This is a genomic window from Pseudomonas sp. F8002 (assembly GCF_013385495.1).
GTDB lineage: Bacteria > Pseudomonadota > Gammaproteobacteria > Pseudomonadales > Pseudomonadaceae > Aquipseudomonas.
The window spans coordinates 173015-288357 of the sequence record NZ_JACAPW010000032.1 but is presented as its reverse complement, the minus strand read 5'-3'; the positions used below and the strand labels follow the sequence as shown (position 1 = coordinate 288357).

General features: G+C 61.9%; 93 protein-coding genes and 2 tRNA genes (2 of these 95 running past the window's edge). 45 read left to right on the top strand and 50 right to left on the bottom strand.

From position 1 onward, the window contains the following. The 8 genes from HX811_RS23855 to HX811_RS23820 all read left to right on the top strand — a co-directional run. Positions 1-31: the 3' portion of a copper chaperone PCu(A)C gene (locus HX811_RS23855; RefSeq protein WP_177047629.1), read on the top strand. Its footprint begins 452 nt before the window's first position; 31 of the gene's 483 nt are visible here — the last part of the coding sequence; its start codon lies off the left edge, out of view; the stop codon is at positions 29-31. 64 nt (positions 32-95) lie between these two features. Continuing rightward, a complete protein-coding gene (locus HX811_RS23850; RefSeq protein ID WP_003217356.1) occupies positions 96-467 on the top strand; it encodes a DUF2946 domain-containing protein in 372 nt (123 codons plus the stop codon). Between the two features lie 93 nt (positions 468-560). After that, positions 561-2633, top strand: a complete 2073-nt coding sequence (locus HX811_RS23845) for a TonB-dependent copper receptor (protein ID WP_177047627.1) — start codon at positions 561-563, stop codon at positions 2631-2633. A 116-nt stretch (positions 2634-2749) separates the two neighbouring features. Further along, positions 2750-4132 carry a PepSY domain-containing protein gene (locus HX811_RS23840; RefSeq protein WP_177047625.1) on the top strand — a complete coding sequence of 461 codons (1383 nt, stop codon included), beginning with the start codon at positions 2750-2752 and terminating at the stop codon, positions 4130-4132. Between the two features lie 152 nt (positions 4133-4284). Then, positions 4285-6390, top strand: a complete 2106-nt coding sequence (locus HX811_RS23835) for a TonB-dependent siderophore receptor (protein WP_177047624.1) — start codon at positions 4285-4287, stop codon at positions 6388-6390. 139 nt (positions 6391-6529) lie between these two features. Then, on the top strand, positions 6530-7318 hold the full coding sequence (locus HX811_RS23830) for an ABC transporter ATP-binding protein (protein WP_177047622.1): 789 nt from the start codon (positions 6530-6532) through the stop codon (positions 7316-7318). Continuing rightward, positions 7315-8262: an ABC transporter substrate-binding protein gene (locus HX811_RS23825; protein ID WP_008439045.1), complete on the top strand. Its 948-nt coding sequence runs from the start codon at positions 7315-7317 to the stop codon at positions 8260-8262. The genes HX811_RS23830 and HX811_RS23825 overlap by 4 nt, the downstream gene beginning before the upstream one ends. After that, complete coding sequence (locus tag HX811_RS23820) at positions 8259-9269, top strand: iron ABC transporter permease (RefSeq protein WP_177047620.1); 1011 nt, start codon at positions 8259-8261, stop codon at positions 9267-9269. Before HX811_RS23825 ends, HX811_RS23820 begins: the two co-directional genes overlap by 4 nt. Here the strand turns inward: HX811_RS23820 and HX811_RS23815 are convergent. Continuing rightward, entirely contained in the window at positions 9266-15187 is a 5922-nt protein-coding gene (locus HX811_RS23815) for a hypothetical protein (protein ID WP_177047618.1), read from the bottom strand. The two genes, HX811_RS23820 and HX811_RS23815, sit on opposite strands and share 4 nt — an antisense overlap. 297 nt (positions 15188-15484) lie before the next feature. Here HX811_RS23815 and urtA point away from each other — a divergent pair, with 297 nt between their 5' ends. The 11 genes from urtA to ureC all read left to right on the top strand — a co-directional run bounded on the left by urtA (position 15485) and on the right by ureC (position 25697). Further along, positions 15485-16750: an urea ABC transporter substrate-binding protein gene (gene urtA / locus HX811_RS23810; RefSeq protein ID WP_003217372.1), complete on the top strand. Its 1266-nt coding sequence runs from the start codon at positions 15485-15487 to the stop codon at positions 16748-16750. Between the two features lie 132 nt (positions 16751-16882). Next, a complete protein-coding gene (urtB, locus tag HX811_RS23805; protein ID WP_177047616.1) occupies positions 16883-18385 on the top strand; it encodes an urea ABC transporter permease subunit UrtB in 1503 nt (500 codons plus the stop codon). Continuing rightward, positions 18385-19464 (top strand): urea ABC transporter permease subunit UrtC, encoded by a 1080-nt coding sequence (gene urtC / locus HX811_RS23800; protein WP_177047614.1) that lies wholly within the window; start codon positions 18385-18387, stop codon positions 19462-19464. The genes urtB and urtC overlap by 1 nt, the downstream gene beginning before the upstream one ends. Then, positions 19461-20321 (top strand): urea ABC transporter ATP-binding protein UrtD, encoded by an 861-nt coding sequence (gene urtD, locus HX811_RS23795; RefSeq protein ID WP_003217378.1) that lies wholly within the window; start codon positions 19461-19463, stop codon positions 20319-20321. The genes urtC and urtD overlap by 4 nt, the downstream gene beginning before the upstream one ends. Before the next feature lie 128 nt (positions 20322-20449). Beyond that, a complete protein-coding gene (urtE, locus tag HX811_RS23790) occupies positions 20450-21148 on the top strand; it encodes an urea ABC transporter ATP-binding subunit UrtE (RefSeq protein ID WP_177047611.1) in 699 nt (232 codons plus the stop codon). Between the two features lie 30 nt (positions 21149-21178). Then, positions 21179-22018, top strand: coding sequence for an urease accessory protein UreD (locus tag HX811_RS23785; RefSeq protein WP_177047609.1), 840 nt, complete (start codon positions 21179-21181; stop codon positions 22016-22018). Positions 22019-22193: 175 nt separating this feature from the next. After that, positions 22194-22496 carry an urease subunit gamma gene (gene ureA, locus HX811_RS23780; RefSeq protein WP_003217383.1) on the top strand — a complete coding sequence of 101 codons (303 nt, stop codon included), beginning with the start codon at positions 22194-22196 and terminating at the stop codon, positions 22494-22496. A 9-nt stretch (positions 22497-22505) separates the two neighbouring features. Continuing rightward, the gene (locus HX811_RS23775) at positions 22506-23027 is read left to right on the top strand and encodes a GNAT family N-acetyltransferase (RefSeq protein WP_063033355.1); all 522 of its coding nucleotides are present in this window, start codon (positions 22506-22508) and stop codon (positions 23025-23027) included. A 5-nt stretch (positions 23028-23032) separates the two neighbouring features. Continuing rightward, the gene (locus tag HX811_RS23770) at positions 23033-23563 is read left to right on the top strand and encodes a GNAT family N-acetyltransferase (RefSeq protein ID WP_177047607.1); all 531 of its coding nucleotides are present in this window, start codon (positions 23033-23035) and stop codon (positions 23561-23563) included. Then, complete coding sequence (locus HX811_RS23765; protein WP_003217389.1) at positions 23560-23868, top strand: urease subunit beta; 309 nt, start codon at positions 23560-23562, stop codon at positions 23866-23868. Before HX811_RS23770 ends, HX811_RS23765 begins: the two co-directional genes overlap by 4 nt. A gap of 128 nt (positions 23869-23996) precedes the next feature. Beyond that, complete coding sequence (gene ureC / locus HX811_RS23760) at positions 23997-25697, top strand: urease subunit alpha (RefSeq protein WP_087693127.1); 1701 nt, start codon at positions 23997-23999, stop codon at positions 25695-25697. Here the strand turns inward: ureC and HX811_RS23755 are convergent. Then, entirely contained in the window at positions 25694-30853 is a 5160-nt protein-coding gene (locus tag HX811_RS23755) for a dermonecrotic toxin domain-containing protein (RefSeq protein WP_177047605.1), read from the bottom strand. The two genes, ureC and HX811_RS23755, sit on opposite strands and share 4 nt — an antisense overlap. 284 nt (positions 30854-31137) lie before the next feature. Between HX811_RS23755 and HX811_RS23750 the strand changes: the two genes are divergently transcribed. Further along, complete coding sequence (locus HX811_RS23750; protein WP_177047603.1) at positions 31138-37059, top strand: NEL-type E3 ubiquitin ligase domain-containing protein; 5922 nt, start codon at positions 31138-31140, stop codon at positions 37057-37059. Between the two features lie 5 nt (positions 37060-37064). On the opposite strand, the gene HX811_RS23745 is transcribed toward HX811_RS23750, so the two are convergent. Next, entirely contained in the window at positions 37065-37373 is a 309-nt protein-coding gene (locus HX811_RS23745; protein ID WP_003217397.1) for a chaperone modulator CbpM, read from the bottom strand. 2 nt (positions 37374-37375) lie between these two features. After that, a complete protein-coding gene (locus tag HX811_RS23740) occupies positions 37376-38323 on the bottom strand; it encodes a DnaJ C-terminal domain-containing protein (RefSeq protein WP_008439071.1) in 948 nt (315 codons plus the stop codon). A gap of 288 nt (positions 38324-38611) precedes the next feature. Here HX811_RS23740 and HX811_RS23735 point away from each other — a divergent pair, with 288 nt between their 5' ends. Beyond that, positions 38612-39880: an Hsp70 family protein gene (locus HX811_RS23735; protein ID WP_003217400.1), complete on the top strand. Its 1269-nt coding sequence runs from the start codon at positions 38612-38614 to the stop codon at positions 39878-39880. 134 nt (positions 39881-40014) lie between these two features. Here HX811_RS23735 and HX811_RS23730 read toward each other — a convergent pair whose 3' ends face one another. From HX811_RS23730 to HX811_RS23720, 3 genes are all read right to left on the bottom strand, one after another. Next, positions 40015-41028, bottom strand: a complete 1014-nt coding sequence (locus tag HX811_RS23730) for an AI-2E family transporter (protein WP_003217402.1) — start codon at positions 41026-41028, stop codon at positions 40015-40017. Positions 41029-41214: 186 nt separating this feature from the next. Further along, positions 41215-41529 carry a PsiF family protein gene (locus HX811_RS23725; RefSeq protein WP_003217404.1) on the bottom strand — a complete coding sequence of 105 codons (315 nt, stop codon included), beginning with the start codon at positions 41527-41529 and terminating at the stop codon, positions 41215-41217. Between the two features lie 63 nt (positions 41530-41592). Next, positions 41593-42387: a helix-turn-helix transcriptional regulator gene (locus HX811_RS23720; RefSeq protein WP_003217407.1), complete on the bottom strand. Its 795-nt coding sequence runs from the start codon at positions 42385-42387 to the stop codon at positions 41593-41595. Positions 42388-42484: 97 nt separating this feature from the next. Between HX811_RS23720 and HX811_RS23715 the strand changes: the two genes are divergently transcribed. Then, entirely contained in the window at positions 42485-43381 is an 897-nt protein-coding gene (locus HX811_RS23715) for a DMT family transporter (RefSeq protein WP_134325654.1), read from the top strand. Here HX811_RS23715 and HX811_RS23710 read toward each other — a convergent pair. Next, positions 43374-43679, bottom strand: a complete 306-nt coding sequence (locus tag HX811_RS23710; protein ID WP_177047601.1) for a multidrug efflux SMR transporter — start codon at positions 43677-43679, stop codon at positions 43374-43376. The two genes, HX811_RS23715 and HX811_RS23710, sit on opposite strands and share 8 nt — an antisense overlap. A 1-nt stretch (position 43680) precedes the next feature. Next, positions 43681-44322, bottom strand: coding sequence for an FMN-dependent NADH-azoreductase (locus HX811_RS23705; RefSeq protein ID WP_087693121.1), 642 nt, complete (start codon positions 44320-44322; stop codon positions 43681-43683). A 124-nt stretch (positions 44323-44446) separates the two neighbouring features. Between HX811_RS23705 and HX811_RS23700 the strand changes: the two genes are divergently transcribed. Further along, complete coding sequence (locus HX811_RS23700) at positions 44447-45358, top strand: LysR substrate-binding domain-containing protein (protein ID WP_177047599.1); 912 nt, start codon at positions 44447-44449, stop codon at positions 45356-45358. Between the two features lie 98 nt (positions 45359-45456). Next, the gene (locus HX811_RS23695; RefSeq protein WP_003217418.1) at positions 45457-45987 is read left to right on the top strand and encodes a bacterioferritin; all 531 of its coding nucleotides are present in this window, start codon (positions 45457-45459) and stop codon (positions 45985-45987) included. Between the two features lie 137 nt (positions 45988-46124). On the opposite strand, the gene HX811_RS23690 is transcribed toward HX811_RS23695, so the two are convergent. Beyond that, complete coding sequence (locus HX811_RS23690) at positions 46125-48194, bottom strand: AsmA family protein (RefSeq protein ID WP_177047597.1); 2070 nt, start codon at positions 48192-48194, stop codon at positions 46125-46127. Positions 48195-48562: 368 nt separating this feature from the next. Between HX811_RS23690 and HX811_RS23685 the strand changes: the two genes are divergently transcribed. Next, positions 48563-49012: a hypothetical protein gene (locus HX811_RS23685; RefSeq protein WP_003217421.1), complete on the top strand. Its 450-nt coding sequence runs from the start codon at positions 48563-48565 to the stop codon at positions 49010-49012. A 151-nt stretch (positions 49013-49163) separates the two neighbouring features. Beyond that, positions 49164-49796, top strand: a complete 633-nt coding sequence (locus tag HX811_RS23680; RefSeq protein WP_003217423.1) for a TetR family transcriptional regulator — start codon at positions 49164-49166, stop codon at positions 49794-49796. A 1-nt stretch (position 49797) separates the two neighbouring features. Here HX811_RS23680 and HX811_RS23675 read toward each other — a convergent pair whose 3' ends face one another. After that, positions 49798-50286, bottom strand: a complete 489-nt coding sequence (locus HX811_RS23675) for a C40 family peptidase (RefSeq protein WP_177047595.1) — start codon at positions 50284-50286, stop codon at positions 49798-49800. Positions 50287-50624: 338 nt separating this feature from the next. Here HX811_RS23675 and ureE point away from each other — a divergent pair, with 338 nt between their 5' ends. From ureE to HX811_RS23650, 5 genes are all read left to right on the top strand, one after another. Beyond that, complete coding sequence (gene ureE, locus HX811_RS23670) at positions 50625-51125, top strand: urease accessory protein UreE (RefSeq protein WP_008439076.1); 501 nt, start codon at positions 50625-50627, stop codon at positions 51123-51125. Beyond that, positions 51122-51796 (top strand): urease accessory protein UreF, encoded by a 675-nt coding sequence (locus HX811_RS23665; RefSeq protein ID WP_003217429.1) that lies wholly within the window; start codon positions 51122-51124, stop codon positions 51794-51796. The genes ureE and HX811_RS23665 overlap by 4 nt, the downstream gene beginning before the upstream one ends. Before the next feature lie 23 nt (positions 51797-51819). Then, on the top strand, positions 51820-52434 hold the full coding sequence (ureG, locus tag HX811_RS23660) for an urease accessory protein UreG (RefSeq protein ID WP_003217431.1): 615 nt from the start codon (positions 51820-51822) through the stop codon (positions 52432-52434). Positions 52435-52458: 24 nt separating this feature from the next. Next, complete coding sequence (locus HX811_RS23655) at positions 52459-53031, top strand: HupE/UreJ family protein (protein WP_087692463.1); 573 nt, start codon at positions 52459-52461, stop codon at positions 53029-53031. Positions 53032-53127: 96 nt separating this feature from the next. Continuing rightward, on the top strand, positions 53128-54258 hold the full coding sequence (locus HX811_RS23650) for an AGE family epimerase/isomerase (RefSeq protein WP_177047593.1): 1131 nt from the start codon (positions 53128-53130) through the stop codon (positions 54256-54258). On the opposite strand, the gene HX811_RS23645 is transcribed toward HX811_RS23650, so the two are convergent. From HX811_RS23645 to HX811_RS23605, 9 genes are all read right to left on the bottom strand, one after another. Then, positions 54230-55135: a cation diffusion facilitator family transporter gene (locus HX811_RS23645; protein ID WP_102367988.1), complete on the bottom strand. Its 906-nt coding sequence runs from the start codon at positions 55133-55135 to the stop codon at positions 54230-54232. The two genes, HX811_RS23650 and HX811_RS23645, sit on opposite strands and share 29 nt — an antisense overlap. 224 nt (positions 55136-55359) lie before the next feature. Next, positions 55360-56127, bottom strand: a complete 768-nt coding sequence (locus HX811_RS23640; protein WP_003217437.1) for an SDR family oxidoreductase — start codon at positions 56125-56127, stop codon at positions 55360-55362. 790 nt (positions 56128-56917) lie between these two features. Further along, positions 56918-57634, bottom strand: coding sequence for an ABC transporter ATP-binding protein (locus HX811_RS23635; protein WP_003217439.1), 717 nt, complete (start codon positions 57632-57634; stop codon positions 56918-56920). Beyond that, positions 57631-58506, bottom strand: a complete 876-nt coding sequence (locus HX811_RS23630) for an ABC transporter ATP-binding protein (protein WP_003217442.1) — start codon at positions 58504-58506, stop codon at positions 57631-57633. The genes HX811_RS23635 and HX811_RS23630 overlap by 4 nt, the downstream gene beginning before the upstream one ends. Further along, positions 58503-59780, bottom strand: a complete 1278-nt coding sequence (gene livM / locus HX811_RS23625; protein ID WP_003217445.1) for a high-affinity branched-chain amino acid ABC transporter permease LivM — start codon at positions 59778-59780, stop codon at positions 58503-58505. The genes HX811_RS23630 and livM overlap by 4 nt, the downstream gene beginning before the upstream one ends. Before the next feature lie 2 nt (positions 59781-59782). After that, entirely contained in the window at positions 59783-60697 is a 915-nt protein-coding gene (locus HX811_RS23620; RefSeq protein ID WP_003217447.1) for a branched-chain amino acid ABC transporter permease, read from the bottom strand. A gap of 253 nt (positions 60698-60950) precedes the next feature. Beyond that, complete coding sequence (locus HX811_RS23615; RefSeq protein ID WP_003217449.1) at positions 60951-62087, bottom strand: branched-chain amino acid ABC transporter substrate-binding protein; 1137 nt, start codon at positions 62085-62087, stop codon at positions 60951-60953. Between the two features lie 376 nt (positions 62088-62463). Then, positions 62464-63747, bottom strand: coding sequence for an FAD-binding oxidoreductase (locus HX811_RS23610; RefSeq protein ID WP_087692468.1), 1284 nt, complete (start codon positions 63745-63747; stop codon positions 62464-62466). Between the two features lie 170 nt (positions 63748-63917). Further along, positions 63918-65408, bottom strand: coding sequence for an aldehyde dehydrogenase family protein (locus HX811_RS23605; RefSeq protein WP_003217452.1), 1491 nt, complete (start codon positions 65406-65408; stop codon positions 63918-63920). Between the two features lie 154 nt (positions 65409-65562). Here HX811_RS23605 and HX811_RS23600 point away from each other — a divergent pair, with 154 nt between their 5' ends. The 3 genes from HX811_RS23600 (at position 65563) to nadE (ending at position 68730) form a co-directional block, all read left to right on the top strand. Next, positions 65563-66459 carry a LysR family transcriptional regulator gene (locus HX811_RS23600; RefSeq protein WP_003217454.1) on the top strand — a complete coding sequence of 299 codons (897 nt, stop codon included), beginning with the start codon at positions 65563-65565 and terminating at the stop codon, positions 66457-66459. A 225-nt stretch (positions 66460-66684) separates the two neighbouring features. Further along, complete coding sequence (pncB, locus tag HX811_RS23595) at positions 66685-67899, top strand: nicotinate phosphoribosyltransferase (protein ID WP_003217456.1); 1215 nt, start codon at positions 66685-66687, stop codon at positions 67897-67899. A 3-nt stretch (positions 67900-67902) separates the two neighbouring features. Further along, the gene (nadE, locus tag HX811_RS23590) at positions 67903-68730 is read left to right on the top strand and encodes an ammonia-dependent NAD(+) synthetase (RefSeq protein WP_003217462.1); all 828 of its coding nucleotides are present in this window, start codon (positions 67903-67905) and stop codon (positions 68728-68730) included. Positions 68731-68986: 256 nt separating this feature from the next. Here the strand turns inward: nadE and azu are convergent, their stop codons facing one another. Then, a complete protein-coding gene (gene azu / locus HX811_RS23585) occupies positions 68987-69433 on the bottom strand; it encodes an azurin (protein WP_008439083.1) in 447 nt (148 codons plus the stop codon). A 337-nt stretch (positions 69434-69770) separates the two neighbouring features. On the opposite strand from azu, the gene HX811_RS23580 reads away from it, so the two are divergent. Continuing rightward, positions 69771-70358 carry a TIGR00730 family Rossman fold protein gene (locus HX811_RS23580; protein WP_003217468.1) on the top strand — a complete coding sequence of 196 codons (588 nt, stop codon included), beginning with the start codon at positions 69771-69773 and terminating at the stop codon, positions 70356-70358. Between the two features lie 68 nt (positions 70359-70426). Next, positions 70427-70606 carry a hypothetical protein gene (locus HX811_RS23575; RefSeq protein WP_003217470.1) on the top strand — a complete coding sequence of 60 codons (180 nt, stop codon included), beginning with the start codon at positions 70427-70429 and terminating at the stop codon, positions 70604-70606. Between the two features lie 70 nt (positions 70607-70676). On the opposite strand, the gene HX811_RS23570 is transcribed toward HX811_RS23575, so the two are convergent. From HX811_RS23570 to rnr, 13 genes are all read right to left on the bottom strand, one after another. Further along, the gene (locus tag HX811_RS23570; RefSeq protein ID WP_177039707.1) at positions 70677-71567 is read right to left on the bottom strand and encodes a transglutaminase family protein; all 891 of its coding nucleotides are present in this window, start codon (positions 71565-71567) and stop codon (positions 70677-70679) included. Continuing rightward, positions 71567-74053, bottom strand: a complete 2487-nt coding sequence (locus HX811_RS23565; protein ID WP_008439084.1) for a circularly permuted type 2 ATP-grasp protein — start codon at positions 74051-74053, stop codon at positions 71567-71569. Before HX811_RS23565 ends, HX811_RS23570 begins: the two co-directional genes overlap by 1 nt. A gap of 190 nt (positions 74054-74243) precedes the next feature. After that, positions 74244-77534 carry a transglutaminase family protein gene (locus tag HX811_RS23560; RefSeq protein ID WP_177047591.1) on the bottom strand — a complete coding sequence of 1097 codons (3291 nt, stop codon included), beginning with the start codon at positions 77532-77534 and terminating at the stop codon, positions 74244-74246. A 187-nt stretch (positions 77535-77721) separates the two neighbouring features. Next, positions 77722-78171 (bottom strand): hypothetical protein, encoded by a 450-nt coding sequence (locus HX811_RS23555; RefSeq protein WP_177047589.1) that lies wholly within the window; start codon positions 78169-78171, stop codon positions 77722-77724. Continuing rightward, positions 78168-79088: an NAD synthetase gene (locus HX811_RS23550; protein WP_177022497.1), complete on the bottom strand. Its 921-nt coding sequence runs from the start codon at positions 79086-79088 to the stop codon at positions 78168-78170. The genes HX811_RS23555 and HX811_RS23550 overlap by 4 nt, the downstream gene beginning before the upstream one ends. Before the next feature lie 221 nt (positions 79089-79309). After that, entirely contained in the window at positions 79310-81613 is a 2304-nt protein-coding gene (locus tag HX811_RS23545) for a YgiQ family radical SAM protein (RefSeq protein ID WP_008439091.1), read from the bottom strand. A gap of 99 nt (positions 81614-81712) precedes the next feature. Next, entirely contained in the window at positions 81713-83107 is a 1395-nt protein-coding gene (gene dnaB, locus HX811_RS23540) for a replicative DNA helicase (protein ID WP_003217484.1), read from the bottom strand. 120 nt (positions 83108-83227) lie between these two features. Next, on the bottom strand, positions 83228-83674 hold the full coding sequence (gene rplI / locus HX811_RS23535) for a 50S ribosomal protein L9 (RefSeq protein ID WP_003171376.1): 447 nt from the start codon (positions 83672-83674) through the stop codon (positions 83228-83230). Between the two features lie 18 nt (positions 83675-83692). After that, positions 83693-84580: a hypothetical protein gene (locus HX811_RS23530; RefSeq protein WP_177047588.1), complete on the bottom strand. Its 888-nt coding sequence runs from the start codon at positions 84578-84580 to the stop codon at positions 83693-83695. A 36-nt stretch (positions 84581-84616) separates the two neighbouring features. Then, on the bottom strand, positions 84617-84847 hold the full coding sequence (gene rpsR, locus HX811_RS23525; RefSeq protein WP_002551829.1) for a 30S ribosomal protein S18: 231 nt from the start codon (positions 84845-84847) through the stop codon (positions 84617-84619). A 28-nt stretch (positions 84848-84875) separates the two neighbouring features. Beyond that, positions 84876-85298: a 30S ribosomal protein S6 gene (gene rpsF / locus HX811_RS23520; protein WP_003217491.1), complete on the bottom strand. Its 423-nt coding sequence runs from the start codon at positions 85296-85298 to the stop codon at positions 84876-84878. Positions 85299-85611: 313 nt separating this feature from the next. Next, a complete protein-coding gene (gene rlmB, locus HX811_RS23515; RefSeq protein WP_003217493.1) occupies positions 85612-86367 on the bottom strand; it encodes a 23S rRNA (guanosine(2251)-2'-O)-methyltransferase RlmB in 756 nt (251 codons plus the stop codon). Then, positions 86364-88997 carry a ribonuclease R gene (gene rnr / locus HX811_RS23510; protein WP_003217496.1) on the bottom strand — a complete coding sequence of 878 codons (2634 nt, stop codon included), beginning with the start codon at positions 88995-88997 and terminating at the stop codon, positions 86364-86366. Before rnr ends, rlmB begins: the two co-directional genes overlap by 4 nt. Positions 88998-89221: 224 nt before the next feature. On the opposite strand from rnr, the gene HX811_RS23505 reads away from it, so the two are divergent. From HX811_RS23505 to HX811_RS23490, 4 genes are all read left to right on the top strand, one after another. Beyond that, positions 89222-89308 (top strand) — tRNA-Leu (locus tag HX811_RS23505). A 173-nt stretch (positions 89309-89481) separates the two neighbouring features. Then, positions 89482-89568 (top strand) — tRNA-Leu (locus HX811_RS23500). 145 nt (positions 89569-89713) lie between these two features. After that, complete coding sequence (locus HX811_RS23495) at positions 89714-90739, top strand: extracellular solute-binding protein (protein WP_177047585.1); 1026 nt, start codon at positions 89714-89716, stop codon at positions 90737-90739. Continuing rightward, positions 90739-92304: an iron ABC transporter permease gene (locus tag HX811_RS23490; RefSeq protein WP_134325640.1), complete on the top strand. Its 1566-nt coding sequence runs from the start codon at positions 90739-90741 to the stop codon at positions 92302-92304. The genes HX811_RS23495 and HX811_RS23490 overlap by 1 nt, the downstream gene beginning before the upstream one ends. Before the next feature lie 108 nt (positions 92305-92412). On the opposite strand, the gene HX811_RS23485 is transcribed toward HX811_RS23490, so the two are convergent. From HX811_RS23485 to HX811_RS23430, 12 genes are all read right to left on the bottom strand, one after another. Continuing rightward, a complete protein-coding gene (locus HX811_RS23485) occupies positions 92413-94347 on the bottom strand; it encodes a methyl-accepting chemotaxis protein (RefSeq protein ID WP_008439098.1) in 1935 nt (644 codons plus the stop codon). Positions 94348-94486: 139 nt separating this feature from the next. Further along, positions 94487-95776, bottom strand: coding sequence for an adenylosuccinate synthase (locus tag HX811_RS23480; protein WP_010213605.1), 1290 nt, complete (start codon positions 95774-95776; stop codon positions 94487-94489). Between the two features lie 54 nt (positions 95777-95830). After that, positions 95831-97018 carry an ATP phosphoribosyltransferase regulatory subunit gene (locus HX811_RS23475; RefSeq protein ID WP_003217507.1) on the bottom strand — a complete coding sequence of 396 codons (1188 nt, stop codon included), beginning with the start codon at positions 97016-97018 and terminating at the stop codon, positions 95831-95833. Positions 97019-97319: 301 nt separating this feature from the next. Next, positions 97320-98186, bottom strand: a complete 867-nt coding sequence (gene hflC / locus HX811_RS23470) for a protease modulator HflC (RefSeq protein WP_017478342.1) — start codon at positions 98184-98186, stop codon at positions 97320-97322. Then, positions 98186-99361, bottom strand: coding sequence for an FtsH protease activity modulator HflK (gene hflK, locus HX811_RS23465; protein WP_177047583.1), 1176 nt, complete (start codon positions 99359-99361; stop codon positions 98186-98188). Before hflK ends, hflC begins: the two co-directional genes overlap by 1 nt. Before the next feature lie 96 nt (positions 99362-99457). Further along, positions 99458-100759, bottom strand: coding sequence for a ribosome rescue GTPase HflX (gene hflX / locus HX811_RS23460; RefSeq protein WP_177047581.1), 1302 nt, complete (start codon positions 100757-100759; stop codon positions 99458-99460). A gap of 12 nt (positions 100760-100771) precedes the next feature. Continuing rightward, entirely contained in the window at positions 100772-101035 is a 264-nt protein-coding gene (hfq, locus tag HX811_RS23455; protein ID WP_003217515.1) for an RNA chaperone Hfq, read from the bottom strand. Between the two features lie 93 nt (positions 101036-101128). Then, on the bottom strand, positions 101129-102100 hold the full coding sequence (miaA, locus tag HX811_RS23450; RefSeq protein WP_177047579.1) for a tRNA (adenosine(37)-N6)-dimethylallyltransferase MiaA: 972 nt from the start codon (positions 102098-102100) through the stop codon (positions 101129-101131). Continuing rightward, positions 102100-103998, bottom strand: coding sequence for a DNA mismatch repair endonuclease MutL (gene mutL / locus HX811_RS23445; RefSeq protein ID WP_173883027.1), 1899 nt, complete (start codon positions 103996-103998; stop codon positions 102100-102102). The genes miaA and mutL overlap by 1 nt, the downstream gene beginning before the upstream one ends. Positions 103999-104012: 14 nt before the next feature. Further along, the gene (locus HX811_RS23440) at positions 104013-105446 is read right to left on the bottom strand and encodes an N-acetylmuramoyl-L-alanine amidase (RefSeq protein ID WP_202948682.1); all 1434 of its coding nucleotides are present in this window, start codon (positions 105444-105446) and stop codon (positions 104013-104015) included. 3 nt (positions 105447-105449) lie between these two features. Further along, positions 105450-105920: a tRNA (adenosine(37)-N6)-threonylcarbamoyltransferase complex ATPase subunit type 1 TsaE gene (gene tsaE, locus HX811_RS23435; RefSeq protein WP_003217524.1), complete on the bottom strand. Its 471-nt coding sequence runs from the start codon at positions 105918-105920 to the stop codon at positions 105450-105452. Next, entirely contained in the window at positions 105908-106768 is an 861-nt protein-coding gene (locus HX811_RS23430) for an NAD(P)H-hydrate dehydratase (RefSeq protein ID WP_177047578.1), read from the bottom strand. Before HX811_RS23430 ends, tsaE begins: the two co-directional genes overlap by 13 nt. A 62-nt stretch (positions 106769-106830) precedes the next feature. On the opposite strand from HX811_RS23430, the gene queG reads away from it, so the two are divergent. Further along, entirely contained in the window at positions 106831-107913 is a 1083-nt protein-coding gene (gene queG / locus HX811_RS23425) for a tRNA epoxyqueuosine(34) reductase QueG (RefSeq protein ID WP_003217527.1), read from the top strand. Here the strand turns inward: queG and HX811_RS23420 are convergent. Both HX811_RS23420 and orn read right to left on the bottom strand, forming a co-directional pair. Continuing rightward, the gene (locus HX811_RS23420; RefSeq protein ID WP_172834585.1) at positions 107892-108509 is read right to left on the bottom strand and encodes a trimeric intracellular cation channel family protein; all 618 of its coding nucleotides are present in this window, start codon (positions 108507-108509) and stop codon (positions 107892-107894) included. The two genes, queG and HX811_RS23420, sit on opposite strands and share 22 nt — an antisense overlap. A 199-nt stretch (positions 108510-108708) precedes the next feature. Beyond that, entirely contained in the window at positions 108709-109251 is a 543-nt protein-coding gene (gene orn, locus HX811_RS23415) for an oligoribonuclease (protein WP_003217529.1), read from the bottom strand. A 106-nt stretch (positions 109252-109357) separates the two neighbouring features. Between orn and rsgA the strand changes: the two genes are divergently transcribed. Beyond that, the gene (rsgA, locus tag HX811_RS23410; protein WP_003217530.1) at positions 109358-110389 is read left to right on the top strand and encodes a small ribosomal subunit biogenesis GTPase RsgA; all 1032 of its coding nucleotides are present in this window, start codon (positions 109358-109360) and stop codon (positions 110387-110389) included. A 247-nt stretch (positions 110390-110636) separates the two neighbouring features. Further along, positions 110637-111086, top strand: a complete 450-nt coding sequence (locus tag HX811_RS23405; protein WP_371132455.1) for a type II toxin-antitoxin system PemK/MazF family toxin — start codon at positions 110637-110639, stop codon at positions 111084-111086. 75 nt (positions 111087-111161) lie between these two features. Here HX811_RS23405 and motB read toward each other — a convergent pair whose 3' ends face one another. Together motB and motA are read right to left on the bottom strand one after the other, a co-directional pair. Continuing rightward, positions 111162-112184: a flagellar motor protein MotB gene (gene motB, locus HX811_RS23400; RefSeq protein ID WP_177047577.1), complete on the bottom strand. Its 1023-nt coding sequence runs from the start codon at positions 112182-112184 to the stop codon at positions 111162-111164. Positions 112185-112187: 3 nt separating this feature from the next. Then, complete coding sequence (motA, locus tag HX811_RS23395; protein ID WP_003217532.1) at positions 112188-113039, bottom strand: flagellar motor stator protein MotA; 852 nt, start codon at positions 113037-113039, stop codon at positions 112188-112190. A 166-nt stretch (positions 113040-113205) separates the two neighbouring features. On the opposite strand from motA, the gene HX811_RS23390 reads away from it, so the two are divergent. Next, positions 113206-114741 carry an HDOD domain-containing protein gene (locus tag HX811_RS23390; protein ID WP_177028650.1) on the top strand — a complete coding sequence of 512 codons (1536 nt, stop codon included), beginning with the start codon at positions 113206-113208 and terminating at the stop codon, positions 114739-114741. A 58-nt stretch (positions 114742-114799) separates the two neighbouring features. Continuing rightward, a protein-coding gene (locus HX811_RS23385; RefSeq protein WP_102367974.1) for a rhodanese-like domain-containing protein crosses the window boundary here: on the top strand, positions 114800-115343 show its 5' portion. Its footprint extends 272 nt past the window's final position; the window shows 544 of its 816 coding nt (coding positions 1-544); it begins with the start codon at positions 114800-114802; its stop codon lies beyond the right edge, outside the window.

The window sequence follows — 115343 nt, the reverse complement described above, 5'->3', positions numbered from 1 at the left end:
GGCCGGCCACGAACACATGCACGCCCAATAGATAAACCTCGATGGGCGCCCCACGCGCCAGGTTGTCCCCGCACCGCCGTAAGCCTGTAGGCCTTATGCGCGGCAGCTGGATCAGCCTGTTCGCCATGCTGATGATCTTTATCGGTCCGCTGATTTCCCAAGCGATGCCGATGGATCATCACGCCGGCATGTCGATGGAAATGTCCATGGACGCGCCGAGCTGCCATGGCGCCGCCAAGCCTGCGACCGATCACCACAAAGCACCCGACGAACACCACGTGCTCTGGGAAAAGTGCGGCTATTGCAGCCTGCTCTTCAGTTGCCCGGCGCTGCCTGGCAGCGTGTCGTTTGTCACCCTCGGCAGCCCGCCGCCCGCCAACGCCCTGACCCCCGCCCCACGCCTGGGCCATGCCCGGCAAACCGTGTTCCCCGGCGCCCGCAGCCGCGCCCCGCCCATCATCGCGTAAGCACTTCACACCGTTACTTCACCCCGGCCGACTTTAGACAGACAGCCGCAGGCTGCTGGCCGTGTTGTTTACGAATGAATGATGGAATTTTTCATGTCCAGGTTTTCTGCTGACACCCGTTTGGGATGTACTCCCGTTTTCGCCGTTCTGTGTGGCGCGCTGCTGGTTCCTCAGGTCCACGCCGACGAGCCTGTCGACCAGAACGAACTGAGCCCGACGGTGATCACCGCCATTGCCCCCAGCTCACCACTGACCGTCGTCACCAACCCGAAAGACCCGCGCCAACCGGTGCCCGCCAGCGATGGCGGCGACTACCTCAAGACCATCCCCGGCTTCGCCCTGGTGCGCAACGGCGGCACCAACGGCGACCCGGTGCTGCGGGGCATGTTCGGCTCACGCCTGAACATCCTCACCAACGGCAGCATGATGCTCGGCGCCTGCCCCGGCCGGATGGATGCGCCCACCTCCTATATCTCACCGGAAACCTACGACAAGCTCACCGTGATCAAAGGCCCGCAAACCGTGCTCTGGGGCCCGGGCGCTTCAGCCGGCACGGTCCTGTTCGAGCGCGAGCCCGAGCAATTCGGCGAGCTGGGCACGCGGGTCAACGCCAGCATCCTGGCGGGCTCCAACGGGCGTTTCGACAAAGTCGTCGACGCAGCAGCCGGCGGGCCGCTGGGTTATGTGCGGGTGATCGGCAACCAGGCCCACGCCGATGACTACAAGGACGGCAACAACGACACCGTCGCCTCGCGCTACGACAAGTGGAACGGCGACGTGGCCGTGGGCTGGACCCCGGACGCCGACACCCTGCTGGAACTCACCGCCGGCCGTGGCGATGGCGAAGCCCGCTACGCCGGGCGTGGCATGGACGGTTCGCAGTTTTTGCGCGAGAGCCTCGGATTGCGCTTCGAGAAATCGAACATCGGCGAGGTGCTGGATAAGGTCGAAGCGCAGGTCTACTACAACTACGCCGACCACGTGATGGACAACTACACCCTGCGCGTCCCGTCGGGCACCGGGATGATGGCCGGGCCCATGGCGGCCAACGTCGACCGCCGCACCCTCGGCGCCCGTATCAAGGCCACCTGGCGCTGGGCCGATGTGCAGTTGATCAGCGGCATTGATGCACAAACCAACGAACACCGCGAACGCAGCGCCATGGGCGTCGACACCTACAAGGACCTGCCCCGCAGCAAGGACGCCAACTTCCACAACTACGGGGTGTTCGGCGAACTGACCTGGTACGCCGCCGACCGCGACCGGCTGATCACCGGCGCCCGCGTCGACCGCGCCTCGGCCAAGGATTTCCGGCAAACCATCAGCTCCGGGATGATGAGCAGCCCCAACCCCACCGCCGGTAAAACCCGCGCCGATACGCTGCCGTCGGGCTTTGTGCGCTACGAGCACGATCTGGCGGACAGCCCTGCCACCCTGTACGCAGGGCTTGGGCATTCGGAGCGTTTCCCTGATTACTGGGAGCTGTTTTCTCCCGACACCGGGTCGGTCGGTTCCGTGAATGCCTTCGACGGTGTGAAGCCTGAAAAAACCACCCAGCTGGATTTCGGCCTGCAATACAAATCCGCCGATCTCGATGCCTGGGCCTCGGGCTACGTCGGCCAGGTGCGTGATTTCATCCTGTTCGACTACCAGCCGGGAATGATGGGCACCACCTCCCAGGCGCGCAATGTGGACGCGCGAATCATGGGCGGTGAATTGGGCGCAGCCTACAAGCTGACCGCCAACTGGAAGGCCGATGCCACCTTCGCCTACGCCTGGGGCAAGAACACCAGCGACGGCAAACCGCTGCCGCAGATCCCACCGTTGGATGCGCGCTTCGGGCTCACCTACAGCCAGGACGACTGGAGCGCCGGCGCCTTGTGGCGGGTGGTCGCGGCGCAAAACCGCATCGACCAGAACAAGGGCAACGTGGTGGGCAAGGACTTCGACAAAAGCTCGGGGTTTGGCGTGTTTTCGCTGAACGCGGCGTATCGCATCAACAAGAATTTCAAGGTCAGCACCGGCGTCGACAACCTGTTCGGCAAGGCGTACGCCGAGCACCTGAACCTGGCCGGCAACGCCGGGTTCGGCTACCCGGCCAATGACCCGCAAGCCATCAAGGAACCGGGGCGCACGCTCTGGACCAAGGTGGACATGAGCTTCTAAGCGCATCGCAGGCAAGCCAGCTCCCACAGTTGCAATGCATTCCCCTGTGGGAGCGGGCTTGCCCGCGATGGCGTCCTCGATAACACAAAAAATCCAAGCCTTTGCGGAGCACCCTGATGAACCCACCGAAGATTTCCTTCTACAACCTGGCCTGGCGCTGGCATTTCTACGCCGGGCTGTTTGTCGCGCCGTTCATGGTGCTGCTGGCCCTGACCGGCATCATCTACCTGTTCAAACCCCAACTCGACCCGCTGATGTACGGCAACCTGCTGACCGTGCAAAGCGCCGAACACGCGCTGAGTGCCGACGAGCAACTGCAACGTGCCCAGGCTGCCTATCCACAAGGCAAGATCAGCAAGTACCTGCCACCTGCCGACGCCACCAGCAGCGCGCAATTCGTGATGCACAACGACGGGCGCGAAGTGACTGTATTCGTCGACCCGTATCGCGGCACCGTGCTCGGCGAACAGGACGCCAAGTACAACCTGCAAGCCATCGCCCGCGCGCTGCATGGCGAGTTGATGATCGGCACCGTCGGTGATCGCCTGGTGGAACTGGCCGCCGGCTGGGGCGTGATGCTGGTGATTTCGGGCGTGTATCTGTGGTGGCCGCGAGGCAAGTCGGCGGCGGGCATTCTGTGGCCGCGGCTGGGCAGTCGCGGTCGCTTGTTCTGGCGCGATCTGCACGCGGTCGCCGGTTTCTGGGGCGCGGCGTTCCTGCTGGTGATGCTCCTCAGCGGCATGACCTGGACCGGCTTCTGGGGCAAGCAATACGCCGAGCTGTGGAATAAATTCCCGTCGGCCATGTGGAACAACGTGCCGCAGTCCGACCAGCAGGCCCGCAGCCTCAACACCGCGAGCCAACAGACCGTGCCGTGGGCCATGGAAAACACGCCGATGCCGATGTCTGGCGAGCATGCCGAGCACATGAAGCACGCCGGCATGAGCCAGGGCCCGGCAGCCCCGAGTATCCGCCTGCAACAGGTGGTCGACCTCGCCAACTCACGCAAGGTCGAGCCCGGCTACAGCATCACCTTCCCCACCACTGCCGAAGGCGTGTTCACCCTCGCGGTGTTCGCCAACGACCCGCGCAATGACGCCACCCTGCATGTGGACCAATACACCGGCAAGGTCCTGGCCGATGTGCGCTGGGAGCACTACAACAGCGTGGCGCGGGTTACCGAATCGGGCGTGATGCTGCACGAAGGCAAGATGTTTGGCGTGGTCAATCAGATCATCGTGCTGCTGATTTGCCTGATGATCCTGCTCAGCGCCGTCAGCGGTGTGGTGATCTGGTGGAAGCGTCGGCCGCAGGGCAGCCTGGGGGTTCCACCGTTGCGCCATGACCTGCCGAAATGGAAAACCGCGATGGCGATCATGCTCGGGCTGGCGATTGTCTTTCCGCTGGTGGGCGCCTCGCTGATCGTGGTCTGGGCACTGGATCGCCTGGTGCTTTCACGGTGGTTTGGCCAACGTGAATCTGCTTCAGGTTCAGCGTGAAACAGACGAGATGCCCTACCTAGAGGCGTTATGTAGTCTTACGCGGGCTTTCGCCCACGCAGCACAAAGTGTTATGTTGTAACACTTAATGTGTTCTCCCACTCGCCGCGCCCTGCGGCGAGTACCGTCTCGAAGAAGCGATTTATCGTCCGATGAACAAGTACCTTGCGTCCGGCCTGTGCCTGCTCGCCCTGCAAAACACTGCCCAGGCCCTGACGCTTCCCGCCAGTGCCGTCTCAGCCCCCGCCGTCGACGACGAGCGCGTCGACCTGCAAACCCCGACCACCGCAGGTTCACGCCTGAACCTCACGGCCCTGCAAACCCCGGGCAGCGTTGAAAGCCAGACCGGCAAGCAGATTCGCGCCCGGGGCGATGCCACGGTGCAGGACGCGATTTCCCGGGCCACCGGCATCAGCCGCACCGGCACGCCGGGCGACGGTGGTACCTCGTTGTCGGCACGCGGGTTCACCGGCCAGAGCTCGGTGCTGCAGTTGTACGACGGCGCGCGCATGTTCGATGGCGCGGGCACTTCCACCTTCCCGGTGGACACCTGGTCCGTTGAGCGGGTGGACGTACTGCGCGGCCCGGCCTCGGTGATGTACGGCCAGGGCGCCACCGGCGCGGTGATCAACACCATCGCGAAGAAACCCTTCGAAGGCGAGATCGAAAACCATATCCGCCTGGGCTACGGCTCCTATGACCGCCAGCAGCAAGCCCTCGACAGCGGCGGCTCGCTGACCGACACCCTGAGCTACCGCCTGAACATCAACCGCCTGCGCAGCAACGGTTTCATCGACCGCGGCGAGTCCGGCAGTGACTTCGTCAGCGGCGCCCTGCGCTGGCAGGCGGCGGACAACCTGAGCTTCACCCTGGCCACCGACTACGGCGACCAGACCCCGCAAAACGACTACGGCACACCGCTGATCAACGGCCAGTTGCACAAGGGCCTGCGGGACAAGAACTACAACGTCAGCAACGATATCCAGCACTACAACGACCAGTGGACGCGCCTGACCAGCGAGTGGCAGATCAACGACAACGTCACCGCCACCAACGAACTGTCCTACCTGAAAAACCAGCGGCGCTGGCAGAACGCCGAGAGCTACAACTACGTCGACGGCGGCCTGGTGCGCCAGAGCTACCTGGGCATCAAGCACAACCAGGAACAGGTGGGCGACCGCCAGACCTTCACTTTCAAGCACACGCTGTTCGGCCTCGACAGCCAGACGGTGACGGGGGTGGAGTACAACCGCATTCGCTTTCGCCTGGCCAGCAACTCGCCGTTCGATGACCTGACGAACGCCGGCCAACCGGTGGACATCAACCACCCGGTACCGCAGCCGTTTGAAAGCGCCAGCCCCTTCGTCCCGCAGTCCGTCAGCACCACCAAACAGCTGGCCGCGTTCGCCGAAAACCGCCTGCAACTGACCGATAAACTGTCGCTGATCACCGGCGTGCGCCGCGATTACCTGCACATCGACAGTGACTCCCTGGTGGATGGCAGCGACTCCAACAAAACCTTTACCGGCAACAACTGGAAAGCCGGCCTGGTCTACGCGATCACCCCGGACACCTCGGTCTACGGCCAATACGCCACCAGCACTGACGGCGTTGGCAGCCTGATCACCCTGAGCCCGAGCCAGCAGCAGTTCGGCCTGTCCACCGCCAAGCAAACCGAGATCGGCCTCAAGCAGGCGTTCTGGGATTCCCGTGGTGAATGGACCCTGGCGGCCTACCACATCGTCAAAAAGAAACTGTTGGTGAGCGTTCCAGGCACCACCCTCAAGGAACAAGTCGGCCAGCAATCCTCCAACGGCCTGGAAGCCAGCCTCGACCTGCAACTGCCCGATGCCTGGCAACTGCAAGCCAACGCTGCGATCGTGCGGGCGCAGTACGACGACTTCTCCGAAGTGGTCAACGGCCAGTCCGTGTCCCGCGACGGTAACCGCCCCACCGACGTGCCGCGTCGCACCGCCAACCTGTGGCTGAGCAAGGCCATCACTGACGACGTGCGTGCCGGTGCGGGCGTGCGTTATGTAGACTCGCGTTTCGCCAACACCGCCAACACCAGCGAAGTGCCGAGCTACACCGTGGTCGACGCCAGCGTTTCATGGAAAGCCATGCGCAACACGACATTGGGCCTGCAATTGAATAACCTGTTCGACCGCACTTACGCCGTCAGCCAATACAACGACGGCCAGCAATGGATCCTGGGCGAGCCGCGCTCGTTCTTCGTGACGGCGGACTACACCTTCTAACTGAACGCAACACTGTCCAAATGTGGGAGCGGGCTTGCTCGCGAATGCGGTGTGTCAGGCACTGCATCTGTTACTGATCCACCGCTTTCGCGAGTAAGCCCGCTCCCACATTTGTCCTGTGTTGGACCTGAGAGTAAAGATGACCTCACTCAACCTCACCGCCCTCGCCTGGACCCCACCAGGCCACGAGCACTGTCATCACCAGTTCCAACTGCGTGACGCCAGCCTGCACGTGAGCGCCGGTGAGTTCGTCGGGCTGATCGGGCCCAACGGCAGCGGCAAGACCAGCCTGCTGCGCTGCGCCTATCGGTTCAGCAAACCGGCTGACGGTGAGGTGCTGCTGGAACACCAGAACGTCTGGAAGCAATCCTCGAAGTGGTGCGCGCAACGCATTGCCGTGGTGCTCCAGGAGTTTCCCGACGCCTTCGGCCTGCGGGTGGATGAAGTGGTCGCCATGGGCCGCACACCGCACAAGGGCCTGTTCGACAGCGATACGCTTGAAGACCAGAACCTGATCCGCCAGGCCCTCGAATCCGTCGGCCTGCTGGGCTTTGAAGACCACGCCTTCGCCACCCTCTCGGGCGGAGAAAAGCAGCGGGTGATCCTCGCCCGCGCCCTGGCCCAGCAACCGCAACTGCTGATCCTCGACGAACCGACCAACCACCTCGACCCGCGCTACCAGTTGCAATTGCTGCAACTGGTCAAGCGCCTGAACATCGGCACCCTCGCCAGCATTCACGACCTGAACCTGGCCGCTGCGTTCTGTGATCGGCTGTACGTGATCAACCACGGGCGCATCGTCGCCAGCGGCACACCTCACGAAGTGCTGACCGCCGAATTGCTGCGCGACGTGTTCGGCGTTGAAGCATTGATCGACACTCACCCCTTGTCCGGCTACCCCCGAATCACCTGGATAACCCAACCATGATCCTGCGCTCCCTGCTGTCTCTCGCGTTGCTGCTCGGCACTTCCCAAGCGTTCGCCGAAGCGACCCATTACCCGCTGAAAATCCAGAGCTGCAACCGCGAAGTGACCTTCGCCGAGGCACCGAAACACGCGGTCAGCCACGACATCAACATGACCCAGATGATGCTCGCCCTGGGCCTCAAGTCGCACATGGCCGGCTACAGCGGCGTGACCGGCTGGAAGTCGGTCACCCCGGAAATGGCGCAGATTCTCGACGGCCTGCCGGAACTGGCGAGCAAATACCCGTCGGTGGAAACCCTGCTCAACGCCAACGTCGACTTCTTCTTCGCCGGCTGGGACTACGGCATGCGCGTCGGTGGCGACCTCACCCCGCAAACCCTGCAACCGTTGGGCATCAACGTCTACGAGCTGACCGAGTCCTGCGCCTTCGTGATGAAGCGCCCGGCGGCCACCCTGGAAGACACCTATAACGACCTGCGCAACCTGGGCAAGATCTTCGATGTGCAGGACCGCGCGAATGCCTTGATCGCACAGATGCAGGCACAGGTCGCCCAAGTGCAGGAAAACCTGCCGGCCGACAAGCCCCGCGTGTTCCTCTACGACAGCGGCGAAGACCGCGCCATGACCTCCGGCCGCCTGGGCATGCCCCAGGCGCTGATCGACGCCGCCGGCGGGCGCAACATTCTCGATGACGTGGACGCCAGCTGGACCCGGGTCAACTGGGAAACCGTGGTGGAGCGCAACCCGCAGGTCATCGTGATCGTCGACTACAGCGAAATCACCGCCGAGCAAAAAGAGCAGTTCCTGCTGAACAACCCGGCGCTGCAATCGGTGGACGCGATCAAGAACCAGCGCTTTATCGTGATCCCCTACGTGCAAGCCACGCCGGGCATCGACAACGTGCTGGCGGTTGAAACCCTGGCCAAGGGGTTCCACGGCGAATGATCACCCGTCGCTATGCCCTGCTGCTGAGTGCCCTCGGCACGTTGTTGCTGATCTCGTGCGTGGTCTCGCTGGGGTTCGGCTCGGCGCGGGTACCGGTGGACGTGGTCTGGCGGATCCTGCTGCATAAAGCCTTCGGCGTTGGCGAGGTGGACTGGAGCGCGGGGCAGGAACACATCGTGTGGCTGATCCGCGTGCCGCGCATGCTGCTCGGCGCGTTGGTGGGCGCCGGGCTGGCGTTGATCGGTGCGGTGCTGCAGGCCGTCACACGCAACCCGCTGGCGGATCCGCACCTGCTGGGCGTGACCTCCGGCGCCACCCTCGGCGCAGTGATCGTGGTACTGCATGTGGGTGAAGTGATCGGCTTGCTGACCCTGCCCATCGCGGCGTTCATCGGTGCGTTGCTGAGCATGATCGTGGTGCTGGCGGTGGCCAGTCGCAACGGTCGGCTGGAGAGTGACCGCCTGCTGCTGTGCGGGGTGGCGGTGTCGTTCGTGATGATGGCGGTGGCGAATTTGCTGCTGTTCATGGGCGACCATCGCGCGGCCTCGGCGGTGATGTTCTGGATGCTCGGCGGCCTCGGGTTGGCGCGCTGGGAACTGCTGGCCATTCCCTTCGCCACCGTGTTGCTGGGGCTGGTGTTGCTGCTGGGGATGGCTCGCCCGTTGAACGCGCTGATGGCCGGCGAACAGACCGCCGTGACCCTGGGCCTGAACGCGCGCAATGTGCGGCTCAAGGTGTTTTTGATCGCCTCGCTGATGACCGGCGTGCTGGTGTCCATCAGCGGCTCCATCGGCTTTGTCGGGCTGATGGTGCCGCACATTGCCCGGCGCCTTGTAGGTGCCGAACACCGGCGTTTGCTGCCGGTGTGCGTGCTGTTGGGCAGTGTGTTCCTGGTGTGGGTGGACGTGGCGGCCCGCACAATGATTGCCCCCGAAGACCTGCCCATCGGCGTGGCCACGGCGGCCATTGGCGGGCTGTTTTTTATCGGCCTGATGCGGCGGCGTTAAACACCCTGGTCGGCCTGCTTGAATGCATGCAACAAGCGCCGCGCCACCTGGCTGCGGGGTTGCCAGAAGCGGTCGGTTTCCAGGATGGTCAGCTTGCCCGAGGTCGCCAACCGGCGGATCACCTCGCTGGGCTTGACCTTCACCACACCCGTGTCTTCGTCGATCCAGTCATCGCGCAGCAACTGGCTTTCGTCCGCGTGATAGCTGGGCTCATACACAATCAACGCGCCGTGCACCGGGGTGAAGTAGTAACGCGCCCCCGCGATCTTGTCCTGGCGCAGCATCTCGATGAACCCGCGAATTTCCTTCTGGGCAATGAAGTTGTGGGCCAGGCCTTCTTCGTAGCGATCCGCCAGGTGCTGGCGCTCGGTGTCGAGCTTGAACAACTGCTGGACCCCCATCACCTTGTAGCCCGCCGGGTAGCGGGTCGATGTGCTGGGGTAGCCGAGGTTCATGATGCCTTCGAACAATGCCTTGTAGGCCGGTGTGTCCGGCCGCAGTCCCACGGCCATCGAGGGGCCCGGGTCTGCCACCGGTTGCACGGCGATGAAGGTATCGCTGTCGCCGTTGCCCAGCACCGCTCCCAGCCGCGCCTGGTGCTCCAGCGGCACAACCTGTTGCCATACCTGGCGCGCGGCATCGTCCGGGTGGGCGCACAACGGGCCCAGGGCCATGCGGGTATCGCGCACTGCCAGTGTCGTGGCCAGGCGCTTTATCCGGGGCAACAAGGCATCCCAGAACGGGCTGCTGTCGAGTACCCGCAGCTCACCGGATTCCACCAGTTTCAACACATGGCTGTCGATGCTGCCTCGACTGTTGAGGTGTTTCAGATACGCCGCCTGCCGGCGGCTGGAATCCCAGTCCGGGTCGATCCTCACCGCCTGATACCGGAACAGTGAGCCATCGGCACACGACACATACAACGCCAGGAACCGCTCGCTCTGTGCCACCCGCAAAAAGCTCAGCGCCGCCAGCACCACGGCCGGAGCCATCAGTTGCGCGTAGTCTTCTGCCTGGGGCAATTCGGGCGCAGCGCGCTGCGGGAGCCTCAGATACAGGCCTTGCAGGCTGTACCCAATCGGCAACTGGCCGCGCAGGAACGCCCGGTCGAGGGCAAATTTCAAGTCATCGCCGTTGACCGGCGTACAGGCGACAAAATGCCCATTGTCAGACGACTTGAGCATCACGCCGAAGCTCAGGCGGGTGCGCTCCAGGGTGTAGTGGTGAGCATGACGTGCCGCGTCGTCGGCATGCTTGAACACCGGGCTCAGTTGCCGATCCGCTACGGCATGAACCGCCGCCTGTGGCGCAACGTACGCCAGGCCGGGCATCCAGCCCGGCAGCACACGCTGGGCAGTGCCCCACAACGGGCCGCCCTCCAGTACCTGCAAAGTCCCCACCCGCGCCAGCTGATTGACCAGCTCGGTGGGGCTCTTGCGGCCGCTGCGCATCTGCTGCTCGACGGCATTGCTGTAAGGGTCGTGCAACGCCAGGCTGTTGGGGGCCAGGGAGGTTTCCAGGTGGCTGAGCAACTGCGTCGCTTCGTTGCGCCGGGCCGAATCCAGCAAGCTGCGCTCGGCGTCCTGGGTACTGAAACCGATGAGTGAGCCGTCGGGCGTCAACAGGTATTCGTGGGTCCACAGGTGACCCGACTTCAGGGCGGTCTCCAGTACTTTGGTCGAAAACAGGTTTTGATACACCGCGTTTTCTTCAGAGGGTAACCAGAACCCCAGCACCCGGGCGGCACGTGACCGGTAGCGCGCGACCATTTTCCAACCAGGGGCCAGCAGCGCCTGGCTGACGTCCAGGCCCGGCAGGATGACGTTCGGGTCGAAGTCTTCACTCAACACCGGCACCGCCAGGGTCGCGACAAACTTGCCGTTGCGCTGCAACACCAGCCCGCCTTGCAGCGTGTCGCGCTGTGTGCCCAGCTGTTGGTGGGCGTAACGCACCGCATCGGCCTGGTTGCTGAACAGCGGGCTCAATGGGCGACGCATAAAGTTGGCGAAGGCGGTCCATGGGGCCTGGCTGACATCCAGTTTACCCGCCAACGCCCAGCATTCGCTCGGCACCAAAACGCTCAACCAGCTCAACTTCGCCACTTCGTTGACAAACCCGACCGCCGAGAGCTGCCCGCTGGCCATCAAGGTCTGCACGTCTTCATAGACCCCCGACAGCTGGCGGACCGGGTTGAACAGCGTCGATGCCACCGGCGTTTGTACCTGCAGCAGCGCCTGGTCCAGTGTCGAGATAAACACCGGCAAGCCCGTCAGTGCGCCTGTCTCCCGTTGGCGCTTGGCCTCGACGGTGGCACTGGCCAGATCCCCGGCCGAAATAAAATGCTGCGCCAGCCAGTGTTCGGCGGTGGTCAGCCCCTGTGGCATCCAGTTGCGCCGGTAAACCAAGGCGTGCAGTTGATAACCCGCGGGGTAAATGAACTCGCCTTCGTCATCCACGGCAAACACGGCGCTCAAGGCGAACAGCCCGGCCCTATCCCAGGCGGGTACAAGCTCGGAGCAGACAAAGGCGTCCTGATCGCGATGCTTGAGCATGAAGCCGAAACCGGTTTGCGTCGGTGCTTCATGGTCCAGGCGCGTGTGCAGCTCCCGAGCCGCATCGGCGGCACTGGCGCAAACCGGGCCATAGGCAACCTGCTCCGGGCGTTCGCGCCGGGGTATCGGCAGGCGCGGCCGCCAGTGTTCGGCGATCAGCCCCGGCGCGCCCCACAACGGGTTGGCCTGCACCACCCGCACACTGCCGGCCGCCGCCACCTGGTTGATCCACTCCAGCGCCGTCAGTGTCCCGCTGGCCAGGTTGAGGGCTGTCGGGCTGCGATGGGGCAAGGGGTCGAGCGCCTTGAACAGGCTCGCCTGGGCGGGAGAGTCGATCAGGTCATACGCCAGCAAACAATCTTCGGCGCCCGACAGGTAGGCCACGGACACCTGCTGGCGATTGCGGATCAGCGTGTGCACGTCCAGGGCGCTGAACATCTGCGCCTCCAGGCAGGCATCGTCCCGCGACCAGCCCGGGCGCCGCAGGCGCTCGGGTTCCAGCAACGAAACCCCGCGGCTGGAGCCATACACGGCCTTCAGCAGGTGACGAGGCGGGAGCAGTGAGCGGCCCTTGACGTCCTGGGGATAGACAACCCCCAGGGCAAAGCGCCCGGCATCACTGGCTGGCAATGGCTCGGTGGCCGCGTAAAGGCCGTCCGGGCGCTGCAGGATATAGCCGCAGTATTCGCCCTCACGCCAGCTGCCGATTTGCCCGTGGGCGTAGCGTGCCGCGTCTTCTACCTGGAGAAACCCGCGGCTCAGTTGCGGGCGGGGTGCCAGGGCGTAAGGTCGCCAGGTGTCGGTGACCAGCCCCGCCACATCCCACAGCGTGCCCGGCTGCAACACCGACAGCGCACCGGCGGCGGCGACCTTTTGGATCAGCTCATGGGGCGTAACGGAGGCGGCCTGCAGCTCATCTCTCAGCCCGTTGTCCGTTACACGGCCATCGGGCAGCACGTGGTAGAGCTGGCTTTCCTCGGCCGAACCGGAAGCGTCGTAGGCAAGATGAGCGCCGTCCGCCGTAGAGAGGTAAAAAGCCAGATTGCTCTCGGGGTCGATGCGTAGCGCAGCAACCCCCTGGGCAAAATCCGCAGTGTCGATGAAGGCCTCGTACAACCACGGTTCGGCGGCGATGCCGGTGGCATCCGGTTCGCTGCGGCAGTACCAGCCACGCAGGTCGAAGCCGGGCGGCAGGCGATCACTGCCCAGCACTCGAGACAAGGCAAACAGGCTATCGCCGGCAGGCACCGGGCCGGAAGGTTCACTGACCACGTACTGCGCGGCCCCCCGAGCCTTGAGGAGGCAGCCGACACGCCGGCCACCCGGCGAGGCCTGCATGCGGTCGTGGGCATAACGCCCGGCGGTGGCCAGGTCGGAAAAAACCCAGCTCAGCGGTGCATCAATGGGCGCTGTCGCGGTGAACGGTGTCTGGGGAGTCCAGTTCGGCGGGACACGCCCCTGGACGTTGTACCAGGCGTCATCCGCCAGCAGCACGGTCAGCTCACCCAGCTTGACCAGCTCCTTAACCAGCCCCTCGGGAGTTCCGTCGTAACCTTGTGGCCGGGGCACTACGACGCCAGTCGGCAGGGTTGTGTGCAGATACTCGGCAAACTCACGTTCCGCACGGGAACCGCTGATCCCATACTTGAGCAACGTGCCATTCGGCCCGCTGGTGTACAGCGTCTTGATCAGGTCAGAAAAATAAATCATCAGGAACACCGTGTGGGCGGCAGGTGTACTGATCATGAAGTCGATTTGCCGAGGGGTGCGCTCAGGAAACCGGGCACCGAGTTCGGCCACGTCGGATTGCGGACGATGGAACTGCGCCACAATGCGGTGGCCCTCAAGCTCGACACGGGTCAGGTACTCGCCGCTGGATGAGACCTTGCCCCATGCCCGTTCCGCTTCCGTGGGGCGCAGGAGCCTTGACGCAAGGTAGCGGCCATCACCGCGCTGCAGGATAAAGCTCAGGAGAAAACTGTCGCGCTGCTGACCCACCTGATAGTGCAGGTAACGCGCCGCATCGTCGGTGGTCACAAAGGCCGGGCTCAAGGACTGATGGAGGTGTTCGTGTGCGCGCCATTGCGGGCCCACCACACCGGTCTTGTCCCAGACCTGGCCAGCCTCGACCACCGTCAACGTCCCCACGGCAGCCACCTGCCGGACAAACGCCGAAGGGCTCAGGGAACCCGCCTTCAGGCGGTTGTCGATGTCCGCACCGCGATTGGCCAGCAGCCGGGATTGCGCCTCTGAACCTGTGCAGTGGTACATCAGCAGGGCACCGTCATTGGCGCGCAAGTAAAAATGCAAGCCCAGGCCATCGGTCCCTGCCATCATCACCACGGCGGCCAACGCAGAGGCCGTGAAGAAGTTTTCGGCCAACAACGACTCTTGCGCCACAACAGGTCCCGCCTGGGGCGACAGGGAACAGTAAATACCGAACGTCAAAAAGTCACTGTCCGCCTTGGGCACTTTAGGCAGTGACAACTTGCCACTGGTCAGCGCAAACACCGCCTTGAGACGGTCAGACGGAAACTCGGCCACGTACTGGTTCAATGGGTTTTTGTACAGGAAACCAAAGAGGCTCTCCTGCCTTGCGAACCCCAGCGGCGGCAAGACCGATCGCACCGCGTCCTGCCACCGGCGGCTGACTGGGCTGGCCAGGGGCGCCAGTGCCTCCTGCCCGACCTGCGACAGGGTTTGATTGAGGGTCCACGGCGGCAGCAATTGGCCAGGCTTTCCACCCAACTCGGCGTTGGCAACGATGACCCGCAGGTAACCGGCTCTGGCCGTCTCATTGATAAAAGCGATGTAATCGTCGAAATCGGCCGTCGGTTTGGCCACCATCAACTTGCTCAGGAACTTCGCCTCAGCTGCAGAACCGGTGCTTTCATACTGGATGAGCGAACCATGAAACCCGGACAGGTAGTAACGGGTACACAGCATGCGCAGTTGAATGGTGAGCCGCAGGATGTTGATGGGAAAAAAGCTGCGGTCCAGGCGCAACTGCGCATCTGTCCACTGCTGTATCTGTGTAGCGCGCCGGCTGCCATCCCCGGCGCGTGAACTGTACAGGGCGTGAACGCGGTGGCCCTGGTACGGCAGAAAGTTCTTGTCCGCATCAACCTTGAGCAGTTCGTCCTGGAAATCGAACCCGTTGGCGGTCCCGGGCACCGGTACGCTTGGCAGGTACATCCCGTCATCACGCTTGAAAACCAGCCCGCCAAATACCGTCTCGCGCCGGTTGCCGATCTGTTGATGCGCCCAATGGGCGGCATCGTGATCGGTAACGAACGCCGGCCCCAGATGGGGAACCGGCCTGCGCGTGCTCGCCGCTTGATCGTCTTGAATGTGAGTACTGTCCATGTTCATCGTCACTTGAGTGAAGTTAAGAAAACTGGCGCTGCCCCTGGGTTGCCGGGGGCACCAGGCAGGCTTCACTTTCAAGGGTTTGGCCGGACGCAGGCATTAGATAGTTAAGGCTCGGGGCGCCAGGCACCATCAGGGTGCGCCTGCACGCACAGCCTGCGTTGATTGGCGCCGCATTGGTGCATCGCCCACCCCCATAGCCCGATCACAGCTCGCGCGCACCACGCTTGCGCGCCCCGGCACAGCCTTTGCAATCACTCCCTCATCACATCATTGAGTCATGGAGATTGCACAATGAAGCGTCGCAGCTTGATCAAGGCTTTCACACTGTCGGCATCCATCGCCGCGATGGGCATGACCTGGACGGTACAGGCCGCCGAGACCATCAAGGTCGGCATCCTGCACTCGCTGTCCGGGACCATGGCGATCTCCGAGACCTCGCTCAAAGACATGGCGCTGATGACCATCGACGAGATCAACGCCAAGGGCGGCGTGAACGGCAAGATGCTCGAACCGGTAGTGGTAGACCCAGCTTCCAACTGGCCGCTGTTCGCTGAAAAGGGCCGCCAGTTGCTGACCCAGGACAAGGTCGCCGTGGTGTTCGGTTGCTGGACCTCGGTGTCGCGCAAATCGGTATTGCCGGTGTTCGAAGAACTCAACGGCCTGCTGTTCTACCCGGTGCAATACGAAGGCGAAGAGATGTCGCCGAACGTGTTCTATACCGGTGCGGCGCCGAACCAGCAGGCGATCCCGGCGGTGGAGTACCTGATGAGCGAAGAAGGCGGCGGCGCCAAGCGCTTCTTCCTGCTGGGCACCGACTACGTGTACCCGCGCACCACCAACAAGATTCTGCGTTCGTTCCTGCACTCCAAAGGCGTAGCGGATAAAGACATCGAAGAGGTCTACACCCCGTTCGGCCACAGCGATTACCAGACCATCGTGGCCAACATCAAAAAATTCTCTGCCGGTGGCAAGACCGCAGTGATCTCCACCGTGAACGGCGACTCCAACGTGCCGTTCTACAAAGAGCTGGCCAACCAGGGCCTGAAGGCTACCGACGTACCGGTCGTCGCCTTCTCCGTGGGTGAAGAAGAACTGCGCGGCATCGACACCAAGCCGCTGGTGGGCAACCTCGCCGCCTGGAACTACTTCCAGTCGGTGGAGAACCCGGTGAACAAGAAATTCGTCGCCGACTGGAAAGCCTACGCCAAGGCCCACAACCTGCCGGGCGCGGATAAAGCCGTGACCAACGACCCGATGGAAGCCACCTACGTGGGCATCCACATGTGGGCGCAGGCGGTGGAGAAAGCCAAGTCCACCGACGTCGACAAAGTGCGCGAAGCCATGGCCGGGCAGACCTTTGCCGCGCCGTCCGGCTTCACCCTGACCATGGACAAGACCAACCACCACCTGCACAAGCCGGTGATGATCGGCGAGATCCAGTCTGACGGGCAGTTCTCGGTGGTGTGGCAGACCCAGGAGCCGATTCGTGCCCAGCCGTGGAGCCCGTATATCCCTGGCAATGACAAGAAGCCGGATTACGCCGTCAAGAGCAACTAAGACCGCCGCACTGATCGTTCCCACGCTCCGCGTGGGAATGCATCCCGTGACGCTCTGCGTCACACAGCGGACGCAGAGCGTCCAAGGCGGCATTCCCACGCAGAGCGTGGGAACGATCTATAGGAAACTGCCATGCCCACTGCCCTATACCGCTTCATCCTCGCCGCCCTACTGTTGCTGCCCCTCGCCGCACACGCCAGCGACGCCGAAGACTTCATCAACGCCAACCCGATGCAACAAGCCAAGCTGCTCCAGGACTGGGCCGCCCAGCCCGACCCGGCGCGCATCGAGCTGGTGGACGCCCTGCAACAAGGCCAGATCAGCGCCAACGGCGAAACCAAGACCGTACGCCTGAACAACCGCCTGCGCGGCCTGATCGACAACGTGCAAGCCAGCCAGGAATTGCTCGCTGCCGACCCCAAGGTGCGCCTTGCCGCCGCCCAGACTCTGCAAAAAAGTGCACAACCTGCGCAGCTGAAATTCCTCGACCAGCAACTCGCCGGCGAAACCAACGACGACGTACACACAGCCCTCAGCCTCGCCCTGGCCAACCTGCAACTGGTAGACCCCGACCCGGCCGTGCGCCTGGCCGCCGTGCGCTTGCTCGGCGGCACCGGCGACCCGCTGGCCCGCACTCGCCTGGAAGCCTTGCTCGCTCCCGGCGTCGAAGCCGACGCCACGGTGCACACCGCCGCCGAGACCAGCCTGGCCCAGGTCAAACGCAAACTGATGGTGGGCGAGATTCTCGGCCAGGCCTTCAGCGGCATGTCCCTGGGCTCGATCCTGCTGCTGGCGGCGCTCGGCCTGGCGATCACCTTCGGCCTGCTCGGGGTGATCAACATGGCCCACGGCGAGATGCTGATGCTCGGCGCCTACTCCACCTATGTGGTGCAGTTGCTGATGCAGCGCTACGTGCCCCAGGCCATCGAGTTCTACCCGCTGATCGCGCTGCCGGTGGCGTTTTTTGTCACCGCCGCCATCGGCATGGCCCTGGAGCGCACGGTGATTCGTCACCTCTACGGCCGCCCGCTGGAAACCCTGCTCGCCACCTGGGGCATCAGCCTGATGCTGATCCAACTGGTGCGCCTGGTGTTCGGTGCGCAGAACGTTGAAGTGGCCAACCCCGAGTGGCTGTCCGGGGGAATCCAGGTGCTGCCCAACCTGGTGCTGCCGTACAACCGCATCGTGATCATCGCCTTCGCGCTGTTCGTGGTGGTGCTGACCTGGCTGCTGCTGAACAAGACGCGCCTGGGCCTCAACGTGCGGGCCGTGACCCAGAACCGCAACATGGCCGCCTGCTGCGGCGTGCCCACCGGGCGCGTGGACATGCTCGCCTTCGGCCTCGGCTCCGGCATAGCGGGCCTCGGTGGCGTGGCCCTGAGCCAGATCGGCAACGTCGGCCCGGACCTCGGCCAGAGCTACATCATCGACTCGTTCCTGGTGGTGGTGCTCGGCGGCGTCGGCCAGTTGGCCGGTAGCGTCATGGCCGCCTTCGGCCTGGGGATAGCCAACAAGATTCTCGAACCGCAGATCGGTGCCGTACTCGGCAAGATCCTGATCCTCGCGCTGATCATTCTGTTCATCCAGAAACGCCCGCAAGGACTCTTCGCACTGAAAGGACGGGTGATCGACTGATGAACCAGCCATTGATGCTTACGGCCGCGCAAAAGGCCGGCCCCAAGGTGACCGTCGCGGTCGGTGCAGTGGTGCTGATCCTGCTGCTGGCGCTGCCGTTGTTCTCGCTGTTGTCACCGGAAAATCCGCTGCACGTTTCCGCCTATACCCTGACGTTGGTGGGCAAGATTCTGTGCTACGCCATCGTCGCCCTGGCCCTGGACCTGGTGTGGGGTTATGCCGGGATGTTGTCCCTCGGCCACGGCCTGTTCTTTGCGCTGGGTGGCTATGCCATGGGCATGTACCTGATGCGCCAGGCGTCCGGCGATGAGCTGCCGGCGTTCATGACCTTTTTGTCGTGGACCGAGCTGCCGTGGTACTGGACCGGCACCAGCCACTTCCTCTGGGCGATGTGCCTGGTGGTGTTGGCGCCGGGATTGCTGGCGCTGGTGTTCGGGTTCTTCGCCTTCCGCTCGCGGATCAAGGGCGTGTATTTCTCGATCATGACCCAAGCCCTGACGTTCGCCGGGATGCTGTTGTTCTTCCGCAACGAGACCGGGTTCGGCGGCAATAACGGCTTTACCAATTTCCGCAGCATCCTCGGGTTTGGCATCACCGAGCCGGGCACGCGAGCGGCGCTGTTTGTGGCCACCGTGGTGTTGTTGGTGGCGAGCCTGTTCATCGGCTGGCGCCTGGCCCAGAGCAAGTTCGGCCGGGTGCTGACAGCGCTGCGGGATGCGGAAAACCGCCTGATGTTCTGCGGTTACGACCCGCGTGGATTCAAGCTGTTTGTCTGGGTGTTGAGTGCCGTGATGTGCGGCTTGGCCGGCGCGTTGTATGTGCCGCAGGTGGGCATCATCAACCCCAGCGAAATGTCGCCGACCAACTCCATCGAGGCCGCTGTGTGGGTGGCCCTCGGCGGGCGTGGAACCTTGATCGGCCCGCTGCTGGGCGCCGGTGTGGTCAACGGCATGAAGAGCTGGTTCACCGTGGCGTTTCCTGAGTATTGGCTGTTCTTCCTCGGTGCGCTGTTCATCATCGTCACCCTGTACTTGCCCAAGGGTGTGTTTGGCCTGCTGAAGAAAAGGGGCGACCAATGAGAATTACAGCGACGGCGGAATTCATGCTCGAGCCCATCCTTGAACCGAACAAAGACCAAGGCAGCGCCCGCGATGCCATCGGCCTCGGCCAGGCGGCGGGCAAAGGCCTGAACACCCGCCACGGCACGATCCTGACCCTGGAAGACATCAGCGTCAGCTTCGACGGCTTCAAGGCGTTGAACGACTTGAACCTGTACATCGGCGTCGGCGAATTGCGCTGCATCATCGGCCCCAACGGCGCGGGCAAGACCACGCTGATGGACGTGATCACCGGCAAGACCCGGCCCAGCCACGGCAAGGCCTGGTTCGGCGAAACCCTCGACCTGACGAGCATGAGCGAAGTGCAGATCGCCCAGGCCGGCATCGGTCGCAAGTTCCAGAAGCCCACGGTATTCGAAGCCCTCAGCGTGTTTGAAAACCTGGAGCTGGCGCAGAAGACCGACAAATCGGTGTGGGCCAGCCTGCGGGCGCGCTTGAGTGGTGAGCAGAAAGACCGCATCAGCGAAGTGCTCGACACCATCCGCCTCACCGCTTCAGTCAATCGCCCGGCCGGCTTGCTGTCCCACGGCCAGAAACAGTTCCTGGAAATCGGCATGTTGCTGATGCAGGACCCGCAACTGTTGCTGCTGGATGAACCGGTGGCGGGCATGACCGATGCCGAAACCGAGTTCACCGCCGAGCTGTTCAAGCGCCTGGCGGGCAAGCATTCGCTGATGGTGGTGGAACACGACATGGGCTTTGTCGGCTCGATTGCCGACCACGTGACGGTGTTGCACCAGGGCAGCGTGCTGGCCGAAGGGTCCCTGGAACAGGTGCAGGAAAATGAGCGGGTGATCGAGGTTTACCTCGGCCGCTGAACCTGATCGTTCCCACGCTCCGCGTGGGAATGCATCCGGTGACGCTCTGCGTCACACGGCGGACGCGGAGCGTCCATTGCGGCATTCCCACGCAGAGCGTGGGAACGATCATTGAGGAGATTTTGAACATGCTGCAAGTCGACAAGCTGCACCAGTACTACGGCGGTAGCCACATCCTGCGCGGGCTTTCCTTTGAGGTAAAAGTCGGCGAAGTCACCTGCCTGCTGGGCCGCAACGGCGTGGGCAAGACCACCCTGCTCAAGTGCCTGATGGGTTTGCTGCCGGCCAGGGAAGGTGCGGTGAACTGGGAAGGCCGCGCCATTACCGGCTTCAAGCCGCACCAGCGGGTGCACGCCGGTATCGCTTACGTGCCCCAGGGCCGGGAGATTTTTGGCCGCCTGACCGTGGAAGAAAACCTGCTGATGGGCCTGTCCCGTTTCCCCGGCGCCGAAGCCAAGGAAGTGCCCGCCTTCATCTACGAGCTGTTCCCGGTGCTGCTGCAAATGAAGCAACGCCGGGGTGGTGACTTGTCCGGCGGCCAGCAACAGCAGCTGGCTATCGGTCGGGCCCTGGCCAGCCGCCCGCGCCTGCTGATCCTCGATGAACCCACCGAAGGCATCCAGCCGTCGGTGATCAAGGAGATCGGCGCGGTGATCAAGAAGCTCGCGGCACGCGGCGACATGGCGATTCTGCTGGTGGAGCAGTTCTATGATTTTGCCGCGGAACTGGCCGACCAGTACCTGGTGATGTCCCGGGGTGAAATCGTCCAGCAGGGGCGTGGAGAAAATATGGAAAGCGAGGGTGTGCGCGGGCTCGTTACGATCTAATCTGTAGCGTCCTAACGATAAGCACTGACCATGACCCTACCTGCCCCCACCGCGCTGTTCACCCCCAGCTGGCACGCCGAGCTGGAACTCGGCTACGCGCGTTTCGGCGACACCACGCGCCCGGTGATGCGCCGCCACCTCGGCCCGCTGCGGGTGCAAAAGCACCTGTACGCCGAAGGCCCCGAGGTGTGCCAGCACATCATCGTGCACCCGCCGGGCGGGATTGCCGGCGGTGATCGTCTCGATATCAGCGCCCATGTCGCCGAAGGTGCGTGGGCGCAACTGACCAGCCCCGGCGCGGCCAAGTGGTACCGCGCCGGCGGGCCGGCGTATCAGAAACTGGAGCTGACGGTTGAGGCGGGCGCGACGCTGGAATGGCTGCCGCAGGAGACCATCGTGTTCAGCGCCGCCCAGGCCGAACTCACCACCCGCATCGACCTGCAAGGCGATGCCCGGCTGTTTTACTGGGACGTGGTCGCCCTCGGGCGCCCCGCCAGCGGCGAGCGTTTCGACCTCGGGCACTTCCAGTCGCACCTGGATATCCGCCGCGACGGCCAGTTGATTTGGCATGAGCGCCAGCGCATTGTGGGCGCCGACGGTTTGCTCGACTCACCCATCGGGCTGGACGGGCAACCGGTGTTTGCGACCTTGCTGGTGACCGGCGAAATCGACCCTGAACTGCTCGAACAATGCCGCTCCCTGCCCCACCCGGTACGCGGCGACCTGACCCAATTACCCGGCCTGCTGGTGGCCCGCTGCCTGGCCAGTGAAGCGCTGCTGGCGCGAGGCTGGCTGATCGCTCTGTGGCGCCTGCTGCGCCCGGCCGTGCTGGGCCGCGAGGCTGTATCACCGAGAATCTGGAGCACATGAAGATCAAAAGTCGACCCTGTTCCCTGTGGGAGCCGGGCTTGCCCGCGATGGCATCACCTCGGTACATCAGACATACCGAGTCGTCAGCATCGCAGGCAAGCCAGCTCCCACATAAAGCAGCTTTCACATCGGATCTTCAGTGTTTTTATGAATATTGTTTGAAGGACCTTGAACGATGGACCTGACCCCACGGGAAAAAGACAAACTGCTGATCTTCACCGCCGGCCTGGTAGCCGAGCGGCGGTTGGCGCGCGGTGTGAAGCTCAATTACCCGGAAACCATCGCCTACATCTCCGCCGCGTTGATGGAAGGCGCCCGCGATGGCCGCACCGTCGCCGAGCTGATGCACTTCGGTACCACCCTGCTCACCCGCGAACAGGTGATGGAAGGCATCCCGGAAATGATCCCGGACATCCAGGTGGAAGCCACCTTCCCCGACGGCACCAAGCTGGTCACCGTCCACCAACCCATCGCCTGAGGCCCGACCATGTCCTTTTTGATTCGTGATGCGGTGCACGCCGATTTGCCAGGGATTCGCGATATCTACAACGACGCGGTGCTCAACACCACGGCGATCTGGAACGAACAACCGGTAGACCTGGGCAACCGCCAGGCCTGGTTCAGCGCTCGTCAGTCACAGTTTTACCCGATCCTGGTGGCCATCGAAGACGAGCAGGTCATCGGCTACGCCTCGTTCGGCGACTGGCGACCCTTCGAAGGCTTTCGCCACACCGTCGAACACTCGGTGTACGTGCGCAACGACCAGCGCGGCAAGGGCCTCGGCCCCCAGCTGATGCAGGTGCTGATCGAGCGGGCGAAAACCTGCGACAAACACGTGATGGTCGCCGCCATCGAAAGCGGCAACCAGGCCTCGATCCGCCTGCATGAGCGCCTGGGTTTCATCACCACCGGGCAGATGCCCCAGGTCGGCACCAAGTTCGGGCGCTGGCTGGACCTGACCTTCATGCAACTGACGCTCAACCCTGGCGCTACGCCGCCCAAGGAGTGACACCGATGAACGCCCAACTGCGTCGAGTCAATGCCGAAAGTTTTGCCCATTACCGCCCGGGTTTGATTGAGCTGTTGCTGGACGCCGTGAAGCACGGCGCATCGGTGGGTTTCATGGCCGACTTCGATGAGGCCCAGGCCAACACCTATCTCAATGGCGTGCTGGCCAGCCTCACCGATGGCAGCCTGCTGCTGTGGGTGGTGGTGCGTGATGAGCACGTCGTCGCCAGCGTGCAGTTGGCGCTGTGCCTGAAAGCCAATGGCCTGAACCGCGCCGAAGTGCAGAAGCTGCTGGTGCACAGCGAGGCTCGGCGCCGTGGCCTTGGCCAGCAACTGATGAGCGCCCTGGAACTGAGCGCCCGCCAGTACAAACGCGGGCTGCTGTACCTGGACACCGAAGCCGGCTCCGGCGCCGAAGCCTTCTACCAGTCGCTGCGTTATACCAAGATCGGTGAATTGCCCAACTACTGCCAAAGCCCGGACGGGCGCTACACCCCGACCGCCATCTACTTCAAGACCCTGGGGCAACCTGCATGATTCCTGGCGAATTTCAGATCCAGCCTGGCGACATCGAACTCAACGTGGGCCGGCGCACCGCCACCCTGAGCGTAGCCAACAGCGGCGACCGGCCGATCCAGGTTGGTTCCCACTATCACTTTTTCGAGACCAACGACGCACTGACGTTCGACCGTGCTGCCAGTCGTGGCATGCGCCTGAACATCCCGGCCGGCACCGCCGTGCGCTTTGAGCCAGGGCAGAGTCGTGAAGTGGAACTGGTTGAGCTGAGTGGCAAACGCCGGGTGTTCGGGTTTGCCGGGCGCATCATGGGCGACCTGGATTAATGATCGTTCCCACGCTCTGCGTGGGCATGCATCCTGTGACGCTCCGCGTCACGACCTTCAAGAGCGGACGCAGAGCGTCCAGGGCGACATTCCCACGCAGAGCGTGGGAACGATCAGGAACTAAACACATGAAGATTTCCAGACAAGCCTACGCCGACATGTACGGCCCCACCGTTGGTGACAAGGTCCGCCTGGCCGACACCGAGCTGTTCGTCGAAGTCGAACAGGATTTCACCGTCTACGGCGAAGAAGTGAAATTCGGCGGCGGCAAGGTGATCCGTGATGGCCAGGGCCAGAGCCAACTGCTCGCCCATGAGGTGGTCGACACCCTGATCACCAACGCGCTGATCATCGACCACTGGGGCATCGTCAAGGCTGACGTCGGCCTGAAAAACGGCCGCATCGCCGCCATCGGCAAGGCCGGCAACCCGGACATCCAGCCCGGCGTGACCATCTGTGTCGGCGCCAGCACCGAAGTGATTGCCGGTGAGGGCATGATCCTCACCGCCGGCGGCATCGATACCCACATCCACTTCATTTGCCCGCAGCAAATCGAAGAAGCACTGACCAGCGGCGTCACCACCATGATCGGCGGCGGCACCGGGCCGGCCACCGGCACCAACGCCACCACCTGCACCTCCGGCCCATGGCACCTGGCGCGCATGCTCCAGGCCTCCGACTCGTTCCCGATGAACATCGGCTTCACCGGCAAGGGCAACGCCAGCCTGCCGGAGCCGTTGATCGAACAAGTGAAGGCCGGTGCCATTGGCTTGAAGCTGCACGAGGACTGGGGCACCACGCCGGCGAGCATCGACAACTGCCTGAGCGTCGCCGACGAATACGACGTACAGGTGGCGATCCACAGCGACACCCTCAACGAATCCGGCTTTGTCGAAACCACCCTCGCCGCCTTCAAGGGCCGCACCATCCACACCTACCACACCGAAGGTGCCGGTGGCGGTCACGCGCCAGACATCATCAAGGCCTGTGGCTTCCCCAACGTGCTGCCCAGCTCCACCAACCCAACCCGGCCGTTCACCCGCAACACCATCGATGAACACCTGGACATGTTGATGGTCTGCCATCACCTGGACCCGAGCATTGCCGAAGACGTGGCCTTTGCCGAAAGCCGCATCCGCCGCGAAACGATTGCCGCCGAAGACATCCTTCACGACCTCGGCGCGTTCTCGATGATCAGCTCCGACAGCCAGGCCATGGGGCGGGTTGGCGAGGTGATCACACGTACCTGGCAGACCGCCGACAAGATGAAAAAACAGCGCGGGCCATTGCCTGGCGACGGCGAAGGCAACGACAACTTCCGCGCCAAACGCTACATCGCCAAGTACACCATCAACCCGGCGATTACCCATGGCATCAGCCACGAAGTGGGCTCGATTGAAGTGGGCAAGTGGGCCGACCTGGTGCTGTGGCGCCCGGCGTTTTTCGGGATCAAGCCGACGCTGATTCTCAAGGGCGGCGCGATTGCCTCAAGCCTGATGGGCGACGCCAATGCCTCGATCCCGACGCCGCAACCGGTGCACTACCGCCCGATGTTCGCCAGCTTCGGCAGCTCGCTGCACGCCACCAGCCTGACCTTTATCAGCCAGGCGGCGTTGGCGGCAGGCTTGCCCGAGCAATTGGGCTTGAAGAAGCAGATCGCCGTGGTCAAGGGTTGCCGCGCGGTGCAGAAAACCGACTTGATCCACAACGATTACCTGCCGGATATCGAGGTTGACCCGCAGACCTACCAGGTCAAGGCCGATGGAGTGTTGCTGTGGTGTGAGCCTGCGGATGTGTTGCCGATGGCGCAGCGTTACTTCTTGTTCTAAGCCCCAAAAACGGCACTGATCGCCTGGTCGGTCAGTGTCGTGTTCAGCACCTTGAGTTCGTTGTCGATCCCGGCAAACGAGGCGTCGTACTCTGCCTGATTCATGGTGGTCCCCGGCAGACTGTTACTGCGCGGCCGACCGAGGATATCGGCAGTCCTGGCGATGGTGTCGCTCAGGCCCTGCTTGGCCTCGGCAGACAAGCCGCCATCCCTGGCCCATTGCGCTTGCGCGTCCTCGTAGTCGAGCAACGCTTCAAATTTTTTGGAAATGCTCGAGTATTCCACCTTGTGGGCCCGCTCCAAATATTCCTTCCACATCGGCTGCTCAATCAGGTTCTTGCGTAACTGTTCCCCCTGGTCCAACGCTGTCACCTGCGCGTACGCCGCCTCCACCATGGCCGGCGTCACATACTCCTCACGGTACAGCATGGTTCTGGCCTGCCACGGCAAGTCCAGGCGGGCGGAAAGCTGCGCGGTGTAGGCCAGGTAGATCTCGACCTCATCAATAGGCGGGATCTCATTACCTGCGGTGTCGTAATGAGTGACCAACATGCCCTCCTGGTCATACTCCGTATACCTGGCGCCTTGACTGATCAGTTCTGCCACGCGCGCATGGGCGATCCGCCCCAACTCATCCAGCCGCCACTTGCCCCTGGCCAGCTTGAGTACGCTGCTTCTCACCGCATTCGCGTCCTCATTGGCATAGGCCGAGCGCAACAACACTTCAACCCCCATGGCATTGAACAACTGCGCCCCCGCATCCACGCAAGCGGTGGGGAACTGTGCCATGCGGAACAGTTCCTCTCGCAACTCGGTGTCTTCGCCCATGGCCTCCAGCATGCGCCATACTTTCGCGGTCAGTTCCGGCAGGTAGCGTTGGCCTTCGACGACGGCATCCCCGGATTTGGCCAAGAAGCGAATTTCGTTGAAAAAGGCTTCAGAACCGAAGGCGTCCTCAAGCATTTCCCACAATCGTTGCTTGGATTCCCAATCCTCTTCGGTCAATCCCGTTTTCCAGCGTTTGCTATCGGCCCGGCCTTTGGGCGGAAGCTGACGATCCGGATCGTTACCGGCTGCCTCGATGTATAACCTGAACTGGCTCACGGTTTCAGTACCCAGTAGCTCACGGGAGAGCGTGGTGCGCGCAATGATCCGAGCGTTATCAGAACCCGGCGCAAATACCGGCACGCGGATAAGCGCGTTCTCGCGCAAATCCAGAATGAAACGCCGTGGGCGCGGCAGGCGAAACACACTGGCAGGCCACTCCTCCAGACCTGTTTCAGCAAGCCACAGCTGGCGCAAATGAGGCATACGGCTCACGTCCGGAGCCAGCCTCAACGGATTGCTTTCAAGCGACAACTCCTTGAGCTGTTTCAGGTTGCTCAAGACCATGACACTTTGCGAATTCAGGACAACTTCATTGCCCCCAAGGTTCAGCTCGGTCAGGTGAGGCATGCTGGCAATGGCCGGCGGTAACCGGGTCAACCGGCAGGCTTGCACGGACAAGCTGCGCAGCCCGCGAAAGTTGGACACAAACCCGTCGACGTCCTCACTGGTCAAGGCCATGCTGCGCAGGGACAGCTTGCTGACGTGATCAAAGTCGGCCGGCAACCGCGGCAGGGTGCGCAACTGCTGGCGTAATTCAACCTCCTCCCACTCGATGGCCTGGCCGAGGTATTGACCATTGCCGTCGATATCCCTCGGTCCGATTCTGCGCCAGGCTGCCTCAAGCGTCTCGACGATCCGCCCCCTGGCCCGATAGATCCGGTTTGCCCCGGGACTGCTCGTCGACGCGCCTTCGCGAGCACTGATCTGCCAGGTTCGCAACGTCTGGGTCAGGTTGCTGAATTCGCTTTCGAGCTCCCTCAACCAGTTGTCGTTGAGTGGATTGCCAAAGGGTCGCAACTGGGCAATTTCGTCGCTGGTGATGTCCGGGTATAAGTTGCGAATACGTTCCTGCAATTTACGCTCAAAAACCCACCCACCGCGCCCACTCAAAGGGTAGCCACGCCGGCCGCCCGACAACTGCGATAACGGTTTGAAAAACGGTTGAGCGGATTGCATTTTCAGCACTTTGCGCAAGGCACTGCGCGACAGTGCATGTTCCTGGATTTTGCCCCGCAACTGCGGACCCTGCCCAACGTCTGGCAAGCCTAGAGACTGGCGATGGGCATCCGTCAGGGCATGTTGCAAGGCGCCGTACAGGTTGTCGACGTCATGCAAACTTTGCCCACTGGCGTCAAACGCTTCGTAGCGTCCATCGCCCCTGTGCACCAATACCTTGCGGTGCGCGGACTCGGGTGAGCCATAACCGGCACGCAGGCTTCCGGCCAGGGAGCCTTCGCGAACCTCAATGCGCAAGCCGTTTCGCCAGCCAGGAAGGCGCTCCAGCGTGTTGAGCGCCAGCGCTTCGGTGTCGACATTGGCCAACTCGTCCAGATAAAGCCCTTCGTAGGCCCGGGCCAAGCGCAGATGTCCAAGTTGCCGGCGCGCTTGCTGCGCCAGCTCCAGGGGAATCTTGCGATTGTTGAGCAGGCTCGCCCGCTGCGAGGGGCTGGCACCTTCCAGCAGTTCCTCGACCATGATCGGGGGCAGGCTTTTGAAGTCGCGCGCGAACAGCTGCAGCTCAGCGCTGCCAGGCATAGGCCGCCCGAGGTATAGGCTGTCGAACACCCGCCGCAGGGACTGTTTTGCATAGATTCCCAGGCGAGCCTGCAACGCCTGGCTACGCAGCGCGGCCCCGTAAGGCATGTGTTGGCCGAGCAGGTTTTTAAGCTGCTCCTCGGGCAAACTCTCGACGATCAACGCCGGCAGCTTGCCGCCGAACAGGTCTATGCGGCTGATGCTGATCAGTTCCGTCCCGGGCGCATGAGGTTGGCCATACAACGCAGCTGTCCTGCTGGTGCCCTGGCCGTCAAATACTTCGATGGTCCTGCCGGGCGGCCAGCCGGTCATTTCCACCATCAACGACGCGGCGTAGCTACCCAGGTCCATCGACATCGACCCCGCAAGGATCTGCCCGCTCAAGCTTTCGGCACGCCCGTAAGCCCGCATGCGCACCGCCGTATCGAGTGTGATGGCCGGCGTGGGCTCGCTTTCCACATACAGCCGGCGCAGCACGCTTTCGTCGGTGTCACTGATCTTGCGCACCTGCTCCAACTGCGTATCGCTCAGGCCTTCCATCACATGGCTCAGTCGCCGCATCAACGGAGCACCTTGCCACGTCAGGGGCTCATCGGCCTCATGGGTCCAGGCGCCAGAACCGTTGTTGACGATCTGAGGCTCATACGCCTCGGGCCTGCTGGGGTGCTGGACCCGGTACACGCCCGGTTCGTCTTGCGCGGTCACGGCGTAGCGATTGCCGTCCACCGACACGACCTGGCGCCCATTGACGGTATGTAGTCCCGCCTGGTCGGGAACCGAGCCTGCCGGCAGTCGGATGTCCTGCGCATAGGGCGCAAGGTCCGGCTTCCACAAGCGAGCCTTGCCCGACGGCAGCCTGACGGCCTTGAGTCCTTCGATAAACGGCGACAGGCTGATATGCAACGCAGCGCCGCCCACCGCCAGTTGCGCGAGATTGTCCAGCACGTCAGCGATATGCGCCCAGCCGGCCTCGCGGTCACCCTGGCCGAGTTCAACCACGCCCTCCAGCACTTCGTACAGCAGTTGCCCGGCCGTGACCACCGCCATCAGTGCACCCAAGGGCGGAATGAACATCGACACCAGGTTCAAGGTGAACAGGCCGATGTTCATCAGATGCGCCATCCGCCGGTCGTGGCCAGCCGCGTCGGTTTGAGCGGTGGGTATCGCCATGCTCAACCCATCGTCGAGTGCGCGCTTGCGCATGTCGGCGTACAGCTCGTCCCAAGGGTCGACGTCAATCCACAGCCCCTTGATCGGGTGGGCGTTGAGGTTCAGGTTTGGCTGATCCTGCGGCGTGCGGCTGATATGTCGCGGGGACTTTATGACGGCGTTGATCGCCTGGAGTTCGGTGAGCGATTTTCTTGCGTAGTACTGTCGCCACGCTGGATCAGGACCCAGGGCCACGCGCCTTTGCGGTTCATCGACGCGTTTCTCGGTGAACCGCCCGTAGTAGTAAGCCAGGTATTTTTTCCCGATGAACCGTGAGAAAAACTGTTGGTGGGCCGTGACCTGAACCCCCCTGCTGTCCCAATAGTCCTCTGGCCTGTAAGCGGTCAGCTCACGGGTCGTTTCCTCTGCATAGTCGGCAAAGGTTTCGTAGCGCTTGACGGGGTGCTCGGGGTGGTCGGGGATGTAGACGATAAGCCAGGTGCCATAGCGGTGCTCCACGCTCGGGTCGATCATGAGGCAGCCGTGCATTTGCAGTTCCATGATACTGGGCCAGCGGTGCCAGACCTGCTTGCCGTCGTGCTTGATGCGTCGCTCGCCATTGGCGATGCGCAGCAGTAGCGCGTAGTCGTCGCTGCGAATATCACCTTTGAGCAACGCCACGTAGGCGGCGGCTCTGAAGGCGTCCTTTTGCCGGGTGATAAAGCGTTCACGCAGCAGGTTCCTGGACACGGTTTGCACGGGCAGCAGGTAGGTGGTGAGGTGTTCCTGGTACAGCCTGCCCAGGTCCAGGTCGCGGCATAACCGGGCGAAGGTCTCGATCGTCAGGGTCGTGGTATGGCGCTCGAAACGGCCATCCGCGCCGGGAGCGGTGATAAAGCCTGAAGCACTGTCGAAGAACCCGGCGCGGGTCTCGCGCGCTTCAAAATTGTTCAAGGCCGCTTGCAACAGGGACAAAGTCTTGGTCCGGTAGCCTGTCGCTAGTCCTTCGACCGGTACATAGAGGCGCAGATGCACCTGGTTGACGTCCAGCTCAAACCCGGCGGCCTTCAACGCGGCTTCAAGCAATGGCCGGGCGAAGGCGTTGACCTCTTGCACCTTGCCGGTCGCTTGCTCCAGTGCAGTGTGAGACTTGATGCTCGCCTCCAACAGGTTTTGCAGCGCAGCCTTCTGTGCCGGGGTGGTGGCCGCATACCAGCCGGGGATCTCTGGCTTGGCCTGCGTGATGGCTGCACGCAGGGCAGGAGATGCGCTGACCAGGCTTTCGGGGATGGCGGCTTTGATCTGTGCATAGTGACGCCCTTCGCCGCCCGGCAGGAGCGAGGTGGAGGCTTGAGGTGCTGGCATAAACGAGTACCGATAGGGAAATTAAGGCAATGACCTTAATCAGTCGCCCCCGGCACTCGGCGGTAGCTATTTGAACGGATTGCCCCCCATGGACGAACACTCAAAAAGCGCTGGCAGGCTTGATGCACACGGGGGGATTTCCATGGGGTAATTAAGTCGTCGATCCATAGGTAATCCGGGGCCGATGCGTTAACTATTGCGTGCTATCCAGCGGCTTTTCGACTTATTAATCCACAGCAGTTTTCAGTAGCCTTTTTCCTTTGCTTACCCAAAGGAATGCCCCCATGCAGGATGCCCCCTCCGTTACTCCCCTCTCATCTTCCGACGACAACAGTGCGTTCATTCGCCAGGCCATTCCGGACTGGCTGGTACAGGCGCCGGCCCACCGCATAGAAGCGTTGAAACAGGCCAGGCTCGAACAGGCGCAGTGGATGGACAGCTTGTCGCCGCTGCAGCGAAGAACGTTGAAGACGTTCAATGAAACCAGCTTCAAATCTCAACACGCGGTGGATCAACACCTGGCCAATGTCCAGGCGCTCAAGCCCTTCGCCATAGGCCTGCTCAACAGCGCGCTGAAAGAACAATTCAACCTCACCGTGGATGTCGAAGGTACCTGTCTTCGTTTGTATGAGCCGCTGAGGCTCGGCACCCTGGGGGTCAAGGCCGGTCAATACAAAGTACTGGAGGTCTCGCTGGTACAGGCCGCCCTGCATAACTTTGAAGCCAGTGAAGGTGAAGATGACGCATTCGATCCTGCCTCCGGGTTCACCCAATACCCGGACCGGGACGGCGCCTCTCCCAGAATCGGCCCGACGCTGACCGTACCCGCCTTTATCAGGCTGTGCCGTACGCTGGACGTGGGTGCCCGCTACCAGGCGCACCTCAAGGAAACATTACTGCCCACCGACGAGACGGCCGCCGCCCGGTTGCGCGACGCCGTGATCACCAGCCAGAAGGATGCCCTCAGGGCTGCGGCGTACCTGGCGCTGCTCAAGCAGGACATTCTCCCGGATGACTTCACCATGGTGCTCAAGGTGGTCGACGGCGAACGCAACCCGACGCTGGGCGGCAAGCCGGTGTGGTTCAGTTGCCTGAGCGTGATGGACCGCGCGCTCATGGGGAGCGTGGTGTTTACACCGGTGGAAAAATATCGCTATGCCACCGACTTCATCGTCTACCTGCCCCACGATCCGGAGCACCCGCTCAAGCGCTACAACAGCCTTGATGCGCTGAAAACCGAACTGAACCGCCAGTGGGTGGCGCGCGACAAAGCGCCAAGCGAATCCGGCAATAACAACCGCCCGACGCCCACGAGCTACCAGCATTTTTTCAGCCAGTTTCTCAATGAACACGACAAACCGGCATTCTTCAACCGGTTTACCGAACCCGCTGCGCACTCCACCGCCGCCGTCGACGCAGTGGCGCGTTCGTCGGTGACTCAAACGATGCTGCAGATAGCCTTCCCGGTATTGACGGCGGCGGTCATGCCCCAGACGCTTCCCCCCCCGAAAGCCGGCTGCAGGGTGGTGAAGACGGACGCTCCCGACCTGTACCTGATGGTTGTATCAAGAGGCGCTCTGTGGGCAGACAACGTCGACCTGTGGGCCAACCTGTTTGAGCATGGCCGCGACAAGGCCCTGGGCGATGCGCGCGAACAGGCAGTGCCCACCGCCGATGTCGACGCCCGGGTGCGCGGGCAAAAAATTGCCGGTTGGCTGGAGGCCGGCGCTACCGTGCTCGGCCTGGGGTTGGCGTTCGTCCCGGTGCTCGGCGAAATGATGCTGGCCGCCATGGCGGGCCAATTGCTCTACGAAACCTTCGAAGGCGTGATCGACTGGAGCGAAGGCGACCGGGACACGGCCAAGGCGCACTGGTTCGACGTCGCCCAAAACCTGGCCGCCATGGCACTGCTGGCCGGCGCGGGGAAAGGTCTGCAAAAGCTCGCTGCACCGCCAACACCCGCGTTGGTACAAGGGCTCAAGCCGGTTCGTTTGCCAAGTGGCGAGCAACGGCTGTGGAAGCCCGACCTGGCCCCTTATCGCAGCCCCGCCCTATTGCCCAAGGACGCCACGTTTGATGACCTGGGCTTGCACAGCCACGACCAACAGCCGCTGCTGCCCCTCGACGATCAACTGTATGCCGTCAAACCCGAGCCCGACGGCGACACCTATCGCATACAACACCCCACACGCTCCGACGCCTATGCCCCGCAGGTGACGCATAACGGCGCGGGCGCCTGGCTGCATGAAGGTGAAGAGCCCCTGACCTGGGACGGCCCGATGCTGATGCGTCGCCTGGGTTACCGCACCCGGGGCTTGAGTGACGCGCAATTGGAACAGGCACGCCTGGCCAGCGGCATTCGCGCCGATCAACTGCGCCAGTTGCATGTGGACCTGCAACCGCCGCCTGCCCTGTTGAGCGACAGCCTGGCGCGCTTTGGCATCCATCAGCGGATCGAGACGTTTATCGAGAAAATGGGCAGCGATGACCCGCTGGACTATGCGCTGGCCGACCCGGCGATCACCGAGCGCGTCGTTGCGCAACGGGGCCTGACCTATCCGGCAGTCCTCGACCCTACACCACAGGGACTGGACGAACAGACGCTGCTGTGGCGCCGGGAAGTTGCCCAGGCCGCCCGGGACAACCGGACCTTGCTGTTCGACGTGGATTACCGCGCCCATAACCTGACCCGCTCGCCCCCGGTACAGCAGCTGATGGACAGGTTTTCCGGCCTGCCGGCGGAGGTTGCCAGGCAGTTGCTGGAAACCGCCACGGACGCGGACCTGACCGCGCTGAGTGGCCATCAGCCTTTGTCACCAAGGCTCACCGCCCTGGCGCGCGAAAGCCAGCAGCAAGTGCGCATGGCACGGGCCTATGAAGGCTTGTTCCTCGACACCCTGCAGAGCCCGGACAGTCGGCGCCTGGCCCTGCATACGTTGCCCAACTTGCCGGGGTGGGACCCGAGCCTGCGGGTGGAAATCCGCCTGGGCAGCGAACTGGGCCCCCTGATCGACGCCGTCGGTCCTGAGGCCAGCGCAGCGCCGCTGGTGCTGGTGCTGGTGATGGGTGAAGACGGATCGTTCGGCGCCACCGACTTGTATGGCGCCGTTCTGGCGCGCCTCGAGCAAGGCCAGCGCCGAGCGCTGGGCGAAGCGGCATGGGACGCCGGCACCCTGAAGCAGCGAGTGCGACAAAACCCATTGGCCCGGGATGAGCTGCGCTCGGTGCTACTGGAACACCCGGTATTGCGCAAACCCTTGGCAGGAGACCTGCGCCTGCGGGGCGGCTCCCCGCTGCACAAACTCACTCAATTGCGCAGCCCCCACACGCGGGTGCGCAAGCTGTATCCGGGGTTCAGCGACGAGCAGGCCACAGCCTTCATCGAGACCCTCGGGAGCGATGCGCGCACTGAATTGACGCGCCGGGAAGACCAGTACGCCGCCCTCAAACGCGCACTCAAGGACTGGGTGAATCGCAGTGCCCGTGAAGATACGACCCGGCGTCCATTTGAGGTAAACCCGGGAGGCCGGGAGCAGCCGGTGGCCGATGCGTTGAGGGACTGTTGGCGCCGGCAGACCGTGGACCGCGCGGGGGCAAATACCGGGCGTCGACTTGAAATCAGTGCACAGGTGAACCTGCCCCAACTGAACGCCGACTTTGGCCATGTCGATGAGTTGGTTCTCAACTACGTGAATTTCACCGTGAGCCCCGGGCAGTTCCTGGGCAACTTCCCCAATCTGAAACGTTTGACCCTCAAGCACATCGGTGGCACGGAGCGCCCGACGCTGAGCGTACTGCCCGAAGCGATTACGAATATGAAGGAACTGACCCATCTGGATCTGTCCGGCAATGCCATCCGCCTGAGCGAAACCAGCGCCGGCCAACTGGCTGGCCTGAACCACCTGGAAGCACTGTGCCTGAACGATAACCCCTTGGGCACCCTGCCCGATTTCAGCCCGCTGCTCCGATTGCGCACTCTGGAGCTGCGCAACACTCGGATCAACCAATGGCCCAGGGGCCTGCTGGAACTGCCCGAACTGAGGGAGGTCGAGCTGTCCAGCAATCAGCTCAGCGCGGTGCCCGACAACCTGCTCAACCCCGCCCCCGAAAACGTGGAAGCCAGCATCCGTCTCAACCGCATGACCCGCCTGTACAACAACCCGTTCACCCCGCAAGCCAATCAGCAGATGCGTGCGTACATCACACGCCTGGCACAAACCCGCCCGGGCTGGCGCAACGGCGGCCTGCCTGGCGCATTCGAAGTGCCGTTGAGCCACACCAACGAAATGCTGCGGGCCAGAGCGCTGTTTCCCGGCTTCAGCGAGGAGGAAAACGAACAGCTCGTACTGCATGCGGGCGACAGGGCGCCGGACGAACTGACGCGCCTGGAGGGTCAATGGCAAGCCTTGAGCACCCAACTGGACGCCTGGGCCAGGCAACGGTTCCTGATCGCCGCCGACGACGCCAACCTTCGCGTCGGCGACGCCAGCCACCGCCAGCAATTCGCCCGAAGCCTCAAGGAGTGCTGGCAGCGCCTGACCTCCAAAGCCCTGGCCCGTGATGGTTCTTCCATCGGCTACACCTTCGAGGCACTCGGTTTGAGCATTGGCGACTTGCCGGCGCTGGACGCGGATTTCAGCCATGTAGGATCGATAGAGCTACGTGGTATGCGATCGCTGCACGGACTGGATGAGTTTCTCGGGCACTTCAACCACACCCGCTGGCTCAACTTGTCGAATAGCGAGCTGCGCACCATTCCGTCTTCCGTGGCCAGGATGAACCGGCTGACCCGCCTCGACCTTGGCGGCAACCGGCTGCCTCTGGGCGAGGCCGACGTGGAGCTGCTGCAGGGGCTCACCTCGCTCAAGATCATTAAATTGAACGGTAACCCCTTGGTACGCACTCCGGATTTCAGCACCCTGCCGAACCTGCGCGGGGTGTGGCTGGGACGCACCGGGATCACTGAATGGCCGCAGGGCCTGGGACCGCTCCACACCCTGGATTTCGTCGACTTGAGCAACAACCGCATCACGGAGCTGCCCGCCGCCCAGATCAACCCGGCGCCCGAGCAGGCGGCGGCGGCCATCCGCACCAACAACGTCACGTTTATCGGAGGAAACCCACTGACGGCAGAAGCCCGAGGTCAACTGGCTGAATACTGGCTCAATGTGGCCTCCCGCCACCCCGAGGCAGAGGAGGGCCGGCATCCGCGCGCGATGCGCTATCGGGCGCCACGGCCTGCGGAAGTCGAGGCAGGAGCGCCACCGGCGCAGGTCGCGGACGACACGCCGGAACTGGCCTTCCAACACTGGATGAGTGGGTTGTCACCCCGGCAGATAGATCAAAGACGCGCCCTGTGGGAGTCGATTGCCGACAAACCCGGCTCGCAAACCTTCTTCGACATCCTCAACAACCTCAAAGACTCGGCGGAGTACCGTAGCAGCTACCCCCAACTGCAAACGCGCCTGTGGGATCTGCTCGACTCGGCCCAGCACGATGGCTTGCGTGAAGAGCTGTTCAACATTGCGAGCGACCCACGCTGTGGCGATCGGGCTGCCCTGGTGTTCAGTGATATGGAAATCAAGCAGCTGACGTGGGATGCCACCTATGGGGCCAGCGACGATGAGGCGGGGCCGGCACTGCTGGACCTGGCCAAGGGGCTGTTTCGCCTGGACGAAGTGGAATTGTCAGCAAGCGGTGACATTCGGGTTCGGGAAGGCGCGATTCGCCTGTCGAGCATGACCCCACAACAAAAATTGAGCGCCCTGGAAGGCATTGAGGACGTTGAAATCCGGCTGGCCTATCGCATGGGTTTGACACAGCGCCTTAACCTGCCCGGACAACCCGGTGAAGCCCGCTACCTTGCAACCGGCCAGGTGGCCGTCTCGGACCTGAATAATACCGCCGTCAGAATCGAACGACTGGACAACTCCCCAGCGTTCGTCCAGTCATTGTTGGGCCGAGAATTCTGGCAGGCTTTCATTCGCAAGCATTATGACGAAGCGTTCAGCAACCTCAGGGAGCCCCATGATATGCGTTTGCACCGGTTGTCCGAGGCATACGATGCGGGTGCCCTGAATGATGAGGAGTACGCAACCCAGGCTGAAAATGTGCAACTGCAACTGGCTGTGGACGAGGCGCAACTGATTCGCTCGCTGACCCTGCGCGACTGGGTGCCGTGCAAGGAGCGCTGCAGCATCACCTGATGGATTCAGGGCGTTTGCACCAACCGCCCCAACCGTTGCTTGAGCATCTGGTTCTCGGCCCGCAGTTGCTGGACTTCCTCCAGCAGGTCGAGCGCCAGGGCGACGCCTTCCCATTCCAGCTCCAGGTCCTTTTGCAGCGCCGAGGCGCGCTTGGCCAGGGCCAGTTCGTAATCGGTGAAGCGCCAGGACTCGGGACTGGTCCCCACCGGTTCAACGATGCCGTGCTCGACGATTTCGATCACGTAGGCCACCGACAGGTCGGTGGCCTCACAGAATTCTGCCATGTTCACTTGAACCAAACGGGGACTGCTCATCGTTAGCTACTCCATGATTCTCTTGGATCGAAGGCGGCTTTTTGTGCCAGTTCCTGCCACAACGCCTTGACCTCGTCGTCAGTGTTTTTCGGCATCACCGCCTTGAGTTGCACAAACAGGTAACCGCGCTGCCCGGCCTTGTTCAACAAGCCATGGCCCTTGGCGCGCATGCGCTGGCCGTTCTGGCTGCCGGCCGGCACCTTGAGGTTGATCTTGCCGGTGAGGGTCGGCACCGCCACTTCCGTGCCCAACGCCAACTCCCACGGGGCCAGTGGCAGGGTGATGATCAGGTTCTCACCTTCCACATCGAATTTAGGGTGTGGCGCGAACTTGATGATCAAGTACAGATCACCATTGGCACCACCGCCAATCCCCGGCGCGCCCTGGCCCTTGAGGCGGATGCGCTCGCCGTCGGCCACACCGGCCGGGATCTTCACGTTCAGGCTCTTGGTGGTGTTGCTGACGTGCTGGCCGGCCGCGTTGTATTGCGGCACCTGGAAGTTGACCTGCTTGGACTCGTTGGACAGGGTCTCTTCGAGGAAGACCGGCAGTTCCATTTCCACATCTTGCCCTCGACGCCCGGCACTGCGGCCCTGGGCACCACCAAAACCATTGCCGCGCGAACCGAAGATCGAGCTGAAGAAGTCCGAGAAGTCGCCGGTGTCCTGGCCACCGCCGCCATAGCCACCACGGCTCTGCCAACCTGGCGGGCCCTGGAACGGCTGGCCATGCTGGCCGTATTTGCGCAGATCGTCGTATTCGGCGCGCTTGTCGGCACTTTTCAGCGCTTCATAGGCTTCGGACGCGTCCTTGAACTTGGCTTCAGCGTCCTTTTCCTTGCTCACGTCCGGGTGATATTTGCGCGCCAGCTTGCGATAGGCGGCCTTGATCGCCTTGTCGTCAGCGGTGGGTTCTACACCGAGAATCTTGTAATAGTCTTTGAAGTCCATCGGGGGCATCACCATCCATTATCGATATCGCACTGCCAGCGTCACAGCATGCGCCTGTTTGCGGCGTCTGGATTGACCGATCTCAATCTTGTGACCGAAGGGTGCGTCAGAAGTTTATCGGCGCTGCGGGCAGAATCCTGCAGCCACCAACCGTATGGGGAGGATTTGGGGGCAAAGGCCGGGCTTTCAAGGTAACAAGTGCGTTGTATTTAGCGGATAGTCGGCCTACGCATCTGCACGCGGGTGGCATACACTGCGCGGCCGTTTTTCAACCGGAACCCGATTGACATGAAAAACCCATCCCCAGCCCGTGCCTGCGGTATCGACTTCGGCACGTCCAACTCCACCGTCGGCTGGATTCGTCCCGGCATGGAAACGCTTATCGCGCTGGAGGACGACAAGATCACGCTGCCGTCGGTGGTGTTCTTCAACTTCGAAGAGCGCCGCCCGGTGTACGGTCGCCTGGCCCTGCACGAGTACCTGGAAAACTACGAAGGCCGGCTGATGCGCTCGCTCAAGAGCCTGCTGGGTTCCAAGCTGATCAAGCACGACACCAGTGTATTGGGCACGGCCATGCCGTTCACCGACCTGCTGGCGCTGTTTATCGGCCAACTCAAGAGCCGCGCCGAGACCACCGCCGGGCGTGAGTTCGACGAAGTGGTGCTGGGCCGTCCGGTATTTTTCGTCGACGACGACCCGATGGCCGACCAGGAAGCCGAGAACACCCTGGTGGACGTGGCCCGCAAGATCGGCTTCAAGGACATCTCGTTCCAGTACGAACCGATTGCCGCGGCCTTCGACTACGAGTCCACCATCGAGAAAGAAGAGCTGGTGCTGATTGTCGACATCGGCGGGGGTACCTCCGACTTCTCCCTGGTGCGCCTGTCGCCCGAGCGCCGCCAGATCGACAACCGCCACGACGACATCCTCGCCACCGGCGGTGTGCACATCGGCGGTACCGACTTCGACAAGCAGCTCTCGCTGGCCGGCATGATGCCGCTGTTCGGCTACGGCAGCCGCATGAAAAGCGGCGCCTACATGCCCACCAGCCACCACATGAACCTGGCGACCTGGCACACCATCAACTCGGTGTATTCACAGAAATCCAAGCTGGCGCTGGGCAGCATGCGCTACGACATCGAGGACACGGGTGGCATCGACCGCCTGTTCAACCTGATCGAACAGCGCGCCGGGCACTGGTTGGCGATGGAAGTGGAAGAAACCAAGATCCAGCTGACCCGGCAGGACAGCCGCCATGTGCTGCTGGACCGGGTTGAGCCAGGGCTGAGCGTGGAATTGAGCCGGGCGTTGTTCGAGTCGGCCATCGATGGCTTGCTGGAGCGGGTGCGCAATGCGGTGACGCAACTGCTCAACGACGCCTCGGTGGACGTGGCCCAGGTGGACACGGTGTTCTTTACCGGGGGTTCCAGCGGGATTCCGGCGCTGCGCCACAGCATCTCGGCGATGCTGCCGAATGCGCAGCATGTGGAAGGGAATATCTTTGGCAGTATTGGCAGTGGTCTGGCGATTGAGGCCAGCAAGCGCTACGGCTACTGAGTTTTAGCTGAAACCGTGGCGCGCCCTTCGCGAGCAAGCCCGCTCCCACATTCGGCTGCATTCCAAAGTTGGAACTCGGTCAAATGTGGGAGCGGGCTTGCTCGCGAAGGGGCCAGTCCAGGCAACATCAATGCCTAGACCATCCCCGCCAGCTTCAACTCACTCTTCAAGTACGCATAATAAATCGGCCCCGCCACCACCCCCGGCAGGCCGAACGCGGCTTCGAACACCAGCATCGCCAGCAACAATTCCCACGACTTGGCACTGATCTGCCCGCCGACGATCCGCGCGTTGAGGAAGTACTCGACCTTGTGGATCACGATCAGGTAGCCCAACGCCGCCACCGCCACCCAGATCGACAGCGACAAGGCCACGATGGTGATCAGGGTGTTGGACATCAGGTTGCCGATCACCGGCAGCAGGCCCAGCAGGAACGTCAGCACGATCAACGTCTTGGTCAGCGGCAGGTGGATCCCGCACAGCGGCAGCACCACCGCGAGGAAGATCGCGGTGAACGCGGTGTTCAGCGCGGCGATCTTGATCTGCGCGAAAACGATGTTGCGAAAGGCCTGGACCAGCAGGTGCAGGCGATCAAACAGCGCGGCCGCCAGGGGTTTGCGCTTGGTCAGGTCCGGCACCCGTTGCAGGGCGATGATCGCCCCCAGCACCATGCCGATCAGCAAGGTCACGAACATGTGCGCGGCGTCTTTGCCCACCAGTTGCAGTTCGCTCAGGTGCTTGCTCAGCCATTCGCCGATGGCCACGCGGAACTCGGCGGCGCTGGCCGGCAGGTAGGCGTCGAGGAACGGCGGCAACTGGCCGCGGGCACGGTCGACCACGCCCATGAACTTATCGAGGGAGGCCCCCGGGTTTTCCGCTTCGTGCAGCAGGAAGCTGATGGCCCCGGCAAAGATCAGGGTCAGGATGCTGACGATCAAGGTTCCCAGCAAGGCTACCGCCAACCAGCGCGCACGCCGGCCTTCGATCAACCGCTGCAACTGCGGGGTGAGCATGTTGACCAGCTCGTACACCAGCAGCCCGGCCAGCAGGCTCGGCAGCAACTTCAACGGCAAAACCAGCAGCAGCCCGCCAAAAATCAGCACGCAACTGACCAACAACAACACGTGACGCTGAGAAAACGTTGGCATACAGCCTCAAAACGAACGGCGTTAAAGGATGGGCAGTCTGCCAGCCTTGGGTGAATCAAGCGAGAAGTCTAAACACGGTCCAATGTGGGAGCTGGCTTGCCTGCGACGGCGGTGGGTCAGCCAACAAAGGCATCGACTGTCAGGTCGCAATCTCAGGCAAGCCAGCGCCCACAAAGTTCTGCATCATTATTTCTTCAGGCAGGTGCTCATAAAGGTTTTACGCGCATCGCCGGTCAGCGCCTGGGTTTTCGCGGTGGCGTTGCAATCTTTCATCTTCTGTTGCTGTGGGGTCAGGGTCTTGGCGTCGTTGGCCGCCGGGGCCGCCTTGAGGCAGTTGCTCATGAACGCCTTGCGATCATCACCGGTCTTGCCACTGGTCTTGGCTTCGGCGTTGCAGGTAGTCATTTTTTGTTGCTGAGCCGTCTGTGCGGCAGTCGCGGCAAAGCCTTGGGAACACAGCAGCAGGCCCATCATCAACAGCGGAATACGCAGCATCTTCATGGAGTTTTCTCCCTGTTACCGTGCCGAGGGGCACGGCCTCCCCAGCAGTGTAGTCAAACCCTGTTACACCTTCCTGCCGCGTATATGGGTCCGGCGATACTGCTCCGGCGTGCAGCCGGCCTGGCGCTGGAACATCGCGATAAACGCCGAGGCCGTGCTGTAGCCCAGGTCAAACGCGACTTCCTGGACGCTGCGCGCGCTGTCCAGCGCTTCGATCGACGCCAGGAACCGCAGGCGTTGGCGCCATTCGCCGAAGCTCATCCCCAGCTCACGCACAAATTGCCGCGCCAGGGTGCGCTCACTGACATGCACCTGCTGCGCCCACTGGGCCAGCGCGCGGTTATCGCCAGGGTCGGCCTGCATGCCCTCCAGCACACTGAGCAACCCGGGATGGCTGGCATACGGCAGGAAACAATCGTGCACCGGCGCCTGCCTGAGCTGGTCTACCAGCACCTGGGCCAGGCGCACGTCGGCTTCGTTCTCGGGAATGTTGACATCACGCTCGGCGAAATCACTGAGGATCGCCTTGAGGATATCGCTGATGGTCAGGGTGCACGGCTGCGCCGGCAATTGCTCGCACAAGGCGGGCGCCAGATATACCGAGCGGTAGACGATCGCCTGGGCGTTGTAGGAACTGTGCTGGGTGTTGGGTGGGATCCATACCGCATATTGCGGCGGCGACATAAAGCGACTGCCAGCCACTTCAAAGCGCATCACGCCACGGGCCGAGTAGTCCAGGGAACCCCAGGCATGCTGGTGCGCACTGGCATGGGTGTCGGCCTCGAATTCCGAATACCGGAAATACACCGGGGCCGGCAACTGGTCAAAATCGGGAAGGTTGATGTACTTCTTGAGCATGTTGTCTGGATACAAAGGTCGGATGGCTGGATCGAAGTATAGGCTTCGATCCAGACAAAGGATAATCACCGCTCATAGACGCAATTGGTTCCTTTCGATGCAATACGCTTATCCGTTACTGGCCATTTTTATCTGGGCCGGCAATACCGTGGTCAACAAACTCGCGGTGGGGACGATTTTCCCTGCCGAGATCGGTTTTTACCGCTGGCTGCTGGCCGGCCTGCTGTTTACCCCGTTCATGCTCAAACCCGTCATCGCCAACTGGCCGCTGATTCGTCCCAACCTGGGCAAGGTCTTCATCCTCGGCGTGCTGGGCATGGCGGTGTACCAGAGCCTGGCGTATTACGCCGCGAACCTGACCTCGGCCACCAACATGGGCATTATCCTCTCGCTGATGCCACTGATGGCTCTCACCGCCGCAATCATCAGCCTTGGCCAGCGCCTGACCTTCGGCGCCCTGACCGGTGCCGTGCTGTCGTTTGCCGGCGTGGTAGTGGTGGTTTCCGCCGGTAGTCTCAGCGCCCTGCTGCAACACGGGCTGAATATGGGTGACGCGATGATGCTGGTGGCCACCCTCGCCTACGCGGTCTACAGCACCCTGCTGAAAAAATGGCAGCTGCGCTTGCCGCCACTGGTGTTGCTGTACCTGCAGGTGCTGGTGGCGGTGGTGGTGTTGTTTCCGCTGTTCCTGCTCTCCGACAAGGCAGGCCTTGGCTGGTCGAATATCCCGCTGGTGCTGTACGCCTGCCTGCTGGCCTCGATGCTCGCGCCGCTGGCCTGGATGCATTCGGTGAAGACCCTCGGCCCAAGCCGCACCACGCTGTTTTTCAATCTGCTGCCGCTGATCACCGCGTTGATTGCCGCAGTGGTGTTGAAGGAGCAACTGGCGATGTATCACCTGGTGGGCGGCTTGCTGACCCTGGGCGGGGTGATTTTGTCGGAGCGCTGGACGACGCCGGTTCGCAGCAATGTCAGCGCGCAGGAAGCTACTTGAGCCCCACCACTCCGGCGACGATCAAGCCCACCGACACCAGCTTGATCAGCGTCAGACTCTCCCCCAGCAGCGCAAACCCGAGAAACACCGTGCCCAGTGAGCCAATGGCGGTCCAGATCGGGTAGGCCATGCTCACCGGCAACTCACGCATGGCCAGGGTCAGGAAGTAGATCCCGCCCACGGCCGCGACGACGGTGACCAGCGACGGCCACAGCCGGGTGAAGCCGTCGGCGTACTTCATGCCCATGGCGAAGGTCACCTCAAAGCCGGCGGCGATCAGGAGGAAAAGCCACGACACTTCAGAAGCTCCCGGCCAGGTCGCGCAGTTGCCCCTCGACTGCATCGCAGGAACGGCGGAAAACGCTCGGGTCGGACTCTTCGCCTTCTGCGGCGATCACCGTGACGTCTTCAATGCCGATGAACCCCAACGCGGTCCGCAGGTGCGGATCGGCGTGGTTCATCGCCTCGTTTTCCCCGCCCGGGCCAAAGCCGCTGCCGCCGCGACTGGTGATGATCAAAGCCTTTTTGCCCAACAATAACGGTTGGTACTGGGCGATGCCCTGGCTGTCCTGGGTGATGTCCACGGTATGGCCCATGCGCACGATCTGGTCGATCCAGGCCTTGAGGCCGCTGGGAATCCCGAAGTTGTACATCGGTACGGAAATCACCAGCAGTTCGTGCTCGACGAGCTCGGCTACCAGCTCATTGCTCAGTTGCAAATCGGCGTGCATGGACAACGGCATCGCCTGCGGCTCCGGGTGGAAGCTGGCGGCAATGAACGCTTCGCTGACGTGGGGGATAGACGCCCGGCCCACTTCGCGGCGGGTCAACTGCGCGTCGGGATTGGCGGTGTGCCAGGCGGCCAGGAACACCTCGGCAAGGCGCCGGGAGTGGGAACGTTCGCCGCGGGGGCTGGAATGGATCGCAAGCATTTTTTTCATCTGTAGGCCTTCACACGCTAGACTCAGGCAACCTGAATGGCTGCCTCTGTTGCGCATAAATCTAGAGCCGAGCGGCCACCCTCACAAATGAGCAATAGTTGTTTTGGATGAACTGAATTCATCCATGGAGTCACACATGTTTGCCTCGCTGCCCCTGACCGCCCTGCGCGCCTTTGAATCGGCCTCGCGCCTGTTGAGCTTCAAGGCCGCCGCCCAGGAGTTGTCGGTCACGCCGACGGCGGTGTCCCATCAGATTCGCTCCCTGGAAACCTGGCTCGGCGTGCCGCTGTTCGAGCGCCTGCCGCGCCAGGTGCGCCTGACGGAACGCGGCGAGCGCCTGTTCCACAGCCTGCACGGCGCCTTGCTGGACGTCGCGCAAAGCGTCGACACCCTGCGCCCGCAGCGCAGCGCCGGCAATCTCACGCTCTCCACTACGCCGGCATTTGCCGCTCTGTGGCTGGTGCCGCGACTCGGGCGCTTCTATGCCGCCCATCCGGATATCAGCCTGCGCCTGGACACAAACTGCGCCGTCGTCGATTTGCAGCAGGACGCCAGCGTCGACCTGGTGATCCGCTACAGCATCGACAACTACACGAACCTCTACGGTTTGTGCCTGTTCGACGAATGTTTCGCCGTGTATGGCTCCCCCGAACAAGTCGCCCTGGCGCCCGAGCGCACCCCGACCCTGATCAGTGTGCGCTGGCACAACTCCAGGCTGTACGCCCTGGGCTGGCAGGCCTGGTGCGAAAAGGCCGGGGAAAACTGGTTGCAATCCGCTTCGCCGCTGCGCGAATACGACGAAGAACACTACGCCCTGCAAGCGGCCATCGCCGGCCAGGGCCTGGTGCTGGCGAGCAATATCCTGGTATCGGAAAGCGTCGCCAGCGGGTTGCTGGTGCCTTACCGGCCACAGGTCCGCGTCAACGGCGCCGGCTACAGCGCCCTGTGCGTACCGGGACGGGAACGGCACCCGCCGGTCCGGGCGTTTTTTGAGTGGTTGCAGGAGGAAGCGCGGCTGTCGGGGCACGCTCTGTAAAATCCGATAAAACTTTTTGCGTTGCCTGGGACTCACAACTTGGAGCGATCACGCCGGCAGAGCGTGGCGCAAAACCGGATTAGTACCAGGAGAATGAGATGACTGACTCACATTTGTCTGACGTAGCCACTTTACGTGACCGCGCCCGCAAGAACGTCGAAAACGGTGCCGTGACCGAAGGTTATGACGCCGACCGCCAGGAAATCCTGCGTCTGCTCAACGAATCGCTGGCCACCGAGCTGGTGTGCGTGCTGCGCTACAAGCGCCACTACTTCATGGCCAATGGCGTCAAGGCGCATGTCGCCGCCGAGGAGTTCCTCGAGCACGCCACCCAGGAAGCCGAACACGCCGACAAGTTGGCCGAGCGTATCGTGCAGTTGGGTGGCGAGCCGGAGTTCAACCCCGACCTGCTGTCGAAGAATTCCCACGCGCAGTACGTGGCCGGCAATACGCTGAAGGAGATGGTCTACGAAGACCTGGTGGCCGAGCGCATCGCGGTAGACAGCTATCGCGAAATCATCCAGTACATCGGTGACAAAGACCCGACCACTCGCCGGATCTTCGAAGACATCCTGGCCCAGGAAGAAGAACACGCCGACGACATGGCGGATATTCTGAAGGACCTGTAACTAACACAGCTAACACCGCAAAACCCATGTGGGAGCGGGCTTGCTCGCGAAGGCGGTGGGTCAGTCGGAACATTCTTGACTGATCCACCGCCTTCGCGAGCAAGCCCGCTCCCACATTTGGTTCACGGTTTTGTCAGCTAGCCTTTCACCGTCTTCGGTGCCTTGCCTTCCTTCATCTGTTGCAGCAGCGGCGCACACTGGTTCGGCTCATCGCCGCTCGGTGCCACCAGCGCCAGCAAACCCGCCGCCGGCCCGGCAATCACACCCAAGGCAACCATGCCCGCACCACGCAGCATCAGCGGCACCGCCTTCACGCCAGCATTCGGTTTGATAAACGGCCCGTTGACGTACAACGGCGAGCGCAGGGAAAACAGGCGGAAGCCTTTGGACTCCGGAGTAATGGTCAGGTCAAGCTGCTCGCTGGCCATGTTCGCGGTGCCATCGATGTAGATGATCGCGTTCTCGGTATCGAACACAAACAGGCGAGTCGTCGCCAGGCCCGACTTGATGCCGAAGTCTGCGGCCGCACAGTTGATCTTCACTTCCTTGTCGCCAAACAGGCGGCCGACCACGTAGTTGCCGACGTTGAGCCCGGCGATTTCCATCAGTCCGCGGCTGATGGCGCCGTCGTTGATCAACATCTTCAGATCGCCATTCGACGTGCCAAGCAATGCCGCGACGGAGTTGCCGCGCCCGGAAATGTCCGCGTCGCCGTTGAGCTCGCCGAAGCTGGTTTTCATCGGCTCGAAGGTCGGGAACAACTGCTTGAGCTTGAAGTTGCGCGCGGTGAGTCTGGCCTGGCCTTCCATCGGCGTGGTGCGCCCGTTGAGACGAATCTGCGCGTCGAGCTTGCCGCCGGCCACGCCGAAACGCAGGGGCTCCAGGCTCAACTGCCCGTCGTTCAGCACCAGGTGAGTGTAGAGATCGGTGAACGGCAATTCGGCACTGTGGACGATGCGTTTGCCGGTGAATTCGACGTCGGCATCCATGTCGCGCCAGCGCTCGGTGCGGAACTCTTCCACTGGCAGCACCTTGGTCGCCGGCTGCTTGCTTTCGCCGCCACGGGCTTTTTGCTTGGCGTTGGAGTCGGCGCCGATCAGCGGCGCCAGGTCGGTCATCAACAGCTGGTTGGAGACCAGCGCCCCGGTGAGCTTGGGCCGCGGCTGGCTGGCGACGTAGCCGAGGTTGCCGTGGATGTCGCTGTTGCCGATCTTGCCGTTGAAGTTTTCATACTGGAACGACGCGCCACTGGCCTCATGCAACTTGGCGATCAGGTGGCCGTCGGTGGAATAGGCCGGCGAATCCGGCAGGGTCACGCCGGTCAGGGGGTACAGGTTGCCCAGGCTGCTGCCGGAGAGTTTGAGGCGCAGGTCGAGGGCGCCGAGGTTCATCGGGTCGGTCAGGGTGCCGGCCAGCGCGATGCTGGTGTCGCCGATCCTGGCCTGGGCTTGCAGCGGGAACGGCTTGGCCGCGTCCTGCAAGGCCAGCAGGCCACCGATCTTGCCGGTGCCATCGAGTTTCTGGCCGTGGTATTGGCCCTTGACCTTGAGGCCGAACGCGTAATCCTGCGGCGCCGAGCCTTTTTCCAGGGCTTTCCTGGCGTCGGCATCGCCGACGATCTCGCCGAAGGGGATCGGCTTGCCGAGCAGGTCGATCACGACGTCGAGCTGGGTCTTGAGAGTCTGGTCGTCGAGGGTCACATGGCCTTTGTCGAAGCCGATGGCGCCGATGTCCACCACCCAGTTGGACGGTTCGGCATTCGGGTCCTTGGGGTCGAACTTGAAGGTCCAGTTGGCGCGGCCATCGGCCAGGCGCTGCAACTGCGCACTCGGTTCGGTGAGGTCGATACGCGGGATCACCACGCGCTGGGCCAGCAACGCCAGGGGCGAGATGCGCAATTCCACGCGCTTGAGGGTGACCATCTGCGGGGCTTTCGACCAGTCGGGGTTGCCCAGGGTCAGGTCTTCGGCAATCACATGGGGCCACGGAACCCAGGCGCGCCAGCCGCCTTCATCGGGCTCGCGCTGCCACACCACGGCCAGGTTGCCATTGATGGCAAACGGTCGATGCAGCTCTTCGGAGACCTTGGCGTTGAGGGGCGGCTTGATCCGGTTCCAGTCAAAGAACACCAGGACCAACACCACAATGGCGATTAACAAAACGAAGCTGGCGCAGCTCCAGGCGAGAATTTTACGAGTGCGCGTCATTGCACAGGACTCCAGGTTACGACTGAGCGGGCGCTTTGCGGCGCGCGTTTTGACTACAGCTTATATGGCTACGACTGACAAACGGCGCGGGGGTTTAACCCCATTGATGAATTCCTCATAAAAACCGCCTTTCCTGACCAACCAGACAGTTTCAATCATCAACGACGCACCGTTGTTACCCACGTTCGTGTCGAAAATACCCACCTCGGTGCAAAAGCGCGGGCTTGAGACCTGCGAGATAGAGCCTTCGCAGGGAACAATCAATTCTGTTGATTATTACCATTGTGTTTATGAACTTTTATATCGACTTATCAAGAGTAGCATTAGCCCTGTACCCAATTTATCGCCCTCCCAAGGAGCAACCCATCATGAAACGCCAAATACTCGCAAGCTTTGCACTTTCCCTCCTGGCCACCAGCGCATTTGCCCTGCCAGCTGCTGAACAGGCCACCCCACAAGTGAAAGCCGACGCTTCCCACTTCAGCCAAACCCTGGCTCGCAGCGGCGCTTCGGACAAGAACAACACCGACTACAACGGCAGCATCACTGAAAACGGTTCGGAACAAGCCAACAAACGTGCTTACACCGAAGGCGTTGCTGAAGGTGGCCGTGATCGTCTGGAACAGAAAGGTCTGGTTGAAGGTGGCGCTGATCGCCTGATGGAACGCAACGCTGTTGCCGAAGGTGGCCGTGATCGCCTGGAACAGAAAGGCCTGGTTGAAGATGGTTCGAGCCGCGCCAACAAACGCGCTTATGCTGACGGCGTAGTGGAAGGCGGTGCTGACCGTCTGGCAGAACTGCATCAAGCACAGAGCTAAGCCCGTGCTGGCCCTGGAAAAAAGCCCGATCAGCCGATCGGGCTTTGACTTTGTGTGAACCGCAACGCCCTTCTCCCTTTTGAAGTTCGACGCTGGCAAAGCTGATTTGCTAGAGTGCGTCGCTGTCCTTGTCCACAAAGCCCGCCTGCCAATGCTGCCCCGCGCCGAACAGAAGCAACAGACCCGACTCGCCCTGATGGACGCAGCCCGCCATCTGATGGAGTGTGGCCGTGGGTTCGGCAGCCTCAGCCTGCGTGAAGTGGCCAAGACCGCCGGCATCGTGCCCACCGGTTTCTACCGTCACTTTGCCGATATGGATCAGTTGGGCCTGGTATTGGTCAGTGAAGTCGGCCAGACCTTTCGCGCGACGATTCGCCTGGTGCGCCACAACGAATTCGTGATGGGCGGCATCATTGATGCCTCGGTACGGATTTTCCTGGATGTGGTCGCCGCCAACCGTTCGCAATTCCTGTTCCTGGCCCGCGAGCAATACGGCGGCAGCCTCGCCGTTCGCCAAGCCATTGGTGCCCTGCGTGAAGACATCGCCAGCGACCTCGCCGCCGACCTGACCCTGATGCCCAAGCTCCAGCACCTGGATGCCGACGGCCTGCACGTGATGGCCGACCTGATCGTCAAGAGCGTGTTCGCCACCCTGCCCGACATTATCGACCCGCCCGCCGAAGCGCTGCCTGCGCACCTCACGCCGCAAGCCAAGATCACCCAGCAGCTGCGTTTCATCTTTATCGGCCTCAAGCATTGGCAAGGCCTGGGCAGCACCGAATAACTCAGCGCACAGTGTGAAAACGCTTGGCGGTGGTGTAGTTCCGGTTCCAATAGCTGTTGGCCAGTGAGTCGATGCGTACGCTTTTGCCCGTGCGCGGCGAGTGGATGAACTTGCCCTCTCCTATATAGAGACCGACGTGGCTGACCTGGCCGCGCCCATTGCCCCTGAAAAACACCGCATCACCCGGTTGCAACGCATTGCGCTTGACCGTGGCCGCGGTTGAGCGGTGCATCGCCGAGGTGGTGCGAGGCAGATGAATGTTGGCTTCGGTCTTGAACAGGTACACCAGGAAGCTGCTGCAATCGAAGCCCTGCTTCACCGAAGAGCCGCCCAATTTATAGGGCGTGCCCAACAGCTCGTGGGCGCGGTCGATCACGTTGTCGATAGTAGGTGGCGGCGCGAATGCCGGGGCACGCTGAAGATTGGCCGAAGCAGATGAAATGGCGAGCGACAAACTGACAATGAGTAAACAGAAAAATGACTTGTACATGGTGGAAACCGCTGAAGATTAAATACGGAGCGGAATCCTAATGAAACAGCGCGTAACGCAACGCACGGCAAATCCTGCAAGTGCGTAGGAAAAGTCCCAAGCAATCAAAACAAAAAAAAAGATGAAAGAAATTTCATGCAACAAGCAATGGAATTCAACGCCGAGCGCCCGGATCCGGTGCTATAAATCCAACCACGCACCAAAATGAAACATTTTGGAATAATTTCCTGCGCCATCAGGTGGCACAAGTCGCCTGCCTACAGGGAATTCCTACTCCCCGCGTGGTTGGCAAGACCCTTGCTCTAGCTTGCTTATCGCTCATAGCTGGAAGCTTTCTGATGCTGGTGATCCACCGCCGAATCGCCCCCCAACCCGTCTGGGCCGCAGAGTTGCTGCTGAATTTCGAAGCCCGCAGTAAAAGCCGCCTGCGCTGTTTCAGTGCCGACGGAGAAGACGTCGGCCTGTTTCTGGAGCGCGGCCAACCGCCGCTGCACGATGGCGAATTCCTACAGGCTGAAGACGGACGTGTCGTACGCGTGTGCGCCCGGCCTGAACAACTGCTGCACGTCACCTGCGGCAATGCCTTTGAACTGACCCGCGCCGCCTATCACCTGGGCAACCGCCACGTGGCGCTGCAAGTGGGTGACGGTTGGCTGCGTCTGCTCGATGACTACGTGCTCAAGGCCATGCTCGATCAGTTGGGCGCGACGACCGAGACCATCGAGGCCCCCTTCCAGCCGGAACACGGCGCCTATGGCGGCGGCCACCACCACTCCCGCCATGGCGACGAAGACTTCAACTACCCGCCCAAGCTGCACCAGTTCGGCGTACGCCTATGAACCCAGCCTGGGCGCTGTTGCGTCTGGCCAGTCCGCAGCTGCCGATTGGTGGCTACAGCTATTCCCAGGGCCTGGAAATGGCCGTGGAGCAAGCCCGCGTGACCGACCCGGCAAGTGCCGGGCGCTGGATCAGCGATCAACTGTTGCTCAACCTGGCGCGCTTCGAAGCGCCGCTGCTGCTCGCCCACTGCCAGGCCGCCGCCGAACAGGACTGGCCACGCCTCGCGCAGTTGTGCGAGGAACACCGCGCCAGCCGTGAAACCCGCGAGCTGTATCAGGAAAGCCGGCAGATGGGCTATTCCCTGCACCAGCTATTGAACGGTTTACCGGAGCTGGATGACGCCGCCCGAGAGTTCCTGGCACAGCGTTCCGAACCGCACCTGGCCCTGGGCTGGGCCCTGGCCGCCCGCGCCTGGCAGATCAGCCCGGATGACGCCCTGGCCGCCTGGCTGTGGAGTTGGCTGGAAAACCAATTGGCGGTGCTGATGAAGACGCTGCCTCTGGGCCAACAAGCCGCCCAGCGCCTGACCAGCGAACTGCTGCCGCTGCTGCAACAAGCCCAGCAGGACGCCAGCCAGCTTGACCCCAATCACTACGGCAGCGCCGCGTTTGGCCTGTCCCTGGCGTGCATGGCCCATGAGCGCCAGTACAGCCGCCTGTTCCGTTCCTAGGGCACTTTATCTTGGAGAATCACATGAACACCCAACCCCTGCGCGTCGGCATCGGCGGCCCGGTCGGCTCCGGCAAGACCGCCCTGACCCTGGCCCTGTGCCTGGCTCTGCGTGATCGCTACAACCTGGCGGTGGTCACCAACGATATCTACACCCGCGAAGACGCCGACTTCCTGGTGCGCAACCAGGCCCTGGCGCCCGAGCGCATCATCGGTGTGGAAACCGGCGGCTGCCCCCACACCGCGATTCGCGAAGACGCCTCCATCAACCTCGAAGCAGTAGACCAACTCAACCGTCGCTTTCCCGGCCTGGACCTGATCCTGGTGGAATCCGGCGGCGACAACCTGTCGGCCACCTTCAGCCCGGAACTGTCGGACCTGACCATCTACGTGATCGATGTGTCGGCCGGCGACAAGCTGCCGCGCAAAGGCGGGCCGGGAATCTGCAAATCCGACCTGCTGGTGATCAACAAGATCGACCTGGCGCCGCTGGTAGGCGCATCCCTGGAACTGATGAACAGCGATACCCAGCGCATGCGCGGCGGTAAACCTTTCGTCTTCAGCAATCAGAAAACCGGCGTCGGCCTGGAAGAAATCGTCGCCTTCATCGAACGCCAGGGCTTGCTGACCGCAGCCTGATCAACCCCCACAAGGAGCCTGTCCATGCGCCTCAATACACTTCTCGCTGCCGCAGCCTTGCTGCTCACTCCCGCCCTCGCCTTCGCCCACCCCGGCCATGGCGACAACGGCCTGGTGGCCGGTATCAGCCACCCGCTGGGCGGCATCGACCACTTGCTGGCAATGGTCGCCGTGGGCCTGTGGGCCGCTCAACAAAAAGGCTCGGCGCGCTGGGCGCTGCCGTGCACGTTTGTCGGCACCATGCTGATCGGCGGGATGCTGGGCTTTGAAGGGCTGGAACTGCCGGCGCTGGAAAGCGGGATTGCCGCGTCGGTGCTGGCGCTGGGCCTGGCGGTAGCGCTGGCGGTGCGGCCGCCGTTGTTCGTGGCGGTGGCGGCGACGGCGCTGTTTGCACTGTTCCATGGCGTGGCCCATGGTTTGGAGCTGCCGGACATGTCCAGCCCTTGGGCGTATGCCATAGGGTTTGTGGGTGCGACGGCGGTTTTGCATGCTGCCGGTTATGCCGTGGTGCGTTTCCTGCCGGCGGCGGCTGCGCCGTTGGTGCGGGTGGCGGGTGCGGCTTCGGCGGCGACTGGGGTTTGGTTGCTCGCTGCCTGAGATTTTCAGCGCTTGCGATGGCGGACTCACAGCCACCACTTCCCCCAAGCCTGATACCATGTCGCGCAAACACCCCTGCCGTGACGACGCCAGCCGATGCCCATCGCTCCAAGCTCCGCCCTCAAGCCTCAATTGACCGCCGTGTTGACGCACTTCCACGACCTGATCGTGCCGCTCTGGCAAGGCCCGGGCTGGAATGCCGACCTGGCGCTGCCCTATGAGGCCCTGGACGCCGATCATCGGCCTTTGCCCCCGCAACGCTATCGCGCCATGGCCTGCGCACGGCAGTTGTACCTGTTTGCCAGCCTGATCGGCGAACCCGGCGCAGCCTTTGCCGAGGAGCGCGCCGCCGCGCTGTTCCGGTCCCTGCAACGGTACTTCCACGACGCCGAGCACGGCGGCTGGTTCTACAGCATCGACGCCCACGGCAAGCCGCTGGATAAGCGCAAGGACCTCTACACCCACGCCTTCATCATCTTCGCCTGCGCCCACTATTGGGCCAAGGTACGTGAATCGCTGGTGGAATCGGTGCTCGACGCCGCCCTGGAAGTGGTCGCCGAACGCTTCGCCACCGGCGACGGCCTGTACGAAGCGGTGCTGGAACGTAACTGGTCATCCCTCAAGTCTGGCCCTCTGCAAAACCCGCTGATGCACCTTGCCGAAGGTTTCCTCGCCACGTTGGCCGTGCGGGAGGACGCCGTCACCCAAGACGCGTTGCTGGACCTGGCCAACGCCATGCAGAAGCGCTTCATCGACCGCCAACACGGCGTGATGATGGAAAAACCGCTGGGCGCTGTGGATAACTGGTTTGAACCGGGGCATCAGTTCGAATGGTTCTTCCTGCTGGAATCTTCGGATTTGCTGCGGGGCACACCGTTGCACACATCACTGAGCAAAGCGTTCACCTATGCCGAGCAAAAGGGTGTGGATAACCTGACCGGTGCGGTCAGCGGCATGCTCGCCCTGGACGGCAGCGTGCGCGACGGCACCCAGCGCATCTGGGCCCAGGCCGAATACCTGCGGGCGCTGACCTTGCGGCCCGACAGTGAAGCCGTGCTGCAACGCCAATTGCTGGCGCTGCAACAACGCTTCCTGCATGACAAAGGCTGGAATGAGTGCCTGGATGCCAAGGGGCAAGTGAGCCGGCGGGACATGCCGTCGACCACGCCTTACCACTTGGCGACGTGCTACCTGGGCCTTACGCAATCCATTTGCGGTCCCCGGTAAAACTGATCGTCAGCCAGCGGGCCGCGTCGGGCTTGCCCAACCCTGTGGATATTTCTTCGCGCAGCCCGTCCAGGGTGGCGACGTTATCCACCGGGTAATCCGCCGGCAGCACCACATGAATCTCGATAAACCGCGCCCGCCCGTGCTTCTGCACGTAGGACACGTAATCATCGAAACCATGCCTGGCCTGGGCCGCCTCCATCACTTCGCGCACTTTGCCGTCCAGTTGGTCCGGCACAATCCCCAACACGTCGCGTAGCGCCGGGCGCAGGATCTTGAAGGCCGGCGCCAGCATGCTCAACGCCAGCAGGATCAGGATCAACGGGTCGACATACACCGCCCACTGCCCATAGCCCTGGGACTTGAGCAACAGCGCCGCCAGGAAGCTCACCAGCAGCCCCACCGACAGCATCGCGTCCACCAGCCAGCTGATGTTGTCGAACTGGATCAGCGACGACTTGAGCGTGCGATTGCGGTAACGCACGTAGAAGAAATAGGCGAACTCGACGACGGTAAACACCGCCGCATAGATGATCACCAGGCCCAACTCGATATCGCGCCCGCCATTGATAATGCCGAACACGCCGTTGAGAAACGCGTAGATGGCGATCAATAGCAAAAAGCTGCCCTCGATCAGCAGCACCATGGGCTCCAGGTGCCAGTAGCCGAACTGGAAACGTTCGTTGCTTTTCTTGGCGATCAGCTTGGCCGTGATCAGCATCAGCACCTTGATGGCGGTGGCGATCAGCGAGAAAAAGCCGTCGAATAAAATCGATTGGGCGCCCGACACCACCCCTGTGACAATCCCGGCGATCGCCACGGCGAACATCAGGATGGTCGATTGTTTGAGCAGCGACTGCTCACCTCGGTTACTCACATATCCTCCTGTCAAAACCTTTGAACCGCACAGCGCGGCGGGGTTTTCAGGGGTGGAGTGTACCTTATGTCCTGTTTTGGCCGATTTGCCGCATTTTCCAGGCTGACAAAAAACCTGTGGCGAGGGAGCTTGCTCCCGCTGGGGCGCGGAGCGGCCCTGGCTTTTTTGGGGCCGCTTCGCAGCCCAGCGGGAGCAAGCTCCCTCGCCACAACAGCTCGACGAACTTAGGCCTTGGCGCCGCGCTCAATCGCAAACCCGGCCCAGGTCTGGCTCACTGGCATCAGCTCCAGGCGGTTGATGTTCACGTGTGCCGGGGTGTTAAGCACCCAGAAGATCGTATCCGCAATGTCCTGCGGCTGGATCGGCTCGGCACCGGCATAAGTCGCGTCATAACGCGCCTGGTCACCGGCAAAGCGCACCAGCGAGAACTCACTCTCACACAGGCCCGGCTCGATGTTGGTCACGCGCACGCCGGTGCCCTGCAGGTCGCAACGCAGGTTCAGCGAGAACTGTTTGACGAAGGCCTTGGTGCCGCCATACACGTGGCTGCCCGGGTACGGGTAGCTGCCGGCAATGGAACCGAGGTTGATGATGCCAGCGCCACGGCCGTGGGCGATCAGGCGCGGCAACAGCAGGCTGGTGGTGGTCAGCAGGCCCTTGATGTTGGTGTCGACCATGGTTTCCCAATCGTCGAGGCTGCACTTCGGCGCAGGGTCGGTGCCCACCGCCAGGCCGGCGTTGTTGATCAGCCCGCGCAGCGTGGCAAAGGACGGCGGCAGGTTGGCGATCGCCTCTTCCATGGCCTTGCGGTCACGCACGTCCACCACCAGGCCGAGCACTTCGGTCTGCTTGGAAAGCTCGGCGCACAGGGCGTTCAAGCGCTCTGCGCGGCGGCCGGTGAGCACCAGTTTCCAGCCGGCTTCGGCAAAACGGCGGGCACAGGCTTCGCCAAAACCGGAGGTCGCGCCAGTAATAAACAGCGTATTGGACATGGTGTTCTCCTTGCGGGGCTACGAGGTAAAAAATCAGCCAGCAGAATGCCCGGCTGCCGGGCTGGCGGCAACTGATACACGCTGTGAACACAGGTGAATGCCGCTCATGCTGTACGAAATTCAACCAATCGGCCGAAAGCCATACAGGCCGTGGCGTGCAGCCATGTGCGCGCACCTTATCCACAGCCCCGTCCACAGTCTTTGGGGGCAAGTACAAAAGCTGAAAGCCGCGCTACACAAGGCTTTCAGCGCGATTCAAAAAGTTTTTTGCTTGACCTTGCGCAGCCCGTATGTAGCCCGGTTCAAAACGGTGCATTCAGGACGATGGCTCCAGGCCAGTCATTCCGGCCTCTGCGGCACTCTTTCCAGAGTTTAGTCACAGACTTATCCACAGGCCGGAGTGACATATTCCGGTCATATACCTGTGTCTTTAAACAGGTTGACAAACCCCTCGAGTGGTCACGAAAAACTCACTGGTCAATAAACAACCACCACGCTGCAAGCCGCGAAAACAAAGGCCTCCAGCCAGCTACTCCCACGTTACCCACAGCCGGTTCCACAGTGCTTGGGGACAAGTCAAAACTGTGACAAAACAGGGATTTGCGGCGGCTATATGTCGCGCTTTGGCAGGTGCCTGGATTTGTTGTCCACAATTTCAGGAAAGCACTGTGGATGATCGTTCCCACGCTCTGCGTGGGAATGCAGGCCGGGACGCTCCGCGTCCCAAAGCGTGACGCAGAGCGTCACAAGAGGCGTTCCCACGCGGAGCGTGGGAACGATCAGAGTTACATCAGTGCCCGCCGAGGTAGGCGTTACGCACCTCCTCATTCACCAGCAGCTCCTTGCCGGTGCCGGTAAGGCGAATCTCGCCGTTGACCATCACGTACGCCCGGTCCGACAGCCGCAACGCATGGTTGGCGTTCTGCTCCACCAGGAAGATGGTCATGCCGGTAGACGCCAGCTCCCGCAGCGTGGAAAAGATCTGCTTCACCACGATCGGCGCCAGCCCCAGGCTCGGCTCGTCCAGCAGCAACAGCTTGGGCCGGCTCATCAGTGCGCGGGCGATGGCAAGCATCTGCTGTTCACCACCGGACATGGTCATCGCCCGCTGGTTGCGCCGCTCCTTGAGCCGCGGGAACAGCTCGAACATGCGCTGCATGTCTTCGGTGGCGAACTTGTCGCCAATCGGGATGGTGCCCATCAGCAGGTTTTCCTCGACGGTCATGTCGGGGAACACCCGCCGCCCTTCCGGCGACTGCGCAATGCCGTTGGAGGCGATGTAGTGGGACGACTTGTGGGTAATGTCGACGCCGCGGTAGATGATCTGCCCGGACTCGGCCCGTGGCTGGCCAAAGATCGACATCAACAGCGTGGATTTACCCGCGCCGTTGGACCCGATCAGGCTCACGGTTTCGCCTTCGTTGATGTGCAGCGAAACTTTCTTCAGGGCCTGGATCGGGCCGTAGAACACGTCCAGGTCTTTCAGTTCGAGGATTGGCTCACTCATACCAGCTCCTCTTCGTCAGCGCCCAGATAAGCCGCGATCACCTTCGGATCATTGCGGATCGCTTCCGGCCCGCCCTCGGCAATCACGTTGCCGTGGTCCAGCACCACGATGTGGTCGGAAATACTCATCACCATGCCCATGTCGTGTTCGATCAGCACCACCGTCAGGTCGTGCTCGTCCCGCAGCAGGCGAATCATCGCGCTGAGGGCTTCGGTTTCCTGGGGGTTGAGGCCGGCGGCCGGTTCGTCGAGGCAAATAATCTGCGGCCGGGTGCACATGGCACGGGCGATTTCCAGGCGGCGCTGCTGGCCGTAGGACAGCTCGCCGGCCAGGCGGTTGGCGCAGTCCACCAGGTCCACCACTTCCAGCCAGTAGAACGCATGGTCGAGGGCGTCGCTTTCAGCCTTGCGGTAGCCCTTGGTATTGAGGATGCCCGCGAGCATGTTGCGGTTAACCCACATGTGCTGGGCCACCAGCAGGTTCTCCACCACCGACATTTCCTTGAACAGGCGAATGTTCTGGAAGGTGCGCGCCAAACCCGCCCGGTTCACCAGGTGAGTGCCGCCGAACATCTTGTAGAACACCCGGCTGACGAAGCTTTTCGGCGAGACAAAGTCGGTGGCCTTGAAGCGCTCGCCCAGCAGTTGGATCACGTTGGTCTGCTTGCCGCGCACATTGAGTTCGATCTTGCCGCCGGAGGCTTTGTAGAAACCGGTCAGGCAGTTGAACACGGTGGTCTTGCCGGCACCGTTGGGACCGATCAGGGCGAAGATCGAGTTGCGCTTGACCTTGAGACTCACGTCGCTCAAGGCCTTGATGCCACCAAAGTGCATCATCAGGTGTTCCACGGAAAGAACGACTTCCTTGCTCATGGCGCCACTCCTTTACGTGGGACAACACCGGTACGGCTGATACGAATCAGGCCTCGTGGTCGCCAGATCATCATTACCACCATCAACACGCCGAAGAGCAGCACGCGGTACTCGGAGAAGCTGCGCAGCAGCTCCGGCGCCACCGTCAGCACGAACGCGGCAATCACCACGCCGACGGTCGAGCCCATGCCGCCCAATACCACGATGGCGAGGATCAGCGCCGACTCGAAGAAGGTGAACGACGACGGGTTGACGAAGCCCTGGTAGCTGGCGAAAAACACCCCGGCCAGACCGGCAGTGGACGCGCCGATGGTGAACGCCGAGAGCTTCACCAGCACGTGGTTGAGGCCCATGGAACGGCAGGCGATTTCGTCTTCGCGCAAGGCTTCCCACGCGCGGCCCACCGGCATGCGGGTCAGGCGGTGCTTGATGTACAGCACCAGCAGCACCACCAGGAACAGCACGATGTAGATGAACAGGAATTTGATGTTGGGGTTGTAGTCGATGCCGAAGAACTCGTGGAACGGCACCCCGCCATCCTTCGCCTTGCGCACGAACTCCAGGCCGAAAAACGTTGGCGACGGCACCGGCATGCCGTTCGGGCCACCGGTAAACGACAGCCAGTTATTCAGCACCAGGCGGATGATTTCACCGAAGCCCAGGGTCACGATCGCCAGGTAATCGCCGTGCATTCGCAGCACCGGAAACCCGAGTATGCACCCCGCCAGCGCCGCACAAATCGCCGCCAGCGGCAGCACCGACCAGAAGCCCAGGCCGAGGTACTGGTAACCCAGCGCCAGGCCATAGGCGCCGATGGCATAGAACGCCACGTAACCCAGGTCGAGCAGCCCGGCCAGGCCGACCACGATGTTCAGGCCAAGGCCCAGCAACACGTAGATCAACCCGAGGATCACCACGGTCAGCAGGTATTTGTTGGCAAAGAACGGGAATACGATGGCAATCACGATCAACGCCGGGATGATCCAGCGCAGGCGCGACTTGTAGTCCGGCTTGAGCACATGCACACCGGAGCCGGTGCTTTCAAACCCTTGCAGAATCCGCAGGCCCCTTGGGGTTTGCAGGAACAGGCTCATGGCGAACCGGCCGACCATCACGATGGCCACCAGGATGCCGACACGCGCCGGTTGCAGGTTGAAGCTGTAGCCGTCGAGGACCACGCCGACGATCGGACCGAACACGATCAGCGAAATCAGCCCGGCGAGTACCGCATCGACGACACTTTTCTTGATATCGATAGAGTAGGCAGCAGACATAGTTATACCTTCGCCACGAGTGGGCGACCGAGCAGGCCCTGGGGACGGAAAATCAGGATCACCACCAGCAGGGAGAAACTGAACACGTCTTTGTAGTCAGAGTTGATCAACCCCGAGAACAGCGACTCGGAAATACCCAGGATGATCCCGCCCAGCATGGCCCCAGGCAGGGAGCCGATGCCGCCGAGTACCGCTGCGGTAAATGCCTTGATGCCGATGATGAAGCCGGCATAGAAGTCGAACGTGCCGTAGTTCAGGGTGATCAGCACACCGGCCAGCGCGGCCATGGCGGCACCAATCACGAATACGTAGGAGATGACCCGGTCGGTGTTGATACCGAGGATCGACGCCATCTTGCGGTCTTGCTGGGTAGCGCGGCACATGCGGCCGAGCTTGGTGTACTTGATGATGTAGGTCAGCAGGCCCATGCCGACGAACGCGGCCACCAGGATGAACACCTTGGTGTAGGTCAATTGCACGAAGCCGGTGCCGATATCGACTCTCCAGGCGCCGGCCAGCAGCGTCGGGATGCCTTGTTGCTTGGCGCCCTGGGCGATCTGCGCGTAGTTCTGCAGGATCAGCGAAATACCGATGGCGCTGATCAGCGGTGCCAGTCGGGTGGAGTTGCGCAGCGGTTTGTAGGCGACACGCTCGATGACCCAGCCGTAGACGCCGGTGACGACGACGGTGAAGATCAGGGTGCCAAGGATGAGCAGCGGGAAGGATTCGATGCCGAAGTAAGCCAGCAGTGCCAGACTGATCGCCGCGAGGTAAGCGGAAATCATATAAACCTCGCCATGGGCGAAGTTGATCATGCCAATGATGCCATAGACCATTGTGTAGCCGATGGCGATCAAGCCATAGACCGACCCGAGGGTCAGCCCATTGACCAGTTGCTGCAGGAAAATACCATCCATAACGCAATCTCACGCAGTGAGAGCCTGCACACCTGTGGGTGTGCGGATCTTCTAGGAGGAAAAGACAGACACAAAAGGGGCTGGCAACCAAGTCCCCGTGTAGGAGCTGGCGTGTATGGGCGCCGGGCTTGCCCGCGATAGCGCCACCTCGGAATGTCAGTCAACCCGAGGTGACGCTATCGCAGGCAAGCCAGCTCCCACAAAAGCCCGGTTCCCACAGGGTCAAGTGGCGTCTAACCCATCGCGCTAACTATTACTTCTGCTTTTCCAGCTGGTGATACTTGCCGTCCTTGTCCCACTGGTAAACCACATAGTCGGAGATTTTCAGGTCGCCCTTGGCGTCCCAGTTCTTCTCGCCCATGACGGTTTTGACCGGGTGGGATTTCAGCCATTTGGCTGCGTCTTCGCCCTTGTCGGACTTGGCGCCATTGAAACCGGCGGCCAGGGCCTGGATCGAGGCGTAGGCGTACAGGGTGTAGCCTTCAGGCTCGGTGCCATTTTTGCGGAACTCTTCCACCACGGTCTTGCTGTCTGGCAGCAGGCGTGGGTCGGCGCCGAAGGTCATGTACACACCATCCACATACTGTGCACCACCGGCGGTGGCTACCAGTTCGTCGGTCACCACGCCGTCATCGGACATGAACTTGACGTCTTTCAGGCCGGCTTCACGAATCTGCCGAACCAGTGGGCCGGCTTCAGGGTGCAGGCCGCCGAAGTACACGACGTCAGCACCGGTGGAGCGGATCTTGGTGACCAGGGCGCTGAAATCTTTCTCGCCACGGGTCAGGCCTTCTTCCAGCACCGGCTTCACACCGCGCTTGGTCAACTGCGCCGCAGTGGCGTCGGCCAGGCCTTTGCCGTAGGTGTCCTTGTCGTTGATAACGGCAACTTTCTTGCCCTTGAGCACGTCGACGATGTAGTCGCCGGCCACGATGCCTTGCTGATCGTCACGACCACACATGCGGAACACGGCCGACAGGCCACGCTCGGTAACCTGCGGGTTGGTGGAGCCCGGGGTGATCATGATCACGCCCGCATCGGCATACACCTCGGAGGCTGGGATAGTGTTCGACGAGCAGAAGTGCCCGACCACGCCAATTACTTTGTCCTGGTCAACCAGGCGGTTGGCCACGGCCACAGCCTGCTTGGGTTCGCAGGCGTCATCGCCGGCCACCAGCTTGATCTGCTCGCCGTTGATGCCGCCGGCCTTGTTGATGACATCGGCTGCCGCCTGGGCACCTTTCATGTACTGCTCACCAAATGCCGCGTTGGCGCCGGTCATCGGCCCCGCTACGCCAATCTTCACATCAGCTTGAGCAAACGCAGAAACACCCAGCGCCGCAGCAACGGCGAGGGCTAGAAAACCTTTCTTGTAAAACGTCTGGGACATGAGTGGTGCTCCGAGGTTTTTGTTGAATTGGCACTGCAGCTTCACTTCAAAAACTTTCGGAGAAAGCCCAGAGCAAGCGTCGTGCCATTACGTTTTTATTATTCAAAAAGACACGGTGTCATTGTTATTGCAGGTTTTTGGGCGCCTTTTGATTGGACGTGCAACCGTCTATCTCAACCAGGTGCAACCATTGGACCTATAAAGTGCAACCCGGTCGATCAAGCGCTGCAACCCGGCCATTAAACGGCCACCCTTGAACATGTAACAGCGTGCGTAACGGAAGTGCACATTTACAGTGCGTTACTGCTACGACTCGCACCAATACAGATTAGTAGCCGGCTAAGAAAATGCAGGCTTCTGAGGGGTATTTCGTTGATCAGATCACGATCCGCAGGCATTGGCCCGCGTGATACAGCGAGAATCCCGCCTCGTACAAACAGCTGCGCAGGCCCACACCGGCCAACGGCTGCATCGGCGCAAAGGGGATCGGCAGTGCCTGTGGATCCTGGTGACACAGATAATCCGCGAAGGCTTTGCCCACGACACTGCCGGTCGTCACCCCGCGCCCGTTATAACCGGTGACCGCCACCAGCCCGGGCGCCGGCTCGAACAGGCGCATCAAGTGGTCCGGGGTGAACGCGATGCAGCCGGTCCAGGTGCACTCCCACTGCACCGGTTTGAGGTACGGGAAGTAGTGCTGTTGCACCCGATCGGCCCAGGCCTTGAGGAACCACGCGGGTTTCTGGTTGCCGTTGCCCAGGCTGCCGAGCAGCAGGCGGCCTTCGGCGTCGCGGCGGATGCTGCTGAGTACCTGGCGAGTGTCCCAGGAGCCTTGGCCGCCGGGCAGGATTTGTTGGGCGGCGTCGTCGGTCAGAGGGGCCGACGCCACCTGATAGTAATAACCGGGGAAAAAGTTGCGGCGCAGCTCGGTCCACTCGCCTTCGGTGTAGGCGTTCGAAGCGATCACCACCTGTTCGGCCTGCACCGAGCCTTGGGCAGTCTGCACAGACCAGTGCTGGCCCTGGCGTTCCAGTTGGGTGACTGGGGAGTGATCGAACAACTGTCCGCCGAGCCCGACTGCGGCATTGGCCAAACCACTGGTGTAGGCCATCGGGTTCAAGGTGCCGGCCCGCCGGTCGAGCAAGGCGGCGGCGATCTTTTTGGTACCGGTGGCTTGTTCGCATGCAGCGCCGGTCAACAGCTCCACCGGTGCGCCACGACGCTTCCATTGTTCTTCACGACTGCGCAAATCCGCCTCGCCACGGGCGTTGTGCGCCATGTGCAAGGTGCCCTCGCGACGCAGTTGGCAGTCGATGTTGTATTTGTCGATCAGGCTGAACACCAGGGACGGTGCCGCGCCGAGCATGCGGTTGAGCTGGCTGCCCACCGCGGTACCAAAACCGGCTTCGATCTCGTCCGGGGGTATCCACATCCCGGCGTTGACCAGCCCTACGTTGCGCCCCGAACCACCGTGGCCGGTGCGATGGGCCTCGAGTACGGCGACACTTTTTCCTTGTTCCAGCAAGTGAATGGCTGCCGACAAACCGGTGATGCCGGCGCCGATCACGCACACATCCACTTTTACCTCGCCCTTGAGCGCGGCACGATCCGGCCGGCCAGGAGTGAGTTGTTCCCACAAGCATGCTTCGCGTAATGCCATTGCCAGACTCCGATGAGACCTAACAAACCACTTTTCCGAATTGTAGATACGGTCAAATGTGGGAGCGGGCTTGCTCGCGAAAGCGGTGGATCAGATAAGTATTCGTTGACTGACACACCGCTTTCGCGAGCAAGCCCGCTCCCACATTGACCTCACTCCGACTTGAGGTATCAGTCGAAGGTAATGCCCTGGGCCAGCGGCAGTTCCAGCGAGTAGTTCACGGTGTTGGTCTGGCGACGCATGTACCCGCGCCATGCATCCGAGCCCGACTCACGCCCGCCACCGGTCTCTTTCTCACCGCCAAACGCGCCACCAATCTCCGCGCCACTCGGGCCGATGTTGACGTTGGCGATCCCGCAGTCACTGCCTACCGCCGACATGAACTGCTCGGCCTCGCGCACGTCAGTGGTAAAGATGCACGAAGACAGGCCTTGTGGCACCGCATTGTTCAGGCGCAGCGCTTCAGCGAAATCGGTATAGCCGACCACATACAGAATCGGCGCGAACGTCTCGGTGCACACCACATCACTCTGCTCCGGCATTTCCACGATGGCCGGCGACACGTAGTAAGCGTTGGGGAACGTGTCTTCCAACTGGCGCTTGCCGCCAAACACCCGGCCGCCTTCGCTCAGGGCCTGCTCCAGGGCGTCCTGCATGTTTTCGAAGCTGTGCTTGTCGATCAGCGGGCCGATCAGGTTGCCTTCCAGCGGATGGCCGATGCGCACTTTGGAATACGCAGCCTTGAGGCGGGTGACGATTTCCTCCTTCACCGACTCATGGGCGATCAAGCGGCGCAGGCTGGTGCAACGCTGCCCGGCAGTACCGACGGCGCTGAACAGAATCGCGCGCACGGCCATGTCCAGGTCGGCGCTTGGGCCGAGGATCATCGCGTTGTTGCCGCCCAGTTCGAGAATGCTGCGGGCAAAACGTGCAGCGACTTTCGGCGCTACTTCGCGGCCCATGCGGGTGCTGCCGGTGGCGCTGATCAGTGCAACACGCGGGTCATCCACCAGTGCGGCGCCGGCATCGCGGCCACCGATGATCACCTGGCTGAGGTACGGCGGCGCATCGCTGAAGTTCTTCAGTACGCGCTCGAACAGTGCCTGGCAGGCCAGGGCGGTAAGCGGGGTTTTTTCCGACGGTTTCCAGATCACTGCGTTGCCGCACACCAGCGCCAGCGCGGTGTTCCACGCCCATACGGCGACCGGGAAGTTGAAGGCGCTGATCACGCCAACCACGCCCAGCGGGTGCCAGGTTTCACGCATGTGGTGGCCCGGACGCTCGGAGGCGATGGTCAAGCCGTACAGCTGGCGCGACAGGCCGACGGCGAAGTCGCAGATGTCGATCATTTCCTGCACTTCACCCAAACCTTCCTGGGTGATCTTGCCGGCTTCCCACGACACCAGCTCGCCGAGGTCGGCCTTGTACTCGCGCAACACGTCGCCGAACTGGCGCACCAGCTCACCACGACGGGGGGCCGGCACCTTGCGCCAGGCCTCGAATGCATGCTCGGCGCGACTGACCTGCTGCTCCACCTCGGCGGCGCCTTCCCAGTGCACACTGGCAATCCGGCTGCCATCAATGGGCGAATGCACGGGTTGTTTACCCGACTGGTACAGCGCCGGGTTTACCCCGAGACGATCAAGCAATGCGGCAACCATGGGTCACTCCTTCAATCCACAAACAGAAATATGCGCCGCCAGCGGTCGCGGCGATCCAGACCTTATTTGTAGCTGGCCCAAGACTTGCCAACAAACGACGATTAGGCGAGATATCATTCCGTTTATTCATGCTAAGAACAAAAAGAGGCGTGCCGTGCTGAATAAAAGACATTTGCCCTCGATCACCGCCCTGCAGTGCTTCGAAGCGGTCACCCGCCACCTGAGTTTTACCCGCGCCGCCGAAGAGCTGAACCTCACCCAGAGCGCTGTCAGCAAACAGGTCGCGCAGCTGGAAGAACTGTTGCAGCACCTGCTGTTTCGCCGGGTGCGCCGCCGCTTGCAGATGACCCCGGCGGGCGATCTGTACCTGGTGGAAGTGCGCAAGATCCTCACCCAGGTGGAGATGTCCACCCATTACCTGCGCTCCTACGGCGGCGAGACTGAAGTGCTGCGGGTGTCCACGCCCTACACCTTCGGCGCCCGCTGGCTGGTGCCGCGCCTCAAGGGCTGGCGACTGCGCCATCCGCAGATTCACCTGGACCTGTGCAACGAACAGGAGCCCGACGAGCTGCTGCAAGGCAAGGCCGACCTGGCCTTCTACTTTGGCCAGGGCTCACGGCCCGGCACCGAGAGCCTCAAGCTGTTCAGCGAAGAACTGGTGCCCGTGTGCTCACCCGACAGCCTGCCCGCCCAAGCATTTACCGACCCCACGCAACTGAGCGAACTGGTGTTGCTGCAAAACGCCTCGCGCCCGCAAGGCTGGCACGACTGGTTCGCCGCCCAGGGTCATCACACCGAGCACAGCTACCATGGGCCGCGCTTCGAGACCTTTTATATGTGCATTCGCGCCGCACAGGTTGGCTGCGGTGTGGCGCTATTGCCCAGGTTTCTGGTGGAAGAAGAGCTAGCAGAAGGCAAACTGGTGATCCCCTGGCAGCACGCGATGCCGAGCCAGGATGCGTATTACCTGGCCTACCCCGAGCACTCGGCGGAAGTGCCCAAGGTGCGGGATTTTGTGAAGTGGATGATGGAGCAGGTTGAGTCTGATTGAGGCGCGTTGCCTGCAATACCGCCTTCGCGAGCAAGCCCGCTCCCACATTTGGAACGCATTTCAAATGTGGGAGCGGGCTTGCTCGCGAAGGCGTCAGGGGCCACACAACAATGCCCAGCTGAAAAAACACTGGCAAAACAGCACAGGTCTATGCGCCACTAGCGCCATTCCTTAATTGTGCGTAAAGGTCGGCGCCCATCGCCGACCCGTCTGGAGATTCCCGTTATGAGCGAGAGTGTGTTTGCCGATCGCATCGTGCAGAACCTGCTCGACACCGACTTCTACAAGCTGACCATGATGCAGGCGGTGCTGCACAACTACCCAAACGTGGAAGTTGAATGGGAGTTTCGTTGCCGCAACAGTGAAGACCTGCGCCCGTACCTGGCGGAGATCCGCTACCAGATCGAGCGCCTCGCCGAGCTGAGCCTGAGCCCCGACCAACTGGGCTTCCTGGAACGCATCAGCTTCATGAAGCCGGATTTCCTGCGTTTCCTCGGGCTGTTTCGCTTCAACCTGCGCTACGTGCACACCGGTATCGAAAACGGTGAGCTGTTTATCCGCCTGCGCGGGCCATGGCTGCACGTGATCCTGTTTGAAGTGCCGATGCTGGCCATCGTCAGCGAAGTGCGTAACCGCTATCGCTACCAGAGCGTGATCCTCGAACAGGCCCGCGAGCAGCTGTATCGCAAGTTCGACTGGCTGACGGCCAACGCCAGCGTCGAAGAACTGTCCGAACTGCAGGTCGCGGATTTCGGCACGCGTCGACGCTTCTCCTACCGCGTGCAGGAAGAAGTGGTGAACGTGCTCAAGCACGACTTCCCCGGGCGTTTTGTCGGCACCAGCAACGTGCACCTGGCCCGCGAGCTGAACATGAAGCCGCTGGGCACCATGGCCCACGAATGGATCATGGCCCACCAGCAACTCGGCCCACGCCTGATCGACAGCCAGATCGCCGCCCTCGACTGCTGGGTGCGCGAGTACCGTGGCCTGCTGGGCATCGCCCTGACCGATTGCATCACCACCGATGCGTTTCTCAGCGATTTCGACCTGTACTTCGCCAAGCTCTTCGACGGCCTGCGCCACGACTCCGGTGACCCGGTGCAATGGGCCGAAAAGGCGATCGCCCACTACCACAAGCTGGGGATCGAGCCGATGAGCAAGACCCTGGTGTTCTCCGACAGCCTGTCGCTGCCCAAGGCGCTGGAGATTTTCCGCGCGCTGCGTGGTCGGATCAATGTGAGCTTCGGCATCGGCACCAACCTGACCTGTGATATTCCAGGTGTGGAACCGATGAGCATCGTGCTTAAAATGACTGCCTGTAATGGCCAGCCCGTCGCGAAGATTTCCGATGAAGCGGGCAAGACCCACTGCACCGATCCGAACTTTGTCGCCTATTTGCGCCACGTTTTCAAAGTACCTGCCCTACCCAGCAAGGAGTGAATCATGCAAGCCGTACAGCGCGAGATTGCTGAACAGCTCAAGGTCCAACCACCGTTCAAGGACCAGGCCGCCCTTGAGGCGGAGGTCGCCCGGCGCGTTACCTTTATCCAGGATTGCCTGCTCAATTCAGGCCTCAAGACGTTGGTGCTGGGCATCAGCGGCGGCGTCGACTCCCTGACCGCCGGCCTGCTGGCCCAGCGTGCAATGCAAGAGTTGCGGGCTGCCAAGGGTGACGATGCGTACCGCTTTATCGCGGTGCGCCTGCCCTACGAAACCCAGTTCGACGAACACGACGCCCAGGCGTCCGTGGACTTTATCGAGCCCGACGAGCGCCACACAGTGAACATCGGCCCGGCGGTGAAATCCCTGGCCAACGAAGTGGCGGCGTTTGAAGGCAAGGCCGCAGTCTCCCGGGACTTCGTGCTGGGCAACACCAAGGCGCGCATGCGCATGGTGGCGCAGTACACCATCGCCGGCGCGGCCGGTGGCTTGGTGATCGGTACCGACCATGCGGCGGAAGCCGTGATGGGCTTTTTCACCAAGTTCGGTGACGGCGCCTGCGACCTGGCACCGCTGAGCGGGCTGGTGAAGAACCAGGTGCGCGCGATTGCCCGGCACTTTGGTGCTCCGGAATCGCTGGTAGAGAAGATCCCGACGGCCGACCTGGAAGACCTGTCGCCGGGCAAGCCGGACGAAGCGTCCCATGGCGTGACCTATGCCGAGATCGACGCGTTCCTGCACGGCGAGCCGGTGCGCGAGGAAGCCTTCAAGATCATCTGCGACACCTATCGCAAGACCGAGCACAAGCGAGTAATGCCGTTTGCACCCTGATCTGACGTAGCGGCTCATTCTGGCAAAAGGGCTTGTTGTGGTGAAGGAGCTTGCTGTGGTGAAAGAGCTTGCTGTGGCGAGGGAGCTTGCTCCCGCTGGGGCGCGAAGCGGCCCCTGAAACCTTTCTGATGCTACGCAGTGACCTTATTGGGGCCGCTCCGCAGCCCAGCGGGAGCAAGCTCCCTCGCCACAAGAGCAGCCTGCCTACAGGCAAAAAAAGCGCCCCGAAGGGCGCTTTTTTTTGCCTGAAGATTGCTTACTTCAGGGTCACAGTGCCTTTCATCATCGAGATGTGGCCTGGGAACGAGCAGAAGAACGCGTAGTCAGTGCCTGCCGCCAGCTTCGACACATCGAAGGTCACGGAGTCTTTCTCGCCGGCACCGATGATCTTGGTGTGGGCGATGATGCGGGTGTCACCGTCTTTCAGGTAGTTCTTGTCGATACCGGCGGCCATGCCGTCGCTGGCGATGCCAGGCATGTCGGCAGCGGAACTCAGCACCCAGTTATGGCCCATGACGTTTTTCGGCAAGCTGCCGGAGTGGGTCAACTCAACGGTGAACGTCTTGCAGCTCTTGTCGATTTCGATGGCCTTGGTGTTGAAGGACATCTGGTCAGTGGAGTCGACAGTGACCTTGCACTCTGCAGCAAGCAACTGGCCGCTAGCCAGAGTCAGCAGGGAAACAGCAACGAGTTTGGCAAACATGTGAATCTCCAGGGCAGGGTTTAAAAAACGCATATTGCGACAAGGGTGCCTGAGTCAGGCAGGACTTCATATGATCTGTATCAACAGATTGTATACAACTTTAGGCTATCAGACTCATCGACACAATCTACCGGCCAAAGTGCGGGTGCCGGCCTATGATCGGTCCATCACCCTTCCGGAGTCCCAGCCATGCACCTCAATAGCCTGTTCCGCAGCCTGCTTGCCGCCTATGCCTGTGGTGCCAGCGGCACCTGCGAAACACCTCAACGCGAGGTTTAATCCTTTGAGAGACGCAAGCCAGCCTTTACTCTTTAGCCACAACTGAGTGGAGTCAGGTATGTCCTTGAAGTCTGTCTGTGTGTTTTGCGGTGCCAGCAGCGGCACCAACCCGGCCTACCGTGAAGCTGCCGTGGCCCTCGGGCGCGCGCTGGCGGAGCGCAAGCTGACCCTGGTGTACGGCGGCGGCGCCGTGGGCCTGATGGGTATCGTCGCCGATGCGGCGCTGGAAGCCGGCGGCGAGGTGATCGGAATTATTCCCGAAAGCCTGAAAAACCTCGAAATCGGCCACAAAGGCCTGACCCGCCTGGAGGTGGTCGACGGCATGCACGCCCGCAAGGCACGCATGGCCGAGCTGAGCGACGCCTTTATTGCGCTGCCGGGCGGCCTGGGCACCCTGGAAGAACTGTTCGAAGTCTGGACCTGGGGCCAGCTCGGCTACCACGGCAAACCGCTGGGTTTGCTCGAAGTGAACGGTTTTTACCGCAAGTTGACCGATTTTCTTGATCATATCGTCGGCGAAGGCTTCGTCCGGGCACCGCATCGTGCCATGCTGCAAATGAGCGAATCGCCGGCTGAGCTGCTTGACGTACTGGATGCCTGGCAACCGCTGGTCCTGCCCAAATGGGTGGACCAAAAACCCGATTAACCCTTGGGACGCGATTAAAGGCAGAATACGCGCCGCTCAACCTCACCTTCGACCCCAGAGGATCGCCCATGGCAAAACCTAATTACTCCTTCGCCAAACGTCAGAGAGACTTGGCCAAAGAGCAGAAGAAAGAGGAAAAGCTGCAGCGCAAGAAAATTGCAGCCGACGAAGAAGCCGGTGCACTGAACCCGGATGCTGAAGGTACAGTGGCTACAGACGAAACCGAAGCACCGAAAGACGCTGAATAGGTGATCGTTCCCACGCTCCGCGTGGGAATGCATCCTGGGGCGCTCCGCGTCCCGATTTGAGATATGTGCATTACTCCAGCGGCATCACCGTCACCCGCACTTCCGGGTCATGGCTCCCTCCCCCCAGAATCACCCCCCGCAACGGCGAAACATCGGAAAAGTCCCGGCCCCAGGCCAGGGTGATGTGTTCCAGTGCCGGCTGCACATTGTTGGTCGGGTCAAAATCCACCCAACCCGACACCGGGCAAAACACCGACACCCACGCGTGGGACGCATCCGCGCCGATCAACCGTGGTTGGCCGGGCGGTGGCTGGGTCAGCAGGTAACCGCTGATATACCGCGCCGCCAGGCCCCGGGAACGCAGGCACGCGAGCATCAGGTGGGCGAAGTCCTGGCACACGCCGCGCCGGCGCTCCAGCACTTCCACCAACGGCGTGGCGACCTGGGTGGCTTCGGCATCGAAAGTAAATTCGCTGAAGATCTTCTGCATCAGCGCCTGCACACCCAACAGCAACGGACGACCAGCCGGGAAACAGTCTTCGGAGAACTCGACGAAGCTTTTCTTCAAATGCACATAGGGCGATTCGAACCGATAGCGGCAGGCCTCGATCACTTCAGCCGACAGCGGCTGGCTGCTGTAGGTCAGGCCGTTGCGGGTCTGGTCCCAGGCCGGCGACAGGCTGAAATCCAGCAGCGGCCGCGCCAGCACTTCCACCGTCAGCCCGGCGTTGACCAACAGCTCATCGTGGGGCCGCTCGAACGCCAGCCGGGTGATCGGGTTACCAAACACGTCCAGCTCATCCCGGCGCGCGGTCGGCTCGGGGCTGATCTCCAGTTGCTGCGAGCTGCAGCGCTGCCAGGCGCAAGGCCGCGGCCACAGGTGCGCGAGCTGCTGGGCCAGGGACACCGGGCTGTCGTAGTGATAATGGGTATCGTGGAAAATCTGGTAGCGGGCACTCATCACACAGACACCGTTTGCTGGCTGACATCGTCCACATGGGCAAAATGGCGCAAGGCCAGGCGGTCGGAGACTTGCCCACTTTCATCGGCCACCGCTTGCAGCAGGTCGGCCAGGCCATCCAGCGCGGCACGCACACTGGACTCGCCGAACAGCGGGTTCTCCAGGCAGCCCAGGTCAAAGCGCGCCAGGCGCTCCACCAACGGCGCCAGCCCGGTTTCCCGGGGCACGCTGAAATCGTCATTCAAGCGACGCAAGGTGCGGCTCACCAGTTTCAGCTGGAACAGCACTGCGTGGGGGTTTTGCTCATCCAGCAGCAACAGGTCCAGCACCGGAATCAGCTGCGGTACCGCGAGGTAGCGCGAACGATAGGTGATGCTGCTGTTGCCCAGTTCCAGCAACCACTCCAGCCCGGCCTGATCGAACACCGCCACGCCGCGCAGGAACGCCGCCAGGCTGCTGCTGAGAAACTGCAGGCGCTCGATGCGCCGGCCCATCATCAGGAAGCGCCAGCCTTCGTCGCGGGTCATGTCGTCAAGGGCAAAGCCCGACAGCGCGGCCAGGGACATCACCAGGCGGTTGAGGAAATCCAGCAGTTCGCCGAAGTCCGGCTCTTCGCTTTCCAGGTCCAGGGCTTCGCGCTGCAACTCCACCAGCGCCTGCCAGTTTTCCCGGGACAGCTTGCCGCGCACCTGGGACGCCGCCCACTGCAAGCGCTGCAAGTTGGCCCGCAGGCTCGACGGCCAGTCGTCACCGAGCAACGCCGCCTGAAGCCGCTCAGGCAACTCGCCCTCCTCCGGCAACAGTCGCAGGTTCTCACCCAGTTCAACCGCCGCCTGCAGCGCCAGCGGGTCGTCTCCGTCGACATAGCGGGCGAGGACGATCCGCAACCAGCGCGCACTGTCATCACAGCGCTCGCAATAACGGCCAAACCAGAACAGGTTTTCCACCACCCGCGACGGCAGGTACGGATCACGCCGCACCAGGTCATGGGCGCCGATGGCCCGTTGGGCGCGCCATTGCTCGGTGCCATGGGCACGTTCGCCGAGCACCCAGGTGTCCTTGCTCGCACCGCCGCGCTGCATCGACACCACTTCGGCATCGGCATCGGCGGCCACACGGGTCAGGCCACCGGGCAGTACCCGATAACCGTCGGCGCTGGCTACGGCGTACACACGCATGCCGATGGCGCGGTGCTGAAGGTGATCGTCAACGGTGTGCCAGACCGGCGCCTGGGACAACTGCGCAAGTTCCTGGGCGACATAGGCGTAAGGCCGCGCGCGCATGCGCTCAGCCAGGGCCTCGCGTTGTTCGTCGTTCAAGTCGCGGCCAAATACCGGGGTAAAGCTTTGCGACGGAAACGCCGGCTTGATCAGCAGCTCCGGCAGTTTCTCCAGGGCTTCGGCCAGCACCGGCGGCTCACCGCACCACCAGGTGGCGATGGACGGCAGGATCAACTCTTCGCCAAACAGGAATTGATTGATCTTCGGCAGAAATCCCAACAGGCCAGGGGATTCCAGCACGCCACTGCCCAGGGCGTTGGCCACCAGCACATTGCCCTGGCGCACGGCATCCAGCAGGCCGGGCACGCCGAGGGCCGAGTCGGTGCGCAGTTCCAGCGGGTCGCAGAAGTCGTCGTCCAGGCGGCGCATGATCGCGTGCACCCGGCGCAGGCCGCTGAGGGTCTTGAGGTACACCGTGGCGTCGCGCACGGTCAGGTCGCCGCCTTCCACCAGCGGGTAGCCAAGCTGGCGGGCGAGGTACAGATGCTCGAAATAGCTTTCGTTGAAACGGCCCGGGGTCAGCAGCACGATCAGCGGTGGCTGGTCGTCGCTCGGCGCCTGGCGGGCCAGGGTTTCCTGCAGGGTGCGGAAGAACCCGGTGAGGTGCTGCACCTGCAAGTCGCGGTAAAGGTCCGGGAAGGCGCGGGACACAATGGTGCGGTTTTCCAGGGCGTAGCCGGCGCCCGACGGGGCCTGGGTCCGGTCGGCGGTGACCCACCAGCGGCCATCCGGCGTACGCGCCAGGTCCACGGCGTACAGGTGCAGGAACGCGCCGTCGGGCGGCTGGATGCCCTGGCACGGCCACAGGAAATTGTTATGGCCGAACACCAGTTCTGCCGGCAGCAAGCCTTCGGCGATCAGGCGTTGCGGGCCGTAGAGGTCGGCCAGTACCGCATTCAACAGGCGCGCACGCTGGGCGATGCCGGCGGAGAGTTGCTTCCATTCATCGGCAGCCAGCACGTGGGGCAGCAGGTCCAGCTCCCAGGGACGATCGGCGCCCTTGGGGTCGGCGTAGACATTGTAGGTCACGCCGTTTTCCTGGATCTGCCGGGTCAGCAAGGCCTGGCGCTGGGCCAGTTGCGCCGGGGTGCTGCGTTGCAAGTGATCGAGCAGCCGCTGCCAATGGGCGCGAACCGCGCCGCTGTCGTCCAGCAGTTCGTGATAAGTGCCCGCGGTCAGCGGGTAACGGTCGAGCAAGTCGGGCATGGAACGCTCGGCAGAGGCAAGGGAAGTCAGATTAATTTACAAACACTGCAAATCCAGTGTGCAAGCAGGCTTGTGTGGGAGCTGGCTTGCCTGCGATGCAAGCGCCTCGGAGTCTCTGTTAAACCGAGGTGATGCTATCGCAGGCAAGCCTGCTCCCACACAAACCCTGCTCCCACATTTTGAATCGCATTTAGTCATTCTTATTGGGGAAGCGCCGCAAATCCAGGGTCATCGGCAATTCATCATTGATCACCACACTCGGCACCGGCAATTTCCCGGGGCTGTGTCCCAAGCGGAAAAACCGCGCCATCCGCCGGCTTTCAGCTTCATTGGCATTCACCGGCAGGCTGTCGTAATTGCGCCCGCCCGGGTGGGCGACATGGTACTGGCAACCGCCCAGCGAGCGCTGCATCCATGTGTCCAAAAGATCGAACACCAGTGGCGCATGCACCGGGATGGTCGGCTGCAAACAGTTGGCCGGTTGCCAGGCGCGATAACGCACGCCAGCCACAAACTCGCCGACGCGCCCGGTGGGTTGCAGCGGCACCGGGATGCCGTTGCAGGTCAGCAGGTAACGCTGGGGCGGCAGGCCACTCAACTTGACCTGCAGGCGCTCCAGGGACGAATCCACGTAACGCACCGTACCGCCCACCGCACCCTCTTCGCCCAGCACATGCCAGGGCTCAAGGGCCTGGCGCAATTCCAGTTCGATGCCGCTGACGGCGTAGTCACCGACCTTGGGAAAACGGAACTCCAGGTGCGCGGCAAACCATTCGGCCCGCAGCGGATAACCGGCAGCGTTCAGCTCGACGATCACGTCGGCAAAATCCTGCTCGATAAAGTGCGGCAGCAGGAAGCGGTCATGCAGCTCTGTGCCCCAGCGCGCCAGCTTCGGCGGCGCATAGGGTTCACGCCAGAACCGCGCGACCAGTGCCCGCAGCAGCAACTGCTGGGTCAGGCTCATGCGGGCGTGGGGCGGCATTTCAAAGGCACGCAATTCCAGCAGGCCCAGGCGGCCGGTGGCACCGTCCGGCGAGTAGAGCTTGTCGATGCAGAACTCGGCGCGGTGGATGTTGCCAGTGACGTCGATCAGCAGGTTGCGCAGCAGGCGGTCCACCAACCATGGCGGGCATTCTTCGCCCGCTTCGGGCATCTGCGCGAAGGCGATTTCCAGCTCATACAACGCATCGTTGCGCGCTTCGTCGACCCGTGGTGCCTGGGAAGTCGGGCCGATGAACAGGCCGGAAAACAGGTAGGACAGCGACGGGTGGTTATGCCAATAGCTGATCAGGCTGCGCAGCAGATCGGGACGCCGCAGGAACGGCGAATCCTTGGGCGTAGCGCCACCGAGCACAAAGTGGTTACCGCCGCCGGTGCCGGTGTGGCGCCCGTCGATCATGAATTTTTCTGTGGTGAGGCGGGTTTGCCGGGCTTCTTCGTAGAGAAACTCGGTGCGTTCCACCAACTCGTCCCAGGTGGCGGACGGCTGCACGTTGACCTCGATCACACCCGGATCCGGCGTCACCCGAAAGTTGCTCAGGCGTGGGTCGCTCGGCGGCTCATAACCCTCCAGCAACACCGGGCAATGCAGTTCTTCGGCGGTGGCTTCGATGGCGGCCACCAGTTCCAGGTAATCCTCGACCCGTTCCAGCGGCGGGATGAACAGGTACAGGCGGCCGTCCCGTGCCTCGGCGCACAGGGCGGTGCGGGTCAGCCAGTCGGCAGACTCGTCGATCTTCGGGATACGGTCTTGGCTGGCAGCTGCCTCGCCATGGCTTTGCAGTTGCGAGGTGGTCGGCAGCTCTGCCAGGTCCTGATTGGGATCGGTGGGGTGCACGAACGGATAGTCCGCCGCCGTTACCCACGGTTGCGAGGCCAGTGGCAGGCGATAACCCAACGGTGAATCGCCCGGCACCAGGCGGCAATGGTTGTCCCGCAGGTACCAGCGCCCGCTCTGCCAGCGGTCATTGGCCGCCGTGCGTGCCAGCGGCAGCACCTGGCCGATCACTTTATCCAGGCCCTGGCTGAAGACCTTGCGCAGGCGTTCGCGCTCAAGCTTGTCCTCCAGGCGCGGATCTTCGGCGCTGACGTTTTGCGGCAAGGCGCCTTCGCGCCACAGGTAATAGAAATTGTCTTCGTAGGCCGGGAATACAAACTGCGCGGGCAGCTTCAAGCGCTCGGCGACACTGGCCAGGAACCGCCCGGCCATCACGCCATCGGCACCGTAGCTTTGCTGCTCATCGGCGATCAGCGCGCTGTTGTGCCAGATCGGCACGCCGTCGCGGCGCCAGTAGCAGTTGAGGGACCAGCGCGGCAGTTGCTCGCCGGGGTACCACTTGCCCTGGCCGAAATGCACCAGGCCCTTGGGTGCGTAGTGCTTGCGCATGCGCTGGAACAGCTCGGCGGACAGCCGGCGTTTGTCCGGGCCCAGGGCGGCGGTGTTCCATTCGGCGCCGTCGGGGTCGTCGATGGAAACGAAGGTGGGTTCGCCGCCCATGGTCAGGCGTACGTCGTCCTTGTGCAGGTCACCGTCGATCTGCCGGCCCAGGGCCTGGATCGCCAGCCACTGCTCTTCGGTGTAGGGCTTGGTAACCCTGGGGGCTTCCCAAATCCGCTCCACGGACATCTCGTGGGTAAATTCGCACTCGCAGGGTTCCACCAGGCCACTGATGGGCGCCGCGGAAGAAGGATCAGGACTACAGGCCAACGGGATATGACCTTCACCGGCGAACAAACCGGAGGTGGCATCGAGGCCGATCCAGCCGGCGCCGGGCAAATACACTTCGCACCAGGCGTGCAGGTCGGTGAAATCCACCTCGGTGCCGGACGGGCCATCGAGGGCTTTGACGTCGGCGGTCAGCTGGATCAGATAGCCCGACACAAATCGTGCCGCCAACCCAAGGTTGCGCAGCAGTTGCACCAGCAACCACGCCGAATCCCGGCAGGAACCGGAGGCGTTTTCCAGGGTGAATTCCGGTGTTTGTACCCCCGGCTCCATGCGGATCAGGTAGCCGATGTCGGCGGCCAGACGCTGATTCAGGCCCACCAGGAAATCCACCGCCGGCAACGGCGTGCGGTCGATACCCGCCAGATACGCGGCGAATCGCGGGGTCAGCGGCAATGTTTCGAGGTACGGCGCCAGCTCGCGCTGCTCATCGGCGGCGTAGCTGAAAGGGATTTTTTCGGCGTAGGGTTCCAGGAAGAAATCGAACGGATTGAATACCGCCATCTCCGCGACCAAGTCGACTTCGATGCGCAGCTCGTCAGTTTTTTCCGGGAACACCAGACGGGCCAGGTAATTGCCCTGGGGATCTTGCTGCCAATTGATGAAGTGCTGTTCCGGCAGCACCTTCAGCGCGTAGGAAAGAATCCGCGTGCGGCTATGGGCCGCCGGACGCAGACGAACAATCTGTGGGCCGAGTTCGACCGCGCGGTCGTAGCGGTAATGCGTAACGTGGTGCAACGCGACATGAATCGACACGGCGGCCTCCTGCGAGCCAGGGCATGGAAACAAAGCGCGCAAGACTTATGCCAGAGCAGTGGTCATTGCGCTTTATCGTGGGACCCGGTGCAGTACAGCACCAAAACGGCGCGATGGCTGCCGTCGTGGTGCGAGGGTTGCACATATTTGTGGCGGGAGTGTGAGGGTGGGTGGTGAATCTACCCAGTCAACGGGCTTTGTGCCTGGCGATCACGGCTTCACGCAGGTGGCGCACTTCGACCAGCTTCCGGCGCATTTCGCGGTGGCGCTTGCTGTTAAGCACCAGCAGCGCCAGCAACGGCAACAGCACGCTCATGCCATAAATAAATGGATGCGGTCGGTACTCGATCGTGGGCAGCACACACACAAGACAAAGCCCCAGCAACACCACCAGCGGCCACACCCATTGCGGGCGTCCGCGGGCGATCATGAAGTTGCAGTGCACGATGACCAACGTCAAAGCGATTCCGCCGAGAAAGGAGTACTTGGCGTTATCCGCCAGGGGAAGGTCCCGGAAATAGCTGTCAAAAAACAAAGGCACCGCGAAGACCAGGGAAAATACCGCTGCAAATATCGCCCCCATGAAAACCGGAAAGTACCGGGATAGAAAGGCACGAATGCTCGGTGCTTGGTTCATTGCTCAATCTCCTCGTATAGACCTACGGCAATGGTTCGGACATTCCCGGAGAGCGCACTGCCCGTGAAGCCAATCGAGGCGCCCAACGCATCCTGTATTTGCGTGACCGTTGCGTGCTTGACCTGTGTGGGCGTGAAGCGCTTGGGCAGCTCACCTGACAACTGTCGCAACTTGAGCATCTTCGAGCTCAAGCGAGGGTCGTTAATGCTCAGCAACTCCTTGGTCAGTTTGGCGCGCTCTTGTCGATTCAAGCCTTTCAGTACCTCCCGAACACTTTTGCCGGTGGTCGCCTTATTCAGCCGGACCAGCTTGAGGGTGGTGAGTGACGATGCACCGACTCCGACCAACGATGCGGCGTCCAACGCGATCATCGTGTATTGATACCATTCCTCGCCGTCGAGCTCGTCGTTGCGCGACGGATTTCTTATTTCGTTGACGGTCCGGTAGCCACCGGCAAAACACTGAACGGTACTGGCTGCCGCAGCGGTGTAGCCGAGAGCTGCGACCACCGTACTGGCACCCGCCGAAAACGGTATCGCGACAGAGCCGCTGAGCACCACTACCCAGCCGATGACTGCACCGGCACACGACAGCGTGGTGTTGATCGCTTCACCCACCAGCCGCGATTCACGGGGATTGTCTTGCACCTGCTGGGCGAACTGCGCCGGCGCTATGTACCGCTGCGCTTCCCGCAGGATCACGCGCTTGGGCGCAATGCTGCAGATGGGTTGGAATTCGCGCAGGGTGACGACGTTGAAGTCGGCATCGATATACACCACACCCGCCCCCACAATGCCGGGGTCGGCGTCGATGGCAGCAAACAGGCGTGGCAGGTTGATCTGGCTTTCGATGCGCTGGCGGGCCATGAACTGGGAGCGGTTGGAGTCCATGCCGATGCCAAGCAGGGGGCTGCTCATGGGGGTGTTCTTCCTTGAAATGGGTGGTGTCTGAACTGGCGCTTTCGCGAGCAAGCCCGCTCCCACATTCGACCGCATTCTCATGCTGAAACCCGGTCACATGTGGGAGCTGGCTTGCCTGCGATGGCGCTCGAATGGGCGCCACCTTAACAAACAGGCTACCCACCCGCTAGAAAGCAAAACGCCAGCACGAGGCTGGCGTTTTGCGTTTCAGGCTGCGATCAACGCGGCACCACCGGCTTGCGGGCTGGCTTCTTGCCTTTGCCCTTGGCGGCGTCGGTGCGTTCCTTGGCGGCCTGCTTGTTGCGCGCCATGGCCGCGGCCTTGGCTTGCTCGCGCTTGTCCCAAGGGTTGCTGCCATCACTGCCACGCGGCGGCAGGCCGGTGTGCTGGGTGAGGATCCTGGTGGTGGTTTCCTTCGCAACCTTGTGGCTGCCAGCCGGCGTCGAGTTTTTGCGACGGGCGCTCTGGTAGCTGTCGGTGGACGGTTGGTGCAACGGGATCAGTTGCTCCTTGCCCGGCCCGATCAGGTCTGCACGGCCCATGCGAGTCAATGCTTCACGCAGCATCGGCCAGCCCTTCGGGTCGTGGTAGCGCAGGAAGGCCTTGTGCAGGCGGCGCTGTTCTTCGCTCTTGACGATGGTCACCGCGTCGCTCTTGTAGGTAACCTTGCGCAGCGGGTTCTTGCCCGAGTGGTACATCGCCGTGGCGGTGGCCATTGGCGACGGGTAGAACGCCTGCACCTGGTCGGCGCGGAAGCCATTGCCCTTGAGCCACAGGGCCAGGTTCATCATGTCTTCATCGGTGGTGCCCGGGTGGGCGGCGATGAAGTAAGGAATCAGGTACTGCTCCTTGCCCGCTTCCTTGGTGTACTTCTCGAACATGCGCTTGAACTTGTCATAGCTGCCGATGCCCGGTTTCATCATCTGGTTGAGCGGACCTTCCTCGGTGTGTTCCGGGGCGATCTTCAGGTAACCACCGACGTGGTGGGTCACCAGCTCCTTCACATACTCCGGCGACTCGACCGCGAGGTCGTAGCGCAGGCCGGAAGCGATCAGGATCTTCTTCACACCCGGCAACGCACGGGCGCTGCGGTACAGCTGGATCAACGACGAGTGGTCGGTGTTCAGGTTCGGGCAGATGCCCGGGAACACGCAGGATGGCTTGCGGCACGCGGATTCGATTTCCGGGCTCTTGCAGGCAATGCGGTACATGTTCGCGGTCGGGCCGCCGAGGTCGGAAATGACGCCGGTGAAGCCTGGCACCTTGTCGCGGATCTCTTCGATTTCGCGAATGATCGACTCTTCGGAACGGTTCTGGATGATCCGGCCTTCGTGCTCGGTGATCGAGCAGAAGGTGCAGCCGCCGAAGCAGCCACGCATGATGTTCACCGAGAAGCGGATCATGTCGTAGGCCGGGATCTTTTCCTTGCCGTACGCCGGGTGTGGAACACGGGCGTAAGGCATGCCGAACACGTAGTCCATTTCTTCGGTAGTCATGGGAATGGGCGGCGGGTTGAACCACACATCCACTTCGCCGTGCTTCTGTACCAGGGCGCGGGCGTTGCCCGGGTTGGTTTCCAGGTGGAGCACGCGGTTGGCGTGGGCATACAGCACCGAGTCGCCACGGACTTTTTCCACGGACGGCAGACGGATCACGGTCTTGTCACGGGTCATGCGTGGGCTGGCCAGGATCTGTACGACCTTGGCCTCTTCCGGGTCTTCCACCGGGCCCTTTTCCTGCTCGATGGCGCAGGCCTGGGTGTCCTGGGTGTTCACGTACGGGTTGATGATCTTGTCGATCTTGCCCGGACGGTCGATACGGGTGGAGTCCACCTCGTACCAGCCTTCAGGCGTGTCACGGCGAATGAACGCAGTGCCGCGCACGTCGGTGATGTCTTCGATCTTGTGGCCCCACGACAGGCGCTGGGCGACTTCGACGATGGCCCGCTCGGCGTTGCCGTACAGCAGGATATCGGCGCAGGCGTCGATCAGGATCGAGTTGCGTACACGGTCCTGCCAGTAGTCGTAGTGGGCGATACGGCGCAGGGAGGCTTCGATGCCGCCGAGCACGATCGGCACGTGCTTGTAGGCTTCCTTGCAGCGCTGGCTGTAGACCAGGCTCGCGCGGTCCGGACGTTTGCCGGCCATGCCGCCTGGGGTGTAGGCGTCATCGGAGCGGATTTTCTTGTCGGCGGTGTAGCGGTTGATCATCGAGTCCATGTTGCCGGCCGCGACGCCGAAGAACAGGTTCGGCTCGCCGAGCTTCATGAAGTCGTCTTTGGACTGCCAGTTGGGCTGGGCAATGATCCCGACGCGAAAGCCCTGGGACTCCAGCAGCCGGCCGATGATTGCCATGCCGAACGACGGATGGTCCACGTACGCGTCACCGGTGACGATGATGATGTCGCATGAATCCCAGCCAAGCTGATCCATCTCCTCCCTGCTCATCGGCAGGAATGGCGCAGGACCGAAACATTCGGCCCAGTACTTGGGATAGTCAAATAACGGCTTGGCTGTTTGCATGACGGTGACCGGTGTTGAGATGAAAAATCGCGGGCGCGGAATATAGCACAAAATTTGACCAATTCCGACCTTTGCAGTCGGAATTGGCGGGCAGCGCTTTTACTCGTCTTCGAAGTTATAGCTGCCCGGCGCCAGGTTCTCGAAGCGGGTGTATTTACCGATGAAGGCCAGGCGCGTGGTGCCGATTGGCCCGTTACGCTGTTTACCGATAATGATTTCAGCGATGCCTTTATGCTCGGTCTCCGGGTGATACACCTCGTCCCGGTATACGAACATGATCACGTCAGCATCCTGCTCGATCGCTCCGGATTCCCGCAAGTCGGAGTTGATCGGGCGTTTGTTCGGACGCTGCTCAAGAGATCGGTTGAGCTGCGACAGGGCAACCACCGGGCAGTTGAATTCCTTGGCCAGGGCTTTCAACGAGCGGGAAATCTCGGAAATCTCGTTGGTCCGGCTGTCGCCGCTGGAACCCGGGATCTGCATCAACTGCAGGTAGTCGATCATGATCAGGGCAATGTCGCCGTGCTCACGCACCAGGCGTCGGGTACGCGCGCGCATTTCCGACGGGCTGATGCCCGCGGTGTCATCGATAAACAGCTTGCGATCGTTGAGCAGGTTGACCGCCGAGGTCAGCCGCGGCCAGTCGTCGTCTTCCAGGCGCCCGGCACGCACCTTGGTCTGGTCGATGCGGCCCAGGGACGACAGCATACGCATGATCAGCGATTCGCCTGGCATCTCCAGGGAATAAACCAGTACGGCCTTGTCGCTGCGCAACACGGCGTTTTCCACCAGGTTCATGGCGAAGGTGGTTTTACCCATGGACGGACGGCCGGCGACGATGATCAAGTCGGCTGGCTGCAGGCCGCTGGTCATGCCGTCGAGGTCGGTGTAGCCGGTGGACAGGCCGGTGATGGCGTTGTCGGTGTTGAACAAGGTGTCGATACGGTCGATGGCCTTGGTCAGCAAGTCGTTGACGCTGACCGGGCCGCCGGTTTTCGGCCGGGCCTCGGCGATCTGGAAGATCTGCCGTTCGGCTTCGTCGAGAATCTCTTCGGCGGTGCGGCCTTCCGGGTTGAACGCGCTGTCGGCGATCTCGGTGGCGATGCCGATCAACTGGCGCAACGTGGCCCGCGCACGGACGATCTGCGCATAGGCCTTGATGTTGGCAACCGATGGCGTGTTTTTCGCCAGCTCGCCCAGGTAACCCAGGCCGCCCACCTGGGACGTCTGGCCTTCCTTGTCCAATTGCTCGGCCAGGGTCACCACGTCGATCGGTGAGTTCTGGTCGGCCAGCTTGGCAATGGCGCGGAAGATCAGGCGGTGGTCATGACGGTAGAAATCGCCGTCCGAGACTTGATCCAGCACGCGTTCCCAGGCGTTGTTGTCCAGCATCAAGCCACCGAGCACGGCCTGTTCGGCCTCGATGGAATGTGGCGGCACCTTCAGGGCAGCGGTTTGCAGGTCATATTGCTCAGGAGCGGAGATATCGTTCATGGCCACTTGGAATAGTTGGAGAATCTGGGGCTACAGAAAAACAAAAGGCACGACCTGTGAACAGGATCGTGCCCGATGTTAACTGCCTGGCACGCGAGGTGCCAGTCAGTTAGGTGTTGCTTAAGCTGCTACCACAACAACGCGTACGGTTGCTTCGACTTCAGCGTGCAGGTGCACGGCTACATCGAATTCGCCAACGTTGCGGATGGTGCCGTTCGGCAGACGAACTTCGCTCTTCTGCACTTCAACGCCGGAGGCGGTCAGTGCATCAGCGATGTCGTGGGTGCCGATCGAACCGAACAGCTTGCCTTCGTCACCGGCGGTGGCAGTGATAGTCACTTCCAGCTCAGCCAGTTGGGCAGCGCGAGTTTCGGCCGAAGCTTTTTTGTCTGCTGCTGCTTTTTCCAGCTCGGCACGACGCTCTTCAAACGCAGCCAGGTTGGCAGCGGTTGCAGCGGTGGCTTTGCCGTATGGCAGCAGGTAGTTACGACCGTAGCCGGCCTTAACGTTCACTTTGTCGCCCAGGTTGCCCAGGTTGGCGACTTTTTCCAGAAGGATCAGTTGCATGTGAAAATCCTCTAACTTTTAACCTTCACCGTTCGCGTTATCGGCGTCTTTCGGCGCCAGACGACCGCGAAAATCAATCAGGCCGTCGACAATGGCCAAGACCACGAGTAACGGATAGATCAGCTGCATGAACAGCAACAGCGTCACGTACAACCCCACCAGCCAGAATCTGCCCAGTCGCTTTTGCGCCACCAGCCCATGAATCAGGGACAGGCCGGCGAATATCAGCGGTACGCTGCACAACGGCACCAACAGCGCCAGGCCAAAAGTCGGCCCGACCACCATGAACGCCAGCAGCAACATCGCCGGTCCAGCGGGGATTCTGATACTGCGAAACTCGCGACCAAAACCACCCGGGTTATACAACAACGCCTGCCAGTAACGCCCAAGAATCAGGCTCAGCAAGCTGACAATCTGCAACAGTGCCGCTATCAGGCCGGTAAGCATCGGTGCAACCACTGACGCAAAGCGCGCTCGCTCCTCTACCGATAACTGCTGGTAGAGATCCCCGAGGGCCAGCGGCAGGATCTTGATGATCTCCTGCGCCAGCGCCTCGATTTGCGGGCGGAAAGCCGCGCCAAGCGCCAGTGAATACACCAACCCCAATGCCACGCTGACCAGCAGCGTACGGACCCAGGACTCACTTGCGCGCAAAACCAACGCAAGGGTCGATGAACCGAGCAGTACCAGAAGTACCCGTGGATCATCGAATTTCAACCACCAGACCAAGGCCGGCAGTATTCCCAGGGCAAGAACGCCAAGGGCGTCCTTCAAACCGCGCCGCAGAAGCACAAGGCAACCCGCGGCAGCACCCAACCAATACAACAACGGCAATGCTGCACATCCAGCCACTACCAGAGTGGCCTGCACACGACCGCGCATGATGAACTCAGCTAAGGCGCGCATGCATTCAATCCCTTACTACTTGTCGACTGCCCGGTCTCAGCGGCCGTGGCTGTCGGTGTAGGCCAGCAGGGCCAGGAAGCGGGCGCGCTTGATAGCGGTGGCCAGCTGACGCTGATAACGAGCTTTGGTACCGGTGATGCGGCTTGGAACAATTTTGCCGGTCTCGGATACGTAGGCTTTCAGAGTGTTGAGATCTTTGTAATCGATCTCCTTCACGTCTTCAGCGGTGAAGCGGCAGAATTTACGACGACGGAAGAAACGTGCCATTTGATAGGCTCCTTAAAAGGTCCGTGGATTACTCGTCAGCGTTATCGCTGTTGTCGCTGTCATCACTATCAGCGCTTTCAGCGCCTTCGTGCTCAGGACGGTCGCGACGCTCACGGCGCTCACTGCGGTTTTCTTCAGCCTTGAGCATCTCGGATTGGCCGGTAACGGCTTCTTCGCGACGGATGACCAGGTTACGGATCACTGCATCGTTGTAGCGGAAGTTGTCTTCCAGCTCGGCCAGGGCCTTGCCAGTGCACTCAACGTTCAGCATCACGTAGTGAGCCTTGTGAACATTGTTGATTGCGTAGGCCAGTTGACGACGGCCCCAATCTTCCAGACGGTGGATTTTGCCGCCGTCTTCTTCGATCAGCTTGGTGTAACGCTCTACCATGCCGCCGACTTGCTCGCTTTGATCCGGGTGGACCAAAAAGATGATTTCGTAATGACGCATGAATGCTCCTTACGGGTTGTAGCCTGCCGCTCAAAAACGGTCAGACAAGGAGTGAATGACACTTATGGATCTTGCCGAAGGGAGGCACATGCGTGCCTGCCATGAAGGCAAGGGGCGCAATTGTAGAGAAGGGGGAGAAAGGGTGCAAGGTGATTGGTGATTATTTGAACAACGCAGAATCAAGACAAACACAAAACAATGTGGGAGCTGGCTTGCCTGCGATGACAATGGCACAGGCAACATCTCTGCTGACTGACACACCGCCATCGCGGGCAAGCCCGGCTCCCACAGGGTCTTGCGTCGCTCTTAAGCCTTATTTCTTGGCTTTAGCCTTGGCGCCGCGCTGGCGCTGGGCTTCGAACAGGCAGACGCCCGTTGCGACTGAAACGTTGAGGCTGCTGACGCTACCGGCCATCGGCAGGTGCACCAGGTAATCGCAATGCTCGCGGGTCAGGCGGCGCATGCCCTTGCCTTCGGCACCCATGATCAGGATGGTCGGGCCGGTGAGGTCCTGGTCATAAATGCTGACCTCAGCCTCCCCCGCCGTACCCACAACCCACAGGCCGCGCTGCTGGAGTTTCTCCAGGGTGCGCGCCAGGTTGGTCACGGCCACCAACGGAATCACTTCCGCCGCACCGCAGGCGACTTTACGCACGACAGGCGTCAAGGTTGCCGACTTGTCTTTAGGCACGATCACCGCCAACGCACCGGCGGCATCCGCCGAACGCAGGCAGGCGCCGAGGTTGTGCGGATCGGTCACGCCGTCGAGCACCAGCAACAGCGGTGCGCCTTCGGTGCGGTCGAGCAACTCGTCGAGCATCGCTTCGCCCCAGACCTGGCTTGGACTGACGTCGGCTACCACGCCCTGGTGAACGCCTTCGACCCAGACGTCCATCTCGCGCCGCTCGGCCTGGCCGATGGCAACTTTGTTCTGATTGGCCAGTTCGACCAGCGCTTGAACACGCGGCTCACTGCGGCCTTCTGCCAACCACACCTGCTTGACGCGTTTCGGGTGGTGACGCAGCAATGCTTCTACGGCGTGCACGCCGTAGATTTTTTCCAGACTCATGACTTGGCCTTAGGTTTGCGCGACCCGCCGCTTTTCGCGGGGGCCGAACCCGCTTTTGGCGGGCCTTTACGGTGTTTACTCGGCTTGCTCGACGGCTTTTCCGCCTCGCGGGACTTTCCCCCAGACGCCGCTTTACCACCGCTTTTGGCTTCGTTGAGCAACTGCTGCTTCAACTCGCGGCTCTTGCGCAGCTCGGCGTTTTTCGCCGCGGCATCGCTAGGGCGGTAGGCTTCGGGGGCCTTGTCCTTGGCAGACGAACGACGCGCAGGCTTGGCTGGCGCAGGCTCGGCGACCGCTGCTTTCGCAGGAGCGCCTTTGCCTTTGCTGGCCGGGGCTGCAGTTTCGCTGCCACGTTTTTTACGGCCAGTCGGTTCAGCCGGCTTGTCAGGCATACCGAAATCGATCTTGCGCTCGTCGAGGTCGACGCGCATGACCTGCACTTCAACGGTATCGCCCAGACGGAAGCTGCGACCGGTGCGCTCGCCCGCCAGGCGGTGATGCACAGGGTCGAAGTGGTAGTAGTCACCCGGCAAGGCGGTGACGTGCACCAGGCCCTCGACGTAGATGTCGGTCAGCTCGACGAACAAACCAAAACCGGTCACGGCAGTGATCACGCCCGGGAACGACTCGCCCACGCGGTCTTTCATGAACTCGCACTTGAGCCAGTTCACTACGTCGCGGGTGGCTTCGTCGGCACGGCGCTCGCTCATGGAGCACTGCTCGCCCAACTGTTCCAGGGCCGCTTCGTCGTACGGATAGATCCGTGCCTTCGGAATGGTCATGGCACCGGCGCGCTTGACGTGCGGGGTGTTCTGCTTGGAATGGATCACGCTGCGGATCGCCCGGTGCGTGAGCAAGTCCGGGTAACGACGAATCGGCGAGGTGAAGTGGGTGTACGCTTCGTAATTCAGGCCGAAGTGGCCCTGGTTATCGGCGCTGTACACCGCCTGGCTCAGGGAGCGCAGCATGACGGTCTGGATCACGTGGTAATCCGGACGGTCCTTGATGCTCGCGAGCAGAGCCTGGTAGTCCTTCGGCGTCGGGCCGTCCTTGCCTTTGTGCAGGGACAGGCCGAGCTCACCGAGGAACGCGCGCAGCTTCTCCAGACGCTCCGGCGGCGGGCCGTCGTGCACCCGGTACAACGCAGGAATCTCGTGCTTTTTGAGGAATTCTGCGGTGGCCACGTTGGCCGCCAGCATGCATTCCTCGATCAGCTTGTGAGCATCGTTACGGGTGGTCGGGGTGATTGCGGCGATCTTGCGCTCGGAACCGAAGACAATCCGGGTTTCCTGAGTTTCAAAGTCGATCGCGCCACGCACGTGACGAGCGCCCAACAGCACCTTGTACAGCGCGTAGAGCTGCTTGAGGTGCGGCACGACATGCCCGTACTCACCGCGCAGGGCCTTGGCTTCGCTGGTTTTCGGCTGTTCCAGGATGGTGCTGACCTTGTTGTAGGTCAGGCGCGCCTGGGAGTGAATCACCGCTTCGTAGAACTGGTAGTCGGTCATTTCGCCGGTTTTCGAGATGGTCATCTCGCACACCATGGCCAAACGGTCGACTTTCGGGTTCAGGGAGCACAGGCCGTTGGACAGCTGCTCAGGCAGCATCGGGATGACGCGCTCGGGGAAGTACACCGAGTTGCCGCGCACCTGGGCTTCGTTGTCCAGGGCCGAACCGATCTTCACGTAGCTGGACACGTCGGCAATCGCGACGAACAACTTCCAGCCGCCGGAGAACAGGCGCAGTTTGCCAGGCTTGGCTTCGCAGTAGACCGCATCGTCGAAGTCGCGAGCATCTTCGCCGTCAATGGTGACGAACGGTAGATGACGCAGGTCGATGCGCTTCTCTTTGTCTTTTTCTTCGACTTCCGGCTTGAGCTTGGCGGCTTCTTTGAGCACAGCCTCAGGCCAGACGTGAGGGATATCGTAGGTGCGCAGCGCAACATCGATCTCCATGCCCGGCGCCATGTAGTTGCCGACCACTTCAACGATATCGCCCTGTGGCTGGAAGCGCGCAGTGGGCCAGTGGGTGATTTTCACCTCGACGAACTGGCCCACTTTGGCGGCGCCATTGCGCCCCGGGGTGATCAGCACTTCCTGCTGGACCTTGGGGTTATCCGGCACCACGAAGCCGATGCCGCCTTCTTCGAAGTAACGGCCGACGATGGACTCGTGGGCACGGGACACCACTTCGACGATCACGCCTTCACGGCGACCGCGACGGTCGAGGCCGGAAACGCGGGCCAGGGCTCGGTCGCCATCAAACACCAGGCGCATTTGCGCCGGGCTCATGAACAGGTCGTCGCTGCCATCGTCCGGGATCAGGAAGCCGAAACCGTCACGGTGGCCGGCGATGCGGCCGAGGATCAGGTCGAGCTTGTCCACCGGCGCGTAGGTGCCGCGGCGGGTGTAGATCAACTGGGCATCGCGCTCCATGGCGCGCAGGCGGCGACGCAGGGCTTCGAGTTGGTCTTCGGTGGTCAGACCGAATTCTTCAACCAGCTGCTCGCGGCTAGCAGGCGAACCCCGATCGGCGAGGTGCGCCAGGATCAGTTCGCGGCTAGGAATAGGGTTTTCATATTTTTCCGCTTCACGAGCGGCCTCGGGATCGAGGGACTGCCAATCGGCCATTAGAGAGTTTTCACCTTGTCTATATGCGGGTTAGTTTGGCATACGCGTATTGAAACGGGAAATTTCAGGTGTCAACAAGCCCGTAAAAGCACTTTGTAGCCCTTGGAATGCACCTTGCGCGACCGTCGGCGAAATATTCCAGACTTTTTTCATGGCAGGGCTTTACAGCTCAAAACAGCCTCCGTATAGTGCGCGCCATCGACGACGGCAACGTTGTTGATGCTGCCCAGGTGGTGAAATTGGTAGACACGCCAGCTTCAGGTGCTGGTGATCGCAAGGTCGTGGAAGTTCGAGTCTTCTCCTGGGCACCAATTTCAAACTCAAGGTTATGCCTTGAGTCTCCAAAAACCCGCGAAAGCGGGTTTTTGCGTTTCAGGCCTTTGATTTTTAACAAGAATCTTGATTTATATTTTTGAATCAGGGGTTTACAGATCAAAAAGCCCTCCGTATAGTTCGCTCCATCAACAGCGCAAGCGTTGATAATGCCCAGGTGGTGAAATTGGTAGACACGCCAGCTTCAGGTGCTGGTGATCGCAAGGTCGTGGAAGTTCGAGTCTTCTCCTGGGCACCAAATTCAGATTAAACCCGCGAAAGCGGGTTTTTTCGTTTCCGGGGTTTGAAAACCTGACCGGTGATTTCCCCCCTCGTCCGCACTTGAGAAGTTTTATCGTTTATCCTTGTAAGGATTTGTTGCACTCAAGTGAGGAAAACCCCGGATGATGATCCGCGATACCCGTCTCAAGACATCCCTTCTGCGTGGCCTGACCATCACTCTGCTCGGCCTGACCCTGCTCTCGCCCGCTGCCTATTCTGCCGACAAGGTTGCACTGACCTTGTACAACGGCCAACACAAGGAGGTCGGCGATGAACTTGCCAAGGCCTTCGAAGCCAAGACCGGCATCCACGTCAATGTGCGCAAGGGCAGCAGCAACCAGCTGGCCAGCCAGGTCGTCGAAGAAGGTGACCGCTCCCCTGCCGACGTGATCTACACCGAAGAATCGCCGCCGCTGAATAAACTCGGCGAGCAAGGCCTGCTGGCAACCATCGACGCCAGCACCCTCGACGTCCTGCCGAAGGAATACGTGGCCGCCAACGGCGCCTGGATGGGCGTGACCGCACGCACCCGCGTCGTGGCCTTCAACCCGAAACTGATCGCCGAGAAAGACCTGCCCAAGTCGGTACTGGATTTCGCCGGGCCCGAGTGGCAAGGCAAGGTCGGTTTCGTACCCACCAGCGGCGCGTTCCAGGAACAAGCCGTAGCGATCATCAAGCTGCACGGTCGCGAAGCGGCTGAAGAGTGGCTGACCGGCCTGCGCGCTTTCGGCAAGGTCTACAGCAACAACATGGTTGCGCTCAAGGCCGTGGAAAATGGCGAAGTCGCCACTGTCTTGGTGAACAACTACTACTGGTTCGCCCTGAAGAAAGAAAAAACCAACCTGGATTCGCAACTGCACTACTTCACCAACGGCGATGCCGGTGGCCTGATCACCGTGTCTGCCGCGGCTGCACTGAAATCCAGCAAGCATCCAAAGGAAGCCCAGCAACTGCTGGCATTCATGGCCAGCGAAGAAGGCCAGTGGGTGATCACCAACACTTCCGCCGAATACCCGCTGCGCAAGGGCATGGAATCCAACCGCGGCCTCAAGCCTTTCAGCGAGCTGCAACCGCCGAAAGTCACCCCTGCCGACCTGGGCAACGCCGAAGAAGCCCTGGAACTGGAACGTGACGTTGGCTTGAACTGATGAACCCATCGCTCCCCGCCCCCGCCTTGCGCGGGGGTTTTACGCCGAGACGCAAACGCCCTTCGATCTGGTTGCTGCTACCAGTCCTGCTGCTGGTAGGCCTGAGCCTGTTGCCGCTGGCGTATGTCGGCCTCAAGGCCTGGCAGGCAGGATGGGCCGAAGCGGTGCATTTGCTGTGGCGGCCCTATGTATTCGGGTTGCTGCGCAACACCCTGGCGCTGATGGTCGGCGTCACCGTGGCCTGCGGCGTGATCGGCTTGTCCCTGGCCTGGCTGCTGGAACGCAGCAACCTGCCGGGGCGGCGGATCTGGGGAGTGATCCTGTGCCTGCCGTTCGCGGTGCCGGCGTTTGTCAGCAGCTTTACCTGGGTTTCGTTAAGCGCCAACTTTGAAGGGTTGGGCGGAGCGATCCTGGTGATGACCCTGTCCAAATACCCGCTGGTGTTTCTGCCGGTGGCGGCAACCCTGCGCAATCTTGATCCATCCCTGGAAGAATCGGCCCGCACCCTCGGACTGAATCGCTGGGGCGTATTCTTTCGCATCACCTTGCCGCTGCTGTGGCCGTCGCTGCTGGCCGGGGCACTGTTGATTGCCCTGCATATGCTGGTGGAGTTCGGCGCGCTGTCGATCATCGGCTTGCAGACGTTTACCACCGCGATCTACCAGCAATTCGAGCTGGAGTTCAGCAACGCCAATGCGGCGATGCTTTCGGCGGTGCTGCTGGTGATGTGCCTGACGCTGCTCTGGCTGGAGCTGCGGGTGCGCGGCAAGGGCCGACACGTGCGTACCGGCCAGGGCGCGGCGCGGCATGCCGAACAGGTTCGACTCGGCAAATGGGCGGCGCTGGGGCAGCTGTATTGCCTGCTCCTGGCGATCATCGGCAGCGGCATTCCACTGGGCATGCTCGGTTATTGGCTGGCAGTGGGCAGTTCGGCGGCATTTCCGGTAGCCGAGATCAGCGAGGCGCTGCTTTCTTCGTTGGCGCTGTCCCTCGGCGGCGCCGCGCTTTGCCTGTTGTTTGCCGTGCCCGTGGGCTTGCTGGTGGTGCGCTACAAGGGCCAACTCGCACTGTGGGCCGAACGCCTGCCGTACCTGCTGCACGCCCTGCCCGGCCTGGTGATTGCGCTGACACTGGTGTATTTCGCCCTGCATTACGTGCCGGCGCTGTATCAAACGTCGGCATTGCTGCTGATCGCTTATGCGCTGCTGTTTTTGCCCCTGGCCCAGGCGCCGATCCGCACGGCGCTGAACAAGGCAGCACCCCAGCTGGAAGAGGCGGCGAGAACGCTGGGCGCGTCGTCGTTCAGTGCGTTTTGCCGGGTGACGCTGCCGATTATTTTCCCGGCATTGGGGGCGGCGTTTGCGCTGGTATTCCTGGATGCGATGAAGGAATTGACGGCGACGTTGCTGCTTAGTCCGACCGGGCTGAATACCTTGGCAACTGCCGTGTGGGCGCACACCTCGAATGTGGAATTCGCGGCAGCGGCGCCGTATGCGGCGTTGTTGATTCTAGTGTCGGGGCTGCCGGTGTATCTGCTGACGACCCGGATGTATCTGAGCCGCTGAATCAGCCATCGCAGGCAAGCCAGCTCCCACATTTGAGCGCATTCCAGAGTTGGAACTCGGTCGAATGTGGGAGCTGGCTTGCCTGCGATGAGGCCGAAACAGGCGACATCAAGCCCGGAACTGCCCCAGGCTCGCCTTCAACTGCGCCGCCAGCCCATCCAGCACCTTGCCGCTGGCGGTGGTCTCTACCACCGCCTGAGCGGCCCGTTCTGCCTGGGCATGGATGATTTCCACCCGCCCACGCACCGCATGCGCACCCTGCGCCTGATGCTCAGCCGCCCGCGTCGCCAGGCCAATCGCTGCATGCACCTGCTCCACCGAGGCCTGCACCGACTGCTGCAGGCGCACGCTGTCGCGTAATACCAGCAAACCCTCGCTGGCCTGGCGCCCGGCCTTGCCGATGGTTTCCACGGCCTCACGGGCGCCTTGCTGCAAGGCCACGATGTGGGCCTGGATGTCGCCGGTAGAACTCTGGGTTTTACTGGCCAGGGCGCGAACCTCGTCCGCCACCACCGCAAAGCCGCGCCCGGTCTCACCGGCTCGCGCCGCCTCAATAGCCGCGTTGAGCGCCAGCAGGTTGGTTTGCTCGGCAATCCCGTGGATCACCGTCAACACCACCTCGATCTGCTCGCTCTGCTGCGCCAGCCGCTCGATCACCTTGGAACCGGCCTGCACCTGCCCCGCCAACGCCTCGATCAAGCTGCCGACTTCGGCTGAAGTGCGGGAATTTTCATCAGTCGCCTGGCGAATATCCACCACCTGCTGCAAGGCCGCCTGCATCGCATGGCTTTCCGCCTGGGCCTCATCCGCCATTTGCGACAGCGCCCGCAGGCTTTCGGCAACCTCATCACGCTGCAAGCCGGCGGCCGCATCGGCACCCGCATTGCGCAGGGTCATCGCGCCGATTTCCACACCGGTACGCTGGGCCACATCACCGGCTTCACGCACGATCGGCTGCAACTTATCCACAAAGCGATTGACCGCCGAGGCCATGTCGCCGATTTCGTCCCGGCTGTTGATCTGCACGCGCTTGGTCAGGTCGCCCTCGCCTGCCGCCAGGTCGTCCATGGCTGCAATCAGCAGCTTCAGGCGATTGACCACCCGACGGCCGAGCACTACAGCAATCAACAGCAATACACCAAAACCTACCACTGCCAGGCCCATGCCGATGCGCCAGCGCAAGGTGCCCGCCGCCTCTTGCACGGCGCTGGTGGTATTGGCGGTCATCTGGGTGGCGGTGGCTTGCGCCGACTGCAAACGCGCGCCCATGGCCGCCGCGCTGTCAGCCGCGGCACCCTTGAGGCTGTCGCCCACCAACTGGTCACCGCTGGCAATCAGTGCAGCAAAACGCTTGTCCAGCGCGGCCAGGTCAGCCTCGACCGAGGCAGTCGAAACCCCCATGCGGACCTTGCCGATCTCTACGCCATTGGGGCTGATGGACGCTTCGACGTAGAACACCGAGGGATCATTCTTCGCCGCATCCAGCACTTTATCCAGGGCACGTTCGCCCTTGCCCTTTTCCAGCAGCGCCTGGTTGATCGGGTTTTCACGATTGAGGTAACGGGTCAGGTGCTCACCAGCCGCGTCGTCATACACCACAAACAACACGTTGGGATTGCGCTGGGCTCTGCGGGCAAACTCAGACAGCGTCGGCACGTCGCTGTCCCACATGGCGCGCGGCGCCACCGAGGCGAGCAGTTGCGCCATGTCATTGGCAGAGTCCTGCAGGTCTTTTTCCAGGGTCGCACGCAGTTGCTTCTGCTCTTCCTGCAGGCGCGTGGAAAGCCCCGCCGTCAGACGCTGGCGCGTGCTGGAAGACAGACTGTCCAGGCTGGATGTCACTTCCTTGCCGGCTTGCGCCAACTCGCCGGACAGTTTCTGGCTGTCGACGCCCAGGCGATTGCCCAAATCAGCTTCCAATGCAGTGACGGTGCTTCGCGTCAGGGCGACGGCCACCAGTACTTGCACCAAAAGAGCGATACCTAGGGTAACGAACACCGGCCGCAACAGCCGGCTTTGTAACAATGAGAGAACGGCAGACACTGGGAATCCCTCCACCACGGGTGCCATTAATTTGATAGCACCGCGAAAGAAAGAACCATAGCAAGGGTCGTGCCGTTTACCGGGCGGAAACGACAAAGGGCTCCCGAAGGAGCCCTTTGCTTTTTACATCAACAGCTTATTAAGCGAACGGGTGACGCAGAACGATGGTCTCGTTGCGGTCCGGGCCCGTCGAAATAATGTCGATCGGCGCACCGATCAGCTCTTCGACGCGCTTGATGTAAGCGCGGGCGTTGGCTGGCAGTTCTTCCAGGGTCTTGGCGCCCACGGTCGATTCGGTCCAGCCTGGCACTTCTTCGTACACAGGCTGCAGGCCTACGTAGCTGTCCGCGTCAGTCGGGGCAACGTCCTTGCCTTCCGCATCCTTGTAGCCGATGCAGATGTTGATGGTTTCCAGGCCGTCGAGTACGTCCAGCTTGGTCAGGCAGATGCCCGAGATGCTGTTCACATCGATAGCGCGACGCAGGATAACGGCGTCGAACCAGCCACAACGGCGGGCACGGCCGGTCGTCGCGCCGAACTCGTGGCCTTGTTTGGCCAGGTGCGCGCCGACTTCGTCGAACAGTTCAGTCGGGAATGGACCCGAACCTACACGCGTGGTGTATGCCTTGGTGATGCCGAGGATGTAGTCCAGGAACATCGGGCCAACGCCCGAACCCGTCGCAACGCCGCCAGCGGTGGTGTTGGAACTGGTGACGTACGGGTAGGTGCCGTGGTCGATGTCCAGCAACGAGCCCTGGGCGCCTTCGAACATGATGTCTTTGCCGGCGCGACGCAGGTCGTGCAGCTCGGCAGTCACGTCCAGCATCAGCGGCTTGAGCAGCTCGGCGTATTCCTTGCACTCAGCCAGGGTCTTTTCAAACTCGATGGCCGGCTCTTTGTAGTAACCCACCAGCATGAAGTTGTGGTAATCCACCAGTTCACGCAGCTTGTCTTCAAAGCGCGGCATGTTGAGCAGGTCGCCCACACGCAGGCCACGACGTGCAACCTTGTCTTCGTAGGCCGGGCCGATGCCGCGACCGGTCGTGCCGATCTTCAGCTCGCCACGGGCCTTTTCACGGGCCTGGTCCAGCGCAACGTGGAAGGACAGGATCAGCGGGCAGGAAGGGCTGATACGCAGGCGCTCGCGCACTGGCACGCCTTTCTCTTCCAGCTTGGTGATCTCGCGCAGCAGGGCGTCAGGTGCAACCACCACGCCGTTGCCGATCAGGCACTGCACGCCTTCGCGCAGTACACCCGACGGGATCAGGTGCAAGACGGTTTTTTCGCCATCGATGACCAGGGTGTGGCCAGCGTTGTGGCCACCTTGGTAGCGCACTACGGCGGCAGCATGTTCGGTCAGCAGATCAACGATCTTGCCTTTGCCCTCATCACCCCATTGGGTGCCCAGGACTACGACATTCTTACCCATAACACTTGTCCTCATTCGCGCAAACTTGGTGCCGGCAGTGGCCGGCAGGAAAACTCAAGAAGCCAGTGGCGATACTTGCCAAAGCCCGTTCTGCTGAATCAATTGCCGGTCGCAGTCCGCTTCACGGGCGGCGGCCAATGGCTGCCCAGGCAAGGCCTGGACCACACGCTGACCCTCACTGCGCAACTGGCAAACCTGCTGCCAGAGTGCTGCGTCCGTACTGTCGGGCATCCAGATACCGCCAGACGGCAGTTCGACCTCAGCACGCCCCAGGGTCACCAGGGTCTTCAAATCGGTGGAAAAACCGGTCGCCGGACGAGCGCGACCGAAGTCGGCGCCGATATCGTCGTAACGACCGCCCTGGGCGATGGCCTGGCCAACACCCGGGACAAACACCGCGAACACCACACCGGTGTGGTAGTGGTAGCCGCGCAACTCACCCAAATCAAAGTACAGCGGCAACTGCGGGAAGCGCGCAGACAACTGCTCGGCAATCGCCAGCACATCGTCCAGGGCCGCCAATACATCAGCCGGCGCATTCGCCAGGCGATCACGGGCGGCGGTCAGTACTTCACGGCCGCCACACAGATCCACCAGCGCACGCAGCATGCCGGCCAGGTCGGCAGGCACGCCCGCCGTCAGGGCAATCACTTCATCGATGGCCTTGCGCTGCAGGGCATCGAACAACTGTTGTTCCACTTCACCCGACAAGCCGGCCGCACGGGCCAGGCCGCGGTAGATACCGACATGCCCAAGGTCCATGTGCACATCCGGCACATCGGCCAGCTGCAACATGGCCAGCATCAGGCTGATGACTTCCACGTCGCTGCTCGGGCTGGCATCACCGTACAACTCGGCGCCCAACTGGATCGGGCTGCGGGACGACGACAACGCACGCGGTTGCGCATGCAGCACGCTGCCGGCGTAGCACAGGCGGCTTGGCCCTTCGCGACGCAGGGTGTGCGCATCAATGCGCGCTACTTGCGGCGTGATGTCGGCACGAAAGCCCATTTGCCGACCCGATTGCGGGTCGATGACCTTGAAGGTGCGCAGATCCAGGTCCTGGCCCGCGCCGGTCAGCAGGGATTCCAGGTACTCGATATGCGGAGTCACGACAAACTCGTAACCCCAGCTCTGGAACAGATCCAACACCTGGCGGCGCGCGATTTCAATGCGCGCAGCTTCTGGTGGCAGTACTTCTTCGATGCCATCTGGCAGCAGCCAGCGGTCTACCGTTGCCATTACGCCATTCCCCTATGATCCGGGCGGCCAGCCCTCGGGCGAGCCTTGAGTGAAGCAGAAAATACCCGGCCCCTGCATAAACCACGCGCAAGAGCGACGTGACGAACGACCAACAATCGGCCTCGTCGGGCACTTTCCTCGAAAAACCTGTGGCGCCTGCGGAGCAAAACCACAATCAAACATGCAGACGCAAAAAAGCCGGGAATTTCCCGGCTGCCGCATCATACACCCGTTTTCTGAAAGGATCACCCCGCCCGGCATTTTAGCCGCCCGACGGAGCGATTCTCAGACTACATGCGGGTTACTTGGACTTTTCTAGGTAGCGGAAGAAATCGCTACTTGGGTCCAGCACCATGACGTCGGTTTTGTTCGCAAAGCTTTCACGGTAGGCGCGCAGGCTACGGTAGAACGCGTAGAACTCCTGGTCCTGGCCATAGGCCTTGGCGTAGATCGAAGCGGCTTGAGCATCACCATCACCACGGGCCTCTTCAGACTCGCGATAGGCTTCAGCCAACAGTACGCGACGCTGACGGTCGGCATCCGCACGGATCCCTTCTGCCAGTTCGTTACCCTTGGCGCGGTGCTCACGAGCCTCGCGCTCACGCTCGGTGCTCATACGCTCGAACACGCTGCGGTTCACTTCCTTCGGAAGGTCGATAGCCTTGACCCGAACATCGATCACTTCGATGCCCAGTTCCTTTTCCGCCATCGTGTTCAACGAACGCGTGATGTCAGCCATCAGCGCATCACGTTCACCGGATACCACCTCGTGCAGGGTGCGCTTACCAAACTGGTCACGCAGGCCCGATTCCAGACGGCGCGACAAACGCTCGTCGGCAATCTGCTTGAGGCCGGAGGTCGCGGTGTAGAAGCGCTCGGCATCCTTGACGCGCCACTTGGCGTAGGCGTCAACCATCACAGCTTTCTTTTCCAGGGTCAGGAAGCGTTGTGTCGGTGCATCCAGGGTCATCAGGCGGCCGTCGAACTTGCGCACCTGGTTGACGTAGGGGACTTTCACATGCAGGCCCGGCTGGACATCCGCCTGGACCACGCGACCGAATTGCAGCAACACCGCGCGCTCGGTCTGAGACACGATATAGAAGCAGTTCCAGGCAGCGATGACCACGACGACACCCACAATCAGGGCGGTCAGCGATTTATTGCTCATCAACGACTCTCCCTGGTACGTGTTTGCTGTTGCAGCAGGTCAGCGGCCGCACGGGCGCTCGCTTCGTTGGCAGCGGCAGTCGAACCGGAGGCCGGTGCGCTGGTGCTGCTACGACCACCTTCGATCATCTTGTCCAGCGGCAGGTACAGCAGATTGTTCTGCCCGCCCTTGCTGCCGGTCACGAGAACCTTGCTGGTGTTGCTGAAGACTTCCTGCATGGTGTCCAGGTACAGACGCTCACGGGTGACTTCCGGTGCCTTGCGGTACTCGGCCACCAGCTTGGTGAAACGATCTGCCTCACCCTTGGCGCGGGAGACCACTTCGTCGCGGTAACCGTTGGCATCCTCAAGGATGCGCTGGGCCTGGCCACGGGCTTCCGGCACCACGCCGTTGGCGTAGGTTTCAGCCTGGTTGCGCGAACGCTGCTCGTCTTCACGGGCACGGATCACGTCATCGAAGGCTTCCTGCACTTCACGCGGTGCCGCTGCGCTCTGTACGTTGACCTGGGTCACGGTGATACCGGTGCGGTACGTGTCGAGGAACCGTTGCAGGCGCTCCTTGATTTCGCTGGCCATCAATTCACGGCCTTCAGTCAGCACCTGGTCCATTGCGGTGGAACCCACCACGTGGCGCAGGGCGCTTTCGGTCGCATGTTGCAGGCTGATTTCCGGCTGGTCGACGTTCAGCACGAAGTCCTGCAGGTTGCTGATCTTGTACTGCACGGTCAGCGGCACTTCGACGATGTTCTCGTCTTCGGTCAGCATCTGGCCCTGCTTGGTGTAGGCACGCTCACGCGTGACGTTTTCCATGTACTTCTTGTCGATCGGCGGGAAGTAGATGTTCAGGCCAGGGCCGACAGTCTCGTAGTACTTGCCGAAGCGCAGCACCACGGCTTGCTCCTGCTCGTCCACCACATAGACGGCGCTGTACAGCCAGACGGCCGCCAGCACGACGAGGCCGATGCCGAGCAGGCCGTAACCACCACCCTTGCTCGTACGACCGCCTTCGTCACCACCACGTTTTTTTCCACCACCGAACAACCCATTCAGGCTTTCCTGCAGCTTTCGGAAGGCCTCGTCGAGATCTGGTGGCCCCTTGCGGTCGCCATTATTGCGGCGTTTACCACCCCAAGGATCCTGATTATTCGAGTTGCCACCCGGCTCATTCCAAGCCATAGCGCTCTCCATCTGATAAAGCAAAGACGCACCCACGGCGCGCCGACCAATGCTACAGAATGCCTGTCACAGCGGCACAACCGCTTTCTCAGGCTTTTATTGCAAAGTGTGTTGTTCGATGAACTCTGTCGGCACAACGCCTTCACGGCTGACCAGCCGATTCAGCTCCGAGCGCGGCAATCGAACGGCCAGCAAGCTGACACCTTCTTCGTCGTGTTCTTCTTTCTGTACCGCGCCCAGCTCGAAAAACTGTGCACGCAGTCGAGCAAAACGCTGCGGCAAGCGCAAGGTGCCGACGAACAAATCGCTGCCCAACAGCTCGGCAATGGCTTGTTCAAGCAATTCCAGGCCACTGCCATCACGCGCCGACAGCCAGACCCGCTGGGGCTTGCCGTTTTCGTCGCGCTGGATTTGTGGCTCAACGCCTTCAAGCAAATCGAGTTTGTTATAGACCTCGAGGATCGGCAAGTCCTGGGCACCAATCTCGCCCAGCACCACCATGACCTGTTCAATCTGCAACATGCGATCCGGTTCGGCCGCATCGATCACGTGCAACAGCAGGTCGGAATTGCTCGACTCTTCGAGCGTAGACCGAAATGCCTCGACCAGCTTGTGGGGCAAGTGACGAATGAAACCCACGGTATCGGCCAGGACAATCGGCCCCAGGTCGTCCAGTTCCAGACGGCGCAAGGTCGGGTCGAGGGTCGCGAACAGTTGGTCGGCCGCGTACACGTCCGATTTCGTCACGTTGTTGAAGAGTGTGGATTTGCCGGCGTTGGTATAGCCCACCAGGGAAACGGTCGGGATATCCGCACGCATACGGCCACGTCGCGATTGTTCGCGCTGGCTGCGCACCTTCTCCAGGCGGCCCTTGATCTGTCGCAGGCGCACCCGCAGCAGACGCCGGTCGGTTTCCAGCTGGGTTTCACCCGGGCCGCGCATGCCGATGCCGCCACCCTGGCGCTCAAGGTGAGTCCAGCCACGCACCAGCCGGGTGCTCATGTGGTCAAGCTGGGCCAGTTCTACCTGGAGCTTGCCTTCATGGGTACGGGCGCGTTGAGCGAAAATATCGAGAATCAGACCCGTGCGGTCGATCACGCGACACTCGAAAACTCGTTCGAGGTTACGTTCCTGACTGGGCGTGAGGATGTGATTGAAAATCACCAGATCGGCCTTTTCGGCGTGGACCAGGTCGCGCAGTTCCTCGACCTTGCCGCTGCCGATCAGGAATTTGGCGGTTGGCCGATGACGCGGCACGTTAAAAAACGCGACGGTCTCGGCGCCGGCCGAATTTGCCAACTCCTGAAACTCCTGCGGATCTTCGCGCGCCTCAGGGTCCTGTCCATCCAAGTGAACGAGGACTACTCGCTCACCACCACCGTGGCGCTCAAAGAACAAAGGAGACTCCTATCAGGCGTTACCTGGTGCAGGCTCGGCGTCACCCTGTTCTTCGGTTGCGCTAGGCAGACGAATTGGACGAACCGGCACTACGGTCGAGATAGCGTGCTTGTAAACCATTTGGCTTACGGTGTTTTTCAGCAGGATCACGAACTGGTCGAACGACTCGATCGTACCTTGCAGCTTGATACCGTTGACCAGATAGATGGAAACCCCAACTTTCTCTTTACGTAAAGTATTCAAGTAAGGGTCTTGTAGCGAATGCCCTTTTGACATGTGCCGCACTCCTTTAAGGATCAATAATAAAAATCGGAAAATAGATAGCTCATGGCCGTCACACCCCCAAGGATAGACGGCAATTGCAAGGACTCAGCTCAATATGGAGACCGTTCCCAAGTATTTCAAGGCGCGTGACAGATTGTCGCTGTCCAGGCTGTCCAGCCAGTGCAAATCGCTCCAACTGCGCAACCAGGTGAACTGACGCTTCGCCAATTGGCGCGTGGCAATGATGCCGCGTTCCTGCATTTCGGCTGACGTCAGCTTGCCATCCAGATGATCCCAGACTTGGCGGTAGCCTACAGCACGTATCGAAGGCAGCCCTGGATGCAGGTCACCTCTTGAACGCAGTGCTACGACCTCCTCCACAAACCCCTGTTCCAACATAATTGTGAATCTTTGTGCAATTCGTTCATGCAGCACCTGGCGATCCGTCGGAGCGATGGCCAGATTCGCCACAGTATAGGGCAATTGTGAGTGTCCCGAGGCGCCTGCTTCAGCACTTTGCGCAGTTTGTTTCAGCCTGTGTTCAGTCATGGTCTGGCCACTGACCCGCCAGACTTCCAACGCTCGCGTCAGACGCTGGGGGTCATTGGGATGAATTCGCGCGGCGGAAACCGGATCCACAATGGCCAACTGATCGTGCAAGGCCTGCCAGCCAAGGCGCGCAGCCTCTTCTTCAAGTTCGGCGCGCACCTGTGGATCAGCTGGCGGCATATCAGCCAGACCTTCCTGCAAGGCCTTGTAGTAGAGCATCGTGCCGCCGACCAGCAGCGGAATCTTGCCCCGCGCGGTGATATCGGCCATGGCGGCCAGCGCATCGATGCGAAAATCCGCCGCCGAATAGCTCTCGCCGGGATCAATAATGTCGATCAACCGGTGCGGATACTGGGCCAGCAGCTCTTTTGAAGGTTTGGCAGTGCCGATGTCCATGTCCCGGTAAACCAGTGCAGAGTCGACACTGATCAACTCGCACGGCAAGACCTTGGTCAGCTCGATGGCCAGGTCGGTCTTGCCGGCGGCCGTCGGGCCCATCAGGAAGATGGCGGGGGGCAAGGCACTCATCAACGGCCGCGCAAGAACAGTTTGTCGAGGTCGTCCAGGCCCATCTGGGTCCAGGTCGGGCGGCCATGGTTGCACTGGCCGCTGCGCTCGGTGTTTTCCATGTCCCGCAGCAGGCCGTTCATTTCCGGCAAGGCCAGCCGGCGGTTGGCGCGGATGGCGCCGTGACAGGCCATGGTGCCGAGCAGTTCATTGATGTGGGCCTGGATCCGGTCACTGGTGCCGTATTCCATCAGGTCTGCCAGTACGTCGGCCACCAGCCGGTTGGCCTCTGCCTGCTTGAGCAAAGCCGGAATCTGGCGGATAGCCAGGGTTTCCGGCCCCAGGCGTTGCAACTCAAAGCCCAGCTTCTGGAACACGCTGACGTGCTCTTCGGCGCAATCCGCTTCCCGCTGGCTGACCGCCAGGGATTCCGGCACCAGCAGCGGCTGGCCGCTCAGGCCTTCGCTGGCCATGGCGATCTTCAGGCGCTCGTACATGATCCGCTCGTGGGCGGCGTGCATGTCCACCAACACCAGGCCATGGGCGTTTTCCGCAAGAATATAGATACCCTTGAGCTGTGCCAGCGCGTAACCCAACGGCGGCACGTCGCCCTGGCCTTCCGGCAACGCGGCAGCACCTGGCTCGGCGCCGGGCAGCGGCGCGAAAAACTCGCGATAGGCCGCCTGGGCCTCGGCCACCGGCACCGCCGATTGCGGACGCGGGGTGTACTGGTATTGATAACCGGCGCCGGCGCCTGAGCCTGGTGCGGTATAGCTCGGCTGGGCTTGCGGCGATTGCAGCAGGTTGGCCGCCAGGCTCATTTCGCCCTGGGGCCCGAACTCGCCGGCTTCCGGCCCTGAAGGACGGACAACAGCCGTGACAATCGGCGCCGCCAGGTGATCATCCGGCCGCACATCGCCCAAGGCGCGGTGCAGGGTGCCGTAAAGAAAGTCGTGGACCATGCGACCGTCACGGAAGCGCACTTCGTGCTTGGTCGGGTGCACGTTGACGTCGACCACCGACGGGTCGACCTCGAAAAACAGCACAAACGTCGGATGCCGCCCGTTGAACAGCACGTCGCGATACGCCTGGCGCACCGCGTGGGCCACCAGCTTGTCGCGCACCGCCCGGCCATTCACGAAGAAATACTGCATGTCCGCCTGGCTACGGGAGAAAGTCGGCAAACCCACCCAACCCCACAGCCGCAGGCCATTGCGCTCGATCTCGATCGGCAGCGCCTGCTCCAGGAACCCCGCGCCGCAGATGGCCGAGACGCGCCGCGCACGGGCCGCATCATCATGGGCCTCGTGCAGGCTGAGGATGGTCTTGCCGTTGTGGCGCAGGTGGAAAGCCACATCAAACCGCGCCAGGGCCAGGCGCTTGATGACTTCCTGCAGGTGATCGAATTCGGTTTTTTCGGCCTTGAGGAATTTACGCCGGGCCGGGGTGTTGAAGAACAGGTCGCGCACTTCCACCGAGGTGCCCACCGGATGTGCCGCCGGCTGGACCCGGGGCGCCATGTCGCGGCCTTCGGTTTCAACCTGCCAGGCCTGGTCGGCGTCGCGGGTGCGGGAAGTCAGGGTCAGGCGAGCCACGGAGCTGATGGAGGCCAGGGCCTCACCACGAAACCCGAGGCTCATCACCCGCTCCAGGTCTTCCAGGTCACGAATCTTGCTGGTGGCGTGACGGGCCAGGGCCAGCGGCAGGTCATCGGAGGAAATCCCGCTGCCGTCGTCGCGCACCCGCAGCAGCTTGACGCCGCCCTGCTCAACATCGACATCAATGCGCCTGGCACCGGAGTCGATACTGTTTTCCAGCAACTCCTTGATCACCGACGCTGGCCGCTCGACCACCTCACCCGCCGCGATCTGGTTGGCGAGACGCGGGCTCAGCAGCTCGATGCGCGAGGTATTGCTCAAGACTGTTTCGCTCATTATTGCGCCGCCAATTCAGTGCCCGGGATGGTCAACACCTGGCCGACCTTCAATTCATCGGTCTTGAGGTTGTTGGCACTGCGCAAGGTTGCCGCTGACACCTGGAAGCGCACCGCCAGCATCGCCAGGGTGTCGCCCGGCTGCACGCGATGGTCACGCGGGCCCTGGGCGATTTTCCCGGAGTCACGCAGCCAGGCTATATAAGTGCCCGGCGGCGGGTTCTGCTGGAAGAACTGGCGAACACCGGCGCTGATGGAGCGCGCCAACGCCTGCTGGTGGCTGGCCGAGGCCAGTTTCGAGGCTTCGTTGGAGTTGGAGATAAACCCGGTTTCCACCAGGATCGACGGAATATCCGGCGACTTGAGCACCATGAACCCGGCCTGTTCCACGCGCTGTTTGTGCAGCGAGGTGACGCGACCAATGTTGCTCAGGACTTTCTGCCCCACGTTCAGGCTAGAGGTCAGCGAGGCAGTCATCGACAGATCGAGCAATACGCCAGCGAGCATCTTGTCCTTGTCGTCGAGGGATACGTTGCCAGCCCCGCCGATCAAGTCGGAACGGTTTTCACTGTCCGCCAGCCAGCGGGCGGTCTCGGACGTAGCGCCGCGATCAGACAGGGCAAACACCGAGGCACCAAACGCCGCGGCCGAAGGTGCGGCGTCGGCGTGGATCGAGACGAACAGGTCGGCGCCCTTCTTGCGGGCGATTTCGGTACGGCCACGCAGCGGAATAAAGTAGTCGCCGGTACGGGTCAGCTCGGCGCGGTAGCCTTTCATGCCATTGATCTGGCGCTGCAGTTCGCGGGCGATGGCCAGTACTACGTCTTTTTCATGCTGGCCGCGCGAGCCCGAGGCACCCGGGTCTTCGCCGCCGTGACCGGCATCGATGACCACGATAATGTCACGTTTGCCCGCCGGAGCCGGTGGCAGCGGCGGCAATTTGACCTGGGGTTGCGACTGGTTGACCGGCACCGCGGGTATCGTCGCGACGCTTGGAGTTGGCGCAGGCGGCGGCGCGGCATCGGCGGCGTTGTCGAACAGGTCGACCACCAGCCGGTTGCCATACTGCGCGTTGGGCGCCAGCACGAAGCTTTTCGGGGTCACGGCCTTTTTCAGGTCGATGACCACCCGCAGGTCGGTCGGCGTACGCTGGGCCGAGCGCATCGCGGTAATCGGGGTATTGGCCATGGCGACCTTCAACGGCGCGGCCAGGGTCGCACCGTTGATATCAATCACCAGGCGATCAGGCGCCGTGAGGGTGAAGACGCTGTGCTGAACCGGGCCAGACAGGTCGAATACCAGTCGCGTGTTATCCGGTGCCCGCCACAGGCGAACACTTTTCACCTGTGAGGCCGCCAGTGCATTGAAAGTCATTGCCGCAAGCAACACCCCTACGACAGTAACCAACGCGCGAAAGCGCATACCTAACCCCATCAATTATTTGAATTCCAATGCCAAGGCGGCGCACCACGACTCGCCGCGCGCGCTCTGGGACAACAACTTCAGCTGACGTCCTTGCTTATGCGGGGTAATGGTAATGGTCAGGTCCGGCTTTGGCAAAAAGCCTGTGCCTTTATCTGGCCACTCGATCAGGCACAAGGCGTCCTCATCGAAGTAATCACGAATGCCCATGTATTCCAGTTCTTCCGGGTCCACCAGGCGATACAGGTCGAAGTGGAACGCTCGTACGTCACCGATTTCGTAGGGTTCTACCAAGGTGAACGTAGGGCTTTTCACAGCACCCGCGTGCCCCAACCCGCGAATGATGCCCCGGGACAAGGTGGTTTTTCCGGCGCCGAGATCGCCTTCCAGAAAGATCAGCCCTGAGCCTTGAGTGACCCGGGCAATACGGTTGCCCAAGGCGACCATGGCGTCTTCATCAGGCAGGAAAAGAACTACTTCAGACACGGCGATTGCTCCTCCAGCAACTGACGAATGGCAGGAATCAGGTCACTGGCGGCCAGCCCGCGACCGTAGGTACCCTGGCGATCTCCGGCAGTGGCATGCAGCCAGACCGCCAGGCAGGCGGCATCAAATGCCGGCATGCCTTGCGCCAGCAAAGCACCGACCAGGCCGGCCAACACATCGCCCAGGCCAGCGGTTGCCATTGCAGGATGGCCCTGATCGCAGCGGGCAACCCGACCGTCCGGGCTGGCGATCAAGCTGCCGGCGCCCTTGAGGATCGCCACCGCATTGAATTTCTGACTCAAGGCGCGCGCCACGTTAAGGCGGTCGGCCTGAACCTCGGCTGTCGAAATACCCATCAAGCGGGCCGCTTCGCCAGGATGCGGAGTGATCACGCAATTGGCCGGCAAGCTGACGCTGCCCGCCGCCAGCAGGTTCAAGGCATCGGCGTCCCAGACTTGCGGCTGCCTGGCATTGGCCGCTACCGACAGCAGGCTTTTGCCCCAGGAGACCTCGCCCAGGCCCGGGCCGATGACGATCACGGAAATCTTTTCCAGCAGGCCCATCAATTGATTGGCCGAGTGCACGCCCACCGTCATCACTTCCGGCAACCGCGCCAGCGCCGCACCGACGTGTTCGCTACGGGTCGCCAGGAAAACCATGCCGGCACCACTGCGCAGGGCACTTTCAGCACTGAGCAAGGCGGCGCCGCCAAAACCTCGGTCGCCGCCGATCAGCAATACATGGCCGAACTGGCCTTTATGGGCGTCCGGGGAACGCGCAGCGAGTTGCGGCAATTGGCCGGGCAACAGGTGCTGAACGTCGGGTATTTCGTGTTTTGTCTGCGGCATGCGTCTTCAAGCTCCGATGTCTGGCAGAATTATACGCATCTAACCTGCGGTTTCTCTTGTTCATGCCTGCTATTACCTACGACCTGCCCGCCCTCGCCCAATCGATCAAAGACTGGGGCCGCGAGCTGGGCTTTCAACAAGTGGGCATCAGCGGCCTCGACCTCGCCGAGCATGAACAGCACCTGCAACGCTGGCTCGACGCCGGCTACCACGGCGAAATGGACTACATGGGCGCCCACGGCAGCAAGCGCTCACACCCGGAGGAGCTGGTACCCGGCACCTTGCGCGTGGTCTCACTGCGCATGGACTACTTGCCGGGCGACACCCAAATGGCCCAACTGCTGGCCAAACCCGAAAAAGCCTACATCTCCCGCTACGCCCTGGGCCGCGACTACCACAAGCTGATCCGCAAGCGCGTGCAGCAACTGGCCGACCGCATCCAGGCGCAAATCGGCCCGTTCGGCTTCCGCGCCTTTGTCGACAGCGCCCCCGTGCTGGAAAAAGCCATCGCCGAGCAGGCCGGGCTGGGCTGGATCGGCAAGAACACCCTGGTACTCAATCGCAAGGCGGGCAGTTACTTCTTCCTGAGCGAGCTGTTTGTCGACCTGCCGTTGCCGGTCGACCCGCCCCACGCCACCGAACATTGTGGCCGCTGCACCGCCTGCCTGGATATCTGTCCTACCAACGCCTTCGTCGGGCCCTACGTGCTGGACGCCCGGCGCTGCATTTCCTACCTGACCATCGAGCTGAAAAGCGCGATCCCCGAAGAACTGCGCCCACTGATCGGCAATCGGGTATTCGGCTGCGATGACTGTCAGATCGTTTGCCCGTGGAATCGTTTCGCGCGGCCTACCGACGAAGGCGATTTCAAGCCACGGCACAACCTGGATAACGCAGAGCTCGCCGAGTTGTTTATGTGGGACGAGGACAAATTCCTCAGCAGCACCGAAGGTTCTCCCCTGCGCCGCGCCGGCTATGAGCGCTGGCTGCGCAACCTGGCGGTGGGCCTGGGCAATGCGCCATCAAGCATTCCGGTGCTGGAAGCGCTGAAGGCGCGTCGGGAATACCCCTCGGAGCTGGTGCGCGAACATGTGGAATGGGCGCTGAACCAGCACGCCGAACGTCAGTGCACGTCGTCGTTGTAGACGAACTTGGGCATTTCCCAGTGAAAACGGATCGCCAGCAGGCGCAATAGAAAGCCGCTGAACAGCGTCAGCAGGATCGATTGCTCACTTGGCAGCTCAAGGTAGATGCACAGCATGTAGAACCAGGCGGCCAGGAACGACACGCTGGCGTACAGCTCGCGGCGGAAGATCAACGGAATGTCGTTGCAGAAGATATCCCGCAGGATGCCGCCGAATACCCCGGTGATCACACCGCTGACTGACGCCACCAGCATGCCGTGGCCCATTTCCAGGGCGGTCATGCTGCCGATCAGGGTGAAGGCCACCAGGCCCACGGCGTCCAGCGCGAGGAACAGCGAGCGCAGGTGGCGCATCAATGGAGCGATGAAGATGGTCACCAGGGCCGCGACGGAGGTCAGCACCAGGTACTCCGGGTGTTTGACCCAGGTCAGCGGGTAGTGGCCGAGCAACACGTCACGCACCGAACCGCCGCCCAGTGCCGTCACGCAGGCGATCAGCACCACACCGAACCAGTCCATGCCCCGCCGCCCGGCAGACAAGGCACCCGTCATGGCTTCGGCGGTGATGGCGATGAGGTAGAGCATCAGCAGCATGATGGCGATCCTTGCAAAGTTGTGGCGAGGGGGCTTGTCCCCCGTTGGGGTGCGAAGCAGCCCCTTTTAAAGGCAATAGAGTTTTTCAGGTAGATCGGGATGTCAGATTTTAGGGCCGCTTCGCAGCCCAACGGGGGACAAGCCCCCTCGCCACAGACAAGCCCCTCGCCACAAAAGCCCGCTGGGCTCAGGTATTACCGCTTTAGAACTTGATGAAATGCTTGCGGTAATGCTGCAGCTCGGCAATCGACTCGCGAATATCGTCCAGCGCCAGGTGGGTGCTGCCCTTGTGGAAGCTGTCTTTGACTTCCGGCGCCCAGCGCGCGGCCAGCTCCTTCAAGGTCGACACGTCCAGGTTGCGGTAGTGGAAGTAGCTTTCCAGCGCCTTCATGTGGGTATAGAGAAAGCGGCGGTCCTGGCAAATGCTGTTGCCGCAGATTGGCGACTTGCCCTTGGGTACCCACTTTTCCAGGAAGGCGATGGTTTCGGCTTCAGCCTCGGCCATGCTCACGCGGCTGTCGCGCACACGCTGGGTCAGGCCCGAGTTGCCGTGGGTGCGGGTGTTCCACTCGTCCATGGTGGCCAGCACCGCGTCGCTGTGGTGAATGGCGATCACCGGACCTTCGGCCAAGGTGTTGAGGTTGCTGTCGGTGACAATGGTCGCCATCTCGATGATGACGTCGGTGTCAGGGTTCAGACCGGTCATTTCCAGATCGATCCAAATCAGGTTCTGTGGGTTTTGCATGTCGTGGTTCCTTGGCACCTTGGCGTAGCTGCGCAGTTTAGCAGGCAGGGCGTGCTAGACTCGCGACCGTTTTACCTAACCTTTGCATTATCGACACGGAACACCAATGGCCAAACGCCAGCTCAACCGTCGCCAAAACTGGCGCATCGAAAAGATTCAGGGCGAACGCGCTGCCCGCGCCGCCAAACGTGAATCCTCCGCCGTGGAAGCGCTTGAGGGCGGCGACCTGGGCCCCGAGCAAACGGGCCTGGTGATCGCGCACTTCGGTGTGCAGGTCGAAGTCGAGGCCACCGAAGGCGATCACGCCGGCCAGGTGTTCCGTTGCCACCTGCGCGCCAACCTGCCTGCGCTGGTGACCGGCGACAAGGTGGTATGGCGTGCCGGCAACCAGGGCATCGGCGTCATCGTCGCCCAGTTGCCGCGCACCACCGAACTGCGTCGCCCCGACAGCCGTGGCCAGCTCAAGCCGGTAGCGGCCAACGTCGACATGATCGTCATTGTCTTCGCGCCACTGCCCGAACCCCATGCCAACCTGATCGACCGCTACCTGGTAGCCGCCGAACACGCCGGCATTCGCCCGCTGTTGCTGCTGAACAAATTCGACCTGATCGACGAACAGAACGCCCCGGCGCTCAACGCGTTGCTGGCGGTGTACCGCACCCTCGGCTACCCGGTGCTGGAAGTCTCGGCGCATCACGGCAATGGCATGGAACAGTTACAGACTGAACTGGACGGGCGCATCAGCGTGTTCGTCGGCCAGTCGGGCGTGGGCAAGTCGTCCCTGGTCAACAGCCTGTTGCCGGAAGTCGAAACACGTGTGGGTCCATTGTCGGAGCTGTCCGGCCAGGGCACCCACACCACCACCACCGCGCGATTGTTCCACTTTCCGGGCGGCGGCGAGCTGATCGACTCCCCCGGCATCCGTGAATTCGGCCTGGGCCATGTGAGCCGTGCCGATGTTGAAGCGGGCTTTATCGAGTTCAACGACTTGATCGGCACCTGCCGCTTCCGTGACTGCAAACATGACCGCGAGCCGGGTTGCGCCCTGCTCAAGGCACTGGAAGACGGCCGCGTGCAGCAGCAGCGGATGAACAGCTATCGCTCGATCATCGCCAGCTTGCCCGAGACCAGTTACTAAGCAGCAAACCGGTGCCGTGCCATGCCTTGATACACATAAGGCACGGCACGGAACCCCCGACCCCATTGATTAAATCGAGTCAGCCATCAAGAATCCGCTGCAACTGGGCGGCCCATGACGCAAGCCAGCTTGAATTCGATTTTCCCAATGCTCATACTCGCTCCGTCACCAGCGCAAGCTGACAGGAGTCTGGATCCTTTTCGGGGTTGATCCAGCGGCGCAGAAGGGGCGAAGCAAGCTCCACTGCGTGTCGAATGAAGCCGCCTTCGGGCGGCTTTGCTTTTTTCCGGGGAATCAACGATTGCCTCTCTACTACCATCCCAAACAAGGCGATGTTCTTCTGTGCGACTTCACTCGGGGCTTTGTAGCGCCCGAAATGCTGAAGATCCGCAAAGTCGTTGTGATCTCGCCGACTGTCACCCACAGCCGAAAACTGTGCACAGTGGTCCCGATTTCCTCCACAGCGCCTGACATCCAGCACGACTGGCACCATTTATTGCGAACCAATCCACTGCATACCGATGGCTATAAAGCGCTGTGGGTGAAATGCGACATGATCTACACGGTCAGTTTCGAACGACTGGACAAACTGCACAGAAAGACCAGGACCACTGGGCGAGAGTATTTCGTGCCGCGCTTGGGCGCGGAAGATATGCGAGGCGTGATTGACGGTGTGAAGGCCTACCTCCCGCTCTGATACAACCGACAGAAAAAAGCCCCGAGAACCCGGGGCTTTTTTAATCGTCGAAGCAATCGATTGAGTCTGACGGCCTCATGAACCCGTGGCGGGCAGAGTCGGGTCTTTCATCCCGCCGTCATCAAACAGGTTCAGCTTCTGTCGCAGCTCATGGGCCGGCAAAGGCTCCTGCTCCGGCGGCAGTGCGTTCGGGTCTGCCGGCACCTCGCCCGGCGCGCCTTCACCCTGGGTCGGTACCGGTGGCGTCGCAGGCGGGTCACCTTCAATTGCACGCTGGGCCTTTTTGGTCAGCACGACGATATCGATGCGTCGGTTGATCGGATTGAACGGATCCTTGGGATCAAACAGCTGCGAGGAAGCAAACCCCACCACCCGTGCCACTTGCGGGTCCGGATAGCTGCCGGCCACCAGTGCACGACGCGCGGCATTGGCCCGGTTGGCCGAGAGCTCCCAGTTGCCGAAGTCGCCCTGACCCGCATACGGCTTGGCGTCGGTGTGGCCGCTGATGCTGATCTTGTTCGGCACCGCCTTGATGGTGTCGGCCATGGCCAGCAGGATGTCTTCAAAGTACGGCTTCAAGCGTGCACTGCCGGAATCGAACATCGGCCGGTTGGCGGCGTCCGTGATCTGGATGCGCAAGCCATCCGGGGTGATCTCGAAGGAAATCTGGTCCTTGAACTTCAGCAGTTGCGGGTTTTCCTCAACCTTGGTCTGCAGCTCTTGCAGCAGCAATTCCAGGCGCTCCTGCTCGACCTGTTCGGCCATGCTCTCAACGGTATCGCGCTCGATCGGAATTTTTTCCTGGGGCGAATCGGTCTTGACCTCAGGATTGATGGTGCGCTCTGGCGCCAGTTGCGGCGAACCACCGAGGTCGATCACAAAAGGCGTGCCGCTCTCGGAGAAACCGATGGGGTCCTTGAAGTACCCGGCGATGGCGATCTTCTGTTCCGGCGTGGCGGTGGACATCAGCCACAGCACCAGGAAGAACGCCATCATCGCCGTCGCAAAGTCGGCGAAGGCGATTTTCCAGGCGCCGCCATGGTGCCCCGCAGCGAAGCGCTTGACGCGCTTGATGATGATCGGCTGGTTGTTTTCCATGGCTTAGCGACCGCGAACCGCTTGTTCCAGCTCAGCGAAGCTTGGACGGTGCTTCGGATACAGAACCTTGCGCCCGAACTCCACTGCCAACGATGGCGGCATGCCGGAAGCCGAAGCCACCAGGCAGGCCTTGATGGCTTCGTACAGATTCACTTCTTCCTTGGCATCGTGGGCCAGGGACGTGGCCAGCGGGCCGAAGAAACCGTAGGCCGCGAGAATACCGAAGAAGGTACCTACCAGTGCCGCACCTACGTGCATGCCGATGGCTTTCTGGTCGCCTTCACCCAGGGAGGCCATGGTCACCACGATCCCGAGCACCGCGGCAACAATACCGAAACCGGGCATGCCGTCGGCGATGCCGGTCACGGCGTGGGATGGGTGCTCCAGCTCTTCCTTGAGGCTGAACAGTTCCATGTCGAACAGGCCTTCCAGCTCATGGGGCGCCATGTTGCCGGACGACATGATGCGCAGGTAATCACAGATGTAGGCGGTCATGCGCTCGTCTTTGAGCACGGCCGGGTACTTGGCGAAAATCGGGCTCGCCGCGGCGTCCTCGATGTCGCCTTCGATGGCCATCATGCCTTCGCGGCGGCTCTTGTTGAGGATCTCGTAGATCAGCCCCAGCACTTCCAGGTAGAAGGTGTGGGAGAAGCGCGAGCTGAACATGCCCAGCGACTTCTTGATCACGTGCATCGTCATGTAGCCGGGGTTGGCCTGCAGGAATGCGCCGAACGCCGCACCGCCGATAATCAGCACTTCGAAAGGCTGGATCAGCGCCGCAATCTTGCCGTGGGAAAGGACGTATCCGCCGAGCACGCTCGCGATGACGACGATGATGCCGATAATTTTAGCCATAGGGGATGAGTACTTGCGCCGTCGGGTTCAGGGTCATATTCGCAAGAGTTGAAAACTCTTGTTCTACTTATCGGCAAATCTGCGCCAGACTATAGCCCGTTATGGCGAAAAACCAGTTCGGCCCGTCCCGGGCGTGTTGACCGCAAGTGATGATCGCGCCCCAATCATGGCAAATGAAACGACAGTCCCAACTCAAAAACCCGCCACCCTCGCCGCTTGGATAAAGCGCCTGGACGATGTGCTGTTGCCTGTTCCACAGGCGAGCCACGACCGGGTTTGCAAGGCCATCGGCGACAACCGCAGTTCGTTGCGGGATATTGCAGAGCTGATGCAGAACAGCCCGGCGCTGGTGCTGAGCGTGATGCGCGAGGCCAACAACCAGGCCCACGGCAGCCTCGCGGAGCCGGCAGAAAACCTCGAAGTGGCGATCAATCGCCTCGGCCTCAAGCGCACCGAGGAGCTGCTGCGGCGCCTGCCTTCCGTGCCGCTGAATGAAATCCCCGTGGCCCTGCGCCAGCTGCAGATGATCAGCCAGCACGCGTCGCAACAAGCCAGCGGCCTGTTCGCCAGCCGCCTGGCGCGGTTGTGGCAAGACATTCACTGGGGCAGCCTGCTGTTCCTTTCGCCGCTGTGGCCGATGGCGATTGCCTATCCCAAGCTGCTGGAAGAATGGGAGCTGCGGGTGATTCACAAGGGCGAATCGGCCCGCACAGTCGAACAGGAGCTGTTCGGCGTACGCCTGCTGGACCTGTGCCTGGGGTTGACCAACACCTGGCGCCTGCCGATCTGGGTATCCCAGGGTTATACGTTGCTGCTGACGGAACAACGCTTGCTGGTCAAGGCGCTGAGCATTGCCCGTGAAGACGAGCCGTTGCGCCAACAGCAGTTGCTGGATGCCGACCCGAACCTGCGCCGCTGGCTGAACCAGCCGGCCAACACTGTGCTGTTGGCCAACGGCCTGGCGCTGGCGGCGCAGGAGTCCTGGACCTGCCCGCACACCCAGCGCTGGCAATACCTCACTGCGCTTTACCTGCAGCAACCGTTGGCCGAAGTGCAGCAACAGTCCCACCAACACGCGGCGATCAGCGCCCGCAGCACCCTGATGCGCGACCTGTGGCACCCGGCGCTGTCGTTGATCTGGCCATGGGATGTGCAGCGCGTTCACCACGGTTTGCTGCCGGCCCCCCCGCCCACCGCCGAAGCCCTGGCGATCTGGCGCAAGCGCTGCACCGAATTGCTCGTAGAGCCGAGCCGCTTTGCCAACGCCATGCACCTGACCACCTGCGCCAAGGAAGCCCTCGTGGCCTGCGGCATGCAACGGGTGATGCTGCTGATGGCGGACAAAACCTTGAGCACGCTACGTGTGCATCAAGTCGACGGCCTGCCGAAGGACGCCGACCACATGAGCCTCGACGTGGCGCAAAGCACCCTGCTGCAACGCCTGCTGGCCAAGTCCGCCCAGGTGCGCCTCAACCCCGACAACCACGCCCAGTTCTCGGCACTGCTGCCGCCGGAACTGCGCCGCCTGTTCAAGGGCGAACACCTGCTGCTGCGCTCCCTGAGTTGTAATGGCCGGGTGGTGATGCTGATGGTGGCCGACCAGGGCGGCGGGCCGTTCTCGGAAACCACCGTGCAGGCCTTCGGCAAAACCGCCCAATGCATCGAAAAGGCCCTGCACAGCTTTACCAACCGCAGTGCCTGACGCTTGCGCTACAATCGCCCTCCCTTAGCGCCCAATTTTTATGCCCAGGAGACCTCACATGCCTGACTTCTCTGGCTTGCCGCTGGTCATCGAGGCCAGTGACCTGCTCGGTCGCCTCGATGCCGAACACCTGATCCTGGTGGACCTCACCAGCGCTGCGCGTTACGCCGAAGGGCATATCCCCGGCGCACGTTTCGTTGATCCAAAACGCACTCAACTGGGCCAGCCACCAGCGCCGGGCCTGCTGCCGGGCAAGGCCGATCTTGAAAAGCTGTTCGGCGAACTGGGCCACACCCCTGATGCCACCTACGTGGTGTATGACGACGAAGGCGGTGGCTGGGCCGGGCGATTCATCTGGATGCTCGACGTCATCGGCCACAAGAAATACCACTACCTCGACGGCGGCCTGCTGGCGTGGCTGGAAGAGAAACACCCAGTGTCCACCGAGGTACCGGCCAGCGCCGGCGGCCCGGTCAGCCTGACGTTGCATGAAGAACCCACCGCCACCCGCGAGTACCTGCAAAGCCGCCTCGGCGCTGCCGACCTGGGCATCTGGGACGCTCGCGGCCCGCTGGAATACTCCGGGGAGAAAGTCCTCGCGG

Coding starts and splice junctions, on each gene's coding strand:
- miaA (WP_177047579.1), bottom strand. CDS start 102,100: ATGAGTGCCTTGCCCCCCGCCATCTTCCTGATGGGCCCGACGGCCGCC.
- hfq (WP_003217515.1), bottom strand. CDS start 101,035: ATGTCAAAAGGGCATTCGCTACAAGACCCTTACTTGAATACTTTACGT.
- motB (WP_177047577.1), bottom strand. CDS start 112,184: ATGGAAAACAACCAGCCGATCATCATCAAGCGCGTCAAGCGCTTCGCT.
- HX811_RS23755 (WP_177047605.1), bottom strand. CDS start 30,853: ATGCCAGCACCTCAAGCCTCCACCTCGCTCCTGCCGGGCGGCGAAGGG.
- HX811_RS23705 (WP_087693121.1), bottom strand. CDS start 44,322: ATGAAAAAAATGCTTGCGATCCATTCCAGCCCCCGCGGCGAACGTTCC.
- HX811_RS23555 (WP_177047589.1), bottom strand. CDS start 78,171: ATGAACCAAGCACCGAGCATTCGTGCCTTTCTATCCCGGTACTTTCCG.
- HX811_RS23695 (WP_003217418.1), top strand. CDS start 45,457: ATGACTGACTCACATTTGTCTGACGTAGCCACTTTACGTGACCGCGCC.
- HX811_RS23845 (WP_177047627.1), top strand. CDS start 561: ATGTCCAGGTTTTCTGCTGACACCCGTTTGGGATGTACTCCCGTTTTC.
- urtA (WP_003217372.1), top strand. CDS start 15,485: ATGAAGCGTCGCAGCTTGATCAAGGCTTTCACACTGTCGGCATCCATC.
- HX811_RS23745 (WP_003217397.1), bottom strand. CDS start 37,373: ATGAGCAGTCCCCGTTTGGTTCAAGTGAACATGGCAGAATTCTGTGAG.
- HX811_RS23575 (WP_003217470.1), top strand. CDS start 70,427: ATGGCAAAACCTAATTACTCCTTCGCCAAACGTCAGAGAGACTTGGCC.
- HX811_RS23830 (WP_177047622.1), top strand. CDS start 6,530: ATGACCTCACTCAACCTCACCGCCCTCGCCTGGACCCCACCAGGCCAC.
- hflK (WP_177047583.1), bottom strand. CDS start 99,361: ATGGCTTGGAATGAGCCGGGTGGCAACTCGAATAATCAGGATCCTTGG.
- livM (WP_003217445.1), bottom strand. CDS start 59,780: ATGTCTGCTGCCTACTCTATCGATATCAAGAAAAGTGTCGTCGATGCG.
- rlmB (WP_003217493.1), bottom strand. CDS start 86,367: ATGAGTCTGGAAAAAATCTACGGCGTGCACGCCGTAGAAGCATTGCTG.
- HX811_RS23565 (WP_008439084.1), bottom strand. CDS start 74,053: ATGCCCGACTTGCTCGACCGTTACCCGCTGACCGCGGGCACTTATCAC.
- HX811_RS23825 (WP_008439045.1), top strand. CDS start 7,315: ATGATCCTGCGCTCCCTGCTGTCTCTCGCGTTGCTGCTCGGCACTTCC.
- nadE (WP_003217462.1), top strand. CDS start 67,903: ATGCAAGCCGTACAGCGCGAGATTGCTGAACAGCTCAAGGTCCAACCA.
- HX811_RS23740 (WP_008439071.1), bottom strand. CDS start 38,323: ATGGACTTCAAAGACTATTACAAGATTCTCGGTGTAGAACCCACCGCT.
- rsgA (WP_003217530.1), top strand. CDS start 109,358: ATGGCCAAACGCCAGCTCAACCGTCGCCAAAACTGGCGCATCGAAAAG.
- HX811_RS23440 (WP_202948682.1), bottom strand. CDS start 105,446: ATGGGGTTAGGTATGCGCTTTCGCGCGTTGGTTACTGTCGTAGGGGTG.
- urtE (WP_177047611.1), top strand. CDS start 20,450: ATGCTGCAAGTCGACAAGCTGCACCAGTACTACGGCGGTAGCCACATC.
- HX811_RS23690 (WP_177047597.1), bottom strand. CDS start 48,194: ATGACGCGCACTCGTAAAATTCTCGCCTGGAGCTGCGCCAGCTTCGTT.
- HX811_RS23570 (WP_177039707.1), bottom strand. CDS start 71,567: ATGAGTGCCCGCTACCAGATTTTCCACGATACCCATTATCACTACGAC.
- HX811_RS23685 (WP_003217421.1), top strand. CDS start 48,563: ATGAAACGCCAAATACTCGCAAGCTTTGCACTTTCCCTCCTGGCCACC.
- HX811_RS23785 (WP_177047609.1), top strand. CDS start 21,179: ATGACCCTACCTGCCCCCACCGCGCTGTTCACCCCCAGCTGGCACGCC.
- HX811_RS23630 (WP_003217442.1), bottom strand. CDS start 58,506: ATGAGCAAGGAAGTCGTTCTTTCCGTGGAACACCTGATGATGCACTTT.
- HX811_RS23495 (WP_177047585.1), top strand. CDS start 89,714: ATGATGATCCGCGATACCCGTCTCAAGACATCCCTTCTGCGTGGCCTG.
- HX811_RS23675 (WP_177047595.1), bottom strand. CDS start 50,286: ATGTACAAGTCATTTTTCTGTTTACTCATTGTCAGTTTGTCGCTCGCC.
- urtB (WP_177047616.1), top strand. CDS start 16,883: ATGCCCACTGCCCTATACCGCTTCATCCTCGCCGCCCTACTGTTGCTG.
- HX811_RS23550 (WP_177022497.1), bottom strand. CDS start 79,088: ATGAGCAGCCCCCTGCTTGGCATCGGCATGGACTCCAACCGCTCCCAG.
- urtD (WP_003217378.1), top strand. CDS start 19,461: ATGAGAATTACAGCGACGGCGGAATTCATGCTCGAGCCCATCCTTGAA.
- HX811_RS23610 (WP_087692468.1), bottom strand. CDS start 63,747: ATGGCATTACGCGAAGCATGCTTGTGGGAACAACTCACTCCTGGCCGG.
- urtC (WP_177047614.1), top strand. CDS start 18,385: ATGAACCAGCCATTGATGCTTACGGCCGCGCAAAAGGCCGGCCCCAAG.
- HX811_RS23580 (WP_003217468.1), top strand. CDS start 69,771: ATGTCCTTGAAGTCTGTCTGTGTGTTTTGCGGTGCCAGCAGCGGCACC.
- HX811_RS23720 (WP_003217407.1), bottom strand. CDS start 42,387: ATGCTCAAGAAGTACATCAACCTTCCCGATTTTGACCAGTTGCCGGCC.
- ureA (WP_003217383.1), top strand. CDS start 22,194: ATGGACCTGACCCCACGGGAAAAAGACAAACTGCTGATCTTCACCGCC.
- HX811_RS23640 (WP_003217437.1), bottom strand. CDS start 56,127: ATGTCCAATACGCTGTTTATTACTGGCGCGACCTCCGGTTTTGGCGAA.
- queG (WP_003217527.1), top strand. CDS start 106,831: ATGCCTGCTATTACCTACGACCTGCCCGCCCTCGCCCAATCGATCAAA.
- HX811_RS23605 (WP_003217452.1), bottom strand. CDS start 65,408: ATGGTTGCCGCATTGCTTGATCGTCTCGGGGTAAACCCGGCGCTGTAC.
- azu (WP_008439083.1), bottom strand. CDS start 69,433: ATGTTTGCCAAACTCGTTGCTGTTTCCCTGCTGACTCTGGCTAGCGGC.
- HX811_RS23615 (WP_003217449.1), bottom strand. CDS start 62,087: ATGTCCCAGACGTTTTACAAGAAAGGTTTTCTAGCCCTCGCCGTTGCT.
- HX811_RS23735 (WP_003217400.1), top strand. CDS start 38,612: ATGAAAAACCCATCCCCAGCCCGTGCCTGCGGTATCGACTTCGGCACG.
- HX811_RS23715 (WP_134325654.1), top strand. CDS start 42,485: ATGCAATACGCTTATCCGTTACTGGCCATTTTTATCTGGGCCGGCAAT.
- HX811_RS23635 (WP_003217439.1), bottom strand. CDS start 57,634: ATGAGTGAGCCAATCCTCGAACTGAAAGACCTGGACGTGTTCTACGGC.
- ureC (WP_087693127.1), top strand. CDS start 23,997: ATGAAGATTTCCAGACAAGCCTACGCCGACATGTACGGCCCCACCGTT.
- HX811_RS23430 (WP_177047578.1), bottom strand. CDS start 106,768: ATGCCGCAGACAAAACACGAAATACCCGACGTTCAGCACCTGTTGCCC.
- HX811_RS23490 (WP_134325640.1), top strand. CDS start 90,739: ATGAACCCATCGCTCCCCGCCCCCGCCTTGCGCGGGGGTTTTACGCCG.
- HX811_RS23750 (WP_177047603.1), top strand. CDS start 31,138: ATGCAGGATGCCCCCTCCGTTACTCCCCTCTCATCTTCCGACGACAAC.
- HX811_RS23775 (WP_063033355.1), top strand. CDS start 22,506: ATGTCCTTTTTGATTCGTGATGCGGTGCACGCCGATTTGCCAGGGATT.
- HX811_RS23770 (WP_177047607.1), top strand. CDS start 23,033: ATGAACGCCCAACTGCGTCGAGTCAATGCCGAAAGTTTTGCCCATTAC.
- HX811_RS23725 (WP_003217404.1), bottom strand. CDS start 41,529: ATGAAGATGCTGCGTATTCCGCTGTTGATGATGGGCCTGCTGCTGTGT.
- HX811_RS23840 (WP_177047625.1), top strand. CDS start 2,750: ATGAACCCACCGAAGATTTCCTTCTACAACCTGGCCTGGCGCTGGCAT.
- HX811_RS23620 (WP_003217447.1), bottom strand. CDS start 60,697: ATGGATGGTATTTTCCTGCAGCAACTGGTCAATGGGCTGACCCTCGGG.
- HX811_RS23655 (WP_087692463.1), top strand. CDS start 52,459: ATGCGCCTCAATACACTTCTCGCTGCCGCAGCCTTGCTGCTCACTCCC.
- HX811_RS23650 (WP_177047593.1), top strand. CDS start 53,128: ATGCCCATCGCTCCAAGCTCCGCCCTCAAGCCTCAATTGACCGCCGTG.
- orn (WP_003217529.1), bottom strand. CDS start 109,251: ATGCAAAACCCACAGAACCTGATTTGGATCGATCTGGAAATGACCGGT.
- ureG (WP_003217431.1), top strand. CDS start 51,820: ATGAACACCCAACCCCTGCGCGTCGGCATCGGCGGCCCGGTCGGCTCC.
- HX811_RS23850 (WP_003217356.1), top strand. CDS start 96: ATGCGCGGCAGCTGGATCAGCCTGTTCGCCATGCTGATGATCTTTATC.
- HX811_RS23815 (WP_177047618.1), bottom strand. CDS start 15,187: ATGGACAGTACTCACATTCAAGACGATCAAGCGGCGAGCACGCGCAGG.
- HX811_RS23475 (WP_003217507.1), bottom strand. CDS start 97,018: ATGGCAACGGTAGACCGCTGGCTGCTGCCAGATGGCATCGAAGAAGTA.
- HX811_RS23545 (WP_008439091.1), bottom strand. CDS start 81,613: ATGCAAACAGCCAAGCCGTTATTTGACTATCCCAAGTACTGGGCCGAA.
- pncB (WP_003217456.1), top strand. CDS start 66,685: ATGAGCGAGAGTGTGTTTGCCGATCGCATCGTGCAGAACCTGCTCGAC.
- HX811_RS23480 (WP_010213605.1), bottom strand. CDS start 95,776: ATGGGTAAGAATGTCGTAGTCCTGGGCACCCAATGGGGTGATGAGGGC.
- HX811_RS23820 (WP_177047620.1), top strand. CDS start 8,259: ATGATCACCCGTCGCTATGCCCTGCTGCTGAGTGCCCTCGGCACGTTG.
- HX811_RS23730 (WP_003217402.1), bottom strand. CDS start 41,028: ATGCCAACGTTTTCTCAGCGTCACGTGTTGTTGTTGGTCAGTTGCGTG.
- HX811_RS23680 (WP_003217423.1), top strand. CDS start 49,164: ATGCTGCCCCGCGCCGAACAGAAGCAACAGACCCGACTCGCCCTGATG.
- rnr (WP_003217496.1), bottom strand. CDS start 88,997: ATGGCCGATTGGCAGTCCCTCGATCCCGAGGCCGCTCGTGAAGCGGAA.
- HX811_RS23835 (WP_177047624.1), top strand. CDS start 4,285: ATGAACAAGTACCTTGCGTCCGGCCTGTGCCTGCTCGCCCTGCAAAAC.
- HX811_RS23390 (WP_177028650.1), top strand. CDS start 113,206: ATGGCAAATGAAACGACAGTCCCAACTCAAAAACCCGCCACCCTCGCC.
- hflC (WP_017478342.1), bottom strand. CDS start 98,186: ATGAGCAATAAATCGCTGACCGCCCTGATTGTGGGTGTCGTCGTGGTC.
- rpsF (WP_003217491.1), bottom strand. CDS start 85,298: ATGCGTCATTACGAAATCATCTTTTTGGTCCACCCGGATCAAAGCGAG.
- HX811_RS23530 (WP_177047588.1), bottom strand. CDS start 84,580: ATGCGCGCCTTAGCTGAGTTCATCATGCGCGGTCGTGTGCAGGCCACT.
- ureE (WP_008439076.1), top strand. CDS start 50,625: ATGCTGGTGATCCACCGCCGAATCGCCCCCCAACCCGTCTGGGCCGCA.
- motA (WP_003217532.1), bottom strand. CDS start 113,039: ATGGCTAAAATTATCGGCATCATCGTCGTCATCGCGAGCGTGCTCGGC.
- HX811_RS23700 (WP_177047599.1), top strand. CDS start 44,447: ATGGAGTCACACATGTTTGCCTCGCTGCCCCTGACCGCCCTGCGCGCC.
- HX811_RS23765 (WP_003217389.1), top strand. CDS start 23,560: ATGATTCCTGGCGAATTTCAGATCCAGCCTGGCGACATCGAACTCAAC.
- HX811_RS23665 (WP_003217429.1), top strand. CDS start 51,122: ATGAACCCAGCCTGGGCGCTGTTGCGTCTGGCCAGTCCGCAGCTGCCG.
- rplI (WP_003171376.1), bottom strand. CDS start 83,674: ATGCAACTGATCCTTCTGGAAAAAGTCGCCAACCTGGGCAACCTGGGC.
- dnaB (WP_003217484.1), bottom strand. CDS start 83,107: ATGAACGATATCTCCGCTCCTGAGCAATATGACCTGCAAACCGCTGCC.
- rpsR (WP_002551829.1), bottom strand. CDS start 84,847: ATGGCACGTTTCTTCCGTCGTCGTAAATTCTGCCGCTTCACCGCTGAA.